Genomic DNA, 113,604 nt, shown 5'->3' on the forward strand with positions numbered 1-113,604 from the left:
GTCAAGTCAAGAGCCTTCGACAGCTGCGACTTCTGCTTCTCAATCTCGGACGAACCAGCCTGCAGCTTGGTTCCGAGCGCCTTGAGCTGAGCAATGTCTGCACCCCAAATAGCCATTAGTTATCTCCCTTTAGTCAACGGACCCGATCCGATCGGCTCCCCAGCGGCCCCCGGCTCATCCGGAAGATCCATTACCTAGAACCTATCCCGCGGTCCAACCCATCGTCGATGGGCACCGCTCCCCATGCACCACTCCCCACGGGTGGAAGACCTCAGGCAGCACAGGGTAGGGGGTCGATCCCAAGCGTTCCAGAGCCTAGCATGGGCATATGTGCCGGAATATCCGAACCCTCCACAACTTTGAACCGCATGCCACCTCCGAGGAGGTGCACGCCGCCGCCCTGCAGTATGTGCGGAAGGTCAGCGGCAGCACCAAGCCCTCCAAGGCCAATGAGGAGGCCTTTGAGGAGGCCGTGCACGAGATCGCCCACATCACCCAGCACCTGCTTGAGTCGCTGGTGACGCATGCCCCGGCCAAGCACCGGGACGAGGAGGCCGCCAAGGCGCGTGCCAGGGCGGCTGTCCGCTTCGGCTCCGCCTAAGCGGCCCGGCCGGTTGCGGATGGCCGGCCGAAGTTGCGGAGCCGCAGCGAGTTGGCCACCACCAGCACGGAACTCGCGGCCATCGCAGCGCCGGCGATCATTGGATTCAACAAACCCAGCGCCGCCACCGGAATGCCGACGGCGTTATAGAAGAATGCCCAGAACAGGTTGGTCTTGATGGTGGCCAGCGTCCGCCGGGACAGCTCGATGGCCTGCGCCACTTGTCCCAGATCGTTGCCCATCACGGTGAGGTCCGCCGCTTCGATGGCCACATCCGTGCCCGAGCCCATGGCGACGCCCAGGTCGGCCCGCGCCAGGGCCGCCGCGTCGTTCACCCCGTCGCCGGCCATGGCGACCGTGGCGCCGCCCGCCTGCAGTTTCCGCACGGCGTCGACCTTGCCGGCCGGCAGCACCGCGGCAAAAACATCGTCCGGAGCGATGCCGACGGCGGCTGCCACCTGAGCAGCCACAGCCGCATTGTCCCCGGTCAGCAGGATCGGCCGGAGGCCCAATTGCCTTAGCCGCGCAATCGCATCAGCCGAGCCCGGCTTGATGCTGTCCCGCAGCGAGACGATCCCCGCGGTCTCCCCGTCCACGGCAACCCAGATGGCAGTGGCCCCGGACTCTTCGGCAGTCCGCAGCGCCTCCATCTGCTCCGTCGTTACAGATATGCCGTTTTCCTGCAGCCAGCCCGTCCTTCCGGCCGTGACCAGCTGGCCGGCCACCTGGCCGGAAACACCGCCGCCCGGCGCGGAACGGAAGTGTCCGACGGCGGGAAGCCGCCCGGCGTCGTCGTTCCGGCGCTCCGCGGAAAGCGCAGCGGCCGCGATGGCATGGGCGATGGGGTGCTCGGAAGCGGCCTCCACCGCCCCGGCAAGGCGCAACACCTCTGCGCTGCTGTACGTGCCGAAGGCCCGGGTGCCGTCAACGGCAAGACGGCCGGTGGTCACCGTGCCGGTCTTGTCCAGCAGGATGGTGTCGACAGTTCGCGTGTCTTCAAGCACCTGCGGGCCCTTGATCAGAATCCCCAACTGCGCGCCGCGCCCGGTGCCGGTGAGGAGGCCGACCGGAGTGGCCAGGCCCAGGGCGCAGGGGCAGGCGATGACCAGCACCGCCACGGCGGCGGTGAAGGCTGCGCGCAGTTCAGCATCAGTGATGGCGGGCCCGGCTATGAGCAACCAGGCGGCGAACGTGACGACGGCGATGACCAGCACAATCGGAACGAACACCGCGCTGATGCGGTCCGCGAGGCGTGCGATCGGAGCCTTTCCGGTCTGCGCCTGGGAAACCAACCGGGCCATCTGGGCCAGAGTGGTTTCCGAGCCCACCCGGGTGGCCCGCACCAGGAGCCGGCCGGATGTGTTGATTGTTGCCCCCGTGACAAAGCTGTCCGGACCCACCTCGACCGGTACCGACTCACCTGTGACCAGGGAGGCGTCCACGGCGGAGGCGCCGTCGATCACCAATCCGTCGGTGGCGATCTTCTCACCGGGACGGACCACCATAACGTCGCCAACCACCAGCTGATCGGCCGGAATCCTCAGCTCCGCGCCGTCTGCCAGCACTGTGGCATCCTTCGCGCCCAGGTTCAGCAGCGCCTTCAGGGCGTCGCCCGCCTTCTGCTTGGCGTTTGCCTCCAGGTAGCGGCCCAGGAGAAGGAAGGTTGTGACCACGGAGGCCACCTCGAAGTACAGGCCGCCCGACCCCATTTCCATCCCCGGGTGTTCGGTCATGCGGGGCTCGGCCAGCAACTGCCAGGCAGAGAACAGGTAGGCGGCAACGACGCCGATGGAGACCAGGGTGTCCATCGTTGAGGCGAAGTGCCGGGCGTTGATGGCCGCTGCGCGGTGGAAGGGCCAGGCCGCCCAAGTGACCACCGGCAGGGCAAGCACCGCTGCCACCCAGCCCCAGTCGGCGAACTGGAACGCCGGGACCATCGAGATCACGAACACCGGGACGGTCAGAACGGCCGCGAGCATAAGCCTCGGCTTGAGTTGGGCGGCGGCGCCACCGTGGGCCATGTGGTCAGCAGGGGCGGCGCCATCGGAGACGGGCGCAGCGGCTTCGTGGCCGGAACCTTGGCTCGGGTAGCGCGGGGGGCGGACCTTTGCCTTGTAGCCTGCCGCTTCCACCGTGGCTGTGATCTGGTCGTCGGTGATGCCGGCCGGGACCGTCACCTGGGCGGACTCGAGGGGCAGATTTACCGAGGCTTCCACGCCGTCGAGCTTTCCGAGCTTGCGTTCCACGCGGCTGACGCAGGAAGCGCACGTCATGCCTTCGATGTCCAGTTCGATCACGCGGTTTCCCGGCTGGTGCAGCAGTTGCTCGTTACTCACAGGGTGTCCTCTGTCGTCCTCTATCGTCTTCTGTCCTAGCGGGGCGGGCGGGTCAGGCTTCGTTGGCCACCACAAGATAGCCGGCCTCAGCGACTGCTTCCCCGATTTCGGAGCGCGAGAGCTCCTTTTCGGACGTGATGGTGACGGTGGAAATTCCGCCTGCATTGAGGTCGACGTCGATCGCTTCCACGCCTTCCAGCGCTTCGAGTTCTTCGCTTACGGAGGACACGCAGTGTCCGCAGGTCATGCCGGACACGTTGACGGTGGTGGATACGGGGCTCATGGTTGCTCCTTTTTTCTCGGCGGTGCCGGTGGTGCCGGACTGACCCGGTTGGATCAGCCGGAAGGTGTGGCGGGCGGGGGTGGGTTTACCGCAGCAGGCGCCCGATGGCATCGGTGGCCTCCTTGACCTTGAAGTCGATGGTTTCCGCGCGGAGTACAGGGTCCGGCTCAGAGGCGGCTCCGACGACGCAGTGGCCAATGTGCTCCTCGACGAGGCCGAGGCTCACCGCGTGCAGGGCCTTATTTACCGCGGCAACCTGGGTCAGGATGTCGATGCAGTACTTGTCCTCATCCACCATCCGCGCGATTCCGCGGACCTGGCCCTCGATGCGTTTAAGCCTGCGGAGGTACGCGTCCTTGTTTGAGGTGTAGCCGTGCTGGGGGGCGGATTCGGCGTCCGCAAACCCGATGGCGGCGTCTTCTGGTGAGTCCATATGCTCAACCTATACCCCTAAGGGGTATAAAACAAGTACCCCCTGGGGGTATGTTGCGAGTCTGGTTTCGTCGCCTGCGCTCTTGCGGCGCGGTTCAGGGCGCCGGTTCAGGGGGCTCCGCAGGAAGCCTGCCGCGACCGATGCTGCCGATGCCCAGCAGGGATGTGGCGGCGACGGCCGCGGCGAGAACTCCGAGTCCCAGGGGCAGTGCGGAAGCTGTGGCGACGGCACCCACCAGGAGGGGGCCGCCGGCGTCGCCGAGTTCCCGTCCCAGCTCGGCTGACCCCATGGTCCGGCCCAGCCGCTCGGGCGGAGTGGTGGCGGCGAGGTGCGCGAAGCCCAGCGGCGTTGCGGTGCCGATGCCCACACCGATGGCCGCAGCCGCGGCGAAGATGGTGACCGGCCCGGGAAACAACGCCACGGCTGCGATTCCGGCCGCCGTCAGCAGCAGTCCGGCTGCCATTCCCGGACCGTCAGGGAGGCGGCCCTGATCGCGGAGGCGGCCGATCCTCGGCTGTGTCGCGGCGGACGAGAGGGCCAGCAAGCTGACGGCGGCCACGGCGGCGACGGGGTCCAGGCCGTGCCGGGTGGCCAGTGCGGGGAGGAATCCTATGGCTGTGCCCAGGGCGCCGGTGGCTGCCGCCAGGACCAGGGTGGGAACAAGGAAACTGCGGTGCGTGACCTGGCGGGCAAGGTCCAACACCGTGTATCGGGGCCGCGGGAGGGGGTCCAGCCGGGGCAGCGCCGCCATCGCCCACACTGCGGTGGCTGCCGCGAGGATGCCAAGGGCGGCGAAGAGGAGTGGGAAGCCGCCCAGGAAAATCAGTGCCGCGCCGATCAGGGGACCTGCGACATAGCCCAGGCTTTTCCACGAACCGTAGCGGCCAAAGTACGTGCCGGCGCTGCGCCCGGCAAGCCTCGCCACCATCGCGGAGGAGGCCGGTGAAAAGGCCGAGGCGGCCGCGCCCTGGCCGATACGGGCGAGGCCGAGCATGAGGGGGTTCGCCCCCCACAGCCCGATAAGCGACATCAGGGCGAAGGCGAGGAGCCCCGCCACGACTACCGGCTTGGTGCCGATGCGGTCACTCAGGGCTCCGAACACGGGCTTCAGCACCACCTCCGCCAGGTCATAGACGGCCAGGAGGATACCCAGGTTGAGCAGGCTCAGTCCGATGTCACCGCTGTGGGCGCCCATTCCGGCGGCGATGCTGTGTGCGCCGAAGGCTGTAACGAAGCCGGCCGCGTACAGCGGGGCCGTTACGGCTGCTGTTGCGGCCGGGGAGTGGCTTGGCGCTGAGGTCACGGGATTGCTCCTGAGGGGCGGCCGGTGCAGAAAGGGAAATCCGGCCGGACATTAACCGGACATTAAAAAGCTCCGGAGTGCGTTATTGGGGGATACGCACTCCGGAGCAGCTTTTGGGGCAGGTCCAACATCTTCCTGCGAAATCCAGCATACTTGGCGGCCGGGGTGAGCGCCACCACCCTGAATAACTACTTTCGCTTTAGTTTCACAGGGTCTTTCGTCCCGACTTTCCTAGCTTGCCCTTCCGGGGCCGAGACTGAGCTGCGTGGCATGGAAGTCAAAGTGCAGGATGGGATAGGCATAGACGTCCGCCACGGACATCCACGGGGTGAAGAACGGGTCCCAGCGGTCAGGAAAGGACATTCCCCGGGCCATCGACGCAGCTGACTCTCCCTCCAGCCGCCGCTCGAGTGACTGCGTGACCCGTCGGAGCTTCGCCGCCATCCGCTTCCGGTTGAACACGCGGGCCGCTGCTTTGGAGCCCAGGTAGTTGACGACGTCGAACGGTACAGTTCCGGCGTTGAGCATCCGCGCGAATGCCCGACTATATGGGGCTGGAAGGGCTGCGAACATGCGAACCAGGGGGAGCAGTGCCTGCACCACCATATAGCCGAAGACCATGTGGAAGAGCAGCTCCTCATTGGTCCAGCGGGTGCCTGCGCTGCGGCGGCGGAGGTCGGCGTCGGACGCCGCGGCCAGCCATAGCTCCAGTTCCCTGCAGTTGCGCCCGTAGCCGTGATGAATGGTGCCCGGAGCGGCCGTCACTCCGGTTCGTCCCGGTGGGCACCCATGTGGGCGGGCACTACGAGGACGGGGCGGTCCTGATGGTGGGTCAGCCACGCGGCTACGGAACCGTTGAGGGCAGCCGAGATACGGTGCCCGAGCCCGCGCTCGGGCGTGCCAACGATAATCATGGAGGCGTTGGCCTCTGCAGCCACACGCCCCAGGGCCCGGGCAGGGTCTCCGGCCAGGATCCGGAGGGTCCACTCAACGGACTTCCCGGCGCAGGCCGCCCCCACAACCGCCCGCAGCTCTTCGCTCACGGCGCGGACATCAGAGTCGTCCTTGTCAGGGTGTAGGGACAGCCGGTGCGCGGAACGCGCAGGGTCCCACTCGACCAGGTAGCTTGCCTCATCCACGTAAGCACACAGCAAGGGCAGACCCATCTTTTCGGCCAGGCCGCTGGCGGAGCGCAGCACCTCCGCATGCTGGCCGGGCAGCACCCCGACCACCAAGGGGGGAGGCCCGCTGAAGCGTTCAGGAGACATACTCCATTGTGGCCCCGAGCGCAGCGCTTGAACAGCGCTTCATTGGCAGGTTCAGGCGTGGGTGGGTTCTTCCACCCTGGCGGTAGCGGTGGTCCACGGCGTCGCCGCAGGCGAAGACTCCCGTCAGGTTGGTGGCCGTAGTGGGCGAATCAACCTTGATGTAGCCCTCGGCGTCGAGCGCGACGCACTCTGATCCCGCCTGCCTGATCCCGGCGGGCAGGGCTCTGATGCGGCGTGCAACACCGCCGTTGGACCCTTGTACACCCCTCCGGGGCGGAATAACGTTGAGGCATAGGGAGAGGTGGTCCGCGGTGGAAATCTACATGTGGTGGCTTGATCTGGATCTGGACAGCAAGGAATGGCTGCGCGAGAACCTTCGCGCGGAGGAATTGCCGTTGCCCGTGCTCCAGGGAATTGCCGAGGCCGGCGGCCCGCACCCCGACACTCCCACACGAGTCCTCACGGACGCAGACTGGGACTTTATCGAGACGCAGTCCGAATTCGTGGACTGACCTCCAAGCGCGCACATTGCCGCGCCAAAACCATTGCGGCCCCCCGGCTGGAGTGGTTGCATGGGGTGCATGGCCACCGAAGAGAGTTATGTCTTAGCTATCGGAACGAAAAAGGGGCTGTGGCTGGCGACCAGCCCGGACCGGCGCGAATGGTCCATGTCCGGCCCCCACTTCCTGATGAGCGAGGTCCCCAGCATCGCCATCGATACCCGCAATGGCCGGACCCGCATCATGGTGGGTGTCCGCTCCGAGCACTGGGGTCCCACCGTTGCGCATTCTGATGACCTGGGTGCGACCTGGACCGAACCGGAACAGGGTGCCATCAAGTTCCCGGAGGGCACCGACGCCGCTGTGGAACGCATCTGGCAGATCTATCCCGACGCTGAATCCCGCCCCGGTGTGGTCTGGGCGGGCGCTGAGCCCATCTCGGTGTGGAAATCCACCGACGGCGGCGAACACTTCGAGCTGAACCGCGGCCTTTGGGACCATCCGCACCGCGGCGAATGGGGTGCCGGCTACGGCGGGGCGGCCGCCCACTCCATCGTGGTGGATCCGACCGGAGACAAGGTGCATGTCGCCATGAGCACCGGCGGCGTGTACAGGTCGCTCGACGGCGGGACCTCCTGGGAGCCGCGGAACAAGGGAATATCGGCCTACTTCATGCCGGATCCCAACCCCGAATTCGGACAGTGCGTCCACAAGATTGCGGCGGATGCCGCCGTCGACGGCCGACTCTACGCGCAGAACCACCACGGCGTGTACCGCACGGATGACAACGGCGAGAACTGGGAGTCGATTGCCGAAGGCCTCCCGGCTGATTTTGGTTTTGTGATGCTGACGCATCCCCGGCGTGCGGGCACCGCGTGGGTGGTCCCACTGAAGGCCGACGGCGAACGGATCCCGCCGGACGGCAAGCTGGCCGCGCACCGGACGGATGACGCCGGCGCGACCTGGAAGCGCCTTGATTCCGGGCTGCCGCAGGGCGAATACAACGCTGTGCTCCGTGACGCTGCCTCGGTGGATTCCGCGGAACCGGCCGGGGTGTACTTCGGAACGCGTGGCGGCTCCGTCTACGCCAGCCCGGACGAGGGCGAGCACTTCACCGAAGTAGCCTCACACCTGCCGGACGTTTTGTGTGTCCGCGCCGCGGTGGTGTCCGCGTCCCTGGTGCCCGGCGCTCCGGTACCCGCTTAAGGGTCCGTTGTGGCTGACATCAGCGTGGTGCTGCCCAGCGTCCTCCAGCCGCTCGCCGGCGGGCAGTCCATCCTGACTGCGCCCGCCGACGGGGCGGTGACTGTGGGGTTCCTGCTGGACTCGCTGGCCGGTGACTATCCGGTGCTTGCGAGGCGGCTGAGGGATGAAACCGGTGCCCTCCGCCGCTACGTGAATATTTACGTGAACGGCGACGAGGTCCGGCGCTTGCGGGGTCTGGAAACTGAAGTTGCCAGCGGCCAGGAAGTGGTGATCATCCAGTCCGTGGCCGGGGGCTGAGGGGCTCAGGCTACTCGCCAAACGCTGCATTCGTCCGTATTGATTGCCTTGCGCATTCCGGTCTGGCGGTCCATGATCCAGACGACGCCGATTCCCGGCGCGGTCTCCTGCACCCTGCCCCGGCGGATCACTACGTCGTCATAGCTGGGACCCACCGACAGGCGGGCTTCGATCTCGTCGCCGCGGTGCAACTGGTCCAGGGCGCGAACACGGGTTACATGGGCTTTGGCTTCCTTCAACATGGCGTGGCCTCCTGAGCTGGAGCTTGTGCTTCTGCCTGCAATTGCCGGCACATCCAGTGTGCTGTGCCATTGTTGCCGCCGCGTTTCATGCCGGTAATGGGCGCGTTAGTTTTCCGCGCCCCCACTGTTTCGCGCCCTGTGCCGGCCCGAAACGCTACGTCAGAGCCCGCGGTCCCTTGTCAGATCCGGCGGTCCGTTGGCCGCTGGACCCGGAACCAGCGGTAGCCGTAGCGTTCCAGCTCCAGTTCGAAGCCGCCGTCGTCCGCCAGCGGAACATTGTCGCCGTCGAGCAGGTCCAGCAGGATGGCTCCGCCGAACGTCTCCTCAGGATCTTCCGGCGACGAAACCCTTGCGGTGACAGAAGCCGGCTGCGCCGCCATGTTGTGGGCCAGGACCAGCGTTGAACCGGCGCGGGTGCAGCTGTGCAGGAGCACGCCCGGATTGGGTTGCTTGATGAGCTCAAAGTCGCCCCAAGCGAGCTCCGGGCTCTCCCGATAGCTTCGGATGAGCGCCGCGATGAAATTCCACAGCGATTCAGGGTCCCGTTTGGCCTGTGCGGCGTTGATGTTCTTCGGCCCGAAGTAGCCGTCGACCACCTGGGCCACCAGCTGGTCCGCCGGCGCCGTGGAGAATCCACCGTTTTCCGTGTCATTCCACTGCATCGGGGAGCGTACGGCGGAGCGGCCCTTGGCGCGCAGGTCCTCGCCCATCCCGATTTCCTCGCCGTAAAAAAGGACCGGGGTTCCGGGGAGGGAGAACATCAGCGAATAGACCATGCGGATCCGGGCCGGATCGCCGTCGAGCATCGGCGGCAGGCGGCGCCGGAGTCCCCGTCCGTACATGTGCATGTCCGGGTCCGGGCCGAAGGCGGCAAAGACTTCCCCCTTCTCCTCGTCGCTGAGCTTGTCCAGCGTCAGCTCATCGTGGTTGCGGACGAACATGGCCCACTGGTTGTCCGGGTGGATGGCCGGCCTGCCGGCCAGGGTCCTGGCCAGCGGCCGCGCATCCTCCCTGGCCAGGGAGAGGTAGATGTTCTGCATCGACAGGAAATCGAACTGCATATTGAGTTCGTTTCCGTCCGGCCCGCCGAAGTACTTCAGCTGGTCCTTGTACGGCAGGTTGACCTCGCCCAGCAGGATGGCGCTGCCGTTCCGCCTGTTGATGAAGCTGCGCAGCGCTGCCAGGTAGTCGTGCGGGTCGATCTTTCCCGCATCCTCCTTGGACACGCCCTGCAGCTCCAGGAAGAACGGCACGGCATCCAGCCGGAAGCCGTCCAGGCCCATCTGGAGCCAGAAGCCCATGGACTTGGCGATCTCGTCCCGGACCTTCGGGTTGGCGACATTCAGGTCCGGCTGGTGCTTGGCGAACATGTGCAGGTACCACTCGCCGGTGGCCTTGTCCTGGGTCCAGATGGATGTTTCCTCACCAGGGAACACCACCTGTTCCGAGGTGTCCGGGGGAGTGTCCTTCCGCCAGACGTAGTAATCGCGGTAGGGGTTGTCCACGGACTTCCGGGATTCCTTGAACCAGGGGTGCCTGTCCGAGGTGTGGTTGATGACGAAGTCCGCGATGACGCGCATTCCCCGGTCCTTGGCAGTCCTGATGAACTCCACCACGTCGCCGAGGGTGCCGAGCCTGGGATCGACGCCGTACATGTCGGTCACGTCGTAGCCGTCGTCCCGGTCCGGTGACGGGTAGAAGGGCATGAGCCAGATGCACGTGACACCCAGGGCCGCCAGATAATCCACGCGCTGGATCAGGCCGCCGAAGTCCCCGGTGCCGTCGCCGTCGTCGTCGAAAAAGGTTTCCGGATCCAGGCAGTAGATGACTGCGTTCTTCCACCACAGGTCGGACGTCTCCGCAATCCTCACGCTGTCACCTCGCGGGAAGACGTCTCCCGTAGCCGGGGCAGCACGTGTTCGGCGAACGCCCCGATGAAGGGCTTCTGCTCCTGCCCCACGAAGTGCAGGTACAGCTGGTCGAAGCCCAGCTCGGCGTATTCCTGGAGCCACGCGGCGTGCTGCTCGAGGCTGGAGGAGATGTTCACGGCCTTGCGGACCTGGTCCTCGCCGACGTCGGTGCTGACGCCGTCAAAGTGGGCGGCGGTGGGCAGGTCCCAGGGGATGGGAGGGGCGAAGACGTTCGAGCGCCACTGGTCCATGGCAATGGAAACCGCATCCTCTTCCCGCGGTGCCCAGGACAGGTGGATCTGGAGCACTGCCTTGCCCCGGCCGCCGTTCTCCCGGTAGGCGGCGAGCATTTCCGTCAGCTTCGCGTGCGGCTGGTTCACCGTGACCAGCCCGTCCGCCCATATCGCGGCGCGCCGGGCGGTCTCCACGCTGATCGCCGGTGCGATCAGCGGCGGCTTGGTCTCCGGAACGTCCCAGAGGCGGGCCTGTTCCACGGTGACCAGGCCGTGGTGGGTCACCTCCTCGCCTTTGTGCAGGCGGCGGATGACGTCAACGCACTCCTCCAGGCGCTGCTGGCGGGCCTCCTTGGCCGGCCACGCGTCGCCCGTGATGTGCTCATTCATGTTCTCCCCGCTGCCCGGCGCCATCCAGAACCTGCCTGGAAACATGTCCGCCAGGGTGGCCGAGGCGTGCGCGATGATGGCCGGGTGGTACCGCTGGCCGGGAGCCGTGACCACACCGAAGCGGAGGGACGTGGTGGCAAGTGCCGCGCCCAGCCAGGACCAGGCGAAGCCGGAATGGCCCTGGCGGGCGGACCAGGGCTCGATGTGGTCCGAACACATGGCCGCGTCGAAGCCTGCCTGCTCCGCCAGTTGGACGTCGCGGAGCAGTTGGCCCGGGCTGATCTGTTCATGCGATGCGTGAAAACCGATGGTAGCCATCGTTAATGTCTACCGTCGGGGCGGGGGAGTGTCGAGGAAAACCGGGGGCGGCTTGAAACTATCCACGCCCGGAACCGGTTTGTGCGGGGGATCGTGCCGCGGAACTCCGGCGGAGCCGGATCTTTCTGCATAGACTCTAGCCAGTACCGACTCGGGACAGCGATGACCCGGGACAGCGATGACGCTGGAAAGGGAGTGGCGGGTGAAGTTAGGCATAGTGCGGGAGCGCCGCGAGGGCGAGCGGCGGGTGGCCGCGACGCCGGAGACGGTGCAGCAACTGACCGGCCTCGGGCTGGAGGTCCTGGTTGAATCCCGGGCCGGAACCGCGGCAGGCCACAGTGACGACGCCTACGTCCGGGCGGGCGCGCGCATCGTCCCCGAGCTGGATCCGGGATCACTCGATGTCCTCGCCCACGTGCGGCCGCTGGAACCGGCGACGGCGGCGGCGCTGCGCCGCGGGGCCGTCACCGCCGGCCTTGGGTCGCCGTCGACCGAACTTCCCACCGTGCGGGCGCTGGCCGCCGCCGGGGTGACTTCCTTCGCACTGGAACTGGTGCCGCGGATCTCCCGGGCACAGTCGATGGACGCACTGTCGTCCCAGGCCCTCGTGGCCGGCTACCGCTGTGTGCTGGAAGCGGCCATGCGCCTGCCCCGATTCTTCCCGCTGTTCATGACGGCGGCCGGGACCATCCCGCCGGCCCGGGTGCTGGTGCTCGGCGTCGGCGTGGCCGGCCTTCAGGCCATTGGCACGGCAAAACGGCTGGGCGCCAGGGTTTCCGCGAACGACATCCGGCCGGCCTCGGCGGACGAGGTCACCTCGATGGGAGGAACCTTCATCAAGCTCGACCTGGAGACGGCCGAAGCCTCAGGCGGTTACGCGCGGGAGCTCAGCGCGGACCGCGGTGCCCTGCAGCGCCGGCTCCTGGCCCCGCACGTGGCCCAGGCCGACGTCCTGATCACGACGGCGGCCGTCCCCGGGCGGCGCGCCCCGCTGCTCGTCAGCCGTGAGATGGTGCAGGGCATGCGGCCCGGCTCGGTGGTGGTGGACCTGGCCGCGGAGTCCGGCGGCAACGTGGAGGGATCAGTTCCCGGCCAGGACATCCTGGTGGATACCGCGGACGGCCAGGGCACCGTCACGCTGGTGGGAATGAAGGACGCGGCCTCGGCCATGCCCGCGGACGCCTCCCGGCTCTACGCCAAGAACGTGGCCAACCTGCTCGCCCTGATGGTCCGGGACGGAACCCTGGCCCTGGACTTCAGCGACGAGGTGGTGGCCGGCACGTGCCTGACGCACGACGGCGAGGTGCGGCACGCGCCGACGGCGGAGGCCCTCGCGCTGTCCGATGATCCCGGGAACCGCGAGTCCGAAAACGAGGGGGTGGTCTGATGGACGGCATCAGCCTGCTCACGATCACCGTGCTGGCGGTCTTTGTGGGCTTCGAAGTGGTCTCGAAAGTGTCCAGCACCCTCCACACACCGCTCATGTCCGGCGCCAACGCCATCCACGGCATCATCCTGGTGGGTGCCATCATCGTGGCCGGCCAGGCTGCGGACCCGTGGGTCCTCGCCGTGGCGCTGCTCGCCGTCGTACTGGCCACCGCGAACCTGGTGGGCGGATTCGTGGTGACTGACCGCATGCTGGAGATGTTCCGCGGCCGCAGGGACCGGGAGGGTCCGCGATGAGCTTCCTCGACCCGACCTGGACGGGGCTGCTCTACCTGGTGGCCGCCGCGCTGTTCATCCTGGCCCTGATGGGCCTCAACTCGCCGCGCACCGCCCGACGCGGCAACCTCGTTGGCGCCGCCGGCGCCGCACTTGGCGTCCTCACGGTGTTCCTGTCGGCGCGGCTGGACAACATGCCCTGGATCCTGGGGGCGATCGCCGTGGGTACGGCCGTGGCCGCCCCCGTGGCCCGGCGGGTCAAAATGACCCAGATGCCGCAGCTCGTGGCGGCCTTCAACGGCGTGGGCGGCGGTGCCGCCGCACTGGTGGCGCTGCTTGAACTGGCCCATACGGGGGACGCCTGGGTCCGCCTGGCGATTGCGTTCACGTTGCTCGTGGGCGCGGTGTCGTTCGCCGGCTCCGCCATCACGTTCGCAAAGCTGCAGGAGCTCATGACCACCCGTCCGGTGGTCTTCCGCGGGCTGCCCGTGATCATGGCTGCGGTGCTGCTGGCCGCGGTGGGTGCCGCGGCCGCCGTCGTACTGACCGGTGCGCTGCCGCTGGCACTGGCGTTGCTGGTGCTGGGTCTCGCCGCCGGTGTTCTCCTGGTGCTTCCGGTGGGCGGCGCGGACGTGCCGATCGTCATTTCGCTGCTGAACGCCTTCACCGGCCTGGCGGTTGCGGCATCAGGCCTGGTGCTGGGCAACGTGCTGCTGCTGGTGGCCGGCACCCTGGTGGGCGCCTCCGGTACCATCCTGACCCGTGCCATGGCTGCCGCCATGGGCCGCAGCGTGGCGGGAATCCTGTTCGGCGCCTTCAGGGGAGGTTCGACGGCGGGCTCCACCGCGGTCAGTGAGCGGCCGGTGCGCTCCTCCAGCGCGGAGGACGTCGCCGTGCTGCTGGGCTACGCGCAGCGCGTGATCATCGTTCCCGGCTATGGCCTGGCCGTGGCACAGGGCCAGCACACCGCCGCGGAACTGGCCAAGGCCCTGCAGCTCCGCGGCATCCAGGTGGACTTCGCCATCCACCCCGTGGCCGGCCGCATGCCCGGGCACATGAACGTGCTCCTGGCGGAGGCCAACGTGCCGTACGAGGAACTCAAGGAAATGACCGAGATCAACTCGGAATTCAAGACCGCCGACGTCGCACTCGTGGTGGGCGCCAACGACGTGGTCAATCCCGCCGCGAAGACGTCCTCGGGATCGCCCATCTTCGGGATGCCCATCCTGGAAGTGGCCGACGCCCGGCAGGTGGTGTTCCTGAAGCGCTCCATGCGGCCAGGCTTCGCGGGCATCGAGAACGAGCTGCTCTACGAACCGCAGACCACGCTGCTGTTCGGCGACGCCAAGGACTCTCTGACGAAGGTGCTCGGCGCGGTCAAGGCCCTGTAGGCGGGAGGCCCTGCCGGCGCGAGGCCCGGCTGGGGCGAGGCCCCTGCCGGGTTGTCCCGGCTGGGGGTGGTGCGAAGCGGACCGCCGGGCAAGAATGGGCGTTATGCAACTGCCGGTGATGCCCCCGATCGCGCCGATGCTCGCCAAAGCCGTCAGCGCCCTGCCCGACCCGCCGGACTCCGGCCCGAAGTGGAGCTTTGAACCCAAGTGGGACGGCTTCCGGTCCATCATCTTCCGGGACGGCGACGAGGTGGAGATCGGCAGCCGCAACGGCAAACCCATGACCCGCTACTTCCCCGAGCTCGTGGAGTCCCTGAAGGCAAACCTGCCGCCGCGCTGCGTGGTGGACGGCGAAATTGTCCTGGTGGGCGGTTCCGGCGACCGGCTGGACTTCGATGCGCTCCAGCAGCGGATCCATCCCGCGGCCAGCCGGGTGAAGCTGCTCGCGGCCCAGACACCCGCAAGTTTCGTGGCGTTCGACCTGCTGGCCCTCGACGACGAGGACCTCACCGGGCGGCCGTTCTCCGAGCGGCGGAGCATGCTGGAACGGGCCCTCGCCGGCAGCACGGCGCCCATCCACCTGACCGCCACCACGCGGGACAACGGCACCGCCGAGAAGTGGTTCCGCCAGTTCGAGGGAGCGGGCCTCGACGGGATCGTGGCCAAATCCCTGGACGGCACGTACCAGCCGGACAAACGCGTGATGCTCAAGTTCAAGCATGAACGCACGGCGGACTGCGTCCTGGCCGGCTACCGCGTGCACACCAGCGGACCGGACCGGATCGGGTCCCTGCTGCTGGGGCTCTACGACGGCGACGGCGGGCTGGCCAGTGTGGGGGTGGTGGGCGCCTTCCCAATGCAGCGCCGCAAGGAACTGTTTGAAGAACTCCAGCCCCTGGTGACGGACTTCGACAATCACCCCTGGGCCTGGGCCAAGCAGGGGGAAGGCAAACGGACGCCGCGGAATGCCGAAGGCAGCCGCTGGAGCGCCGGCAAGGACCTGTCCTTCGTCCCGCTCCGCCCCGAACGCGTGCTGGAAGTGAAGTACGACCACATGGAAGGCGAACGGTTCCGCCACACCGCCCAGTTTGTCCGCTGGCGGCCGGACCGCGACCCGGAATCCTGCACCTACGGGCAGCTGGAAGAGCCGGTCAGCTTCGACCTCGCCGAAGTGCTGGCCACCGGAAAATCTGCAACCTGACTCGCGTACTTAAACCCCGGGCGGCCCGCCCCCAAGAGGGGACGGGCCGCCGTCGTACTTCTGCAGTTGTGCGCCTTACTTCAGGCCGAGCTCCCGGGTGGGTGTCTTGAAGGATTCCTTGGCCGTGAGGGCCGATACTGCGGCGATACCGCAGATGACGGCCGTGAAGATGCTGATCTGGACCCAGCCGCCGGGCTTGATGCCGCCCATTGCCGCCACGATCGCCGGGGCGAAGCCGGCCATCAGGAAGCCCAGCTGGGTGCCGATCGCCAGGCCGGAGAACCGGACCTTGGTGCTGAACATCTCGGCGTAGAAGGACGGCCAGACGGCGTTGGAGGCGGCGTAACCAAACGAGAAGAACCCGATGGCCGCGAGGAACATCAGCGGAACACTGCCGGATTCGAGGCTCAGCAGGAACACCGGGGTCAGGACCGCGCTGGCCACTGCGCCGTAGATGAAGACGGGCTTGCGGCCGATCCTGTCTGACAGCATGCCGAACAGGGGCTGGGTGCCGAGGGCCACGAAGTTGGCGCCGACCACAAGCCACAGGGTGGTGGTGCCGTCCACCCCTGCGACGGTCTTGGCGTAGCTGATGGCGAGGGTTCCGAACACGGTGGACACGGCGGCGATGAAGGCGCAGGCGACCACGCGGAGGACGTCGCGCCAGTGGTGCTTGAGCAGATCGGCCACCGGCAGCTTGGAGATTGCGGCGGACTTCTGGGCTTCGGCGAATGCCGGCGGCTCGTGCAGGGTGCGGCGGATGAAGAACGCCACCAGGACTACTACGGCGCTGAGCCAGAACGGGATGCGCCAGCCGATGCCGTACTTGACCTCGTCAGGCAGGGCGAGCACGGGGATGAAGACGAGGGCCGCGAGGATCTGGCCGCCCTGGGTGCCGGTGAGGGTCCAGGAGGTGAAGAAGGAGCGCCGGTTGTCCGGGGCGTGTTCCAGGGTCATGGAGGAGGCGCCCGCCTGCTCGCCCGCCGCGGAGAGGCCCTGGCAGAGGCGCGCCAGCACCAGCAGGGCGGGAGCCCACCAGCCCACCGTATTGAAGTCGGGGAGGCAGCCGATGAGGAAGGTTGACGCGCCCATCAGCACCAGGGTGAACATGAGGACCTTCTGCCGGCCGACGCGGTCGCCGAAGTGGCCGAGGATGACGGCGCCGATCGGGCGTGCCACATAGGCAAAGCCGAACGTGGCGAAGGACATGATGGCGGCGTTGGCATCAGCGTTGGGGAAAAACACGTGCGGGAAGATCAGCGCGGCGGCGGAACCGAAGATGAAGAAGTCGTAGTACTCAACGGCGCTGCCCAGGAAGCTGGCGAGGGCTGCCTTCTTCGGGGTCCCGGCCGGTGCAACGGTGCCCGGCGTCGTGGACGGGAGTGTCTGGCTCATGGTGTTCCTTTGTGTGACGACATTGTCGCGGATGGATCAGGATGTTCGCAGCTGCCGCGCTTCATTTCTGGAAATCCCGGCCGGAGGCCCCATGGAGGCTCAGCAGGCGGCGGCTGGAGGTCCTTGTGAAGACCCTGCGGAAGTAGCCACATGGTGGGAGCTACTTTTGCGATACAGCAATGATGGCTGTGAGGACCATCACCTGTCAAGAAAAATAATCACCATCTAGAAATAGCTCTCACGATGTGGCAACATCGGGTTATGAGTGTGAATCAAGACACAGAACCGGCCGCGGCCGAAGATGCAGGAGCGGCAGCGAAGACAGCGAAGGCTCCCAAGGCTCCCAAGGAGGACTCCCGGACGGACATGGTGGGCAAGGCCCTGGGCCTGCTGGTGCTGCTGGGCGATGAGCCGCGGGGCGCCAGCGCGGCAGAGCTGTCGCGCCGTGCTGAGCTGCCGTTCAGCACCACTTACAGGCTGCTAGGCTCGCTCACGCGGGACGGTTTTGTGGACTATGAACCCGACGGACGCCGTTACCACCTGGGGCTCCGCGTGTTCCAGCTCGGCCAGCGAGTATCCAACCACCACGGGTTTGCCGGCACGGCCCTGCCCATCCTCCGGCGCGTCACCGAGAAGACCGGGGAGGCCACCATCCTCTCCGTGCGGGACGGGAACCACCACCTCACCGTCAACAAGGTGGACGGCCCCCAGACGTTCCGCGTCACCAGCGATCCAGGCCACCTCGGCGCCCTCCACACCACGTCCGTGGGCAAGGCGCTCGTGGCATTTGCCGAGGATGCCGAACGCCAGCGCCTCGTGGAAGAGCTGGAGCTGGAGCCGCTCACGGAATTCTCGATCACGGACCGGGAGGCCTTCCGGTCCGAGATCGAGCAGGTCCGCCGCCGGGGCTATGCCGTCATGGATGAGGAAAACGAGCTGGGCATGCGCGCCGTCGCTGTGCCGGTCTTCAATGCCCAGGGCTTCGCGTTTGCGTCCCTGGCCACGGCGGTTCCGGTCTTCCGGCTCAGCTTGGAGGACTTGGTGGCGCTTGTCCCGGCGCTCCAGGAGGCCGCCGCCGAACTGTCCGCCAGGCTGCCGCAGCGATGAGCCGCACTGCCCCCGGTAGCAGTCGCCGGCGTCGTCACTTGTTCGCCATAAGAACATCAGTGCAATATGTGAACATTTCCTGTACTGTAATCCCTATCACCCGGCCCGCCGCCGGCGCCCAGGGCGCCCCGGCAAGCCGGATGCCGTTGTCAAAGGAGCTATACGGATGAGCAATCGGGCAGAGTCCTTTCTGGTGGGCCTCGTAGGTGATGGCGTCATGCCGTCGCTCACGCCCCACATGCACGAGCGCGAAGGCGACGTGCAGGGCCTGCGGTATCTCTACCGCCCCATCGACCTCCTGGAGCTGGGCCTGCCAGGCGCCTCCGTGGGAGAGCTCTTGCAGAGCGCACACCGCCTCGGCTTCAACGGGCTGAACATCACCCACCCGTGCAAGCAGCTGGTCCTAAACCACCTCGATGAAATCTCGCCGGACGCCCGCCGCCTCGGAGCCGTCAACACAGTCACCATCCGGGACGGCCGCTTCATCGGCCACAACACCGACTTCTCCGGCTTCGCGGCCGCCCTCGCCTCCGGCCTTCCCGGCGCAAAGCTTGACCGCGTGGTCCAGCTGGGTGCCGGCGGCGCCGGCTCCGCCGTCGCGTACGCCCTGCTCACCGCGGGCGTCCGCCACCTTGACCTCGTGGATACGGACGCTGCCCGCTGCGCCGCGCGCGCCGCCGAACTGGCCGGATTCTTCCCGGCCAGCACCGTCACAGCCCGCACGACGGCGGAGCTGCCGCAGCTGATGCCCCTCGCCGACGGCCTGGTGCACTGCACCCCCGTGGGCATGGCAGCCCACCCGGGCGTCCCGCTGGACCTGTCCCTGCTCGAATCCCGGCACTGGGTGGCGGACATTGTCTACCGCCCGATCGAAACCGAGCTGGTCCGCGAAGCCCGCGCCAAGGGCTGCGAGGTGCTGGACGGCGGCCGCATGGCCGTGGGCCAGGCGGCGGACGCCTTCAGGATCTTCACCGGCCTGGAAGCCGACGCGGACCGCATGCGCTCCCACTTCCTGGAACTCGTGGCCGCGGAAGAGGTGGCTGCCTGATGCGTACCGGGATCGCCACGGTGTGCCTGTCCGGGACGCTGAAGGAAAAGATGCAGGCGTGCGCCATCGCCGGCTTCGACGGCATTGAAATTTTCGAGCAGGACCTGGTGACGTCCTCCCTGAGCCCGGAGGACGTCCGGAAAATGGCCGCGGACCTGGGCCTGACGCTGGACCTCTACCAGCCGTTCCGCGACTTCGACAGCGTTCCCGAGGACCTCCTCGCCGCCAATCTCCGCCGGGCCGAGGCCAAGTTCAAGCTGATGTCCCGCCTGGGCATGGACACCATCCTGGTGTGCTCCAACGTGGGTACTGCCACCGTTGACGACGACTCCCTGCGCGCCGAGCAGCTGTCCCGGCTGGCCGGACTCGCCGGTGACCATGGCGTCAAGGTGGCCTACGAGGCACTGGCCTGGGGCAAGTACGTCAACGACTACGAGCACGCCCACCGTTTGGTGGAAACCGTGGACCACCCGAACCTCGGCACCTGCCTGGACTCCTTCCATATCCTGTCCCGCGACTGGGACACCGCGCCCATCGAGGCTTTCAACGCGGACAAGATCTTCTTCGTCCAGGTGGCCGACGCCCCCAAGCTCTCCATGGATGTCCTGTCCTGGAGCCGGCACTACCGGGTCTTCCCCGGCGAGGGCCAGTTCGAGCTCGCCAAATTCATGGGCCACGTGGTCCGCGCCGGGTACGCCGGGCCGGTCTCGCTGGAGGTCTTCAACGACGTCTTCCGCCAGTCCGACGTCGAACGCACCGCCGTGGACGCCATGCGGTCGCTGATCTGGCTCGAGGAACAGAGCGCCAAATGGCTGGATGCCAACGCCCCTGCGGGTGCAGGTGGCGTGGGCACTGCTGTTAGTGGGCCTGTTGTTAGTGGGCCTGCGGCCCCTGCCCGCCGTCGTTATCCGATGGAACTGGCCACCCTCCCGCAGGTGGCCGAACCGGCAGGCTTCAACTTCGCCGAGGTGAAAGCCGCCGACACTGCAGGCCTGGAGAAGCTGCTGGGCCAGCTGGGATTCGAATTCAACGGCAGACACCGCACCAAGGACGTGCAACTGTGGACCATGGGCCACGCACGCGTGATCATCAACGAGCAGGATCCGGACGCACCTTCTGCGGACGGCGACGCGGCAGCACCTGCCGGGATTCCTGCCGGTTCCGGGCCCGCCATCGCCGCCCTCGGCTTCGACGTTGATTCGCCGGTGATCGCCGCAGCCCGCGCCCGGCAGCTCAAGGCACCCGCCGTGCCGCGTAAGAGCCAGGCAAACGAGGAAGTGTTCCAGGGCTTCGCCGCGCCGGACTCCACCGAGATCTTCCTCTGCCAGGGCAGCCCGGACGGCACCGCAGCCTGGACCCACGAGTTCGGCGCAGGGCCCGAAGTCCCTGCCGGTGCGCGCAATGCCGTGATTGACCACGTGAACCTCGCCCAGCCCTGGCAGCACTTTGACGAAGCCGTGCTGTTCTACACCAGCGCCCTGGCCCTGGAGCCGCAGCCGTTCGCGGAGGTGCCCAGCCCCAGCGGGCTGGTCCGCTCCCAGGTGATGCTTACCGCCGACCGCGCCGTGCGCTTGGTGCTGAACCTGGCTCCCGTCATCCAGCAGGACGGCGCGGACACCGGCACCGCCCACCGGAAGACGTACCAGGAGCACATCGCCTTCGCCGTGGACGACCTCGTGGCCACCGCGCGGGAGGCCCGCGACCGCGGCCTGGACTTCCTGCAGATCCCCTCGAACTACTACGAGGACCTGGATGCCCGCTTCGACCTGGACCCTGCGTTCCTGGACACCCTCCGGAAACTGAACCTCCTGTACGACCGCGACGCCGGCGGCGAATTCCTGCACTTCTACACCGCAACGGTTGGCAGCGTGTTCTTCGAGATGGTGGAACGCCGCGGCGGCTACGACGGCTACGGCGCCCCCAACGCCCCGGTGCGGCACGCCGTCCAGTATGACCACCTGCACCAGCTGAAACGCACCACCTGAACCGACCCCCCAACCTCAACACCATCAACCGAAAGGAGGCTGCCGTGCCTGAAGAAATCAACCTCGAGATATTCAATGCCGATCCGATCACCGAAGACGTGTCGGACGTGGCGCCCCAGGCCGCACCCGGGGCCGCACCCGGGACCGCACCGCAGGCTGCGCCTCAAACCCAGCCGAAGAAGGCCGTGGAAACCCAGCAGGACCTCAGCGCGGAGATCAAGGCAATCGGGGACGCGTACGCCGCAGCCCTGAAGACAGGGAAAGCTCCGGAAATCCAGCCGCGGCTGGACTACGCGCCGTACCGCAGCAGCATCCTCCGCCACCCCACCAAGAGCCTGCACCACGCGGATCCGGAAACCATCGAGCTGTACTCGCCTGCCTTCGGGCACCAGGACGTGCACGCACTGGAATCGGACCTGACCATCCAGCACAACGGTGAGCCCCAGGGCGAACGCATCATCGTCGCCGGCCGCGTGCTCGACGGTGACGGCCGGCCCGTCGCCGGCCAGCTGGTGGAGATCTGGCAGGCCAACTCCTCCGGCCGCTACATCCACAAGCGGGACCAGCACCCGGCACCGCTCGACCCCAACTTCACGGGCGTGGGCCGCTGCATCACCGGGGCCGACGGCTCCTACAGCTTCACCACCATCAAGCCCGGCGCCTACCCGTGGAAGAACCACCTCAACGCCTGGCGGCCTGCTCACATCCACTTCTCCCTGTTCGGGCAGGAGTTCACGCAGCGCATCGTCACCCAGATGTACTTCCCGGGTGACCAGCTGTTCCCGCTCGACCCCATCTACCAGTCCATCGTGGACCAGGATGCCCGGGACCGCCTGGTGGCGAGCTACGACCACGATCTGACCCGGCCCGAATGGGCGCTGGGCTACACGTGGGACATCGTCCTGACGGGCTCCAAGCGGACCTGGACCGAAAACGAAGCATTCGGCGCAGAAGGAGACGAGGAATAGCGTGAGCCCAACCACCAAGCTGACTCCCACACCCGGCCAGACCGTAGGCCCCTTCTACGGCTACGCCCTGCCGTACGAGAAGGACCGCGAACTGCTGGCCCCGGGATCGCCCGGCTCCATCCGCCTGCAGGGCACCGTGTACGACGGCGCCGGCCACCCCGTCCCGGACGCGATCCTGGAGATCTGGCAGCCGGATTCCGACGGCAACATCGTGCACCGGACCGGCTCGCTGGTCCGCGACGGCTACACGTTCACCGGCTTCGGCCGGAGCTCCGTGGGCAACAGCGGCGTGTACACCTTCACCACGGTGAACCCCGGCCCCACCAAGCCCGGTGCGGCGGCGTTCATCTCCGTGGCCGTGTTTGCCCGCGGCCTGATGAACCGTCTCTTCACCCGCGTCTACCTGCCCGAGAACGCCGAAGCGCTGGCGGCCGACCCGCTGCTGTCCTCCCTGGATCCGGAACGCCGCTCCACGCTGATCGCGCGCCGGGATGCTGACGGCGGACTCACTTGGGACGTCCGGCTGCAGGGCGAGGGCGAAACCGTGTTCCTCGACTTCGAGGGAGCGGCCGCCGGGGGAACCTCTGCCGGGGGCGCCGCACAGTGAGCACCTCCGGAGCAGCCAGCGCGGACAGCCCAGTCAGCGCCATCAGCGAATATGCCGCGGGCGGCATGGACGGCGACGTCGGGCTCCTGAGCCCGGTGTCGGCGTCGCCTGCCGTGGCGGCGCTGACGGGGGACCGGGCGGTGCTCGCGGCAATCCTCGCCGTCGAGTCCGGCTGGGCTTCGGTGCTGGAAAAGGCCGGCCTCGCGCCGGCCGGCTCCGCCGCCGTCGTGGCCTCAGCCGCGGACGTCGACCGCTATGACGTGGCCGGCATCGCCGTCCGCGCGCAGGGCGGCGCCAACCCGGTCATCCCGCTGCTGGCCGATCTCCGGACCGAGGTCAATGCCCTGGACACGGACCACGTGGGTGCTGTGCGTGCCGTGCACACCTCGCTGACCAGCCAGGACGTGCTGGACTCTGCCCTGATGCTGCTGGCCCGCGACGCCGTTGCTGCCCTGTTGGCGGACGTGCAGGGGATCACGACGGCGCTGGCTGCCTTGGCGGAACAGCATGCGGACACGCTGTGCGTGGGCAGGAGCCTGACGCAGCATTCCCTGCCGTTCACGTTCGGACTGAAGGCGGCGCAGTGGTTCCACGGGCTCGCTGCCGCCGCACGCCGCCTTGAAGCCGTCGAGCTGCCGCTGCAAACCGGCGGCGCCGCGGGAACACTCGCCGCCGGAACCGTCCTGACCAGGGATTCGGTGGACACCCCGTTCGACCTCTCGGGCAACCTGGCGGCGCACCTGGGCCTGGCGGCAACTCCGGGCCCCTGGCACACCAACCGGCTGGCCGTGACCTCGCTGGGCGACGCCCTGACCGGCGTGACGGATGCGCTGGGCAAGATCGCCTCGGACGCGCTGTTCCTCAGCCGCCCGGAGGTGGCTGAGCTCGCCGAACCGCGGGCCGCCGGGCGCGGAGTTTCGTCGGCCATGCCGCAGAAGCAGAACCCCGTCCTGTCGGTCCTGGTCCGCAGTGCGGCACTCCAGGCCCCCTACCTGGCCGCGCAGCTGCACCTGGCGGCGGCCAACTTCAACGACGAACGGCCCGACGGCGCGTGGCACAGCGAGTGGCCCGCCTTCAGGCAGCTGCTCCGCCTGGCGCTCGGCTCCGCCGGCCACGCCAGGGAGCTCGCCGAAGGGCTGCGGGTCTTCCCGGATGCGATGCGCCGCAACCTGGACCTGTCCGGCCCGCTGCTGCTCAGCGAAGGAGTGTCCGCCGCCGTGGCGCCGCTGCTCGATGCGCTGCCGGCAGAGGACAACCCAGGTGCCGCCGGCCGGACCGGCAAGCAGCAGCTCCAGTCCGTGGTGGACCGGACGCTCGAGGTTCCGGCCGCCGAGCAGTCCGGGACCTACCGCCGCCTGCTGCGTGAGGCTGTCCCGGCCAGTGCCCTTTCGGACGAACGGCTGGAAGAACTCCTGGACCCGGCCAGCTACCTGGGCCAGGCCGCCGAAATCTTCCGACGCATCCTGGCTGCCTTCCCCGAATTCGCCGGAAGCAGCGGCCCGACACCGACGGATCCCACCGAAGATACCCCCATCCAAACAGACCTGAACGGAGTTTCCCGTGGCTAGACCAACAGTCAAGGCTGTACTGCTTTCCCCCCAGCGCCCGCTGGGGGACAAGCCCCTGCTGGTGGTGGGGCCGTCATTGGGGACGTCCTCAGTGCTGTGGACCCAGGCCGGTGCCCTGCTCGGGGACGACTTCGACGTCGTCGCCTGGGACCTGCCCGGCCACGGCGTCTCGCCGGCTGCGACGGAAACGTTCGACGTCGCCGAACTGGCTGACGCCGTCGTCGAACTGGTTGATTCGATCGCCCCGGGCGAGAGGTTCCACTACGCCGGAGTGTCCCTTGGCGGGGCCACCGGACTTCAGCTGGGCATCAAGCACGGTGAACGCCTCAAGAGCCTGTCCGTGCAGTGCTCCGGGGCCAAGCTGGGCACTCCCGAAGGCTGGCTGGAGCGGGCCGAAACCGTCCGCAGCCAGGGGACCCCCGTGATGATCCAGGGTTCCGCGCAACGCTGGTTCGCGCCCGGATTCATGGAGCGCGAGCCCGAGCTCAGCAGCCGGCTGCTGCACTCCCTGCGCGACGCCGACCGCTTCAGCTACGCGTTCTGCTGCGAAGCCCTGGCCGGCTTCGACGTCCGCGAGGAGCTCGGCAGCATCCGCGTCCCGACCCAGGCCTTGGCAGGTGCGGAGGACGCTGTCGCTCCGCCGTCGTTCGCCGAAGAAGTGGCGAAGGGCATCACGGCCGGCGGCGGCACCGCAAGTGCCGTGACGCTGGAGGGCGTGGCGCACCTTGCTCCGGCCGAAGCGCCCGCGCACGTTGCCGAGCTGCTCAAGGGCCTTATCACCTGGAGCGAAACCCGAGGAGCAGCCAAATGACCGGCCCCGAAGCATCCGCCGAACGTCTTGGCGCCGAAGGTGATGGCTTGGAACGTCACGGCGCAGTCCAGCCGGACGCCACCAGCCAGGAGATTTACGACGGCGGTATGGTGGTCCGCCGCGAAGTGCTCGGCGCCGCGCATGTGGACCGCGCCAACGCCAACAAGGATTCCTTCACCGAGGACTTCCAGGACATGATCACCCGCATCGCCTGGGGCGGCATCTGGACCCGCCCGGGCCTGACGCGGCAGATGCGCTCGGCCGTCACCATCACGGCCATGGTGGCGCACGGGCACTGGGAAGAACTGGCGATGCACATCCGCGCCGCCATCACCAACGGCCTGAGCAGGGACGAAATCAAGGAAATCCTGCTGCAGACCGCCATTTACTGCGGAGTTCCCTCCGCCAACACCGCCTTCAAAACCGCGCAGCAGGTGTTCCGTGAAATGGACAAAGCAGCAACAGACCAGGCCCCCACCCCGCCCAACTAGGTAGCAGCAGGTGTCGTTTTGAGCCGTCAAAACGACATTAACTGCGACCTAGTTGGGACTCACAGACGGAATTAGAGGAACAGTTATGAATCAGGCTTTTGTGTACGACGCCGTTCGGACGCCTTTTGGGAAGTTCGGCTCCGGTTTGGCCGGGGTCCGCCCGGACGACCTTGCCGCGCACGTGATCGGTGAGATCGTGAAGCGCGCTCCGAAGCTTGACGTGGAGCGGATCGACGAGGTGGTCTTCGGCAACGCCAACGGCGCCGGCGAGGAGAACCGGAACGTGGCCCGGATGGGAACGCTTTTGGCGGGTTTGCCGGTGTCGGTCCCGGGCACCACGGTGAACCGGCTCTGCGGATCCTCGCTGGACGCGGCGATCATCGCCTCCCGCCAGGTGAACGCCGGGGACGCGGAGCTGATCCTGATCGGCGGGGCCGAGTCGATGTCCCGAGCCCCGTGGGTGCTGCCGAAGACCGAGAAGCCCTACCCGGCCGGGGACCTGAACCTGGCCTCCACCACGCTGGGCTGGCGGCTGGTGAACAAGGCCATGCCGAAGGACTGGACCATCTCGCTGGGCGAGGCCACCGAACGGCTGGCCGGGAAGTACGGCGTCACCCGCGAGGCGCAGGATGAGTTCTCCGCGAACTCCCACAACCTGTCCGCCGCCGCGTGGGACGAGGGGTTCTATGACAACCTGGTGGCGCCGGTGCCGGGCACCGACCTGGTCCGGGACGAGGGCATCCGTCCCGGGTCCTCCGCGGAGAAGCTCGCCGGGCTGAAGACCGTGTTCCGCACCGAGAACGGCACCGTCACCGCCGGGAACGCCTCGCCGCTGTCCGACGGCGCCTCCGCGGCCTGGATTGGGTCCGAGAGTGCCGCCGGGCTGCTGGGGATGGAGCCGCTGGCCCGGATCGCGGGCCGCGGTGCGCACGCGAACGATCCGCAGTTCTTCGGCTACGCCCCGGTGGAGGCCGCGAACAAGGCCCTCGCGAAGGCGGGCATCGGCTGGGACCAGGTGGGCGCCGTCGAACTGAACGAAGCGTTCGCCGCACAGTCCCTGGCCTGCATCAACGCCTGGGGCATTGACCACGCGATCGTGAACCGGCACGGCGGCGCGATCGCGATGGGCCACCCGCTGGGTGCCTCCGGCGGCCGGATCCTGGGCACCCTGGCACGGTCCCTGCAGGCCTCCGGGGAACGCTGGGGCGTCGCCGCGATCTGCATCGGCGTCGGCCAGGGCCTCGCCGTCGTCCTCGAAAACGTCACCGCCGGCGCTGCGGCCTAAAAGAGAGAGCTGATCATGCTGAATTTCATTGACACCGTCGGCGAGGCAGTCGCCGGCATCAAGGACGGTTCCACCGTGATGATCGGCGGTTTCGGCAACGCCGGCCAGCCGTTCGAACTGATCGACGCGCTGATGGACTGCGGCGCCCGTGAGCTCACCGTGGTGAACAACAACGCCGGCCAGGGCGACCAGGGCCTGGCCCTGCTCATCAAGGAAGGCCGGGTGAAGAAGATGATCTGCTCCTTCCCGCGGCAGTCCGACTCCTGGCACTTCGACGCCAAATACAAGGCCGGCGAGATCGAGCTGGAACTGGTCCCGCAGGGCAACCTGGCCGAGCGGATCCGTGCTGCCGGCGCCGGTATCGGTGGCTTCTTCACGCCCACCGGCTATGGCACCATGCTGGCCGAGGGTAAGGAAACCCGCATTCTGGACGGCCGCGGCCAGGTCTTCGAGACCCCCATCCACGCCGACGTCGCACTGATCAAGGCGCTCAAGGCGGACGGCGTCGGGAACCTGGTGTACCGCAAGACGGCCCGGAACTTCGGTCCGATCATGGCCGCCGCGGCCAAGCACACCATTGTCCAGGTCTCCGAGATCGTGCCCACCGGGGGGCTGGACCCCGAAAACGTGGTGACCCCCGGCATCTACGTGAACAGCATTGTGAAGGTGGCCTGACATGAGCGCACAGACAAGCAGCGAGACCGGTTCGATCCAGACCAGTGAAACGCCCCTCGGCCGCGACGACCTGGCCCGCCTCGTGGCGAAGGACATCAAGCCCGGCTCGTTCGTAAACCTGGGCATCGGCCAGCCCACCCTGGTGTCCAACTACCTGGAACCGGAGCAGGACATCACCCTGCACACCGAGAACGGCATGCTCGGCATGGGCCCCGAGGCCAAGGGCGACGAGATTGATGAAGACCTCATCAACGCCGGCAAGATCCCCGTCACGGAACTCCCCGGTGCGTCCTACTTCCACCACGCCGACTCGTTCGCGATCATGCGCGGCGGGCACCTGGACATCTGCGTCCTCGGCGCGTTCCAGGTCTCCGCCACCGGTGACCTCGCCAACTGGCATACCGGCGCCCCGGACGCCATTCCTGCCGTGGGCGGTGCGATGGACCTTGCAACGGGGGCCAAGGACGTCTTTGTGATGATGACGCTCCTGACCCGCGACGGTGCCTCCAAGATCGTCGAATCCTGCACCTACCCGCTCACCGGCGTGGGCTGCGTGACCCGCGTGTACACCGACAAGGCCGTGTTCCTCACGGGTCCGGACGGAGTCCAGGTGCGCGAGACCTTCGGCTGTACCCTCGAGGAGCTCCAGGCCCTGGTGCCGGTCCCCCTCACAGCAGCCCCCGCCGTCGCTAACCCCGGCCCAGCGCGAACGGACACTTAAGCCCCAACGGGAGGGCCCCAAGTGTCCGTTCGCGCTAAAGACGGGAGGGCCCCAAGTGTCCGTTCGCGCTCAAAACGGGAGGGCCCCAAGTGTCCGTTCGCGCTTGAGGGGACCGGGCGGGCTAATAGGATTGGTATCCATGACCGACGCAGCAGCAGAGACCGCGCCCAGGCCCTCCTCTGCGCCCCAGGCCAGCGACCAGTACGTCCAGTCCCTGGCGCGCGGCCTGGCCGTGATCCGCGCCTTCGACACCGACCACCCGGTGATGACCCTCACCGAGGTGGCTGCACGGACCGACCTGACCCGCGCCACTGCCCGCCGCTTCCTGCACACGCTCGTTGAGCTGGGCTACGTCCGGACGGACGGGAAGACCTTCGCCCTGACGGCACAGGTACTGCAGCTGGGCTACGCCTACCTGTCCGGCCTGTCCCTGCCGCAGCTGGCCCAGCCGCACCTGGAGGAACTGTCGCTCCGGCTGGGGGAGTCGACGTCCGCCGCTGTCCTGGACGGCGGGGACATCGCGTACATTGCCCGCGTGACCACCCGCCGGATCATGAACGTCGGCATCACGGTGGGAACCCGTTTCCCGGCCTACGCCACGTCCATGGGCCGCGTGCTGCTCGCCGCGCTGCCGCCGGCCAAGCTCCAGGAGTACCTCGCGGAGGCCGAGATCAAGCCCCTCACGCCGCGGGCCATCGGCACCAGGAAGGACCTCGTGGCCGCGCTCGACGCCGTCCGGGCACAGGGCTGGTGCCTCCTGGACCAGGAGCTTGAGCTGGGGCTGATGTCCATCGCGGCGCCGGTCTACCACGGCCCCACGAAGGTGGTGGCGGCCATCAACGTGTCGCTGCAGGCCCAGTCGGTGGCCGCCAAACCGGACCCCACGGCCTACCTGGACATGGTGCGGACGGAAACTGTGGAGACGGCCCGGCTGATTTCCGCGGACCTCTCAGCCAAGCACTAGCGGGCCGCGGTTTACTCCTTCGGACCCGGCACGGTGACGGGCTCCAGCGGCGGCCACCACCTGGTGGGCGGGCCGATGACAAAACGGCGCCCGCTCAGCTCGGTGGGTGTAATGCGGACCAGGATTTCCTTGTCCCCCTCTTCCCACGGAGACGGGGTCTGGGCCGGAACTTCCTCACCTGGCTGCACAGGTGCGGCCTGCCCCTTGACCACCACGCTCCACGCGATGGTCCCGTACGTGTTCAGCCCGTCTGCTTCAAGAACCACCGGCTCCCCGGAGAGCACGGCCTCCAGCTTGGTACCCGGTCCTGTCCGGAAAATTACGGTACCTTCATCCGGCAGGTAGTTCACCGGAAAGATTTCAGGTTTGCCATGGCTGATGAGCGCCAGCCGTCCCACCGAAGCGGAACGAAGATGGCTCCAGCATTCGTGGACGGTGAGGTCTTGTGTTTCCTGGCCCGGTTCTGACTTGTTCATGCTGCTGAGCCTAGGCGTACGGCGCGCGCACTGGCAGGGGAGCAAGACCCGGATTTCGGCTACGCTTCACGTGGGGACCACCCCCGACCATTTGCCCGTGAAGGATGCCATGACACAGCACAACAATGAGCCGGAGAACAGCAGCGCTCCGTCCGGCGCTCCGGCGGCCCGTACCGGTACCAACACCAAGCTCGCCGCCGTCGTCGTCAATCCTGCAAAAGCCGTTGGTGCCGATCTCCGCGGCGCCCTGGTCAGGCTCTGCGAAACGCAGGGTTGGGCGGAGCCGCTGTGGCTCGAGACCACTGTCGAAGACCCGGGCGAGGGGCAGGCACGTGAGGCGCTGGAGGCAGGGGCCGACGTCGTCATTGCGGCCGGCGGCGACGGCACCGTGCGCTGTGTGGCGGAGGTGCTCGCGGGAACGGGAATACCCCTGGGCCTTGTTCCGCTGGGCACGGGCAACCTGCTGGCCCGCAACCTTGGCGTCAACATCACCGACCCGGTGTCAGCGGCGTTCGACGTCCTGAACGGCACGGAACGGACCGTCGACGTCGTCAGGGCAAAGCTGGACCACTCGGACGACGACCAGGTGTTCCTGGTGATGGCCGGGCTGGGCTACGACGCCGCCATCATGGCCGACACCGTTGACGCGCTCAAGGACCGCATGGGCTGGCTGGCCTATGTGGAAGCCGGCATCCGCAAGCTGCCTGGCAAACCGGTGAAGGCCCACGTCAGCATTGACGGACGGCACCCGGTGCGACGGCACATCCGCAGCGTCATGATCGGCAACTGCGGCCGGATCATGGGCGGCGTGGAAATCTTCCCCGACGCCAAGGTCGACGACGGCGTCCTGGACCTGCTCGTCCTGGCGCCCAAGGGGCGGCTGGGCTGGCTTGGAGTGGTGGCGGGCATCTTCGGCCGGAACAAGGACGAGACGGAATCCGTGGAGTACTTCCAGGGCAAATCCGCCGAGATCACCCTGGAGCACGAACAGGAATTCCAGCTGGACGGCGACCATGTGGGTACCGGAAAGCACTTGGCCATCCGGGTGGAGCCCAACGCCCTGAAGATCCTGATGACCCCGCCGGAGACCTGACCGGGAAGCCGGCCAAAAGTTAAGGTTCGACGGCGGCCCGCTCCCAGTGGGCGGGCCGCCGTCGGTTCTTGTCTGGGCTGCCTGGCGTCTAGCCGGCCAGCAGCCTGCCCCACCTCGGTGCGAGCAAGGGGGACCCGGCAAGTTTGAGGCAGTGCCACAGCGTCACGGCCACGGAGTCCAGCACCGGAACGCCGGTTTCTGCCTCCACTTCCGCTGCGATGTTGGCACCGTACAGGTTGGTGCACAGGTAGATCAGGGCGTCCGGGCGGGCTGCCGCAAGCTCCAGGGACCCGGGTCGCATCTCGTCGTCCGTGACCCGGGCGAACGACTCGTTGTTACTCAGCCCCAGGGCGCGGTGGCCGATGGTCTTGATGCCGTCCCCTTCGTAGGAAGCCATGATGGCGCGGTTCACGTCCTCCGTGTACGGCGTGAATAGCCCTATCCGCTCCGTGCCGAAGGACTCGAAAGCCTCCAGGTAGGCCAGCGTGGACGTGGTGGCCGGGATGCCCGTCGCGTCCACGATTTCGCCGACCAGCTCACGGTCGTGGTCCGCGCCGAGCCAGGAGCCGGACGTGCCGTTCCAGGCGATGACGTCCACATCGGCCGTTGCCAGCAGCTGGGCGGCGGCGCGCATGACTGCGGGGTCGAACTGCTTGTCCGAGGAGTCATCCAGGGCGATCCGGGTGACGGGGATCCGGGTGAAATGGATGGTGACGTCGTCCCGGTCGCCCAGGATGCGGTAGCTCTGCGGCTCCAGGCAGGTGTTGGAGGACGGCACGATCATGCCGATGCGGGTCTTGCGTGCGGGGGATGGCATGACTGCTCCTAGTTTGCTGCGGAGAGGGTCGCGGGGGCGGCGGCGGCCGAACCGGGGGTGGCGGCGGTGGACGAGTGGTGTTCGCGGAAGCCGTTGCGGGCCACAAAACGTCCGACGGCACCGGGATCGTGGAAGCCGTCGTCGTCGAGCACCACCCGCCCGGCGGAGATCACGACGGCGGGCCAGCCGGTGAGCGTGCGGCCGTCGAACGGCGAGAAATCAGTGCCCATGTGCAGGGCACCACCGTCCACCGTGCGTTCCTCGGCGGGGTCGAAGACCACGAGGTCGGCGTCGAACCCCTCGGCGATGGTCCCCTTGCCAGGAACCGCGTTGATGCGGGCCGGGCCGGCGGAGAAGATCTCCACGAAGGCCTCCACCGGGCTGCCGGCGGAAGCCATGGCCGTGAAGGTGACGGGCATTCGGGTTTCGACCCCGGGCAGGCCGTGCGGCATGGCGCGGACGTCGTCCGTGCGCTGCCGCTTCTGCGACAGGTCGTAGCAGGAGTGGTCCGAGGCGACGGTGTGGATGGCCCCGGCGGCCAGCCGTTCCTTGAGCGCGGCCACGGTTTCGGGGTTGCGCATGGGCGGGCAGCAGGCGTACCACTCGGGGAATGTGGACCCGTACACCGTGTCATCGAGGGTGAGGTAATGCGGGCACGTCTCGGAATAGGCCTCCTGGCCGCGGGCACGTGCCTCGGTGACAAGGTCGACGGCGCCCGGCGTGGACTGGTGCACGAAGTACACGGGGGCCTTGGTGTACTCCGCCATGGCCAGGGTTTCCTTGACCGAGATTTCCTCGGCAAGCTCCGGGCGGGTCCGGTGCAGGTGCTCGATCCCGATCCTGCCGTCGTCGGCGTGCTGCTGTGTGCAGTCGCTGATGATGGCGTCGTGTTCGGCGTGGATGTAGGTGAGGCCGTCCAGCCGGACCATCTCGCGCATGACCTTCAGGATGGTGTCCCCGTCCGCCATGGTGGTGCCGCGGTTGGTGGTGTACATCTTCACCGAGCGCACACCCTCGGCGGCAAGCTGCTCCAGCTGCCAGGGCACCGTCTCGTCCCAGCTGACGACGGAGCCGTGCAGGGCGACGTCGCAGCGGGATTCCAGCGCCAGCTCCTTCTTGTTCAGCACGGCAGCCAGCGGGGTTTCCTGCGCGTCGCGGGGAATGCCGAAGTCGATGATGGTGGTGGTGCCGCCCCACAGTGCCGCGGTGGAGGTGGTGCGGTAGTCGTCCAGGGTGCGGAAACGGCCGGTCACCTGGGCCACGTGGCAGTGGCCGTCTACGCCACCCGGAATCACCAGCTGTCCGGTGGCGTCCACGGTGCGCCCGGCCGCCGGGACCGGTTCGGTCGCGTCGACCAGCTGTTCAATGCGGCCGTCCTGAACCACCACGTGGGCGTTGCGCCGGCCGGTGCTGTTGACCACCGTGCCGTGGGCGATGACGAGGTCGGGAATGCGGGACATCTTTGTCCTCCTAATTCTTTGAAGCGGCGGGTGCAGACTGTGCGGCGGCCAGGGCGGCGTCGAGGTTTTCGGAGAGTCCCTTGCGGGCCTTGAGCGGCGGCGGCGCGAAGGCGCCGGCCCGGTGCGGGCCGGATTGAAGTCCGACGACGGCCTCCGCCATGCGGATGCCGGCGGAGATGCCGTCGACCACCGGGACCGGGATCTGGCCGCTAAGTTCGCGGGCCAGGCCGGCGAGGGGCGCGCCGGCGAGGATCACGACGTCGGCCCCGTCCTCCGCGACGGCCTGCCGGCTGAGTGCCAGCAGCGTTTCCTTGAAGTCCTGCTGGACTGTACCGATGCCGTTGAGGCTTTCGTTGATGGAGCGGATGGAGGCCAGCCGGCCGCCGAGGCCGAAGCGTTCCACGCAGTCCAGGTACCAGGGCCGGATCCGGTCCGAGATGGCGATGATGGAGAAGCGGTGGCCCTGCAGGGCTGCGGCGCACAGGGCAGCTTCCGTGATGCCGATGACGGGGACGTCCGTGAGTTCCTTCAGGGCAGGCATGCCCGGATCCCCGAAGGCCGCGACGACGACTGCGTCGACGGGGGCCCCGTCGACGGGTGCCGCGTCGATGCGGTCCGCGCGGGAGCCAGCGCCGCCGCCGGACGTTTCCGCGGTGTATTCGGCGATGACCTCTGCCACGGCGCCGGCGGCGATCAGGGACTCAAAGCGGGTTTCGATGTATTCGACGCCGTACCCGGCGGTGCGGACCACCAGTTCGGTGTCCGGCGAGGCCGAGCGCAGGGCTTCCGATTCGATCAGCGCAGTGACGTCGTCGCTGATGTTGGGGTTGATGACAAGGAGTTTCATTTTTTCTTCCGGTGAAGATCGGGTTCTGTTTTCTGGAAGTCGTCGGGGAATTGTTCGCGGTATTTGCCGATGTGCGACGCCGACTGGGCCGCGGCGCGGTCCGGATCGCCGCTGGCGATGGCGGCGTAGAGTTCCCGGTGCTCCCGGATCAGTTCGGGCAGGTCGCTCACATGGCGGAACAGCCAGTGCATGCGGCCCTGCAGGGGCTCCAGGGCGGACCTGAGGAAGCCATTGTCCGCGATCCGGGTGATGGCGTCGTGGAATTCGCTGTTGGCGCGGTGGGCGTCCATGACGGCGCCCTTGGCGAGGCAGCGTTCGGCCTCGTCCAGCAGGCCGTCAAGGTAGCCCAGGTCCTCCGGTGTTGCGCGCACGGAGGCAAGCCGGCAGGCCAGTACCTCCAGCGACTGGCGGACGTCGAAGAGATCCTCCACGTCCTTGGGGCTCAGTGAGCTGACCTCGGCACCGCGGGCTCCCCGGTCGCTGAGGAGGCCCTCCTGGCGCAGCATACGCAGCGCCTCGCGGACCGGCAGCCGGGAGACATTGAACTCGGCCGCCAGGTCGCGTTCCACCAGCCGGGTGCCGGGAGCGTAATGCCCTTCGAAGATCCTGGTGCGGAGCGTATCCCGGACAGTCTCGCGGAGGGGTCGTTCCTTGTTCTGGGTTTCTTCTGCGGCAAGCATGGTGCTCCATTCGTGGTTTTTTAAGCGACTCTATGTCCTTGGCGGCATCCACCACTGCTCAGCCCGCTGACGCTGGCCGGGAACGGAATGACGGAGGGCTGAAGCGACCGAACTCCCGTTCGAGGGCCGCGGCGACGGCGAGTACTTCGCGGTCGCGGTACGGCCGGCCCACCACTTGGATGCCGACCGGGAGGCCTTCGCTGGAGAGCCCGCACGGCACCACCGCCACCGGGAAACCGAGGATGCTGATGGCCCGGCAGCACGAGCCCAGTTCGGTCCACGGAATGTCCTTGCCGTTGACATTGAAGACTCCGGTCCGGGGATCCGACGCCGGTACGCTGGCCACCGGGAGGAGCAGAATGTTGTGTTCCGCCATGAAGCCCAGGACCTGGGTCCGGATGGCATCCCGTTCCGCGGCGGCCTTGCGGTAGTCCGCCACTGTGCTGGGTTCGGCGCCCAGCAAGGAGCTGCGGAGGTTGCTGCCCAACTGGTCCTCGCGGCCCGTGGCGAGCTCCACGACCTCGGGCATTCCCTCGGCCGTGCGGAGGGCCACGAAGGCAGCAGCTGCCCTGTCCACGCCCGGGGGCCGACCGTGGGCCGTCCGGACACCGAGGCCCTCGAGGGCTTCCGCGGCCTTCCGGACGGCAGCCACCAGATCGTCCCGGACGGGATGCGTGCCCTCGTCCTCGAACCATGCCGCGGTGATGCCGGCCAAGGAATCCACCGGACCGCCCAGGGGCACCGGCACGGTGGAGGGATCGACGCCGTCCGGCCCGGCGAGGATGCCGAGCAGCACGCCCAGGTCCTCCACGCTGCGGGCCAGCCAGGCCATGGTGCCCAGCCGGTGCAGGGCGGACATCGAGTTCGGGGCGGGAAGGCTGCCGTCCGCCGGCGGAACGTAGGGCAGCAGCCCGGTCTCCGGGACCAGGCCCGGGGTGGGGCGCAGGCTGGTGATGCCGGTGCAGTGCGCCGGCCAGCGGATGGAGCCGCCAAAGTCGGTGCCGAGCCCGAAGGCACTCATGCCCGAGGCCACGGCCGCGCTGTCCCCGCCCGTGGAACCGCCCGAGGTGAGGCCCGTGTCCCAGGGGTTCCAGGTGTCGCCGAAGAGCGGGTTGCGGGTGTGTGTCTCGACGGCGAACTCCGAACAGTTGGTCTTGCCCACCAACACGGCGCCTGCCTCCTGCAGGCGCCGGACCGCCGTCGCGGACTGCTCCGGAACGTAGTCCCCCAGAAGGGGACTTCCCGCCGTCGTCCGCAATCCCTTGGTGGCCAGCGTGTCCTTCACCGTGAACGGGACTCCGTGCAGGGGCCCAAGGAACCGGCCCTCGGCCGCCGCGGCATCGGCTGCCTCGGCTTCCTGCTGTGCCAACGGGTTGAGCGTAACGATGGCGTTCAGGCGGGGGTTCTCCCGGGCGATCCGCTCAAGGTGCAGTTCCAGGCATTCGACGGCGGTCAGCCGGCGTTCCCGCAGGGCGACGGCCCACTCGACCATGGATAGGCCGGTCAGCTGTTCGCTGTTGAGCTCTGCAGGAGGCATGACGGTGTTGTTCATTGTCGGGGCTCCTATCGGGTGGTGGCAGCGGCGGTGTTGCCGGCGTCGGTCATCGCGATCTTGGACGTTTCCTTGGCAACAAAGACGCAGTAGACCATGAGCAGCAGGGCCGCGGAGAGGTACCCGGCCACGGAGAATCCGGTGCTGGTGAGGGTGATCAGCTGGATGGCGATCAGCGGGGCGAAACCGCCGCCGAAGACGCCGGCCAACTGGAAACCAACGGCGGCACCGGTGTAGCGGACCTTGGTGGGGAACAGTTCGGGGATAAAGGACGCCACGGGGGCGTACATCGCGGCCACGATCACCAGACCGATGGCGGGGGCGATCATCACCAGGAACGGGTCCCTGGAGTTGAGCATCGCGATGAATACGAAGCTGTAGATGATGCCGGCTACGGCGCCGCCGATCATCACCGGGCGGCGGCCCACCTTGTCGCAGAGCGCACCGAACAGCGGGATGGCTATCATCTGTGCGACGGCGGACACGGTGGATGCCGCAAGGGCCAGGCTCTTGGGCAGGCCCAGGTGTTCGGTGCCGTAGACGAGGACGAACAGCGCGAAGATGTAGAACGCGATGTCGCTGCCGATGCGGGCGCCGACGGCCAGGGCCAGAGCCTTCTTGTAGTGCGTGAAGACGTAGAGGAGCGGGGCCTTGACCTCTTCCTGCTTCTTCTCGCCGGCCTTCTTCTCGGCTTCTTCGAAGACAGGGGATTCGGCGAGCTTCATGCGGATGTACAGTCCGATGGCAACCAGCAGGAAGCTAATGAGGAACGGGATGCGCCAGCCCCAGGACAGGAAGGCGTCCTTGGACAGTGCCGAGGTCATGAGCGTGAAGATGCCGGTGGCCAGGAGCAGGCCGGTGGGAGCCGCGCTCTGCACCAGGCTGCCGAAGAAACCCCGGCGGCCACTCTTGTCCGACTCGGTGACCATGAGGGCGGCGCCGCCCCATTCGCCGCCGATGCCGATGCCCTGCAGGAAGCGCAGGGAGACCAGCAGGACCGGGGCCCAGACGCCGATGTTTTCGTAGGTGGGCAGGAGCCCGACGGCGGCACTGGCCAGGCCCATCAGGAGCAGGGTGGTGACCAGGACGTTCTTGCGGCCGATCTTGTCACCGAAGTGGCCGAAGATCGCGGCGCCCAGCGGCCGGACTACATAGCCCACCGCGTAGGTGGCCAGCGCCAGCAGGAGACCGGTGGCCGGGTCCGAGCCGGGGAAGAACAGGATGGGGAAGACGATGGAGGCTGCTGTGCTGTACGCGAAGAAGTCGTAGTACTCGAGGGTAGTACCGACGAAGCTCGCGGCGACGACCCTCTTCATTGAGTTCCCGCCGCCCTTCGGCTTGGCGTCGGACACGGGACCTCGGGTTTGGGAGTTAATCGACATGTGGCCCTCCTGGGCAATGCGACGGGGTTGGGGTTGGGGGTGAGGATGATGTCCTCGGACGACCAATTTGGGATCCCAAATATGACGGTAAATCGTGGGTATGTCCATGTCAATGGTTTTGGGATCCCAAACCGGAAAAACTGTTGAAATGCTTGGTGTGGCCGGCTTATACGGGCAGGCGCTTGTTGTAATCCAGCGTCAGGACGGACACGCCCATGATGATCGCGGACCCGACGAAGTACAGCAGCGCCCAGGTGTAGGAGCCGGTGGCGCCCACGATCAGGCCGACGGCAATAGGGGTGACGAAGCCCGAGATGTTGCCGCTGAAGTTCATCGCGCCGCCCAGGACACCGGCATTGGTCCGGCCGCCCAGGATGGACGGGATGCTCCAGAAGAGTCCCACCCAGCGGAGGAAGAACATCACTACGGACAGGAGTACGACGGCGGTGGTCGGGTCTGCCACGACGGTCACCCCGACGAGGCCGCCCACCACCACGACGCTGGAGATGCCCAGCAGCGTGCGCATGACGCGGTTCGCGGAGGCGCCGGCTGCCCGCCATTTGTCGGCAAGGGTGCCGCCCAGGATCTCCCCGACGAAGCCGGCGCCGAAGATCACGAACGTGGACCACCCGATGGTTTTCAGGTCGAAGCCCTTGGCCTGGGCGAGGTAGAGCGGGCCCCAGGTGAGGAGTCCGTAGAACACGCCGTTGAAGCCCAGCCAGCCGAAGCACATGGCCCAGAAGGAGCGGAACTTCAGGTAGGGGAGCAGGGCGCGCTTGCCCTTGCTGCCGTCCAGCTCGGCCTCGGCGTCCTCCGCGGCGTGGGAGGCCTCGATGTAGTCGGCTTCGGCGGCGTTGACGCCGCGGTGCTGGCGCGGGTTGTCCCGGACGTACCACCAGACGGCCAGGCCCATGAGCACCGTGGCCGCACCGGCGATGACGAAGGAACTGCGCCAGCTGCCGGTGGCGGCGATCAATCCGGCGATGAGGATGCCGCCCAGTCCTGCGCCGAGGGGAGCTCCGGCGTCCAAGATGGTGGCACCGCGGCCGCGTTCGGACTTGTGCATCCAGATGGCATTCAGCTTGCCGCCGGCGGGCATGACGCCGGCCTCGGTGACGCCGATACCAAGCCGGGCAATGAACATGCTCAGGAAGCCGCCGGCCATGCCTGAGGCGGCCGTTGCGGCGCCCCAGCCGACGCACGAGGCGGTCATGACCTTGCGCGGGCCGAACTTGTCGATCAGCAGGCCGACCGGGATTTGCATGAGGGCGTAGGTCCAGAAGAAGGCGGAAAGCAGCAGGCCGACCAGCTCCGGGGCCATGTTGAATTCCTTCTGGATGATGGGGAGCGCCACTGAGATGGAGCCGCGGTCGATGTAATTGACGGCGACCAGGACGAGGAGCAGCAGGAAGAGCTTCCAGCGGACGTTGGTGCGCCGTTGCACGCCGTCCTTGCCGGTCTGGCCTTCTGTGGCCTGAACTGCGGTTGGGTCGGTTTCGGAACCTGACGTTTCGGTATTTGAAGTTTCGGTACTTGGAAGAGACACAGCTTCTCCTTCACGGGGAAGATTGCGGGCAGGGGAAAGACTCTGGTGCTGTGGCTGGCCGCGGCCGGATCGGGCGGAGGCCTTACTTTCCCGGGCGGGATCTGGAGTACGCCGTTCGGGGCGCAGGGTCCGGGAAATGCTCACTTTTGGGATCCCGTTTTGGGATCCCAAAATTAAAGATAGAAGTGACCCCTGCCACTGTCAAGGGTTTTTCCGGCAACGCCTGCCGGGTCGCTTATTTACCGATTGTGACTGTTCGTCTCTGGAGTCCTCCGTCGAAAATCCGGTTACCGGCTGTCGCTGTGCGCCAGGATCTCGGCGAGTTCGGCCAGCCGGTGCGCGCGCGCCGACTCGGCGGGAGTAAACGGTTCGCCGGGCCGGTAGAAGGTGATGGGGCCGTGCCACGCGGTCGGGATCTTGAGCACCGTTCCGGCGTCGGCCGAGGCCGGAGCTTCCTGGCGGCCCTCAATGGCCTCGGGAACGATCCTCGCCGACAGCAGCTCGGCCACGGCCAGCGGCAGCTCCTTCGGATTGCCGGCGATCCGGGCGGCCAGGCTCAGGGCCCTGGTCTGGCCGTCGGCCATCGCCAAGGCAGTGGTGGGCCAGACATGGGCGTGCCGGCCGCCGCCGTCGCGAAGTGCCTCGAGCAGCCCGCGCTCGCGAAGGTGCCCCGGGGCGGACAGGACGAACTCGTCCAATACACCGCCCGCCACCGGATGGATGTGGATGCTGAGGATGTTGGTGTCCAGCCGTGCCAGCGCCTGTGTAATCTTCTGAAGCGACCCGGGCTCATCGCGCAGCACTGTGCGCGCCCGCCACAGGGCCGGTGCCGTATTCAGCCGTTTGCGGTGCCGCAGGGCCGGCGCATGCAGCCAGCTCCTCAGCATCCGGGCAGCTGACGGTTCGGCCACCCAGATGACCAGCACCGTAGCGGTCAGGGTAAGTACCAGGACCTTGGCCACATAGGGGAGATGCGTCTCCACCACGGCGGCATGCACCAGGAGTTCAATAGGCAGCATCACCGCGATATTCGCCAGGGTCAGCCGGGCTTTTGGCGGTTCCGGCATCTGGCCGCAAACTTCGCAGCTCAAGTCGGCCGATTCGGGGGACTGTGCCTTGCGCTTCATACTCACATCATGTCCGGGCCCTGTTTCAGGCGGATTGCGGCTGCGTCACGAACGCCAACATCCCTGAATTGGCGCGGTTTTTGCACCGCTCAGGAGCTACCGCTGCCAACCCGGGGATGCCTTCGGGAGCCCGCCGCCGGGCCCCGATTTCGCGTAGGGCCGGGTGTCCCCCCCTGCCGTGGGTCCACGTAATACCCGGCACCCCCACCTAACGGCCCACGACCCGTCCGAGTAGCACACGCATAAAGCTCCAAGGGCATGCATAGAAAGCCGGGTAGGTGCCGCTCGTGACGCAGGCACCGGCCCACGGCTTTCATTGGGGAAGGCATCAACCGATGCCGCCTACCAATGTTCGGGGGGATAGGCAATGGCGACATGGTCTGCCTGCGCGTGGCGCCCCTCCGCCACCAATGTTTGGGGGCTGCAGTGAGCCAGCTGGGTAAAACAAGCCCGTTCGTGCTGAGGTTCCTGAGTCCCGGAGGGACCTCCGGGACCGCCGCCGCTCCGCCGCTTGGCGCCGTCGTCGGGGGTTCCCCCGGCAGCCCGGAACGGCAGCCGTCCGCAGACAAGGTGTCCGGCCGGGAATGGGCCCGCTTTCTTGCCCGCTGCCTCCGACTGACCGACTCCCTGCTGGTGGTTGTCTCAGTGCTCGCCGGGTACGTGATCCGGTTCGACGGCGGGCACTCCTTTGCGGAAAGCCGCGAAAATGCGCTCGGCGCCCTCCTGGCCGCCGGCCTCGCGGTGGCATGGATCGGTGCCCTCCACTTCTACCGGACCCGGGACCCGAAAGTACTCGGCATCGGCTCCAGCGAATACAAGCGCGTTGCCGTCTCCACCACCCGCGTCTTTGGCCTCCTGGCGGTGTTCCTGGTGGTGTTCCGGCTGGAACCGGCCTGGGCGTTCTATGTGGCGTCGTTCCCGCTGGGCCTGTTGGCTCTGGTGGGAAACCGGTGGTTCGCCCGCCGCTGGTACAACCGGAAACAGGCCGAGGGCCAGTTCCTGGTGAAGGCGATAGTCATTGGCGAGCCGAACGATGTCCGCTACGTCCTCGGTCGGATCGCCAAAAAGACCGGCGCGGCCTACGAAATCCTGGGGGTGTCCCTGCCTGGAGCCCGCCGGGGGATGACGCTCGACGTCGACGGCCGCCGGATTCCGGTGCTGTCCTCCACCGACGACGTTGTCCGGACCGTGGGAAATCACGGTGCAGAGGCAGTCATCGTGGCGGGGCCGGTGCCGGGAGGCAACCAGTACATCCGGGAGCTGGGATGGCGGCTGGAAGAACATCGAGCCGAACTCGTCCTGGCGTCCACGCTGACGAACGTGGCAGGGCCGCGGATCCACTGGCGGCCGGTCGAGGGACTGCCGCTCATGCATGTGGACGTGCCGCAATACAGCGGCGGCAAGCACGTGCTCAAGCGGCTCCTGGACATCGCGGGTGCCTCCGTGGCCCTCGTCCTGCTGTCGCCGCTGTTCCTGGCCCTCGCGGTCATCGTCAAACGGAACGGTCCGGGGCCGGTGTTCTTCAAGCAGGAGCGCGTCGGCAAAGCCGGCCGTCCGTTCCGGATGATCAAGTTCCGGTCCATGGTCACCGACGCGGAAGCGTCACTCGCTGCACTGATGGCGAGCAACCAGGGTGCGGGCGTGCTGTTCAAAATGCAGAACGATCCGCGGGTGACCAGCTGCGGACGCTGGATGCGCCGCTACTCGCTGGATGAACTGCCGCAGTTCTGGAACGTGCTCACCGGCGAGATGAGCCTGGTGGGCCCCCGGCCGCCGCTGCAGCGCGAGGTGGAAGCCTACGAACGGCACACCCACCGCCGGCTGCTCATCAAACCGGGAATCACCGGACTCTGGCAGGTTAACGGCCGCTCGGACCTGCCCTGGGACGAGGCCGTGCGCCTCGATCTCTACTACGTCGAAAACTGGTCGATCATGGGGGACGTCATCATCATGTGGCGGACCTTCAAAGCAATGTGCATGCCTTCGGGCGCGTATTAAGAAGAGGGGACAGACATGGACGCGTCACAAGAGTCCTACCGCAGGGATCTTGACTTATTGGCTTCCGCCGCGCCTTTACGGGCCGCCGTCATCGGCGCCGGCTACTGGGGGCCCAACCTTGCCCGCAACTTCAAGGCCAGCCCCGACTGGACACTGTCCGCGGTCGTGGACATGGACCGGGACCGCGCCCTCAAGCTCGCCGCAGCGAACGGGGGTGTTCCGGTCTGCGAATCCGTCGACGAACTGCTGGACACCGTCGAGGTCGACGCGGTGGCCATCGCCACGCCGGCCCACACCCACCACGGGATCGCCCTGACGGCCTTGCGGGCAGGCAAACACGTGCTGGTGGAAAAGCCCCTGGCCGACAGCAGGGCCAAAGGCGTGGAGATGGTCGAAGAGGCCGAAAGCCGGGGCCTGGTCCTGATGGCGGATCATACGTACTGCTACACGCCCGCGGTCCTGAAAATCCGGGAACTCATCGCGGACGGGTCCCTGGGCGAGATCCTGTTCATCGACTCGGTGCGGATCAACCTGGGGCTCGTCCAGCCGGACGTGGACGTGTTCTGGGACCTCGCACCGCACGACCTGTCCATCATCGACTTCATCCTGCCCGGCGGCCTCCGGCCGGTGGAAGTGGCCGCCCACGGCGCTGATCCCCTGGGCACCGGACGCGACTGCGTGGGGCACCTGACCTTTGCGCTGCCCAACGACGCCATGGCGCACGTGCACGTGAACTGGCTCAGTCCCACCAAGATCCGCCAGATGGTGGTGGGCGGCTCCCAGCGGACCCTGGTCTGGGACGACCTGAACCCACAGCAGCGGCTCAGTGTCTACGACCGGGGCGTCAGCCTGGACCGGAAATACCGGTCACCGGCGGAGAAGAAGGCATTCGCCATTTCGTACCGGCTGGGTGATACCTGGTCGCCGGCACTGCCCGAACACGAGGCCCTTGGCCAGATGGTGGCGGAATTTGCCAGCAGCATCTGGCATCTCCGGCCTGCACGGACCAGCGGCGCATCCGGGCTGAGGGTGCTGTCCGTGCTGGAGGCGGTCAGCCGCAGCCTCAGCAGCGGCGGACAGTCGGTCGCCGTCACGGGCAACGAAGCCCAGATGGAGGGACGGCGATGAGCATGCTCCAGGGCGCACGGGTCCTGGTCACCGGCGGCGCCGGAACCATCGGATCCACGATCGTTGACCACCTGATCACCGCCGGCGTCGAGCAGGTGGCAGTCCTGGACAACCTGGTCCGTGGCCGCCGCGCCAATCTCGACGATGCCGTTGCCACCGGCAGGGTGGAGCTTGTCGAAGGCGATCTCCGCGACCGGGACCTGGTCCACGACCTCACCCGCGGCAAGGACATCGTCTTCCATCAGGCGGCCATCAGGATCACGCAGTGCGCCGAGGAGCCGCGGCTGGCCCTGGAAGTGCTGGTGGACGGCACGTTCAACGTGTTCGAGGCCGCAGCCGACCACGGCGTGGGCAAGCTGGTGGCGGCATCCAGCGCCTCGGTGTACGGCATGGCGGAGGATTTCCCCACCACGGAACGCCACCACCACCACAACAACGACACGTTCTATGGCGCGGCGAAGTCCTTCAACGAGGGCATGGCCCGCAGCTTCCGGGCCATGACCGGACTGGACTACGTCCTGCTGCGCTACTTCAACGTCTACGGACCACGGATGGACGTCCACGGGCTTTACACGGAGGTGCTGGTGCGCTGGATGGAGCGCATCGCGGACGGCCTGCCGCCGCTGATTTTCGGTGACGGACGTCAGACCATGGATTTCATCCACACCCGGGACGTTGCCCGCGCCAATATCCTGGCCGCCGGCAGCGGTGTCCGCGAAGGCGTCTATAACGTGGCCAGCGGTGAAGAAACCAGCCTCCTGGAGCTTGCCGAGGCCCTGTTGCGGGCCATGGATTCCGGCCTGCAGGTGGAGCACGGTCCGGACCGCGCCATCAACGGCGTTGTCCGCCGCCTCGCGGACGTCTCGGCCGCCCGGCTGGACCTTGGCTTCGCGGCGGAAACCGGACTCGAGGACGGCCTTCGGGAACTCGTGGACTGGTGGCGTCCGCTGCGAAGCGAAATCGCGGCCACCCGGGTCGGAGGCGTGCGGTGACCATTAGCCAGGATCGGGCGCTGAGCCGCATCAATGTCATGAAACCGTGGCTAGGGGTCGAAGAGGCGGAGGCCGTCGCCGAGGTGATCGCGTCCGGCTGGGTGGCGCAGGGCCCCCGGGTGGCGCAGTTCGAGGAAGCCTTCGCCGCCGCCCAAAAGGCGATGTACGCCGTCGCGGTTTCCAACTGCACCACGGCACTGCACCTGGCGCTGAAGGTGGCGGGCATCGGCCCGGGCGACGACGTGGTGGTACCGTCCTTCTCCTTCATCGCCACGGCCAACGCCGCAGGCTACGTCGGGGCACGGACGGTTTTTTGCGACGTTGAAGCCGAAACCGGCAACGTCTCGGCTCAGACAGTCGCCGCCGCACTGACCCCGGCCACCAAGGCTGTGATCGCAGTGGACCAAGGCGGAATGCCGGTGGATTTGGACCCCATCCGGGCACTGTGCGACCCCTTGGGCATTACGGTGATCGAGGATTCCGCGTGCGGGGCGGGCTCCACGTACCGAGGGCGGCCCGTGGGGGCCGGTGCGGACTTGGCTGCGTGGTCCTTCCACCCGCGCAAGATCCTGACCACCGGCGAGGGCGGCATGCTGACCACGCTGAACCCGGAGTGGGCCGGCCGGGCGCGGAGGCTGCGCGAACACGCCATGAGCGTTTCGGCCAACGACCGCCATGCCGCCCTCCTGGCCCCGGCGGAGGAATACCTCGAAGCCGGGTTCAACTTCCGGATGACGGACATGCAGGCGGCAGTGGGGCTGGTCCAGCTGGGGCGGCTGGGCGAGGCCGTGGCCCGTCGCCGGTACATCGTGGCCAGCTACCAGTCGGCCCTGAACCGGGTTGGGGGGCTGCGGTTTGTCCGCGATCCCGACTATGGCACCAGCAACTTCCAGTCATTCTGGGTTGAGGTCCTGCCGTCGTTCCCCCTCGGCCGTGAAGAGCTCCTGGAGCGGCTGGCACGCGACGGCATCTCTGCCCGCCGCGGGATCATGGCCGCGCACAGGCAGCCGGCGTACGCCGGCAGGGATACCGGGCCCGCCGACCTGTCCGTCACCGAGCGGCTGACCGACAACACGCTCATCCTGCCCGTGTACCACCAGCTGACCGCCGGCGAGCAGTCCCGGGTGCTGCGGTCCATCCGACTGGCAAGCGGGGAGGGAAACCGTGGCTGACCTCATTCTCATCGCTGCCAGCGGGCTCGCCCGCGAAGTCCTCGCCGCAGTGCGCGACAGCGGCCAGTTCGACGTCGTCGGGATCCTCGACGACGATCCGGGCAGGGCGGGCACCACGGTGGACGGCTCGCACGTCCTGGGACCGGTCAGCCACGCGCTCAACTATCCGGACGCCAAGGTGGTGGTCTGTGTCGGCGCAGGCAGCGGGCGGGCCGGAATAGTGGCCAGGCTTGCCGCGCTCGGGTTCCCGGACCGGCGCTACGCCACCGTGGTTGATGCCTCGGTGCGGCTCCCGGAGGGATGCCTGATCGGCCGCGGCAACATCCTGCTGGGCCACGTCACGCTGACAGCCGGCGTGACCATTGGCAACCATGTGGTGGTGATGCCCGGGGTGACCCTTACGCACGACGACGCGGTGGAGGACTTTGCCACGTTTGCGGCCGGCGTTTCGCTGGGCGGCGGCGTCCGCGTGGGGCAGGCGGCCTACCTGGGCATGAACTCCAGCGTGCGCGAACGGACCGTCATCGGCGCCGGCGCCACCGTAGGGATGGGGGCCGTAGTGCTGGCCGATGTTCCGGCCGGCGAGACCTGGGCCGGCGTTCCGGCGCGGGCCATCAAGCGTGCCATGCAAACGGCCGCAGTTTCAGGAGGCGGACGATGACTCTTTCACCCACTTTCCCCTTGTCCGTACCCCTCGTTGACCTCGGCGCGCAACAGCAGGAAATCGCCGAAGAAGTGGAGAGCGGCATCCGGGAGGTCTTCGCGCGGACCTCCTTCATCGGCGGCCCCGAGGTTGCCGAATTCGAGCACGCCTACGCCCGTTTCGTGGGCGCCCGGCACTGCGTCGGCGTCGCCAACGGAACCGACGCGCTGGAGCTGGGACTCCGCGCAGCCGGGGTCGTGCCCGGCGGGGAGGTCATCCTGCCGGCCAACACGTTCATCGCCACGGCCGAGGCCGTGAGCCGGATCGGGGCGGTCCCGGTGCCTGTCGACGTGGACCCCGACTACCTGCTCATCGATCCCCAGCGGGTCAGTGAGGCAGTGACTGAGGCGACACAGGCGATCGTGGCAGTGCACCTTTTCGGGCAGACTGCGTTCGTTGAGAAGCTCAAGGCCGCTGCCTACGGCTGCGGCGCCGTCATCGTCGAGGATGCCGCGCAGGCCCAGGGCGCATCCCGGCACGGGCGCTTCGCCGGCACGCTGGGCAGCGTGGCCGGAACCAGTTTCTATCCGGGCAAGAACCTCGGTGCAGCCGGCGACGCCGGAGCGGTCCTGACGAACGACGACGGGATAGCCGCCCGTGTCCGCCTTCTGGGCGCCCACGGCAGCTCCGTCAAGTACGAGCACGACGCGATTGGCATGAACTCCCGCCTGGACACCATCCAGGCAGTGGTGCTGAACTCCAAACTGCGCCGCCTGGCGGCCTGGAACGAACGACGGCGGGAGGCCGCCGCCCGCTATTCGGAGATGCTCCGGGACGTCCCCGGCATTGTGCTGCCACGCACGGCCGAAGGCAACGTCGACGTCTGGCACCTCTACGTCATCCGGATCCTGGAGCGGGACCGTGTGCTCGCCGCCCTCAACGGTGCCGGGATCGGCGCCGGTATCCACTACCCCGTTCCGATGCACCTCAGCCGCGCCTACCGGCACCTCGGATTCTGCCGCGGATCCTTCCCGGTGGCCGAAGAAGCCGCCGCAACCATGCTCTCCCTGCCGATCTACCCGCATATCACCGCCCGGCAGCAGGAGTACGTCATCGGCCAACTGCTCGCGGCCATGGAACGGCCATGACACAAGGAAACAGCGCCCCCGGCGCCTCGAACGCCTTCGCGTGGAGCCTCCTGAACACGGTGGTGTCGAAGGTGGGCACGCTCGGGATTGGCATCGTCCTGGCGAGGATGTTGGGCCCGGACTCCTTCGGAACCTATGCGGTGGCGCTGGTGGCCCTGATGGCCGTGCTCAGCTTCAACGAGCTTGGCGTTTCGCTGGCGATCGTCCGGTGGCCCGGCGACCCGGCGAAAATAGTGCCCACCGTCAACAGCATCTCGGTGGCGGGCAGCGGCCTGTTCTGCGCCGGTGCCGTCCTTGCTGCTCCCGCGTTCGCGGCCGCAATGGGCGACCCCGAGGCCACGGACGTGGTTCGGGTCCTCATCCTCAGCGTCTTCATCAACGGTGTGGTGGCATCTCCGGCGGCCCTGCTCCAGCGCGACTTCAAGGAGAAGACCCGGCTGGGGATCGACCAGGTCAACGTCTGGACGGGAGCCGTGCTGTCCATTGTCCTGGCGCTCGCGGGAATGGGCGCCATGGCGCTGGCGGTGGGCAGGGTCGCCGGAAGCCTCGTGTCAGCCGCCATGTTCCTGGCGGCGTCGCCCGTGCCGTATCGTTTCGGCCTGGACCGCAACCAGCTCGGACCCCTGCTTCGGTTCGGCCTGCCGCTGGCGGGCACGAGCATCATTTTCTTCGCGGTCGGCTACGCGGACCAGCTGACGGCCGGAGCCCTGCTGGGACCGGCGGCACTTGCCTTCTACGTCCTCGCGTTCAACCTTTCCAACTGGCCCGTCAGCATCCTCGCCCAGCCCCTCCGCAGGGTGGCGCCGGCCGCGTTTTCGGCACTCCAGCAGGACAAGGCAGCCATGAACTCGGCGCTGGTCTCGGTGGTGGCGGTCCTCGCCGCGGCGACGCTGCCGCCCGTGATGTTCCTGGCCGGAAGCGCAGTGCCGCTGGTGGATCTTGTCTACGGCAAGGAATGGCTGCCGGCGGCTGCCGCGCTCTCCTGGCTGGTGGTGGGCGCTGTCAGCCGGATCTTCTCGGACCTGGCCTATGACTTCATGGTGGTCCTGGGCAGGTCCGGCACGGTGTTCGCCATCCAGGCCGGCAGCCTGGCGGTGCTGGTGCCCGCACTCGCTGCCGGTGCAGCCCTGGGCGGCCTGCAGGGACTGGCTTTTGCGCAGGCCCTGGTCTGCGGCTGCATCCTGCTGCCGCTGTGTTTATGGCAGCTCGCCAACGCAGGCATCTCCGTGCGGGCCGTCTCGTCCGTGGTGTGGGTCCCCGCACTGGCTTCCCTTGCCGTCGGTGCCTTGTCGCTTGGCCTGGTCAGCTGGCTGCCCGCGCCCTGGCTGGAACTTCCTGCGGGCGCACTGCTTGCTGCGTCCACGGCCGCGGCGTTGCTGTACTGGCGCCGGGATGACGTGAAGCTGCTGAAGGATGTGGGCCGCGAGGCCCGCTCGGAAGTAGGAGAGCTGGTCCCATGAGAATCCTTGTCTACCCCCACGACCTCGGCATCGGCGGCAGCCAGATCAACGCGATCGAGCTCGCCGGAGCCGTAGCCAGGCTGGGCCACGAGACCATCGTGTTCGGGCGGCCCGGGCCGCTCGTGGACAGTATCCGGCGGCTGGGGCTGGAATTCGTGGCCGCGCCGGAACCGGGCAGGCGGCCGTCGGTGGCGGTTAGCCGGGCGCTGGCCGGGCTGGTCGAACGCCGGCGGATAGACATCCTGCACGGCTATGAGTGGCCGCCCTCGCTGGAATGCTATCTGGCCGCACGGCGGATGCCCCGTGCGGCGGCAGTGTCCACTGTGATGTCCATGGCCGTCGCCCCGTTCATCCCCAAGCACGTCCCCCTGACGGTCGGCACCCACCAGATCGCGGAGGTGGAGGCCGGCTTCGGCCGCTCAGCCGTTACGGTGCTGGAGCCACCTGTCGACGTGGACGCGAACCGCCCCGGCCTTGACCTCGCCCAGGGAGACCTCAGGATGACGTGGGGCGTCCCGGAGGGCGCGTACGTTGTAGCCATCGTGTCCCGCCTGGCCAGGGAGCTCAAGCTGGAGGGCATCCTCAGCGCCATGGACGCGGTGGCTTCCCTCCCGGCCACGATGCGGGTTTGCCTGCTCATTGCCGGTGACGGCCCGGCGCGTACGGAAGTTGCCGCGCGTGCGGCGCAGGTCAACATCAGGACCGGCCGGCAGACGGTTGTCCTTACCGGCGAACTTGCCGACCCCCGGGCGGCCTACGATGTGGCCGACGTTTGCCTCGGCATGGGCGGATCCGCGCTGCGGGCGCTGGCCTTCGGCAAGCCGCTGGTGGTCCAGGGCGAGGCAGGCTTCTGGGAGCTCCTGACGCCTTCCTCGCTTGATACCTTTCTATGGCAGGGATGGTACGGCGTGGGCAGCGGGCAGGCCGGCGGCGCTTCCGCGCTCCGCCAAGTACTGTACGAGATCCTGCCTGCCGAGCGGCTCCGCGCCGATCTCGGGGACTTCGGCCGGCGCGTCGTGGTGCACCGCTACTCGCTGGCACATGCCGCGGAGGCCCAGCTGGACATTTACGGCGCTGCCCTGGAAACCGCGTCCGCCAGCCGCATGGCGTACGCCCGCGAACTCGAGGCCGCCGGCCATTTCCTCCGCTACAAGTGCCGCCGGCTGCAGGCGCGCCTGACCGGGCGGGCAACGGCAGATGACTTCAACGCCCGTCCCGTCGCCGCCGGGCAGCCGCTGCGGGCAGTGCCCGCAGGAGGTGCCTCATGAGTCCCCGCGGTCCCATCGTGTGGATGGCCGGGACCAACTGGGATGCTGTGGCAGGCACTGACAAGCGTCTGGTACAGGAACTCGCTGCGACGCGGCCCGTCATGTGGGTGGATCCGCCTGTACCTGTCCGGCTGCCGCGTCGGGGAAGCCTTCGGTCCGGGCTGGAACAGCTCGACGATTCCCTCCTGCGGCTGAGGGTGATGGCGCCGCCGGGGGTGACTCGTCCGCTCATTCGCCGGATCACGGCCTTGTGGCAGCATCGAGCGATCCGGTCCGCGGTGGCCCGTGCGGGCTGGAAACCGGCGGCCGTAGTCTCCGCCATGCCGCTGGCCCGTTTCCCCCGCGGGGTCGCCGGAGCAAAGATCCTCTACGTGACGGACGACTGGCTCGAGGGATCGCGCCTGATGGGGATATCGCGGTCGGCCGTCAGGAGCGTCCTCGCATCCAACCTGGCACAGGCTGACGGCGTCGCGGCGGTTTCCGGGGAGCTGCTGGCCCGGCTCGCCGGGTTCAACCCGGCTGCCGTTCCAGGAGCAGCGGTTCCGGCCGGGCAACCGGCCTGCGCCGTCATTCCCAACGGCTGCCCTGAGCCTGCCGGTTCGATGCCTCCGGTGCCGCGCGAACCTGCGGCCTGCCTGGTGGGCACCCTGAACGAGAGGCTGGATCTTGATGTTCTGGAAGCTGTCCAGGCCTCCGGGGTCAAGCTGGTGGTCATCGGACCGCGCTCGGACCGCAGCCCGTCCTTCGGCCTCAGGCTGGACGCCCTCCTCAGGGCCGAAAACGTCCGCTGGATGGGAGAACTTGCTGCTGAGGAACTGCCAGCCCAGCTGTGCACCTTCGGGGCGGGCATCACACCGTACACCGACTCGCCTTTCAACCGTGCGAGCTTTCCGCTGAAAACGCTTGAGTACCTGGCGGCGGGGCTGGCCGTCGTGTCCACGGACATGCCCTCGGCGCGCTGGCTCAACACGAACCTGATCTCCGTGCAGACGGCGCCGCAGGAGTTCGCACTCGCAGTGAAGGCTGCCCTGGCACAACGGAATGACGGGGATAGGGAACTGCGCCGGAAGGAATTCGCCTCCGGACACACCTGGGCGGCACGGGCCCTCGAGTTTCAAGCCCTCCTTGACGGCGCGGCGAATGCCGGCGCCCAAGCCGCACTGCAGGTGCTGGCCGGTCTCGGGACGGAGGCCAGGCGATGAAGGGCACCACGCCGCGAACGGCGGCCGTCGTGCTGTTCGCCTCATACCTCGCACTCCTGGCGTTGGTGGGCTTCTGGCCCACGCCCGTGGAACGTCCCGTCGCGGGGATTCTTCGCGGCTTCCTGCTGTTCCTGCAGGAACAGCCCCTGACGGCGGGAATCCGCTCCGGACATGTGGAGGCGGCCGCCAACGTGGTGCTCTTCGTGCCGCTGGGCGTGCTGGCTGCCTGCCTGCTGCCGGCACGCCGGTGGTGGCTGGCCGCACTGGCGGGCCTGCTGGGTTCCGGGGCGATTGAAACAGTCCAGTTCCTGGTCCTCGACCAGCGCCAGGGCGGCCTGAGGGACGTCGCCACCAACACCCTGGGCGCACTGCTCGGCGCGCTAGCGGTCCGTTGGGTGCGTGGCCGGAACGTGAAACCACCAACAACGCCGGTCTCCGGCAAGACCATTCCTGGGAGGAACGACATGATCACCATCGCGGCAACGGCCGACGTGGCAGCATCCGCCAGCATCGGCGAAGGATCGCGGATCTGGCACTTGGCGCAGATCCGGGAAGATGCCATTTTGGGCAGCAACTGCAACATCGGGCGCGGAGCCTATGTGGGGCCGGCCGTCCTGCTGGGCAACAATTGCAAAGTCCAAAACTACGCTCTGGTCTACGAACCGGCCCGGCTGTCCGACGGCGTCTTCATTGGCCCCGCGGCGGTGCTCACCAACGACCTGCACCCGCGGGCCATCACCCCTGACGGGACACTCAAAGGTTCCGAAGACTGGGTGTCCGTGGGTGTAACTGTCGGCAGGGGCGCCTCAGTCGGTGCGCGGGCGGTGTGCATCGCCCCGGTCGCCATTGGCGAATGGGCCACGGTGGCGGCCGGCGCCGTCGTGACCCGGGATGTCCCGGCCTATGCCGTGGTGGCGGGTGTGCCGGCGCGGCAAATGGGCTGGGTGGGTGAGGCCGGCCATCCGCTTAAGCAGGACGACGGCGGCAGCTGGCTCTGCCCCGTAACCGGGCGGCGCTATCGCGAAGCCAACGGGAACCTGGTTCCGACGGAAAGCTACTGAGGAGGCGGCGTGGAAAATCAGGACACCAGCAAAGTAATCCTGGGCGGCACACCGGTTGATCTGATGGACTCGGGGCCGGCCCTGGACCTGATCCTCGCGCGGGCGGAAAAAGCGGGGCTCCCGCCCCTCGGTGTGGCCTCCGTCAACCTGGACCACCTGCACCACTTCGGGGCCGGCGGCCGATGGGAAGGCACCCTGCACGCCGACCCTGCCAGCACGGTTGACTGGCTCTATCTGCTGGATGGTGCGCCGCTGGTCTCGCAATCCCAACGGCTCACCGGGCATCGCTGGCCACGGCTGGCGGGCAGCGACCTCGCCTCGCCCCTGCTGGACCGCGCAGAACAGTTAGGGCTCCGCGTGGGTTTTCTCGGCGGATCACCGGAGAACCAGCAGCTTCTGGCCCGGAAAATTGCCGTGGAGCATCCGCGCCTCCAGGTCGCCGGAATGTGGTCCCCGGACCGGGAAGAACTGGCGTCTGCCCGCGACTCGGAGCGGATCGCGGCAGGCATTGCAGCCGCGGGCACCCAGATCCTCTACGTGGGACTTGGCAAGCCGCGGCAGGAACTCTGGATCGACCACTACGCCGCCCTGACCGGCGCCGCTGTGCTGCTCGCCTTCGGCGCCGCAGTGGATTTCCTGGCCGGGAGGGTGCAGCGCGCGCCCCAGTGGGCCAGCGAGCACGGGCTGGAATGGGGCTACCGGCTGGCCATGGAACCCAAACGGCTCGCCAGCCGCTACCTGATTGACGGCCCCCCGGCGTACCTGAAACTGCGGACGGCGTCGTGCACGGTGCCGCCCACCCGGCTGGCAGCCGTCCCGTCCGCGGCCCCCGCCCTCCGGACCCCCGGGCGCTTCACCGGTCCCGACGGGGCGGCGGACGCCGTCGTCATCGTCGTTACCTATAACAGTGCGCACGGCGTCGGTTTGCTGCTGGAGAGTCTCCGGGACGAGACCGCGGACCTCACCCTGCGGGTCCTGGTGGCGGACAACTCCTCCACCGACGGCACACTCGCGCTGGTGCGCGGCGCCCACCCCGATGTCATTGCGTTTCCAACGGGAGGAAACCTGGGATACTCCGGCGGCATCAATGCGGCAATGCGCCGGGCGGGGGACGCCGCCACGGTTGTGGTGCTTAACCCCGACGTCACGGTGGGGCGCGGCAGCCTGAAGACTCTGCTGCACCGGCTGAATGCTTCGCGTGCCGGTGCAGTGGTGCCCCGGCTCCTGAGTGAAAGCGGCGCGACAAGCCACTCCCTGTACCGCGAACCGGGCATCGCGAATGCCTTGGGTGACGCGTTGCTGGGGCGTCGGGCCGCCAACCGGCCGGGCTGGCTGGCCGGCACGGATTTCAACCCGGAAAGCTACGCGCACCCGCACACGGTGCAGTGGGCCACGGGTGCGGCGCTGATGATCCGCCGCAGCCTGGCCGACTCGCTGGCCTGGGACGAGTCCTATTTCCTGTATTGGGAGGAAACGGATTTTTTCCGCAGCCTGAGGTCAGCCGGTGAAACCGTCTGGTACGAGCCGGCGGCCACCATGACCCATGCGGGCGCCGGTTCCGGAAGTTCGGCCCGGCTGAATGCCCTGCTTGCCGTCAATCGGGTGCGCTACATCCGCAAATACCACTCGGCCGCGTATGCAGCGGTCTTCCAGGGCGCGGTAGTGCTCTCAGAGACCCTGCGCTGCTGGAAGGCGGAGCGGCGGGGCGTGCTGCAAGCGGTACTCAACGAGGACAGCTGGTCCACGCTGCCCGGTGCTACGAGGGACCCCGAACCCGCCTTCTTTCCGGCCGGGTCGGTGATCATTCCGGCCCACAACGAGGCCAACGTGATCGCCCGGGCACTCGCCCCGCTGGCCCCGCTGGCTGCTGCCCGGCAAGTGGAAGTGATCGTGGTCTGCAACGGCTGCACGGACAACACGGCGGAAATTGCTCGGCGGTTCGACGGGGTCACCGTGCTGGAATCCAGTGCAGCCTCCAAGCCGTCCGCCATGAACGCCGGGGACTCCGCTGCGTCCGAATGGCCCCGGCTCTACATGGATGCCGACATCGAAATCACAGCGGGAGCCTTGCGGGAGCTGTTCCTTGCCCTGGCCCCCGGCGGGCTGCTGGCCGGGCGTCCGGCTGCCCGCTATGACCTGCACGGCGCGCATCCGCTCATCCGCGCGCACTACCGGGCTCGGCTGAGGCTGCCTTCCACCGCAACGAGCCTCTACTCGGCCGGAGCCTTCGCGCTGTCCAAGGAGGGACATCTTCGCCTGGAGGAATTCCCGGAGGTGCTGGCAGACGATCTCTACGTGGACAGGCTTTTTGGGCCGGCAGAAAAGGCCGTCCTTGACGTGGAGCCAGTGGTGGTGCGTCCGCCGCGGACCCTGAAGGACCACCTGGCGGTGCTGCGCCGTGTCTGCCGCGCCAACGCCCAAGTGAACAGGATGGAGGGACAGCACAGCAGCACGGCGAGGACCGTTTCTGAGTTGATCCGTTCAATCCGCGGCCCCCTCTCGGCAGTGGACGCGATGACCTACGCGGGCTTCGCCATTGCGGGCCGCAAGGGTTCGGGCGTACCGCGCCCGGGCTGGGAACGGGACAGCAGCAGCCGCGGACCGGCCGGGGAAGGAACAGCGGGCTGATGAAACACGCCGGCGCGGCTCTACCAGACGGCCCAGCACACCGCGGGCCACCATGGCTGCTGAAGGCAACCATGTTCTCGATCATGTTCTTTCCGCCCTATATGGTGCTGGCACCGGCGGGGGCCAGCGGCAGCCTGCCGCAGACGCTGGCATTGGGACTCTTCGGGCTGTGGGCGATCTCATCAGCCATGGGACTCCACGATCCGGTGGGTTTCCGGCATCCGGGACGCGCCGCCGTCCTGCTGCTGATGCTTGCGTCCTGCCTCAGCTACGCCCACCTTTTTGCGGGTCTCAGCGGGGCCAGCACCATCGACGGGCGTGCCGCCGCGGACCGCTGGATGCTCCTGATGGTCGCCGCGGCAGGCATCGCCTTTGTGACCACTGAGACGGTCCGCAACCTCAAGGACGCCATGGCCGTCGTACGGCCCGTCCTGGCTGGCGGTACAGCATGCTGCATCATCGCGGTGGTCCAGTTCACCACCCACACTAATCCGGTGGAATGGTTCAAGCTCTTCATGGTTGGTTTCGTCCAAAACGGCGACTTCGACGCTTTTCAGGCGCGGGGAGCCCTGTTGCGGGTCGCCGGCACCACGCTGCACCCCATCGAACTCGGCGTCGTTACGGCGATGCTGCTCCCGCTGGCCGTCTGGAGGGCCCTCTACGACCGCTCCGGCCATAAACGGCTTCAATGGTTGGTGGTGGGCCTGTTCGTGCTGGCAAACACGATGACAGTGTCCCGCACAGGGCTGATCGGGCTCGTTGTCGTGGGTGTCATTACCATTCCGTTCCTGCCCAAGCTCGCCAAGCAATGGGCGGCCGTGATCGTCCCGGTGGGCGCGGCGGGACTGTTCATCGGTGTTCCCGGGCTGATATCGACGCTGTTCAGCACCGCTACCGCCGGCAGCGCCGATTCCTCCATCACGTACCGCACGGAAGATTACCCGCTGGCACTGCGTCTGGTCGCGGACCGGCCCTGGTTCGGAACGGGGCCCGGGACATGGATGCCAACGCAGTCCCTGGACATTTTCGACAACGAATACCTTCTGGTGGCCGTGACCATGGGCGTCACCGGGCTTATAGCCCTGATCGCCTATCTGGCTGTTCCGGCACTGGCGGCACTGGCTGCGGCCAGGCACGCGCAGGACAACGAGCTGAAGCTGCTGGCGGCGTCCGCGGCCTCCGCCCTGCTGATCGCCACCGTGGCGTCCGGGACCTTCGATTCGATGTCGTTTCCCGTATTTGCTTTGCTCTGTCCGTTTTTCATAGGTCTGTCAGGAGCCACCTGGCTGATGGTCAAGAATCAACCGGACCCTGTCCGGGCCGCTCCTTCCGGAGCTGTGCCTGGCAAGGTCCCTTGGGGGTAGGAAGAAACCATGGATCCGATTTCAGTTCTCAAGACACTCTGGCGGCACAAGTGGGTGGCGATGCCTGTAGTTGTGCTGACCATCGCAGCCTGCGTCTATGTCATGTTTTTTGCGCAACGGACGTATCAGGCCAACATGACCTACGCCCTGATCACACCCAAGGTGCCCACTGCCGTGGAGCTGGAAAACAGCCCGCAACTGGCCAAGATCAACGGCGACAATCCGTACCTCCGGAGCCCGGACAACACCCTCCTGTCCCAAGTCCTTATAACCAAACTGGGGGCCGAGGAGACGGTGGAGGACCTGCAGGAACGCGGTCTGGGCACTGAATATACTGTGGCCCAGGCGAGCACCTTCGGCTCCGGGATGCTTTTGAAAGTCTCGGCTTCGGGCACATCCCCCAAGCAGGCGGTCGATACCGCCGTGGCTTTGGGAAACCGGCTCACCGCCACGCTGCGCGATGTGCAGAAGATTAACGGCGCGGACGAAACCTATCTGTTTTCCGCGCTTCCGGTCGACGGTCCCGGCCAGGCTGAGGAGATGTTCTCAAGCCGGCTTCGGACCCTGATCATCGTTGCCGTTGGCGGTATGGTGCTGGTTTTCGGCGCCGTCTCCATCGCCCGCTCCCTTGAGATGGCAGGTGTGGGCCGTCGCGCCACGGAAAAGCCTGCCCGGCGTGCAGGCAGTCCGGCAGGGGATTCGTCCGGGGCGCAGCCCGAGCAGACCCGCCGAAGGAGACGGGCGGATGACGGGCCATCCGACGTCGACCTGGACCTCCTGGGCAGGCCCCCTCGGATCCCCGTTCCGGACAGGGAGTACCGGACCTGATCCGCGCACGCCACGCCCGCCCCGGCCCCGTGCAGGTAATGCAGGAGTGTTCCGCGGCGAGCAATCCGAGTACGGCCGCGGCGCCCCGGCAGGATCACGATTCCCAGGCGGGTATTACGCACCTCAACACCGGTGTCCTGCGGGGAAAATGCGCGTACAAAACTCTCGTGACGGGGTAGAAGGACGGCGGGTTGAATGGAAGGTGCATAACTAATGCCGTTTTGAGGAGCGGGAGGATCCAGTGACCATCAGCGAAGACCACACGGTCAGTCACATCGGCGTCATGAGGCCGTGGCTCGGACCGGAGGAGGCGGATGCCGTTGTTCAGGTGCTCGCTTCGGGCCGGATGGTGCAAGGGCCACGCGTCGGGCAGTTCGAGGCGGCCTTCGGCTCCGCGCAGCAGGCGTCCTACGCCGTCGCCGTGTCGAGCGGCACCGCGGCACTCCTTCTGGCGCTGAGGGTCGCCGGGGTTGAACTGCAGGACGACGTTGTCCTGCCCTCGTTCTCCTCCGTGGCGACTGCCAGCGCCGTCAGCCATCTGGGGGCCAGGACCGTCTTTGCCGACGTCGAGGCGGGCACCGGCAATGTGTCCGTCAGGACAATCGAGGCTGCCCTGACACCGGCCACCCGGGCTGTGATCGTTGTGGACCAGGGCGGCCTGCCGGTCGACCTGGAGCCGATCCGGGACCTGTGCGATCCGCTCGGCGTCACGGTCATTGAGGATGCTGCCTGCGGTGTCGGATCCACGTATCTGGGTCGTCCGGTGGGAGCCGGGGCAGAGCTGACAGCGTGGTCCTTCGACTCGTGCGAGGTCCTGACCACCGGGGAAGGCGGCATGCTGACCACCCAAAGTGACACCTTTGCAAGCCGGGCGCGGGAGCTGCGTGATGGCGCCGCGAGCGAGCCGGGATTCGCAAACCGCATGACCGAGCTGCAGGCTGCCATCGGCCTGGTTCAGCTGGGCCGGCTGCAGGAAGCCGTTGCCCACCGTAGGGAAATTGTCGCCAGCTACCAGCTGGCACTCGCCCGGATTGAGGGGCTGCGCCCCGTCAGGGACCCCTCTTACGGCACCAGCAATTTCCAGTCTTTCTGGCTGGAAGTGCTGCCGTCGTTCGCCCTGCCTCGGACCGAGCTGTTGGAACGGCTGGCGCGCGACGGGATCTCGGCGGGCGCCGGGATCCTGGCGGCCCACCGGCAGCCGGAGTATCGGGGCCGGGATTATGGCACGGCGGACCTGTCGGTGACCGAACGGTTGACGGACAGAACAGTGGTCCTGCCGGTCTACCATCAGCTGACTCCGGGCGAACAGTCGCGCGTGTGCCGCTCCGTCAGGCTCGCGGCAGCCGGGATACCGGTGACCGTGCGGCGCGGCAAGTGGAACGGCGGTTTCCGGCGGACGGACGCGGCCAGCGCCTGACCCGCCGGGCCGTCAGCATCCGCCGACGTCAGCGTGAGCGCTCGGACCCGTTCGCGGCCGTTCCGGCTCCGGGGGTGGTTCCGGACGTGGCACCGCTGACGCCGGCGGTGGTGAGTTCCTTGTCGCTGCCCGCGAGCTGGGCCAGCAGGTCCCGGATCTCGGCCAGGAGAGCGGTGTCCGCGGGGATGGGCTCTTCCTCCGGTTCCGCCGTTGCCAGCCGGCTCTTCACCAGCGAGTTGATCTTGTTCATGGGCGCCACGAAGATGAAATACACCACGGCCGCGGTAATGAGGAATGTCACGAAGGCGGTGAGGACCCCGCCGATGTTCACGAAGGTCTTGTCATTGCCGGGCCAGATGGGGAACCCGAGGCCTTCGGTCTGGACACCGCCGGCCGCGGCGATGATCGGGTTCACGATATTGGTGGTGAAGGCGCTGACCAGCGCCGTAAACGCGGTGCCGACGACGACGGCGATGGACAGTTCGATCACGTTGCCGCGAAGGATGAAATCCTTGAATCCTTTAAGCATGGGGTCCTCCGGTATTGCGTTTCGGTCTGCGATTTAACCGATAGACAATACCAGTCCGCAGGACCGCAGTGCGTTCTGCTGGGCCGGCGGCATGCCCCTTTGCCGCCGGTGCCGGCCGGCCGCGGGCGTAGGATTTGGAAGGGACGCCAACGCTGCCGCCGTCAGACTGGCACCGTATGGAAAGGCGTGACGCACGTGAAGCTGTTCGCCGAGATGTTCACGATTGCCCCCGGCAACAAGGACCATCACGTCGCGATCCGGTGCGCCGTGGGCGTTTTCGTTCCGCTGATCATCCTGGTCCTGATTGACCGGATGGACCTGGCAATCTTTGCTTCCTTCGGAGCCTTCACCGGAATCTACGGGCGCGGGGAGCTGCACCGCAAGCGGCTCTTCATCCAGGTGCGGGCGGGGTCCCTCATGCTGCTGGTGATCCTGCTGGCCACGTTATCGGCCCGGGCGGGGCAGTCGCTGGGCCTGTCGGACGCCGCGGCCACCTGGACGCAGGTGGCGGCCACCACGGTGGTCGCCGGGGCGTGTTCGCTCGTGATCGCCTGGTGGCGGCACCGTCCTGCCGGTTCGTTGTTCCATATCTTCGCCTTCGCGGCCATCGCCTCGATTCCGCACCAGCCGCCGTTGTGGCAGTGCATGCTCGCTTCGGTCGTGACAACGGTGTTCTGCCTGCTGATCGGAATCTCCTCCCGCGTGGTTCGGAGCCGGCGCACGCCGTGGGCCATGCCGGAACCGGCCCGGCTGACGCCCGATGAAAAGCGGGCAGCGCGGCTCGAAGCCCTGGGCTACCTGGTGGCCGCGGGACTGGCCGGGACGCTGGCCACCGTGGTGGGCCAGTGGCTGGGCTTCGGCCACAACTACTGGGCCATGGTGGCCGCCGTCGTTCCGTTGGTGGGCCGCACCACCCGTCACCGCGTGGCCCGCGGCATCCAGAGAATCATCGGAACCGTCCTGGGCCTGATCCTGCTGGCGGGAGTCCTCCTGCTGAATCCTGCCCCGTGGCAGACGGTCCTAGTGATTGCCGTGTGCCAGTTCGGCGCCGAAATGTTCATCGCGCGGCAATACGTGCTGGCCCAGGTGTTCGTCACGCCGCTGGCGCTGAGTTCCACGCTGTTGGCGGCGCCCGCCGTCCCCGAAGTGCTGCTGCGGGACAGGATCGTCGAGACGGTCATCGGTGCCGCCGTCGGCATCGCCGTCGTGGTCACCCCCACCGTCTGGCGGCGGTTGCGGGCCGGGAGCCGCGCGCAGCGCGTGGCCGCCTGAGAGGTCCCGCGGCGGGCGTCATGAAGGCCCGACGGCGGTCCGCTTGCCCGCCGCTGCGGTGACCACCTGCGGAACCAGGACGAGGGCCGCCACCGCGAGGACGGCTGCCGCCGCAAAAACGTAGAAGCCTCGCGGTTTCAACTGCGCGTTGCAACAGGAACGCGACGAGAGAACCCGCGCCGCAATACTGGCCACGGACAAGGCTGACCGACGTAACAAACCAACTCCAACCCGTTAATTCCATGTTTCGCGGCGATGTCGCAGGCCACCTCAGCACCGAACGGCCGGCTGAGCGGAACCGTGCCAGGGCAGATGATTGTGAGGGGCGCGGCGGTGGAGGGACGTCCGTGCCATCAGTGATCTTTCCGGCCATGAAGTTCTTGGACAGGGCGGCACGGAAGGCTGAAATTCCCCCCACGGCCCTCCCACTATTGCCAGTGTCTTCATGGCCCTTTTTCGCCTCCGCGCAAGTCATCAGGTTGCTTATCACGCAACACCACTCTGCAAGCGAGACAGCGTGCGCAGATTCCGCGAGGATGTCGACGGCGATCTTTATCTCTGGAAACCCTTGACATGCAAGAGTGGCATAGCTCACTCTGTTGCGTATTGGGAATCGCGTTGATGATGGCACAACCCCCGGGTGCGCCTCTCAACTGGAAAAAGGTCTAAACAGATGCACCTCGCCTGCCCACTCAACGCACTTGCCCCCGGAGACGCTATCCGTCTGGAACATTCCCGACAGCGGCGCCTTGGCACTGGGCAGCTACCCCCCAGCCATCCTGGACGGTGGCCACACGTCCATGGAGGCAGCCCAGGATGAGTCGTTCGGACCGCCCCTGGCCGTGGAGTCCTTCCGCGCGGACCAGGAAGCCATCACGCTGGCCAACCACCGCCTAGACTGGCCCGCGCCGTCTGGACGCACGATGGATCGCGTGCACAGCGTGGCCGCGGCTCTCCAGCACGGCACCGTGTGGATTAACGATAACCACCTCCCCGTTCCAGACCGAGCGGGGCGGCTTCGCTAAGTCCGGAAACAGCCGCGAACTGGGGCTCCAAGGTCTTGCAGAGTACCGAGAGACAAAACACATCTGGCAAAACGTCAACCCTAAAGCCAGCCATTGGTTCGAACCTAGACAGGCAGGAGTACAGCAATGAACAGCCCCGATATCTCAGTGCGCAACCTATGGAAGGTTTTCGGCCCCGGGGGCGGCAACATCCCCAACGATCCGGAACTCTCAGCCCTCAGCTCAGCGGAACTGCTGGAACGCACCGGCTGCGTGGCGGCCGTCCGGAACCTGAGCTTCGACGTCGCCAAAGGCGAGGTTTTCGTGGTCATGGGACTTTCCGGATCCGGCAAATCAACACTGGTCCGCTGCCTGACCCGGCTGATCGAACCCACCTCTGGACAGGTACTCGTGGACGGCAAAGACGTCCTGCAAGCGGGCCTTGCGGAGCTGCGGGAGCTGCGCCGGCGGAAGATGTCCATGGTGTTCCAGCACTTCGGCCTCCTCCCCCACCGCACCGTGCTGGACAACGTCTCCTACGGGCTGCAGATCCGCGGGGCGGCCAAGAACGAACGCTACGCCAAGGCCCGGGAAATTATCGAGCTGGTTGGCCTCAAGGGCTACGAACAGCACTACCCGGACCAGCTGTCCGGAGGAATGCAGCAGCGCGTGGGCCTTGGCCGGGCGCTGGCCGGCGACCCGGACACCATCCTCTTCGATGAACCCTTCTCCGCGCTGGATCCGCTCATCCGGCGCGACATGCAGGCGGAAGTTATCCGTCTGCACAAGGAAATGGGCAAAACCATGGTGTTCGTGACCCATGACCTCTCTGAGGCGCTCAAGCTTGGAGACCGCATCCTCATCATGCGCAACGGCGAGACCGTCCAGTGCGGCACAGGGGATGACCTGGTGGGATCCCCGGCAGACAAGTACATTGAGGATTTCGTGTCCGAAGTCCCCCGCGCTGATGTCCTGACCCTGAAATGGATCACGCGCCCCTTGGCAGCCGGAACGCCGGGGGATGCGCCTGTCCTCAGCTCCCGGATGATTATCCGGGACGCTATAGCATCGGTCATGCACGCCTCCTGCCCCGTCCTCGTTGAGGACGCCGAAGGCAGAATCATCGGGCAGATCGACCGCGACAGCATCCTGTCAGTGCTGCAGCCAGCGGAAGCAGCAGCCTGATGTCGACCCTCGTCCGCGATCGAACCGGGGTACAGCCGGCCCCTCCGGCTACTAGAGAACCGCGCCGCCGGCCCAGCCGCCGCACCACGCTGCTGGCAGGGGCCGCCGTCGTCTGGATCCTGGGATTTCTGGCCCTGCACGGAACATCCACCCTGACCTTGCCGGCCTCCGAACTGACGGACCTGCATCGGTCCCTGAACCAGCTCAACGCGTGGGTGGCAGCCAACCGCGCGGACAATCCGGTGTTCCTGTACATCTTCACGCCCCTCAGGGCAGCCGTCGACGGCGTGGCCAACCTCTTCATCACTATCTTTGCCGCGAGTTCCACCGGCCTGCGCCTGCCCGAAATCGGCTGGTTCGGAACTGTAGGACTGCTGGGCTGGATAGCGTTAGCGGTCGGCAACGCCCGGGTAGCACTGCTGACAGTTTCCGTCTTTATCTTCTTTGGCCTCCAAGGCCTGTTCGTCGAGGCCACGTACACGTTCGCCCTGGTCCTCACCGCCGTGCTGCTGACCCTCCTGGTCGGAATTCCACTCGGTGTCCTCGCCGGCGTCTACGGCCGGGTTGCCAAGGTGATCACGCCGGTACTGGACTTCATGCAGACGCTGCCTACATTCGTTTACCTGGCCCCGCTGGCCCTGGTCTTCCTCATCGGCCCGGCTTCGGCCGTTATCGCCACGGTGATCTACGCGGCGCCGCCTGTTATCCGCCTGACGGCACATGGCATCCGCGCCATCCCGGAGAACACGCGCGAAGCCTCCGACTCGCTGGGTACAACGGGCCTGCAACGGCTGCTTACCCTGCAGCTTCCCATGGCCCGCCGCACCGTTGTCATGGGAATCAATCAAAGCACCATGGCGGCCTTGTCCATGGTCACCATCGCGGCCCTGATAGCAGCTCCAGGACTTGGCCAGGTGGTGGTCCGGGCGCTGCAATCCCTCGATGTGGGCACCGCTGTCAACGCCGGGCTCTCCATTGTCCTGCTCGCGATCGTGCTGGACCGCGTGACCACGGCCGCCAGCCGCCGCGCAGAACCGGGCGCCGCCCGGAACCGCCGGTTTTCACGCAGGACGCGGTACCTCATCCTGGGTGGCACGTTGGTGCTGGCACTGGCCATGGTGCAGTTCTCCCGCAGCATGCTATGGGCTGCGGCGTTCCCGAAGGACCTCAATATCGGGCCGATGATCGTCCAAGCCGTAAGCTCCGCCAGCCAGTGGATGCAGAACAACCTGTCCCTCTTCACGGTGTCCTTCAGGGAAGCCGTCACCACCGCAATCCTCAACCCGTTCCAGTCCCTGCTCACGGACACGCCTTTCTACGCCGTGGTGGCCGGCATTGCCATTGCGGCCTACGCGCTGGGCGGCTGGAAGCTCGCTACGATCACCACGACGTGCCTGGGCGTGATCATCTTCCTCGGCCTCTGGAGCGACTCCATGGTCACCCTGGCCGGAACGCTGGTAGCCACCGTGGTGGTCATGATCCTGGGCATCATTTTCGGCGTCGCAATGGGCCGGTCCGAACGGGTGGACCAGATTCTTCGACCCATGCTGGACGCAGGCCAGACCATGCCGGCTTTTGTCTACCTGGTTCCGTTCCTTGGCCTCTTTGGCGCCACCCGCTTCACGGCGATCATTGCCGGCATCATCTACGCCGCGCCCGTGGCCATCAAGATCACCGCGGATGGCATTACAGCGATTTCACCGACAGTCGTCGAAGCTGCCATCTCCAGCGGCTCCACCCCCTGGCAGGTCATCACCAAGGTCCAGCTGCCGATGGCCAGGCAATCACTGGCCCTCGCCGCCAACCAGGGCCTGATCTACGTCCTGGCCATGGTGGTGGTCGGTGCATTGGTGGGCGCCGGTGGCCTTGGGTACGACGTCGTCGCCGGCTTTGTCCAAAGCTCCCTCTTCGGCAAGGGCCTCGCCGCGGGCCTTGCCATTGTCTTCCTCGGCATCCTGCTGGACAGGATGACCCAGGCGGCCGCAGCGGCACCGCTGCGGAAAATCCCCTCAGGCAAGACCCGCTCAACCAAGACCCCCGCAACCTAACCACCCTCCAAAGAGGCGCGCTGCACCAAGAGGCAGCGCTACCTCCCCCCGCGCCTCGGGCCCTGGAAGGACCCGACGCACTCCCGCCCCCCCAACAAGGAGACTGAAGCATGAACAAAGCTGGACTGCTGTTGAAACGAACTTTCCCGGCAGTGGCAGGTGCCGCTGCTGCTGCCCTGCTGCTGTCAGGCTGCGGTGGCGCTTCCGTGAACCAGGTGGCCGCCGCAGGCGGTTCCTCGGATGCGCCCTGTGGAGCTGTGAACGTCGCAATGAACGCCTGGGTGGGCTATACGGCCAATGCAGCCGTGTACAGCTACGTGGCGAAAAACCAGCTTGGCTGCACGGTGGTCCAGAAAGACCTGAACGAGCAGATCTCCTGGCAGGGTTTCGGCTCCGGCGAGGTGGACATCATCATTGAAAACTGGGGCCATGACGATCTGGCCAAGCAATACATCACCGACCAGAAGGTAGCCGTCGACGCCGGGCCCACCGGAAACGAAGGCCACATCGGCTGGTATGTAGCACCATGGATGGCCGAGAAGTACCCGGACATCACCGACGGGAAGAACCTGAACAAGTACGCTTCAATGTTCACCACGTCCGAGTCGGGCGGAAAGGGGCAGCTCCTCGACGGCGACCCCGCGTTCGTCACCAACGACGAGGCGCTGGTGAAGAACCTGAACCTGGACTACAAGGTGGTGTTCTCCGGTTCGGAGGCGGCCCTGATCCAGTCATTCCGGACCGCGGAGCAGAATAAGACACCCCTGCTGGGCTATTTCTACGAGCCGCAGTGGTTCCTGTCCGAGGTACCCCTCAAGAAGGTCTCGCTCCCGGCCTGGACCAAGGGCTGTGACGCCGATCCCGAAAAGGTGGCTTGCGATTACCCGGTCTACACGCTCAACAAGATCATCTCCACAAAGTTCGCGGAAAGCGGCTCACCTGCAGCCAAGCTGGCCAAGGGCTTCAAGTGGACCAACGAGGACCAAAATGCGGTAGCCACGGACATTCAGAACGGAATGACTCCTGAAGCCGCAGCCAAGAAGTGGGTGGACGCGCACCAGGAAGTCGTGGCTTCCTGGCTTAAGTAAGCAAGAGCGACCCGGCACAGCAAACGTCAGCCACCCAGGGATCTCCCGGGTGGCTGACGTGCTTGGCCCGCAGCCAAGCTCGAGGCCCAGGCCGGGAGCGGGCACCCGCCCTGACCGGACATTCCCCTACCCTGAGATTTGTACCACCGGGCGGTGTTATGTGGGACACTACAAACCATTCAATGGAAGGGGAAGTGTGGCCAACTCGGGCTCCGGCGATTCAGTGGTGGACCGCGTGGTCCGCGTTATTGCCGCGTTTCCGGAGGGCGTCAACGTCCTGCCCCTGTCGGAGCTCGCCGCCCGCGCCGGGCTGCCGCTCACCACTGCCCACCGGCTGGTCCGGCAGTTGGCCGGGCATGGCCTGCTGGATGTCGGCTCGGCCGGCTCGGTGCAGCTGGGGCTTCGCCTGTGGGAGCTGGTCAACCGCAATTCCCCCACCCTGGAACTCCGCCAGGCCGCCATGCCGTTCATGGAGGACATCCAACAGGTCCTGAACCAGAATGTGAACCTTGCGGTGCTGGACGGCTGGGAGGCGCTCTTTGTGGAGCGGCTGTCCCGGCGCGGATCGGTGGCCAACCGGGCGCAGGTTGCCGGACGCATGCCGGTGCACGTGTCCTCCGCCGGGCTGGTCCTGATGGCCAACCAGCCGCACGCCGTCCAGTCGGAATACCTGGACGGTTTCACGGATCCCGCCGGCCGCCTGACGGTTGCTGAACTGCGTGTCCAGCTCGGGGAAGCAGCCCACCAGGGCTATGCCCAGCTGGCCGGCGTGGTGGACCCGGACACCTGGGGCATTGCCGTCCCCGTGATGGACCGCAGGAAGCGGACGGTGGCCGCCCTCGGCGTCGTGGTTCCGCTGCGGGAGGTGCGCCTGCAGGCGCTGGTGCCCGCGTTGCAGACCGCCGCCCGGGGGATCGGGCGACGCCTGGGCGAATCCCAAAACGCTGCCGAGGGGCGGGACTAAACCCGCTAATTCCATTCAACGGAATCGCTGTAACGCGGATCACGTACCGGGGCGCACACTGTTAGCCAGACGATCCAACAGGCCCCCGGACCCTACCCCCGGGGCCCCGCAACGAAGCGAGGAACACCATGGCAGCACGCGCCGTCATCACCACCCAGGTGGCCATTCTGGGGGCCGGCCCGGCCGGGCTTATGCTCTCGCACCTGCTGGCCAAGGCCGGCATCGAATCCACCGTGATCGAAATCCGCAGCCGCCAGGACATCCAGGAAACCGTCCGTGCCGGCATCCTGGAGCACGGCACGGTGAACATGCTGGTGGACAGCGGCGTCTCGGACCGGGTGCTGCGGGAAGGCGACCGGCACGACGGCATTGAGCTGCGCTTCAACGGCGAAAGCCACCGGATCGACTTCAAGGACCTGGTGGGGGAGTCCGTCTGGCTGTACCCGCAGACCGACGTGTTCATGGACCTCGCCGCACGCCGCGAGGCCGACGGCGGGGACGTCCGCTACAGCGTCACGGACACCACCATCCACGACATCGAAGGCAAGCCCAAGGTCTGGTTCACGGACGCCGACGGCGTGGAGTACGAACTGCAGGCCGATTTCATCACCGGCGCGGACGGTTCCCGCAGCCACTGCCGTTTCCAGATCCCCGAGGCGAACCGCAAGTGGTACTTCCACGAATACCCCTTCGCCTGGTTCGGCATCCTGGCTGAAGCGCCCCGCAGCTCCGACGAACTGATCTACGCCAACTCGGACAACGGTTTTGCCCTGATCAGCCAGCGGACCGAGACGGTCCAGCGCATGTACTTCCAATGCGATCCCAACGAGGACGTGAACAACTGGAGCGAGGACCGCATCTGGGACGCCTTCCGCAGCCGCGTCAACGGCAACGGCTTCGAGCTCAAGGAAGGGCCGGTCATCGACAAGATGGTGCTGAAGTTCCGCAGCTTCGTCCACGCCCCCATGCGCCACGGGAAGCTCTTCCTGGCCGGCGACGCCGCCCACACCGTGCCGCCCACCGGAGCCAAGGGCCTGAACCTGGCCATCCACGACGTGAAGGTCCTGTTCGAAGGGCTGGAAAGCTACTACCGGAGCGGCTCCCCGGCGCTACTGGACGCCTACAGCGACCGCGCCTTGGAGCGCGTCTGGAAGGCCCAGCAGTTTTCCTACTGGATGACGTCCATGCTCCACACGCCGGCGGACGCCGACGACTTTTCCCGCGCGCGCCAGCTGGGCGAGCTCAACTCGGTAGTGTCGTCCCGCCACGGCAAGGCCTACCTGGCTGAGGCCTACACCGGCTGGCCTTCCGCCTAGGGCCCGGGCCAACTCCCCGGGCGTCTGTCCGCGCGACGGGTACCGGGCCGCCCAACACGCCTGCCGCCGTCGGGCATAACATCGGTCCATGGAAGCCATAACCATCGTTGGCGGCGGCATCGCCGGACTGGCCCTTGCCGCGACCCTCGATCCGGAATGCTTCGACGTGGCCGTGCTCGAACAGCGGGACACCGTGCCAACGGTGGAAACGTCCTTGGCCATGTGGCCGGAGGCCCAGCGGGCGCTCGGTTCTGTGGGGATCCTGCCGGCAATCCGGGCGGCAGGATCCGGATTCGGAGCCATGGCACTGCGGGACGCATCCGGGAAAGCACTGCTGCGCGCCGAGGTTTCCGGCGTGATCGGTGTTTCACGCGCGGACCTGCTGCGGCACCTGGACGCCGCTGTGCCGGAGTCGGTAGCCCGCGTGTCCGGGGCTGTGACATCGCCCCCCGAAACCGGGCTGCTGGTCGGAGCGGATGGCGTTCACAGCGTGGTCCGCCGGGCACGGTGGGGCCCTCGGTCCATGGAGCGGCTCAGCCCCTACCTCGCTTTGCGAGGCATCATCGGCGGACCTGTCCCTGCGGACGGCGGCGGCGAATACTGGGGCCGCGGCGAATTGTTCGGCATTGCTCCGGCCTCCCGGAACCGGACCTACTGGTACGCCTCGTACCGGTCAGACCTCGGCCCGGGCAGCATCGACGTCGCGGCGGCGCTGGACCTCACCCGGCGGCGCTTTACGGGGAAAGCCGCCGGAATCGGCCTCGTCCTCGCTGCGGCCACGCCGGAGGGAACCCTCGCCCAGCGTATCTGGACCGTGCCTGCCCTCGGACGCTACGCGCGGGATGGATCCGTGTTGGTGGGAGACGCCGCGCACGGCATGACACCGAACCTCGGGCGTGGTGCCTGCGAGGCGCTGATTGACGCCGTTATCCTCGCGGAACTGCTCAACTCCCGTCCGGTTCCGGAGGCCCTTAAGGTGTACAACAGGCGCCGCGTCCTGCGCAGCCAGGCCTTGCGCGTGGCGTCTTCCGCAATGACCCGGCTCGTGCTCACGGAATCCGCCCAGCCCCTCCGGGACCGGATTCTCAACCTCGCCGGACGGCTCAGCCGGTCCGCGCAGGGCTAGGTGAAACGGGGCTAGGTGATACAGAGCTGGGCGATACAGGGCTGGGCGAAACAGCGGCGGCCACTGTGCCAGGCGCGGCTGGGGGCTTTGTGCCCTTGGAGCGGCCCCGTCCGCCGGATCTCCCGTACACGAGGTACATCGTTAGCCCGGTGATGACCATCAGCAGCACGGTGTAAACGAAGGTGTTGGAAACTCCGTCCACGCCTTCGGCGCCGTCCGTGTTGGCTTTGATGACCAGTCCCAGCGGCTGGACCAGCGGGTGTGCCAGGAAGATGGCGGTGTCGTAGTCGTCCAGCATGCTGTTGAAGTTCAAGGCCGCGATGGCCGCGGCGGCCGGAAGGACCAGCGGCAGCAGAATACGCCGGAACACGTAAAGCGTCTTGGCCCCCATGATGGAGGCCGCCTCCTCCAGTGATGAGTTCACCGAGGAAAACGAAGCCTTGAGCATCCTGAGCGTGAAGGGGATCTTCACCGTGACGAAGGCGATGAGGAGAATGACGGTGGTCCCGGTGAGGACCGCGCCGCCCACCAGGGGGTTCGGGTGGTCGTAGCTGATGATCAGGCCGAGGGCCAGCAAAGCCGAGGGCAGGATCCAGGGGATGTGCAGCAGGTACTCAAACGTGGCCGTCACCCAATTCTTGTGCTTCTGCAGGATCCGCGCCACAAACAGCAGTCCGCCGACGGCAATGACCGCAGCAACGGCGCTGTACACAACGCTGATGACAAAGGGCCTCAGGCCTGAGGGCTGCGTCAGCACGCGCACGTAGTTATCCATGGTGAGGCTGTCCAGGGAGAGGCGCCCCGTCTGGATGGCCGCGCCGTCCGCGAAGGAAAACAGCACAATCAGCACCACGGGCAGCGTGTAAACCGCGAACAGCAGGTAAGCGCCCGCGTGGACAGCAATGTTGGCTGCCGGGTTGGCGATTTTCTGCTTCTGCAGCGCAGAGGAAACCTTGGACACCGAAAAGTACGTTCCGCCCTTTTCCAGGCGTGACATCACAGCGAGCATCAGGATGGTGGCCACGCCCAGGATGACGGCGAGCAGGGCGGCCAGATCCCGGGACGTGGGGCTGTTCGTGAACGTGAGGATCATCGGGGTGATGGTTTGGAAGTCGCGTCCGCCGAGGACCTGCGGGGCGCTGAGTGCCCCCAGGCCGGTGAGGAAGGACAGGATGGTGACGGCGAAGAGCGTGGGCTTCAGCGTCGGCAGCACGATGCGGCGAAGGATGGTCCAGGTTGAGGCGCCGAGATTCCTGGCCGCTTCGATGGTCTGGTAGTCGACGCCTTTGAGGGCGTTCGCGACGAAGAGCATGTGGTTGGTGGTGGTGGCGAACGTCATCACCGCCAACACGGCAAAGAATCCCGAAAACCAGCCGGGCTCCATGCCGGGAAAGACATTCAGCAGGAGCGCTGTGACGATCCCTTTGTCGCCGTAGATGAACTTGTAGCCCGCCGCCAGCACGATGCCGCCATAGATGAACGTGGTGGCGTAGCCGAGGAAGAGGATCCTGGAACCGCGGATCCTGAAGTAATGGGTGACCAGGACGATGAAGATGCCCACAACGTTCACCGTGATGGAGAGTGCCACTGCCAGCAGGAAGCTGTTGCCCAGGGATTTCATGGCGCGCTGGGAGGAAAACAGCTTCTCCGCCGCCCGGCCCGAGAAGTTCCCGCCAGGGAAGAACGTCTCGATCAGCACGTTGGCGTTGGGCCAGACGAGGAAGGCAGCGATGAACCACGTCAGGACCGTTCCCACAATGATGACGAACGGGGAGCGGAGCATGCTTCTGGCTGAGGTGCCACTCATCGGATAGCCGCCGCCTGGTCGTGCCTGGCCAGGGCGGCGCCGGTATCGGAGTGGTACTGCAGCACGTGGTCCGGCTGGACATACACGGTGGTCCGCGTCCCTGCTTCCGGATGGGCGCCGCCGTCCTCCCTGACCAGCAGCCGGATGTCGGCGCCGTGGCTCCGCACTACGTAGCGGCTGTGGAGGCCGTGGTAAGTGCGTGACACCACCTCTCCGGCAAGCCCGACGGCGGTGCCGCCGTCTGCTGCACCGCCGGCTGCGGGAAGTGTCAGGGACGCCTTTTCCACCCGCAGGTAGGAATTGGCCGCGGTGCTGAGGCCGGCGCCGGAAAGGCGGTTCAGTTCAGCGACGAACTCCGCGGTCAGGGCGGAACTGTCGCCGATGAAGTTGCACACAAACTCGGTGGCGGACTGGTCGTAGATCGCCTGCGGGGTGCCCACCTGCTCCACCGCGCCCTTGTTGAAGACGGCTACGCGGTCACTCATGGCAAGCGCCTCGTCCTGGTCGTGGGTGACATAAACAGTGGTGATCCCGAACTCGCTCTGCAGGTCCTTGAGCTGCTGCCTCAGCTGGTGCCGCAGTTTGGCATCGAGATTGGACAGGGGTTCGTCGAGCAGCAGGATTTTGGGCCGCAGCACCAGGGCACGGGCAACTGCAACGCGCTGCTGCTGGCCCCCCGAGAGTTCCGCCACGTTCTTGTCGAGCTGCTCATCGCTGAGCTCCACCCGGCGTGCGATATCGCGCACCAGGCGGTCACTCTCGGCGGACTTCTCCTTCCGGACGCGGAGGCCGAAGGCGATGTTTTCCCGGACGCTCATGCTGGGGAACAAGGCGTAATTCTGGAACACCATCCCCACCTGGCGCTTGTCGCTGGGCAGGCGCGTGACGTTCCTGCCGTCCACATGGACGGTCCCGGCGGACGGCTCGATGAAGCCGGCCAGGGTGCGCAGCGCCGTCGTTTTGCCGCAGCCCGACGGACCCAGCAGGGTGAAGAATTCCCCCGGCCGGACGTGGAGGTCCAGGCACGGGATGGCAACGAAATCACCGAAGGAAACTTCGATGTTGTCCAAGCGGATCATGGGAAACCTGTCTGTGGGCTGTTGGAGGGGGAGGGCTACGTCATGTACTCGAGCTCGATTTTCTCCACCCAGGCGCCCATGTTCTCCTGGACGAAGTTCCAGTCGATGTCCTGCTGTCTGAGCCCGTCGAAGAACTCAACCACCTCGGGCTTGGCCTTGGCGGCTGCGCCCTTGTTCACAGGCATGGAATTGAACTGCTGCGCCCATTCGCCCTGTACATCCGCGCTCCCGAACCAGTCGATGAACTTCTGCGCCTGTTCCTTCTTATCCGTGCCCTTCACGAGGGCCACCTGCTCCACCGCGAGCGGGACTCCGACCGAAGGCACCACGGTTTCCACGCTCACCTTGAAGGACTTTTCGCGTTCCGCCACGATCGAGGATGGCATCTGGCCCATATCCACTTCCCCTGACGCGATGCGGGCGAAGAGGTCGGTCTTTGCCACGGCCGGGCTGCCGTTCTGGAAGTACTGCTCCACCTGCTTCCAGCCTTCATTCGAGATGCCCAGTTCGCCGGAATCGTCCCTGTAGCGGGAAAGTATGCCGGCGAAAACAAGCTGCGCCGTGGCCGTGCCCAGCCCCGTGACCCGCTCATAGCGCGTCTTGAACTCGTCCTTGGACCACAGGTCCGTCCAGTCCTTCGGCGCCTGCTCCGAGGTGATCTTGTCCGAGTTGTAGCCGAGCATGATTGCCTGCTTCACCAGCGGCCAGTAGGCCTTTTCGTCGTCGCTGTCGGCGAGCGAGGCGTCCACCTCGTCTGCCCAGGCCGGCTTATAGGCCTCGATGGCATCGGCTGCTTTGACCTGGGCGAAGTACATGTTGTTGAGGCCGAAGGCTACGTCGGCAATGGGGTTGTTCTTCTCGGCGATCAGCTTGTTGGTCGCGTCGGCGCCGCCGGCGCCCACGATCTCAATCTTGAAGCCGGCCTCCCCAGCCTTCTTCGTCAGCCACTCTCCGCGGCCCTCGCCGTTGGAGTTGGTGTACACCACCAGCGTGTCGCCGGATGCCCCTCCTGCCGGGGAACTACCGGATGTTTCGGGGGCGGCGGAGCCGGCACCGCAGCCGGCCAGAAGGGTGACAGCGACGGCGGCGGCGACCATTGTTTGGAATTTCTGCACGATTGAGACCCATTTCTGAACTGGAACCGGAGCATTGTCCGGCAAGCCTATAGCGGCCCATGCCGATTAGGGCCGTTTATAGCTATCGATTCGATAAACTACTCGGCCTCGGTGTTCGAGTCTTGTGGAACTGCCGCAACAACGTGCACCCGTGGGTTTAACGCCCGGTGAACTTCCGGCCCGCCCAGGGTTGAATCAGTCCTGTTCCAGGGTCTCCGTCAGGTGGTGCGTGGGGATGCGGTCGCGGTCGTAGGTGATCTCGGTGTAGCCGTGGGGTTCGGGCTTGCCGTGCGGGCTGAGGTTCACGAACACGATCTCCTCGATGGTGAGGATGCTTTGCCGGGTGATCATGTTCCGCACTTCGGCGCGCATGGTCAGTGATGTCCGGCCGAAGCGCGTGGCGGTCAGTCCCATTTCGATCAGGTCGCCCTGCACCGCGGAGCTGACGAAGTTGATCTCGGAAATGTACTTGGTGACGGCCCGGCCGTTGCCGAGCTGCAGGATGGCGTAGATGGCCGCTTCCTCGTCGATCCACTTCAGCAGGCTCCCGCCGAACAGGGTGCCGTTGGCGTTGAGGTCTTCGGGGCGCACCCATTTACGGGTGCGGAAAGTGATGTCTGCCGATTCCATAATGCGAGATTAGCCGACGTCGGGCCGGGCGGCCGCAGTGTGACGGCGGCGGCCGCCTGCCGCCGCCGTCAGGCCATGGCCGTGTGGGCGGCGCTGTGTGAATCGATCTTCTTCGCGTAGCAGTAGGAGTGCTCCACTCCGATGTAGGGACCGAAGTTGGGCACTTCGTCGAAGCCGCAGCTCTGGTAGAAATTCCTGCCGTCCGGCTGGGCCGAGCCCGCCTCGGCGGTGATCGAGGTGACTCCCATTCCGTGGGCGTGCGCCTCCAGTGCGGCGAGAATGGAGCTGGCAACGCCCGAACCCCGCGTGTACGGCAGGACGTAGAGCCGCTTGATCTCCGCTGTGGTGGAGTCCAGCATCCTCAGGCCGCCGCATCCCACCGGCTGTCCCGAGCTCTTCTCATAGGCCACCAGGAAGATGGCAGTATCCGCTTCCGACGGCGGCGGCCCGGGTTCGTGGTCCTTCGTACCGAAGCGCGCGTCCAGTTCCGCCTGCTGGGCCGCACGCAGGTCGGCGCCTACGGGGTTTGCCCAGGTGACCTGCCTGATGTTGAGTCGGGGATTGGTCTGCATTACTGCCTCGCTTCGCCGAAGGGTTATGCAAAATAAGCCTAAGAGGGTGCCATTTCCGCGGTGTTTCCTGCGCGTAAGCGTCCGGAGAACTATGGAGTCGGGGCTCCGCGACGGGCGTCCCGACGGCCCGGGCCTAGCGCCGCACCAGGGTCCGCAGCAGCTTGAGGGCCACTGAGATCGAGTGGATGTCAGTCTGCCCTGGCCTGGTGGCTTCCGCGAACGTGTCCTTGATCCGCACCAGCTGTTCCTGGTGGCCGCGTTCCCAGGCCACGATCCGCTCGATTGAATCAGCACTTTCGGTGTCAGCGCCCTTCGTCATCTCCATCACTGAAATCGTCATGTCGGCAACGGCTGAATAGACATCGTCCCGCAGTGCTGCCCGGGCGAGTGCCTCCCACCGGTTCTCCCGGGGAAGAGCCGTGATGCGCAGCAGCAACCTGAGTGCGCCGATCCGCGCAAACACAGTCCAGTACAGGTCCGTGATCCGTTCGGTGGGTTCATCGATCTGCTCCGATATCAGGGAGATGTCCAGCAGCCCGAAGCTCTCGAGGAGGGCGCCGGCGCGGCGCACCAGGTCATGGGGCAGCCCCACGCTGTCCCATTGTGCCTGCCGTTCCTCGACGAGGTCGATGCTGTCAGCGCGCAGGAAGTCCCGGGTCCGGTTCCGCAGCAGCTCCAGGGTTGGCATGATCCGGCCGAGGGCCTCGGCAACGGGCTGGTCGCGGTGGTCGTGGGTGACATACCAGCGGATGGCCCGGTCGAGGATCCGGCGCATGTGCAGGGTCAGTTCTGCGGCGTGTTGGCTGGGGAACGCGGGGGGCAGCTCGGCCACCCGGTCCACGAACCGCTGCAGGTCGTAGGCTTCGCGGGTAGCAACGAATGCCCTGGCAACAGCCGCGGCAGTGGCAGTGGTTTCCTCGATGGTCCGGAAGGCGAAGGTGATTCCGCCGAGGTTGATCATGTCGTTGGCCAGGACGGTGCAGATGATCTGCCGGCTCAGCGGGTGGGCATTGAGCTCCGGGCCAAAGCGGTCAGCCAGCTGATGCGGGAAGTAGCTGCGGAGCACCCGTTCGAACCAGGGATCCTCGGCGACGTCGCTTTCGCTCAGCTCCTTGGCAAGGTCGATCTTCGCGTACGCCGCCAGCACGGACAGCTCGGGCGCCGTGAGGCCTTTGCCGCTCAGCAGCCGTGCATGGAGCTGTTCTGTGCTCGGCAGTCCTTCCAGGCGCCGGTCAAGGTCCGAGGCGTTCTCCAGCCAGTCCATGGTCCGCTCGAACCCGGGGCTCCAATCCAGGACCAGGGCCCGGTCGTTGTGCAGCAGCGTGTTCTGGTCGCGGTTGTTTTTCAGCACAAGCCGGGCCACCTCGTCCGTGAGCGAGTGCAGGAACCCGGTGCGTTCGGACGCTGTCATCCTGCCGGCGGCGATCATGCGGTCGATGAAGATCTTGATGTTGACCTCATGGTCCGAGCAGTCCACCCCGGCCGAATTGTCGATCGCATCGGTGTTGAGCAGGACGCCGCCCAGGGCGGCTTCAATCCGGCCGAGCTGGGTGACGCCGAGATTGCCGCCCTCGGCGATGATCCTGGCCCGGACTTCATTGCCGTTGATCCTGATGGGGTCGTTTGCCTTGTCGCCCACCTGGCCGTGCGTTTCGGAGGACGCCTTGATGTATGTTCCGATGCCGCCGTTGTAGATGAGGTCCACCGGCGCGCGCAGGATGGCCTGCAGCAGCTCGGGCGGAGTCATCATCGACGTCGTGTCCGGGAGCCCGAGCGCCGAAATTACCGGGGCGGTGATGGGGATGGACTTTGCGTGGCGCGAATATACGCCTCCGCCCGGGCTGATCAGCGAGGCGTCGTAGTCCGCCCAGGACGATCGCGGCAGCAGGAACAGGCGGCGGCGTTCAGCCAGCGAGCCGGCCGCGTCCGGATCCGGGTCCAGGAAGATGTGCCGGTGGTCGAAGGCTGCCACGAGCCGGATGTGGTTGGACAGGAGCATCCCGTTGCCGAACACGTCGCCGCTCATGTCGCCGATGCCGGCAACCGTGAAGTCTTCCTGCTGTGAGTCGATGCCGAGTTCGCTGAAGTGGTGCTTGACGGACTCCCAGGCGCCGCGGGCCGTGATGCCCATCTGCTTGTGGTCGTAGCCTGCGGAACCGCCTGAGGCGAAGGCATCGCCCAGCCAGAAGCCGTACTCGAATGCCACGGCGTTGGCCGTGTCGGAGAATGCGGCGGTTCCTTTGTCGGCCGCCACCACGAGGTAGTAATCGTCGTCGTCGTGCTTCACCACATTGTCCGGTGAAATGACCCGCCCGGGGGTCCCGCGCGATGGCACCGTTCCGGCGTCGGACGGGTCCAAGTTGTCCGTGACGTCCAGCAGCCCGCGGACAAAGTCCTTGTAGCTTTCCTCCCCTTCAGTCAGCCAGGCGGTGCGGTCAGAGACCGGACTGGGCAGCCTTTTGGGATAGAAGCCGCCCTTGGCGCCGGTGGGGACAATCACCGAATTTTTGACCGTCTGGGCTTTGACGAGGCCAAGGATCTCGGTGCGGAAATCCTCACGCCGGTCCGACCACCTCAACCCGCCGCGCGCCACGGGACCGAACCGCAGGTGCACCCCTTCCACGCGGGGCGAATAGACCCAGATCTCAAATTTCGGCCGCGGGTAGGGTGCTCCGGGAATGTCGGACGGCCGGAGCTTGAAGCTCAGGTAGGGCCGGTAGCGGAAGAAGTTGGTGCGGGTTGTCGCCTCTATCAGGTTCAGGAAGGTCCGCAGCAACCGGTCCGCTTCCAAGGACGGGACGGCGTCGATCGCGTCGGCCACCGCGGAGCGGGCGGCAGCCGTATCCTGGAGCCGCCGGGAATGGCTGAGTTCGGGATCGAACCGGGCATGGAACAGGCTGAGCAGCGCGTGGGTGGCGGGCACGTTGGCCAGCAGGGTGTCGGCGATGAAGCCGTAGGTGTAGATGGTTCCCAGCTGCCTCAAGTACTTGGCGTAGCCGCGCAGGATGACCACCTTCCGCCACGTGAGCTCCTCCTGGAGCACCAGGGCGTCGAAGCGGTCAGACTCTTCGTCCCCCCGGACGGCGGCGCTGAAGGCCTCCCCCAACAGCGCGCTGGTCCCGGCGGGGTCAACGCCGGCGGGATACCTGACGCCAAGGTCATACAGGAACAGCTGCCGGTCGTTCCCGCGCACAACGTCGAAGGGCCGTTGGTTAAGCACTTCCAGGCCGAGGTTGTGGAAGAACGGCAGGATCTGCGTCAGGCTCTGGGCGCTGGTGAGGTAGAGCCGGATCCGGGCGTCTTCGGCCAGCGTTGGAGACGCATCGGTGCGGAAGTAGACGGCCAGCAGCGGATCGTTCAGCGGCCGTCCGCCCGTGCCGTCGAGATCGAACTGCTCAAACCGCATGATGACTTCCACCGCGTCCTCGACCTCGAAGTCGGCCCGGTAGCTGGCGGGGAAGGCAGCGGACCAGAGCGCCGACAACCGGCTGGCCTCGACAGGGGGAAGCCTGTCACGAAGCGTTTCGTCCAGGCCTTCGGCCCAGGTCCGCGTCGCGCCGACGATGCTCCGCTCCAGCACAGCGGGATCGACGTCGGCCTGCCCGCCGGCGGGCAGCAGGATCCGGAAGAAGACGCGGGCCATGGGGGATTCACTCAGCCGGACCTCGAATTCGAGCGAGGAGGACCTGAAGGCCTGCTTGAGCTCCTGTTCGATGCGGAGCCGGACGGCGGTGCTGTACCTGTGCCTGGGCAGGAAGACCAGGACAGAGACGAAGCGGCCGTAGCTGTCAGAGCGCAGGAACACGCGCGTCTGGTGGTGGGCCTGCAGGAGCAGGATCTCACGGGAGAGCCGGGCCAGTTCGTCCAGGCTCAGATGGAACAGCTCGTCCAGGGGGAAGGACTCGAGGACGGCCAGCAGCTGCTTGCCGGGATGGGAAACCTCGGTGAAGCCGAAGCGTTCCTGGACCGCGCGCACTTTGTCCCGGATGACCGGGATCCGCCGCACGGACCGGCCGGTGGCCCCCGGGGCGAACAGTCCCACGAACCGAATCTCACCTGTCGGCTGCCCTGCGCTGTCGAAGGTCCGGACGAGGATTTCATCCAGGTACGCCGGGCGGGGGACGGACGATCTCAGGTCAGACGTGGCGAGCGTGAGAACCTGCGAATGCGGAAGCCCGGTGACCGGCTGGCGGGCTTCCGGCCGGCCGTCCCTGAGCAGGCCAAGCCCCGAGCCGGGCCGCAGCTTTACGCTCTCCGGGCCGCCCGTCGTCGGGTATTCATACTCGCTGTACCCCAAAAACATGAAGTTTCCGCGGTCCAGCCAGCCCAGGAGCTCCCCGAGCTGCTCCGCAGTCGGAGCCGAGCCGGCAGGCAACCGGTCCAGCGAGACGATCGCCCGCGCGAGGCGGGAGTGGATGGCTGGAGTGTCATCGGCGACCACCTGCACGTCAGCCAGGACCCGCCGCACATTGTTCATGAGCTCCGCGATGGCCCGCGACCCGGGCAAACGTCCGATCTCCGCCGCCACCCAGGTTTCCGACAGCCACCCGGGAGGGTCCTGGGCGGTTCCTGGAGCGCCGGCCTGACCTGCCGTGACCGCCGCAGCCACGATTCCGACCGCCGCACCGGATGGCGGGGACCCATGCCGCACCTCCAGCAGCCGGTCCGTCTGTGGGTCCCGGCGCACCAGGAAGGTGGGGTGGACCAGCAGCCGGATGGCTTCGTTTTGCCGGGTCAGTTCGGCAGTGAGCGAATGGAGCAGGTGCGGCATGGCGTCGGCAACCACCAGCAGGACGCTGGCGTCGCTTTCGTTCAGGACGTCGACGGCCGCCGTGCCTGCCGGGCGGCCGTCTGCCAGTTCCGCATGCTGCCGGGCCCTCTGCTCCAGGTTTTCGGGGCTGTATCCCTGGAGGTCCTCCGGCGCTACGTGCTCGTAGTAGGCCGAGAGGAATTGTTCTTCGAAGCCGTGGAGGCTGGCGGGTGCATGCTCCGGGTGTACCGATCTGTGTGACATGCCACTGCGCCTCCACCGCGCGGGGAGCAACCGCATGCCGCGGCCGACCATCCTGTCCCCACGCCTGCTTTCATCATCGCCGGGTTCAGGGGAGCAGTCCAGTGCCGGTTAGTGGCGTGGGTTGCCGCCGCTAGGCCGGGCTGCCCGTGGGATCTTCAGCGGTGGGGTCTGCCAGCGCCAGGCCGCCCACGGGACTGTCGTCCCAGTGGATGAGCTCCCAGCCGTTATCGGGGTCGCCGTCCAGTGCGACGATTCCCGTATTGTCCAGCGCGTGCCTGACCGCAAAGCCGGGTTCGATGTTGCTGGCCCTCAGGCCGGCCCACACGCGGATGGCTGCGCCGTGGCTGACCACGGCTACGGATCCGGACTTGCCCGCTCCGTTTGCCCGTGCCGCTATATCGGCGATCGCGGCGTCGTAGCGACCGAAGAAGTCCCGGCCGCTGGGCCCGGCGGGCAGGCGGCGGTCCAGCTCGCCGTCGGCCCAGGAGAAGATAGTGCCCAGGTAGCGCTTGTGCGATTCGTTGTCGGTCAGCTTCTCCAGCGCCCCGGCTTCGATCTCGTGAATGCCCTGGAGCACTTCGGTTTCCAGCCCGTGCACCCGGGCGAGGGGTGCGGCCGTGAACTGCGTCCGGATCAGCGTGGAAGCGTAGAGGGCGTGGATCCGCTCGTTCGCCAGGGCGCGGGACAGTGCCTCAGCCTGCCGCTCGCCGAGTTCCGTCAGCCCGGGCCCCGGGTGCGCTGTGTCCAGCTGGCCCAGGACGTTGCCGGGCGTCTGGCCGTGCCGGATGAGCAGGAGCCTCATTTCAGGTGGTCCACCAACTGGTCCGCGATGCCGGTGTACTTCCCCGGGGTCAGGGCAAGCAGCCGTGCTTCGGCGTCCGCGGAGAGGCCCAGGCCCAGCACGAATTCCTGCATCCGGGCGGCATCCACGCGCTGCCCGCGGGTCAGGTCCTTGAGCCGTTCATAGGGGTTTTCCATGCCTTCGACGCCGGCGATCGCCTCGGCGCGCATCACCATCTGGATGGCCTCACCGAGTACCTCCCAGTTGGTGTCGAGGTCGCCGGCCAGGACGTCCTCGGCCACATCCAGCCGCTCCAGGCCCTTGACGACGTTGGAGATGGCCAGCAGGGAGTGGCCGAAGGCCACGCCGATGTTGCGCTGCGAGGACGAGTCGGTGAGGTCGCGCTGCCAGCGGGACGTGACCAGGGTGGATCCCAGGACGTCCAGCAGCCCGGAGGAGATTTCCAGGTTGGCCTCGGCGTTTTCGAAGCGGATCGGGTTGACCTTGTGCGGCATGGTGGAGGAGCCGGTGGCGCCTGCCACCGGGATCTGGGCGAAGTAGCCGATGGAGATGTAGCTCCAGATGTCCGTGCATACGTTGTGCAGGATCCGGTTGAAGCGCGCGACGTCGGCGTACAGCTCGGCCTGCCAGTCGTGGCTTTCGATCTGGGTGGTCAGCGGGTTCCAGGTCAGGCCCAGTCCCTCGACGAACGACTTCGCGACCTGCTGCCAGTCGGCGCCCGGCACGGAGGCCACGTGGGCGGCATAGGTGCCGGTGGCGCCGTTGATCTTGCCCAGGTATTCGGTCTTCGCGATCCGGTCCAGCTGGCGGGTCAGGCGGTGCGCGATGACGGCCAGTTCCTTGCCCAGCGTGGTGGGCGTGGCGGGCTGGCCGTGCGTGCGGGACAGCATGGGAACACCGCGGTTGTCATCGGCCATCTTGCTGATCTGGGCCACCAGCGCCCTGGCGGCGGGCAGCCACACGTCCTCCACAGCACCCTTGACGCCCAGGGCGTACGAGAGGTTGTTGATGTCTTCCGACGTGCACCCGAAGTGCACCATGGCCGTCAGCCGTTCAATGCCAATCGCCGGCAGCCTGCGGCCGATGTAGTACTCCACGGCCTTCACGTCGTGCACCGTCACGGCCTCGATTTCGGCCAGCTCGGAGACCGATGCGGAGTCGAACTCAGTCACGATGGCGCGAAGCTGATCCTGCTGCTCCGTTGTCAGGGGGCCCGCGCCCGGCAGCACGTTGTTGCCGGTCAGGTGGATAAGCCATTCAACTTCCACGGCCACGCGGTCCCGGTTGAGGGCCGCCTCGGACAGGTAGTCCACCAGGGGCGCGACGGCGGACTGGTAGCGTCCGTCCAGCGGGCCAAGGGCAATCTGGTCCGGAGAGGCGGCAAGGGCCAGGCGTCCGGAAGGCGTACGGGTGTCAGCTGTGGCGGCAGTTTCAGGCATGTCCTGATTCTTTCACGAAGTCGCGCCGCCCCTTAAGCGCAGTGTCCGTGTGACTTCCCCTCCCCGGCACTGCCGGTGAGCGCGGTGTCCGGATTATCCACATGGCCGACGCCGGCAGTTCCGGTCCGCATCAGCGTTCCGTAGCGTCGGGATCACCGGAAATCCGGAACGGACAGCCAGGTGAACGGCAATGAACAGGGGGGGAATGGAAATGAGCGGCAGCATCACTGCGGCGGATGCCAGTGCGTGTGGCTCACGGAGCTTCGAAGTGCAGCAACTGGCCTGGCGGGTTGCTGACTTCGCCCACAGCCTCGACGCCTCGATGCTCAGGTTCCGGCGCGTGCAGATGGCGGAGTGGCAGTCGCCCGCCGGGCAGGCGTACCGCACCGCCATCTCGTTGCAGGCAGCCGCGCTGGGTCGCGCAAGGGAGCGGCTGCTGGCGGCCTCCGAAGCCGTACTCCGCCACTCACAGCAGGTCCCGGTCTCCTCCCAGCGGACGCCCGGAGGCGGTTTCTGATGGCCGAGGCAACACCCTCGGGAAGCGGCGGACCGCTGGCTCCGCTGGAGCCGGCAACGGACGGGGACATGCGGATCCGCGGCGGCGTCGGCGGCATCCGTTTTCAGTTGGAGGAGCTCATCGCAGGTGCGGCTGAACTGGAGGGCCTGGCCGACGAGCTCGCCGCGATTGAGATCGGTGTCCGGCGGATCTGGGAAGAGCTTTGTCCCTACCAGTACGAACCGCGGCCCAGCGGCACCGCGGCACTCATCGCCGTCGGTGAAGGCGGCCAGTCGGTCCGCGCCGTCAGGGAAGAGCTGCAGCACCTCAGCAGCCAGGTCCGGGCGAGCCGCCGCGACTACGAGGAAGCGGAGGTGCGTGCGGCATCAGGAGTCCCCCAGCCCGAGGACGGCTGGGCCTTCCTGCCACTGTTGTTCGTGGATCTGACCCAATCCAACTTCCTGAGCCGGGACGCCGCCGAGGCTCTGGCGCCTCCCTTGTCACTCGGATTGGCGCTGGGCATTGCCCCCAAGGAACTTTCACTTGCTTTGGCGGCCGAAATGGCCGCCGGCCGGGAGTTTTCGGCCATCGGCCCGCTGATCCGCCGGCTTGCGGAGGGCTCCTTTCCCATGCTGAAACCCCGGCCGGTCACCGCCGTCGAGGAACTCACGCGCGACGTCGCCGTGGACACCTCGCCCGCCGGCCTCCTCGCCAGGCTCCGTGAGCTGGACGCTGACGGCCACGGAAGGATCGAGGTCGTCCAGGTGGAGAACGGCGGCCGCAGGGCGTTCGTTGTCATCATTCCAGGCACCCAGCCCGGCGGGTCTCCCGGGGGCGGCAACCCGCTGGATGAGGCGGGGATTGCGGAGGCGCTGGGGTACGGCTCGGAATACGTGAATGCGGCCGTGCTGTCGGCGTTGCACCAGGCCGGCGCCGTTAAGGGGGATCAGGTTGTGGCTGTGGGCTACAGCCAGGGCGGCGCGCACGCCATGAACCTCAGCAGCAACAGGGCGTTCCTGGCCGAATTCGACCTCAAGTACGTCCTGACGGCGGGATCGCCGGTCGGCGGAATTACGCCGCAGCCTGGAATCACGTCGCTCCACCTGGAACACCGCCAAGACTGGGTTCCCGGCAGCGACGGGACTGCCAATCCGGACACCCGGGACAGGGTAACGGTCACGCTGACCGGCAGGGCGGTCACTCCGCCGGGCGAGGATCCCGGGCTTGGACCCGGCCACAAACTTGCCAACTACGAGGCAGCGGCCAAGGCAGTTTCCGCGAGTGAAGATCCCTCCCTGGCAGCAAACACGGCGGTCCTGGCCGGTGTCCTGGGCGCGGGAGGTGCAGGCACCTCCACCCGCTTCGCGCTCAACCGTGAGCCCGTCGCTACGCCCGCCAGCAAGCCGGGTCCGCCGCCTTCGGGCGCGGCCAAATGGGTGGCACGCTAGCCGGTTTTAGCGCCGGACTCCTGTGATCTTGCCTGCCACGAGGGAAACCACAGTGATGATGATGGCTGCCAGGACGGCGGTCCAGAAGAACGAATCGATGGTGAAGTGGACAGGGGTGTAGCTGCTCAGCCAGGACGTCAGGTACAGCATGGCAGCGTTGATAACGATCGTAAAAAGCCCCAGCGTCAGGATGGTGATCGGCAGGGACAGCAGGCTCACGACCGGCCGGACCAGTGCGTTGACCAAGCCGAAGATCAGGCCGATAAAGAGGTAGGCAAGGACCACGCCCAGCGGGTCGGTTCCCTGCGTGACGCCGCCCTGCGCCACTGCTTCCGTCGTCGCGGTGGTGGAGATGTCCAAGCCGGGCAGGATCCAGCTCGCAATCCAGAGAGCCAAGCCGTTAATGAGAACACGCACGATGAAAGAAAACATGGCCCCATGCTTTCATACAGCGGAGGAAACCGGCAGGGACGGAGAAGTAGGCTAGTTGGCATGACTTCACCAGAGAACACCGCGGGGGGAATCAGGCCGCGCCCGGTGGTGGACCGGCTTCCCCGTTACGCCGCCGGCAAGCCTCCTGCGGCCGTGGAGGGCCTCGAGAGCTACAAACTCTCCTCCAACGAGAACCCGCTTCCGCCCATCCCTGCAGTGCTGCAGGCCATCGCGGACCAGACGGACTTCAACCGCTACCCGGATCCCCTCAGCAGCAAGCTCCGCGGGGCGCTCGCGGAGTTCCTGAACGTTCCGGCCGAGGACATCGTCACCGGCGCAGGAAGCCTCGGCGCCCTCAACCAGCTGTTGATGACCTTCGCCGGCCAGAACGACGACGGCAAGGCCGACGAAGTCATCTACGCCTGGCGGTCCTTTGAGGCTTACCCCATCTGCGTCGGGCTTGCCGGGGCTGAGAGCGTCAGGATCCCGCTGACCGCCGACGGCCGCCACGATCTGGAGGCCATGGCGGCCGCCGTGACGGCGCGGACCAAAGTCATCCTTCTGTGCACACCCAACAACCCCACCGGTCCCATCCTGGAAAAGAAAGAAACCGAACGGTTCATTCGCCAGGTCCCGTCGGACGTCGTCATTGTCATCGACGAGGCCTACCAGGAGTTCGTGCGGGCCCGGGACGCCGTGGACGGCATCGAGATGTACCGCAAACACCCCAATGTGGTGGTCCTGCGGACCTTCTCCAAGGCGCACGGGCTGGCTGGCCTGCGCGTGGGGTACAGCATCTCCAACCCGGACCTCACACAGCATCTGCGCGTGGCCGCCACGCCGTTCGCCGTATCCCAGATCGCCGAGCGGGCAGCCATCACATCGCTGCAGAACTTCAGCCAGGTTGTAGAAAGGGTACAAAGCCTGGTGGACGAACGCGACCGTGTCACGGCCGGACTGCGCGGCCTCGGCTGGTTCGTGCCGGACGCCCAGGGCAACTTCGTGTGGCTCGATCTGGGTGAAAACAGTGCGGAGTTCGCAGCACTGGCGGGAGAGCAGGCCTTATCGGTCCGGGCTTTCGGCAACGAGGGCGTGCGGGTGAGCATCGGCGAGGTGGAAGCGAACACCCGCTTCCTCGAACTCTGTGCGAACTATACAAAGCCGCCACGGCGTTCCTAGCGCTTAACATAACGCCCGGGCTCCGCCTACTGCGGATAAAGTAAGGGACAGTAAGCCAAAATATATGCCGGACCAGGAATGTATTCCCGATCCAGCATATATCCCAGCGATATTGCGATGCACTTAGTGCGGCAAGCGAGGAGACGGTATGGGCGCCACACATCTGCCCGCTACCGAGTTCGACGGAACCGGGGTAGACGACCAGCTCGAGGCGGAAGCCGAGGCCGTTCTGGGTGAGCCCGCGGCACCCATGGTCCAGCTCCTGGGGCCCGATGGCACTTTGGGCGAGGACTCGGTGTTTTCAGAATATGCCAACCGCCTCGACGCCGAAAAGCTGCGGGGATTCTACGCCGACATGGCAGCCATCCGGCGCTTCGACCAGGAGGCCACCGCGCTGCAGCGGCAGGGCCAGCTGGCGCTCTGGGTGCCGCTCACCGGCCAGGAAGCCGCCCAGATCGGTTCAGGCCGGGCCAGCCAGCCGCAGGACTACATTTTCCCCACCTACCGTGAACACGGCGTCGCCCTCACCCGCAACGTTGACCTGGCCGAGCTGCTCCGCCAGTTCCGCGGAGTGTCCAACGGAGGCTGGAACCCCAAGGACACGAACTTCCACCTGTACACCCTGGTCCTGGCCGCCCAGACCCTCCACGCGGTGGGCTACGCCATGGGAATCCAGCGGGACCAGCAACTCGCGGCGTCGTCGGATCCCGCGGGCACGGAACCTCCCGCCGCAGTGATCGCGTACTACGGGGACGGTGCCAGCTCCGAGGGCGACGTGCACGAATCCATGGTTTTCGCGTCCTCGTACAAGGCCCCGGTGGTCTTTTTCTGCCAGAACAACCACTGGGCCATCTCGGTGCCCAGCACCGTGCAGACCCGCATTCCGTTGTCGAACCGTGCCAAGGGCTACGGCTTCCCGGGCATCCGCGTGGACGGCAACGACGTCATCGCCGTGCACGCCGTGACGGAGTGGGCGCTGGACCATGCCCGGCAGGGGAACGGACCGGTGCTCATCGAGGCCTTTACCTACCGTGTGGGTGCCCACACCACCGCGGACGATCCCACGAAGTACCGCCAGTCCGCCGAGGAGGATGCCTGGCGGGCGAAGGATCCGCTGGCCAGGCTGGAAAAGTACCTGCGCTCGGCGGGGCTTGCCGACGACGACTACTTTGCCAAGGTCAAGGCCGACGGCGACGAACTTGCCGCGTATGTCAGGCGCACCACCCATGACCTCGAAACGCCGGACATCCGGTCGGCGTTCGCCAACACGTACGTGGAGCCGCACCCGCTCGTGGCGGAGGAACTGGCCTGGTTCGAGCAGTACAGCGCCGGATTCGAAGACGGTGCCGGTTCCGAAGCGGCAGCAGGAGAGGCGGCCAACTGATGACCACCATGACCATTGCCAAGGCCATCAACGAAGGCCTTCGCGCCGCCCTGACCAACAACCCCAAGTCGCTGCTGATGGGCGAGGACATCGGCCCGCTCGGCGGCGTGTACCGCGTCACGGACGGGCTGATCGCTGAGTTCGGGCCCGACCGCGTTGTGGACACCCCGCTGGCTGAATCCGGCATCATCGGCACGGCGATCGGACTGGCCCTGCGCGGCTACAGCCCGGTCTGCGAAATCCAGTTCGACGGCTTCGTTTTTCCCGGGTTCAACCAGATCACCACACAGCTGGCCAAGATGCATGCCCGCAGCAACGGCAACCTCACGGTTCCCGTTGTCATCCGTATTCCGTACGGCGGCGGAATCGGTTCGGTAGAGCACCACTCCGAATCCCCCGAGGCGCTGTTCGCGCACACCGCGGGGCTGCGCATCATCACCCCGTCCAACCCGCACGACGCCTACTGGATGATCCAGCAGGCCGTCGAATGCCAGGACCCGATCATCGTTTTCGAACCCAAGCGCCGCTACTGGCTCAAGGGCGACGTGGACGTCGAGGCACCGGGGCGCGCGGAAGATCCCTTTAAGGCACATGTGCTGCGCGAGGGTACAGACGCCACGGTGGTCGCCTACGGTCCGCTTGTTCCGGTGGCGCTGGCAGCTGCCAATGCCGCGGCCCAGGACGGCCACAGCGTGGAAGTCATCGATCTGCGGTCCATCTCGCCGATCGACTTCGACACCGTCACCCGGTCCGTTCAAAAGACCGGCCGGCTGATAGTTGCCCACGAGGCGCCCACCTTCGGCGGCATCGGCGGGGAAATCGCGGCGCGGATCAGCGAGCGGGCTTTCCTGTCCCTCGAGGCCCCGGTGATCCGCGTGGGCGGCTTCCACATGCCCTACCCCGTGGCCAAGGTGGAAGAGGACTACCTGCCGGACATCGACCGCATCCTGGAGGCGCTGGACCGCGCCCTCGCCTACTGACGACTGCCTACTGATGACGCCTTCCAAACCGAGGACCCCATGACTGTGAACAAGTTCAACCTCCCCGACGTGGGCGAGGGACTCACCGAGGCCGAGATCGTGTCCTGGAACGTCAAGCCCGGTGACACCGTCGCGATCAACGACATCCTGTGCGAGATCGAAACGGCCAAGTCCCTCGTGGAGCTGCCGTCGCCGTTTGCCGGCACGGTCACGGAGCTTCTCGTGCCGGTGGGCGTAACCGTCGACGTCGGCACCCCGATCATCAGCGTGAGCGACGCCGTTTCCGGCGACCCCACGCCGGCGGATGTCCCGGCACCTGCGGTGCCGGTGTCTCCGGTCGCTGACGCACTTCCCGCTGACGCACCAATGTACGGAAACCTTCAAGAGGACGACGCCGAGGCGCCAGCAGCTGCCGGCAGTGCCGCCGGCCCGCTGGTGGGCTCCGGTCCCAAGGCCGACGCCGTCAAGCGCCGCCCGCGCAAAGCCTCGCCGGCCGCCGTCGTAACCCCCGTGCCAGCCGCAGCGCCGTCGCCGGTGGCCGCGCCCGTCCCGGTGGCCGAACCGGTCGAGGCCCAGGGCATCTGGATCAACGCCGGTGCGCCGTCCGGCCCCGATGCTGCGGCAGCCACCGACGAAGGCGCTGCGCGCCCGACCCTCGGCGGCACCATCAGCGGCCTCGTGAACCGTGTCCTCGCGAAGCCTCCTGTGCGCAAAATCGCCCGGGACCTCGGGATCGACCTGGCCGACGTCGTAGCCACGGGCGCACGGGGCGAGGTCACCCGTGAGGACCTGGTGAGCTACCAGGCCCAGCGCGACGCCGAAGTGGACAAGGCGGACACGTTCTGGGGCAAGTCCGGACGGCCGCAGGACCAGCGCATCGAGCGGATTCCCGTCAAGGGTGTCCGCAAAGCCACGGCCAAGGCCATGGTGGAGTCCGCGTTCGCCGCCCCGCACGTCAGCATCTTCGTGGACGTCGACGCCAGCCGCACCATGGAGTTCGTCAAGCGGCTCAAGGTGTCCCGCGACTTCGAGGGCATCAAGGTTTCCCCGCTGCTGATCCTGGCCAAAGCCGTAATCTGGGCGGCCGCCCGCAACCCGAGCGTCAACGCCACGTGGGTGGACAACGCCGACGGCACCGATACCGCGGAGATCCATGTCAAGCACTTCATGAACCTGGGCATCGCGGCGGCCACCCCCCGCGGTCTGATGGTTCCGAACATCAAGAACGCCCAGGACCTTTCCCTCAAGGAACTGGCCCTGGCACTCAACGACCTTGCCACGACGGCGCGGGCCGGGAAGACGCAGCCTGCCCAGATGCAGGGCGGCACCCTCACAGTCACCAATATCGGAGCACTGGGCATCGACACGGGTACTCCGATCATCAACCCCGGCGAAGTGGCCATCGTGGCTTTCGGCACCATCAAGCAGAAGCCTTGGGTCCTGGACGGCGAAGTCATTCCCCGCTGGATCACTACCCTGGGCGGCTCGTTCGACCACCGCGTGGTGGACGGTGACCTCTCGGCACGCTTTATGGCCGACGTCGCCGCCATCCTCGAGGAGCCTGCCCTCCTGCTGGACTAGGCCAAGAAGTGAGGACCTGCCTCATTGGGGCGGCCAAGCAAAAAGGAACCCAGCCGCTGGAATTCAGCGGCTGGGTTCCTTTGCGTTAGTTGAGGAAGCTGGTCTGCCGGAGCGGCCTAGTAGGCAGGGTATGTCGCGAGCAGCTGCGCCAGTGCAGGATCAGAGGACATGCCGCTGAGGCCCACAGCCGCTGCGATCATCGCACCGGAAAAGCCGGTCAGGCAGGCCGTCACCACTGCGAAGAATTTCCAGTCATCACGCATGACGCTCCGGACGGTCTCCGGCAGGTTCAGGCCGGGCGTGATGAGGTTGGGGGCGCTGTCCGTGGACCCGTCGTCGAGGAACGCGATCACCCGGTCATTGGCGCGGTCCACGCGCATGGTGCTGATGTGGTTGCCGTGGCGGGCAAGAAGGATGTCGTGGCCTACGAGCTGGCGCCGCTGAAGCGTAAGCATAATGTTCCCCTGAAGTCGTCGGTACTCGGATGTCCGCATCATCGAGTACCCCTCAATTTTACCGGCGAAAACCGCGCCATTCCGCCGAAAACGGGGTGAGGCTCCTTACCCGGGGGCGTGATGCCCGTCAAGCCGGGGGCGCCAAATGCTTGACATGCCGAACTAGAGTTGCACCAGCTGCCGCCGTCAATTGCCGCCAGCTGCTGGAGCGGATCAAAGGAGATGTTGCGTGTTTTCGAGCCCCTTCCCGGACGTGGTCATCCCGGACCAAAGCATTTACCAGTACCTTTTTGACGGCCTCACCGAAGCGGACCTGGACCGGCCCGCCGTCGTGGACGGGGTCAGCGGGGCGGAGACCACCTACCGCCAGTTGGTTGCGCAGATCGACGCCGTGGCGGGTGCGGTGTCAGCACTCGGACTGGGACCGCACGGGGTTGCCGCGATGCTCTGCCCCAACATTCCCGCGTTCGCTGCGGTCTTCCACGGACTGCTCCGGGCCGGCGCCGCCATCACCACCGTCAACTCGCTCTACACCGCCGATGAACTGACACTTCAGCTCCAGGATGCCGGGGCCACCTGGCTGTTTACTGTCTCGGCACTGCTCCCGGGAGCCGCGGAAGCCGCCGAGCGTGCCGGAATCCCGGCAGACCGGCTGGTGGTGCTCGACGGCGCCGCGGGGCACCCGTCGCTCAAGGACCTGCTCACCGCCGGCGCGCCGGCCCCGAGCGTTTCCTTTGACCCGACAACCCACGTGGCGGTGCTGCCGTACTCGTCCGGAACCACAGGGCGGCCGAAAGGCGTGAAGCTGAGCCACCGGAACCTCGTGGCCAATGTGGAGCAGTCCCGCGGGTTGCTGAACGTGCGGCGCCAGGACCGGCTGCTCGCCCTGCTGCCGTTTTTTCACATCTACGGCCTGACCGTCCTGCTGAATATTGCCCTGCGGGAACGGGCCTGCCTGGTCACCATGCCCAGGTTCGAGCTCGCCGAGTTCCTGCGCATGATCCAGGACCACAAGTGCACCTACCTGTTCATCGCCCCGCCGGTGGCCGTGGCATTGACCAAGCACCCGCTCGTTGCCGAGTACGATCTCGGCTCGGTGCACACCACACTGTCCGGCGCCGCGCCCCTGGACGGTGAACTCGGTGCGGCCCTCGCCGAACGGCTGCAGTGCCGTGTGCTGCAGGGGTACGGAATGACGGAGATGAGCCCGGTGTCGCACCTGATCCCGGCGGACGCCACGGACGTTCCGGTGAGCTCGGTGGGCTTCACGGTGCCCAACATGGCCTGCCGCCTGGTGGACCCTGCCACCGGTGAGGACATCGAAATTCCGGCGGAGGGCACCAGCGCGCCCGGCCACCTGCTGTGCCGGGGGCCGAACGTCATGCTTGGCTACCTCAACCGCCCGGAGGAAACGGCGGACACGCTGGACGCGGACGGCTTCCTGCACACCGGCGACATTGCGACGGTCCGGGCCGACGGCGTCGTGACGATTGTGGACCGGCTCAAGGAACTCATCAAATACAAGGGCTACCAGATCGCCCCGGCTGAACTCGAAGCCCTGCTGCTGACGCACCCGGGCATTGCGGACGCCGCGGTGATCGGAACGCCCGACGCCGACGGCCAGGAAGTGCCTCTGGCGTTCGTTGTGCGGCAGCCGGGAGAGCACGGGCAGGCGCTCGATGAAGCGGCCGTAATCGACTTTGTCGCCGCCAAAGTGGCGCCTTTCAAGAAGGTCCGGCGGGTGGAGTTCATCGAGGCCGTGCCCAAGTCCTCCTCGGGGAAGATCCTGCGCAGGCTTCTGAGGAACGGTTAGGGCGTATCTCCCGGATGCGCGGCGTCAGCGCGGGGTGAGGACGCAGAACTCGTTGCCTTCAGGGTCGGCGAGGCACACCCATGGCACATCGCCCTGGCCGACGTCGGCCTCAGTGGCGCCCAGAGCCCGCAGCCGGGCCACCTCTGCCGCTTGGTCATCACCGGGGTACGGCATCAGGTCGAGATGGACACGGTTCCACGCGGTCTCCACGCCGGACGTGCGGAGCAATTCAAGATACGGTCCGACACCCTTTGCCGAACGCAGCCTCGCGTGATCGTCGTTCACCTCGTGCAGGGTCCAGTCCGTAGCCTCGCTCCAGAACCGGGCCATGGCCCGCGGATCCGCGCAGTTGACCACCACCGTGGCGATCGGCCCGGTATCCCGGTAGATCGGGCGCGGCTCCAGCACGCAGAACACATTGCCCTCCGGGTCGGCCAGGACCTTCCACGGCACCTCACCCTGGCCCACGTCTGCGGGCGTTGCACCAAGCTCCAGCAGACGCGCCACCAGCTCCGCCTGATGGGCCACAGAGGTGGTGGCCAGGTCGAGGTGCGCACGGTATTTCACTGTTTCGGGGTCCGGGACGGTGACGACGTCGATGCACACGGCGGTGGGGTCCGGCCAATCGAAATCCAAAGGTTCAACATTGGTCACCCCGGGTCCCTCGCTGGACACACCCCAGCCGAGCGCTTCAGCCCAAAACCGGCCGAGGGCCGAGTCATCCCGAGCCTTGAAATTCACCTGAACAAGTCGCAGTGCCATACCGCCCGACCCTATACCCGGGTTAAACCCGGGTATAGGGGGCACGCCCTAGTCGGCGACGTCCGTCTTGGCGATGTAGACATCGCACGGGGCGTTGTGCGCCACGCTGTTGGCAACGCTGCCCAGGACCCGGCCGAGCCCGCGCATACGGCGATTGCCCACCACGATCATTTGGGCGTCGAAACGCTCGGCTTCTTTGATGAGGGCTTCCGCCGGCTTGCCCCGGGCCGAGGAATAGGTGACCTTCAGGCCTTCCGAACGCAGCCGCGATGCAACGTCCTTGGCCACTTTCTCGGCTTCCCCGGCATCGGAGACTATCCAGCGGTCACTTCCGCTCCCGTAGACCTCTGTGCGGTCACTGTCGAACGCAGTGACGACGTGGAGTGTCGCCCCGAGGGACACGGCCAGGCCCTGCGCTGTTTCCGCGGCCCGCATTGCAGTCTCGCTGCCGTCAACGCCGACAACAATAATTCCGGTCATGCTTCTGCTCCTTAGGGATCGGCCAGCCTTGTAAAAGTCAGCCTTGTGAAACCAGCCTAGTGAAATATGCCCAGCGCCGTGCAGCAATGACTCAGGCTACAGGGCGGCAATGGCGTCCCGCAGTACCGGAGCGAGCCTCCGCACTCCCTCGGCGATGGCTTCGGGGGGAACGGCGCTGAAGGCGAGGCGCAGCTTGTTGGACGGTTCGTCCGAGTGCGTAAACGCCGCGCCCGGGATGAACACCACGCCCGCGTCGATTGCCTTCCGCAGCAGCGGATACGTGTCCACGCCTTCGGGCAGCGTCACCCAGACGAAGAAGCCGCCCTCGGGCCGGGTCCAGCTCAGCCCCTCCGGCATGTACTCCGCCAGGGCGGCGAGCATGGCCTGGCAGCGCTCGGCGTAAAGCCCGCGGTACGTTTCGATCTGCCCTTTCCAGTCGTAGTCCCGCAGGTAGGCCGAGACCAGCATCTGGTTCAGCGTGGACGGGCACAGAGTCACGGCTTCGGAGGCCAGGTAGTAGCGGCGCTGGAGGTGTGCCGGCACCAGGGCCCAGCCGATCCTCAGGCCGGGGGCGAAGATCTTCGAAAAGGAGCCCATGTAGATGACGTCGTCGGGGTTGGCTGCGCGCAACGGAGCCAGTGGTTTGCCGGCAAAGCGCAGCAGCCCGTAGGGGTTGTCCTCCAGGACCAGAATATTCGCTTTACGGCATATATCGACGATTTCCTGCCGCCGGTCCTCGGCCATGGTGATGCCGGAGGGGTTGTTGAAGTTGGGGATGGTGTACAGGAACTTGATGTTCTTGCCGGCAGTCTGCAGGGCGGCGATCCGGGCTTCCAGGAGATCGGGCACCAAGCCGTGCTCATCCATGGGAACGGGGGCCACCTCCACCTGGTAGGCCTCGAACGTGTTGAGGGCGCCCACATAGGTGGGGTCCTCCACCAGCACCACGTCGCCCGGATTGCAGAACACCTTGGTGGCCACGTCCTGGGCTGACTGGGAACCGGCGGTGATTACGACGTTCCGGGGGTCCGCATCGAGGATTCCCTCTGCCGCCATCACCTCGCAGATCTGGGTGCGGAGTTCTTCGGTGCCCTGGCCGCTCCCGTACTGGAGTGCCGTCATGCCCTGTTCGGCAATGATCTTCGCGGCCGTCTGGCCAAGCCGTTCCAGGGGTAGGGACTGCAGATAGGGGCTGCCGCCGGCCAACGAAACGAGGCCCGGGCGCAGCGAGATGTCAAAGACGTCGCGGACTGCGGACTGCTTGATGTTGGCTGCGCGCTCCGAGAAAAGTTCATCGTGGCGGTGGGCGGACGTTGCCGCGCGTTCGATTGCGTCAATTGCTTCGGCCGGCAGGACTTCTGCCGCGGCATCAAGTGTTTCGTGGGTCACACTCACAGGATACAGCTACATGTTGTCAATCAGGCAACGTTTGTTCACGGGAAGTGGGGCGCGCCGCACCGGCGCGGATGGCAATTGCTTTACCTTGGGCTGCAGAGGGCATGGAATAGACCCATGACTACGCACAGCCACCTCCGACCCCTGGCCGCGGCCTTCCACGCACTTCACGCGGACGCGGCGCCGCTGGTCCTGGTGAACGTCTGGGATGTGGCGTCGGCCCGGCTCGTTGAGGAGGCGGGGGCGGCGGCGCTGGCGACGTCCAGTTCGGCCCTGTCGTGGAGCCTCGGCTTTCCGGACGGAAATCACCTGCCGCGAGAACTCGCCATCGCTGCACTGAGCCGGATCGCGGCATCCACGCCGCTCCCTGTGACGGCGGACATTGAGACCGGTTATGCGAACGTCGACGGCGCGTTTGATGACGGGGAGCTTCGGGAAACCGTCCGCAAGGTCCTGGCCGCCGGCGCGGTTGGCGTGAATTTCGAGGACTCCGGCGAGGAGCCGCTAACGGATGTTGAAGAACAGGCCCGTCGCATCGCCGTCGTCCGCCGCACGGCGGAGGAAGCTGGTGTTGACCTGTTCATCAATGCGCGCACCGACACCTACCTGTCCGGCGGGTTTCCGGATACTGCTTTTGCGGAAACCGTCCGCCGCGCGGACGCGTACCTGGCTGCGGGGGCTGACGGAATATTCGTCCCCGGCGTGCTGGACCTGCACGTGCTCCACGATCTGTCCCGCCGGATTGCCGCGCCCTTGAACGCGCTGGCCGGACTGGGCGCGCCCTCCGTGGGGGAGCTGCATGACGCCGGCGTCCGCCGGATCAGCATCGGCGGGAACACCGCGAAGGCTGCCTATGCCACAGTGTCCCGGGTGGCCGAAGACGTGCTCGGGGACGGCAACTGGTCCGAACTGGCCGGCGCCCGCAGCCACGCGGCAATGGACCAACTGTTCCGGCGGGACTGACGTGCTTCGTCGGTCCGCGAGCCGGCCTGCAGTTCGGCCTGCAGGTCGGCCTGCGGGGCGGCCTGCGGGGCGGGCCGCCCCGTCACCGCAGGCTCAGGACGTCTGCCAGCCGCCGCCCGTCCACGTAGATCTCTGCCCGCGACGCTCCGACGGCGGAGACGGCCGTGTGCGTGAGCTGGGCTTCCAGGCGGGGGATGTCGCAGATGCCCCCCGGCCGAACCGTGCCGGCCAGGTTCACCACCACGGTGGTGCCGTCGAAGTAGGCGGAGACGTACTCCAGGTCTGAGCTGTCCAGGGAGTTGTACAGCCCGGCCGGGGCGACGCTGCCGCCCAGCAGGATCGTGAGGGAGGTCCGGAGGGGTTCGGCCGCCGCCGCGGGGCTGTGGAAGACGGCCACCAGGCTGTCGTTGCAGCCGAACCGCACTCCGGTACTGCCGCCGTCGTCCAGTGCCACGAAGTACACAGGCGTACCGCCGGGTAGCTCGCCGGGCAGTGCCGCGTGACCGCCCGCGGCCGTCGCCTCCGGCGCCGTCAGGGTTCCCGCGCCGGAGCTGCCCGAGGCCGCGCTGCCTGAAGCCGTTGCGCCGGGCAGAAGGTTTCCGCTGACGGAGCCGTCAACGGTCGCGGCGCCCCCGCCGTTGCCTCCGGCCTGGGGTGCGATGCTGCCGCCCGTCCGGGGACTCGACGCCGGGCCGGATGCTGCGGACTCCGGGGGCGTGACCTTGACGGTGGTGGCGGGAACAGGCGTCGGCAGCGGCTGGGGAGCTGGAGTTCCGGCTGCCAGGACCGCTGCGCTTTCCGATGACGGTGCTGACGGTAGTGAGCACGATCCAAGCCACAGCGGAAGCATACAAGCGGCCGCAGCCGCAGCTGCCCGGGTCCCAGGCGTGAACATCATGAACGCACCGCACTTCCAGCTCTCGCACGTCCCCGTCTCCACGTTACGGCGGTGCTGCTGTGGGCGGAATATGCGCTGAGTGACGGTTTTGCGTCAGCTCCATCACGGAACGGTGACGTACAACGCCCCCGGCAGCTGCCGGGGGCGTTGTACGCGGGCTGGAGTGGCATCCCCGATGGATGCCGGTCCTGCAAATGAAGGGTGAGCCGGTGAATCAGGCCGCTTCGGCGGCAGTCCTGGCATTGGCCAGGGCGTCGAAGACTCCCTTGATCTGTTCGACAACTTCGGCGTCGTCCTTGGGGTGGACTTCGGCGAAACGGACCATCGAGCCGGGAACCGCCAGCTTGGCGTCCTCAAGGACAACGGCGCCGGCGATGCCTACGGCCTTGCGGGCTTCGTCCTGCGCCCAGACGCCGCCATACTGGCCGAAAGCGGTGCCGACCACGGCGGTGGGCTTGCCGCTGAGGGCGCCGGCGCCGAACGGGCGGGACAGCCAGTCGATGGCGTTCTTGAGCGAGGCCGGTACGGTTCCGTTGTGCTCGGGCGTGACCAGGAGCAGGGCGTCCGCGTCGTTGGCGGCGGCGCGCAGGGCTGCGGCGGCGGCCGGAACCTGGCCTTCGACGTCGATGTCCTCGTTGTAGAACGGGATGTTGCCCAGGCTTTCGTGGATGACAACCTCAACCTGCTCGGGTGCATTCAGCTGGATGGCTTCGGCGAGCTTCTGGTTGGTGGATTCGGCGCGCAGGCTGCCGACCAGGGTAAGTACGGTGCTCTTGGACATATGAACTCCTAGTATCTGGCCGGGGGAGGTCCGCCGGCTGGTTGATTGTGGAGGCTTGGTGGAGCCTTCACTCTGCTAAACGGACTACGGTCCGCATATTATTCCCACCCGGCTGGAATCTTTTGTGACCCTCATCCCAAACCGCTCTTCTTCCGCCGCTGGATTAGACTCAAGGGCGGTCGCTCGTGCGGCAGCGGTTCATGATCACTGGGGAAGGGTCTGCATCCGAAGGGACTGCATCCCGCCACAAGTTCCCCGCTTAGCCCACGGAGTCCAGGTGCCCCACCCTTTGGAGACAGCCGAACGTCATGCAATTCCTTCGGCCCGACGCCGGCCAAGCCCGATGAGGACCCGCAGGGGCCTTGGCGTCGGGCTCGGGCTGATCATGATGGCAGCGTTCCTGCTGCTGGGGCAGGCGCAGCCCTTCCACGGATGGTGGCTCCTGGCGCTGACAGGTCTGCTGGCGATAGCAGTGCCAACCTCCCGCGGATTGTCCCAGCGGATAGTCGTCCTGGGCTGCCTGTATTTTGGAGCCGTTCCCTTGCTGTGGTGGATTCCCGTCCCCGCGAATTTCCCGGGATGGGGGCAGCTGCTTCTCGGAGGGCTGATATCCGGGCTTGCGATGTGGGTCGTCGGGTCCCAAAACCGCAAAGCCGCGGCGGCCGCACTCGTCCCGTCGGTGGGCAAGGCAGACTTCCTGATCGTGGCTGCCGCAGCCCTCGGGGCCGCAGCGCTGATGCCATACTTTCTCGTCTTCACGGGACCCCAGGCGCTGGGGCTCCTGCTGGCCAGCTGGGACAACTCTTCACATTTCAGCATGTTCAACATGCTCCGAAGCCACGGCACCGTCATCCCGATGGCCGGCCTCTCGGAGAGCGGCCATCCCTGGAGCTTCATTGAGTATCCGCAAGGATTCCATGCGGCACTCGCCACGATGGCCGACCTTGCCGTCGGGCATGCACCCGGGTACCTGGGCATCGAGCTGGTCAGCTACAGCCGGCTGAGTTCCCTCGCTGCCGTCGGTGCAACAGTGATGGTGACGGCAGGTCTCACGTCGCTGCCGTGGATCAGGGAACGGCCCCTGATGTGCACGCCCTTCGTCGTCCTGGCCATCACAGCGTGGTCGTTCGGCACCGCGTCCATAGCCACGCTGCATGCTTTCCAAAATTTCCTCGTTGGTGTTGCGTTGCTGGCGTGCCTGATGATCACCGTGTCCTTCGCGGATTTCCTGGCCCGGCCCGTCGTGTTCGCCACCGCGGCCGCCGCGATTGTCGGGATAGCCAATACGTGGGCACTCCTGCTGCTCCTGGTGGTACCGCTGGCCGTGTTTGCCGCCTTCCCGTGGTCGCGGCAGCGGCGGCGGTGGCAGGGGACAAGGAGCGGGTGGTTGTGGAACGGCGCGACGGCGGCGGTCGCCTTCCTGGGCCTGGTCCTGGTTGGCCTGCAAATTTCCCGAATCGAAACCGGGACGGTCGTGACGGCCATAGGCCGGGTCCCGAGTTCCACGCACGGTGTGGAAATTGCCACGTTCCTTGTCGCGTTGGCGGCGTCAATATTGCTGGTTCACGGAAATTTCAAGCAATTCCTCGCCGGGCAGGGAAAGCTGCCTGCTGCGGCCAGGCTTATCGTTATCCCCGTTGTCGGCCTGGCAGTCGTCATTGCCGTCGGGGCTTATCAGATCATCAGTGCGGGGAAAGTCAATTACTACTCGCTGAAGCTGGCGTTGGCGGTGGAGCTCCTCCTGCCAATAATTGCCTGCATTGCCGTGACAGCCCTCGTGGGGCGGTGGCTTGAATCGCAAAGGTATGGCCGTCCCAAGGGGCTCGCGGTCATGTCGACTCTTGCGGCCTTGGCGTCGACGCAGGTCTTTGGGCTTACCGTCCAGGACACAAAACCGCTCGGTATGGATCCAATGACGCCGTACCAGCAAGGAATGTCCACGATAGAGGCACACACCAGCAGGAACGCTGAGGCCGCCGCGGAGCTCTTCCATGACGCAGAGTCCCATTCGGCGGACCGGGGGGATGCCATGTACATCATTAATTCCGAGCAGATTGATCCGCTGCTGGCAGCCACGTGGTATCTGTCGTTGACCGGTACGCTCAACCAGAATACGAACCGACTGGTGGAGGAATTACGGCCGCTCCACGAGGGGTATGGCGGGAATCTCGCTAAAGTCGCGGAAAATGTCCTGGAAGCGGACCCGGAGGTTTCCGTGGTTCTTGATTCAACGCTCCGCGACTTCCTTAAATCGGACGGGTTGCCCGATAGTCTGCTCGCGCGAACAATCAGTGCGGACTGAATTGGCGGGCCGGATTTGCGGGATGCCCTTGGGGCGTCCACCCCTGCTATTCGGACCGCAGTCCCGCAATAGCCCGGGGCTAGAATACTTCGTGTGAGCCTCATCCCAATCCGCTCCGGATCGCCAGTAGGCGGGGAAGCGGAACGCAGCGACGCCGCCCGCAACCGGGAGCTGCTGCTCAAGGCTGCCCGCGAGCTCATTGAGGTGTGCGGGGCGGACGGACTCACCATGGACCGGCTGGCCGAGCGCGCCGGGGTGGGCAAAGGCACTGTCTTCCGGCGCTTCGGCTCCCGCGCCGGGCTCATGATGACGCTGCTCAGCGACTCCGAGGCCGCCTTCCAGGGGCGGTTCATGTTCGGCCCCCCGCCCCTTGGTCCCGGTGCGCCTCCGCTGGATCGGCTGGTGGCTTTCGGTGCCGAGCGGATCGCGTTTGTCCTGGAGTTCGGGGAACTGGCCCGGGCTGCTGACTCGTCCGCCTACAACCGCTTTGACGTTCCGGCCGCGGTGCTCTGGCACCGTCACATCGAAATGCTCCTGAGGGCCGCCGGCGTGACCGCCGATCCGTGGCTTATGGCGATGTCGCTGAGTTCCACCCTGGACCCGGAGCGCCTGCTCCACGCTGTGCAGGTGCATCACGTGGCTCCGGAGCGCCTCGCGGAGTCCTGGCGTGAACTCGTCACCCGCGTGGTCAGCTGTCCCGGCGGCAGCTCCGGCCCGGCAGCGGATGGTTCAGCGGGCGGAGGGTAATCCATGGGACGGAGTCCGGCCAGTCGAATCAATCCCTGTGATTTATTCATAACGATCTGGTACAGGACTCCCGTGTTTACGCGTTCCGGCAGGTGGGAGGGCTGACCGTATGTGGTAGTTTCCTCTGGAATGTGACCCGCAACATAGTCTACAAAGGCAAGCCCCCAGGGGTGTGCGGGGCGGCCAGGCACCCGCTGGCCCATGATCCCGGATCGGCGGCGGAACCCCTGCCGGATGGGGGACGACGGAAGGATCGACTGCTGTGAACGTTGAACTGACACCGGCCCGGACGGGCACCTCCGAAGCGCCACCAGCACTGCGCGGCGCGGAACTGGCAACGGCGATCCAGAGCTAGGCAGACATGTTCCGGTACCTCGCCAAACGGGCAGCCACCTACCTGCTGATGATCTTCCTGACCACCACGGCGGGGTACTTCCTGGCGGTCAGCACCCTGCAGCCCGCGCTGCTGGAACAGGAACGCGTTCCACGGCCGACTCCCGAGCAGGTGGCCAACTCTTTCCGGCTCAAGGGCCTGGACCCGGCCCTCACCCCGTGGGAACGCTACATTGACTGGCTTACGGCGGTCGTCACGCGCTGGGACTGGGGACGAAGCCCCAACGGTGCCTTTATCAACGCGGAGTTCGGTGACCGGGTGTGGATCTCCACCCGGCTGTTCCTGGCCTCCATCGTGCTCACCCTCATCATCGGGGTCGCGCTGGGCGTCTACACGGCCGCGCGACAGTACAAGTTCCAAGACCGTGTCATTACGTCCTACAGCTATCTCGTGTACATCGTGCCCGCGCCGATCGCCTACTTCCTGGTCCAGCTCGGCGCCATCAACATCAACGAGACGGTCGGCGAACGACTTCTGTTCGTCACCGGCATATCCACTCCGGGGCTGGAGGGCAATGGCTGGGTCCAGTTCGTGGACATGCTGGCCCACTACGCCGTGCCGACGTTCGCCATCACCATCGTGGGCTGGGGCACGTACCAGATCGCCCAGCGCCAGTATCTGCTGGACAACGTCAACGCCGACTTCGTCCGCACGGCACGGGCCAAGGGTCTCACCCGGAACCAGGCCATCACCCGCCACGCGCTGCGGGTCTCATTTATCCCGGTGGCGCAAAGCATCGCGTTCACCATCCCCGCCATCTTCGCCGGCGGCTTCTTTGCCGAGAAGATCTTCGCCTGGCACGGCGTGGGCTCCTGGTCCATTGACGCCATCGCCCTGCAGGACGTGAACGCGGCCACTGCTACCCTGGCCTACGGCTCGGTGATCTTCGCGATCGGTGCCATCCTCGCGGACTTCGCCACCACCCTTGTCGACCCGAGAGTGCGGGTGCAGTGACCATGACCAACCTGAATGCGATCGACCCCGCCGCCGTCGCGGAGGAAGCAAAGATTGAGAACGACGACGTCGTGATCGCCAAGTCCGCGATCATCCTGCGGCGTTTCCTCCGGAACAAGACAGCCGTGGCCGGCCTGGCCATTTTTCTCGCCCTGACGGTCTTTTCCTTCGTGGGGGGCTATTTCACCCCGTGGGACAAGGAAACCATCGACCCCTTCAACATCGGGATGCCGCCGTCCGCGGATCACCTCCTGGGGACCTCGCAGGCCGGCATCGACCTCTATGCCCTCACGGTGGAGGGTGCGCGGATCTCGATCCTCATTGGCCTGGTGGTCGGGCTGGCCTCAGTGCTGATCGCCGCCATCTACGGCTGCACCATGGCCTACTTCGGCGGCAAAGTGGACAAGGTCATGCTGTTCATCCTCGAAGCACTGATCATGATGCCGGCGCTCCTGGTGGTGGCAGTGGCCACCAGCGGCGGGGGTAACGGCCTGCAGGAAAACCTCCCCAGCTGGCTGCTGTTGATCATCGTCCTGCTGGTCTTCAGCTGGATGGGCACGGCCCGCCTGATCCGTTCGCTTTCGATGTCGCTCATGCAGCGGGACTTCGTCAAAGCAGCCCAGTACATGGGTATCCCCGCCCGCCGGATCGTCTGGCGGCACCTGGTCCCCAACATCGGCTCGCTGCTGGTCCTGGACATCACCCGTGGCGTCACCGGCGCCATCCTGGCAGAGGTCGCTTTCTCCTTCATCGGCATTGGCATCAAGGTGCCGGACGTCAGCCTGGGCGTGCTGATCGGGCAGGCCACGTCGCAGGTCGCCACCTTTCCCTGGATGTTCTGGGTTCCGCTAATGGTCATGTTCCTCCTGACGGGGTCGCTGGCCATGATGAACGACGGCCTGCGCGACGCGTTCGACCCCAGCTCCGGCTCTATTGGCAGCGCCAACAGGAGCAAGACACAGAAGACCGCAAAGAAGAACAGCAAATGAGCAGCGAAACCACGGCCAGCACAGAGCGCACCGCCGATTCCGTGGCAGAGCGCCTGCACGTCGCCGGGCTGCACGCCCCAGGTTATGCCCCGGCGGATGCCGTCCTTTCAGTCCGGGACCTGAATGTCCGGTTCAACTCGGAAAACGGCGTGGTCCACGCGGTCCGGGGCGTTGGCTTCGACCTCCTGCCCGGCAAGACGCTGGGCATCGTCGGTGAGTCCGGTTCGGGGAAATCCGTGACGTCCCTGGCCATCATGGGCCTGCTGCCCGCTACTGCCAAGATCACCGGCTCGGTGCGGTTGAACGGGAAGGAACTGCTGGGCCTCAGCGACAAGGCCATGTGCAAGTACCGCGGCAACGACATCGCGATGGTCTTCCAGGATCCCCTCTCTTCCCTGACCCCGGTGTATACGGTGGGCCACCAGATCATCGAAGGACTCACGGTCCACCACCCGAAGATGAGCAAACAGGCTACCGAAGCCCGCGCCGTCGAACTTCTTCGCATGGTCGGCATTCCCAGCCCGAAGGACCGCCTGAAGGCGTTCCCGCACGAATTCTCCGGCGGCATGCGCCAGCGGGTCATGATCGCCATCGCGATCGCCAACAACCCGCGCGTGCTCATAGCGGATGAGCCGACGACGGCCCTGGACGTCACCATCCAGGCGCAGGTGCTGGAGGTGCTCCACGCCGCGCAGGAGGAGACCGGCGCCGCCGTCGTGATGATCACGCACGACCTCGGAGTGGTGGCCGGCATGGCCGACGACATCATGGTGATGTACGCCGGAAAGCCGGTGGAGACCGGCAGCGTTGACGACATCTACTACAACCCTCGGATGCCCTACACCATGGGCCTGCTGGGTGCAGTGCCCCGCGTGGACAACTCGGAGAAGATCTCGCTGGTGCCAATCGAAGGCATTCCGCCGAACCTCGTCCACAAGCCCACTGGATGCCCCTTCGCACCCCGGTGCCCCCTCGCCGGCGACGCCTGCCTGCAGGGTGAACCGGAGCTGTGGCCGGTCGATGGTCCGCGGGACGGAGTGAACGGGCTGCCCGTCAGCGGGACGCACCAGGCTGCGTGCATCAAGACCGACTTCCTTGGCGCCGAAGTGGACGTCCACGAGATCTTCCACGCCCCCGCCGTTCCGGTCTCCCGTTTCGACGCTGTTCCCCGGCTCGAACGCAAGAAGGTCCTTGAGCTGAAGGACGTCCGCAAGCACTTTCCGCTGCTGAAAGGCGCGCTCATCAAGCGCCGTATCGGCACGGTGAAGGCAGTGGACGGGCTGAGCTTCGACATCCGCGAGGGCGAGTGCTTCTCGATCGTTGGCGAGTCCGGTTGCGGCAAAACCACCACGCTGCTGGAAATCATGGAATTCCACAAGGACCAGGACGGCGAGGTAACCATCGGCGGGCTGAGCAACAAGGCAGCCTCCGATGCCAGGACCAAGAACGCCATGCGCAAGGAGCTCCAGATGGTGTTCCAGGACCCCACCGGCGCGCTTGATCCGCGATTCACGGTTTACGAAGTCCTGGCGGAGCCCCTGGAGAACCAGGGCATGGACAAACCGGCCATCAGGAAACGGATCATGGAGCTGATGAAGCTCGTGGGCCTGCAGCCGGACCACGTCAACCGCTTCCCCAACCAGTTCTCCGGCGGCCAGCGGCAGCGGATCGGCATTGCCCGCGCCCTCGCGGTCAACCCCAAGCTGGTGGTCCTCGATGAGCCCGTGTCCGCGCTGGACGTCTCGGTTCAGGCAGGCGTGATCAACCTCCTGGACAAGCTCCGCGCAGAACTCGGCCTGAGCTACCTCATGGTTGCCCACGACCTGTCCGTTGTGCGGCACATCTCGAACCGCGTGGCAGTGATGTACCTGGGCAAGATCGTGGAAATCGGCGACGTGGACAGCGTCTTCGACAACCCGCGCCACCCCTACACGCGTGCACTCCTGTCTGCGATTCCGGTGCCGGATCCGCAGGTTGAACGGACGCGCGAACGCATCATCCTGCAGGGCGACCTCCCGTCGCCGCTGGATGCGCCGAAGGGCTGCAACTTCGCTACGCGTTGCCCCGTGTTCGCCGCGCTGCCTGCCGCGAAGCAGGAAAAATGCCTTACGCTCGAGCCACCGCTGGAACCGGTCGCCTCTCCGCAAGCGGCCCAGACCGCGCCGGACCAGCAGTTCGCCTGCTTCTTTCCCGACGGCGAGCTGGACGCGGACATGCTGGTGGTCCACGAAACCCCATGACTTGCCGAATCCCCAAGCACCAAATCTCGCACCAAGAATGAAGGGAAAACGATGAAGAATCTGACCAAGATTGGCGGGGTGGCCGCCGTTACGGCAGCGCTCGCGCTCACCGGCTGCGGCGGAGGCGGCACCCCTTCCGGCCCTGACGCCGGCAAGGGCCAGGACGCCGGCAGCGACCTCACCAAGCTGATCAGCATCAACGCCAAGGATGCCAAGGACCTGGAACCGGGCGGCACCGTGACGCTTCCGCTGGGCAGCATCGGCCCGGACTTCAATGGTTTTTCCAGCACCGGCAACAGCGGAGACAACACGGCCCTGCACCGTCCCATCGACGGCGCGGGCACCTGGGGCTGCTGGAACTTCGACTTCGACGGCACGGCCACGCCGAACAAGGATTTCTGCGAGGACGTCAAGAGCGAGGTCAAGGACGGCAAGCAGACCATCACCATCAAGGTGAACGAGAAAGCGACGTACAACGACGGCACGCCGATTGACGTCAAGGCCTTCCAGAACACCTGGAACATGCTCAAGGGCGAGAACAAGGACATCGACGTCGTCAGCTCCGGGGCCTACGAGTTCGTTGATTCCGTCAAGGCCGGGTCCAGCGACAAGGAAGTCGTGGTCACCACCACCCAGCCGGTCTACCCGCTCGATGCCCTCTTCGCGGGCCTCATCCACCCGGCCGTGAACACGCCGGAGATCTTCAACACCGGTTTCACCGGTGAGATGCACCCGGAGTGGATGGCCGGCCCGTTCAAAGTGGACAAGTACGACAGCGCCGCAAAGACCGTGACCCTGGCCCAGAACGACAAGTGGTGGGGTGCCAAGCCGGTCCTCGACAAGGTCGTCTTCCGCCAGCTGGAGACCAGCGCCTCGATCGCAGCGTTCAAGAACGGCGAAATCGACGGCATTTCCGCCAACACCATCGCGCTGTACAAGCAGCTCGACGGCACCAAGAACTCCGAGGTCCGCCGCGGCCAGCGGCTGTTTGCCGGCGGGCTGAACCTCAACGCCCAGAAGGCCCCCATGAACGACGTTGCGATCCGCAAGGCGATCTTCACAGCCGTGGACCGCGAAGCGCTTCGCAAGGTCCGGTTCAATGGGCTGAACTGGGAAGAGCCCAGCTCCGGTTCGATGATGCTGCTCCCGTTTTCCAAGTACTACCAGGACAACTACCCGGCCACGGAAACCGGTCCTGAGGCCGCCAAGAAGGTCTTGACCGACGCCGGCTACAAGCCCAACGCCGCAGGCATCATGGAGAAGGACGGCGCTCCGGCGGCCTTCAAAATCAGCAACTTCGGTGATGACCCCACCACGCTGGCGTTCGCACAGACCCTGCAAAAGCAGCTCCAGGCCGGCGGCATGGACGTGGGAATCGACCAGCGCGCTTCCGCCGACTTCGGCAAGGTACTGGGCAGCCGCGACTTCTTCCTGAGTGTCTCCGGGTACGGGGTGGGCGCCGACGCAACGGACACCGTCAAGCAGTTCTACGACTCCAAGACCAACGAAAACGGACTCGGCGACGCCGAGCTGGATGCCGAGATCAAGAAGCTCAGCTCCATTGAGGACAACACCGAGCGCAACAAGGCCGCCATGGAAGTTGAAAAGAAGCACATGGCCAAGTACTTCTCCATGGGCGTGGTGATGAACGGACCGCAGATTTCGTTCGTGCGCACCGGCCTGGCGAACTACGGCCCGTCCCTGTTCAAGAGCGGCTCGCAGGTTCCGGACTGGACCACCATCGGCTGGGAAAAGAAGTAGCAGCCGTGTAGTCCTGCCGCGAAGCGGAAGACCAACGCCGAGCTGACGCTTCGCCATCGGGCCCCAACTTCCGACGCTCTCTCACTTTTCGTGCGCTTTTCGGCAACCCTCTCTCACTTCACGCGAATTTCCGCAAAGTATGTGAGAGAGCGTTCGGTGGAAAGCTGCAGGAAGTGGGAGAGCGTCCGGGGGTAGCGTAGGTCCATGAGCACAGCAGCAACCCCCAGCGCCGCCCCGGGCAAGCCTGCGATCCGCGCGGCCGTTGCCGGATACGGATTGTCCGGCCGTGTGTTCCACACACCGCTGATCGCAACGAACCCGGCGTACTCCCTGGACGTGATTTCAACGTCCGACGCCGGAAGGCAGGCTGACGCGGCCGGCAGCCACCCCGGTGCGCGGCTCGTTGACACGCCCGCTGACGTCTTGGCGCTCGCAGGTGACCTTGACCTCATCGTCCTCGGGACGCCGCCGGCCACACACTATCCGCTGGCGAAGGCCGCGCTCGAGGCGGGCCTCGACGTCGTCGTCGACAAGCCGTTTGCGGTGCGCAGCGCCGAGGGTCGGGAACTGTTGGACCTGGCCGCCCGGCTGGGCCGCGTGCTCACTGTCTTCCAAAACCGCCGCTGGGACGGCGATTACCTCACGGTGAAGGGCCTGGTGGAAAGCAGCATCCTGGGCAAGCTCACCCGGTTCGAGTCGCGGTTCGAACGCTGGTCCCCGGAAGTCTCCAAGGCGTGGAAGGCGGACGCCACGGCGGACGACGGCGGCGGCGTCCTCTTCGACCTCGGGACGCACCTGATTGACCAGTCGCTGCAGCTGTTCGGTCCCGCCACCGTGACGCACGCCGAACTCCAGGCGCGGCGGCAGGGCGAAAAGACCGACGACGACGTGTTCGTGGCCCTGCGGCATGATTCCGGCGTCGTGAGCCACCTGTGGATGAACATGCTGTGCCCCCAGCAGGGACCCCGCTACCGGCTCCTCGGATCAGAAGGCGGCTACACGAAGCACGGAATCGACCCGCAGGAGCCGTACATCGCGGCCGGCGGCAGCCCGCTCGACGCCGAGTACGGCATTGAAGACAAGGACTGGGCCGGGCTCCTGGGCCGCGACGGCCACCTGGACCGCCTGCCCACCGAACGCGGGGCGTACCCGGAGTTCTACCGGATCCTTGCGGACAAGATCAACGACGGCGGAGCAGTCTCGCCGCTGCCGCTGCCAGTGGACCCGGCAGGCCCGGTCGAAGTCCTCAAAATAATAGAAAAAGCACGGGAACTGGCTCGGCGTAACCCCATTAACGGCTGAACGGCGGCCATCCGGAAGCGTGCGTCTAAGCGACGAAGGAGCGAGCACGCGGGGATGGCCGCCGTTCAGGCGGCGGTGTACTTACGCGGAGACCAGTTCGTGCCAGTCAGCTACGAGGGGCAGGTTATGCGCCTCGGAGACCGAGTGGTGGGCGACGTGGCCGGCGGCGATGTTGAGGCCGGCTGCGAGGGCGGGGTCCTTCTCGAACGCGGCCTTCACGCCGAGGTTGGCCAGGGCCACGCCGTAGCGCAGGGTCACGTTGGTGAGTGCGTACGTGGACGTGTTGGGGACGGCGCCGGGCATGTTGGCGACGCAGTAGAAGATCGTGTTGTGGACCTTGTACGTGGGTTCCTGGTGCGTGGTGGGGCGGGTGTCTTCGAAGCAGCCGCCCTGGTCCACGGCGATGTCGACGAGGACGGAGCCGGGCTTCATCCGGGAGACGAGCTCGTTGGTGACCAGCTTGGGTGCCTTGGCTCCCGGGATCAGCACGGAGCCGATGACCAGGTCCGCGTCCACCACGGATTTTTCGATCTCGTACTTGTTGGACGCGACGGTCTTCAGGCGGCCCTGGTACTGGGCGTCGAGTTCGCGCAGGCGGTTGATGTTGATGTCCAGGATGGTGACGTCCGCGCCGAGGCCCAGGGCCATGGCGGCGGCGTTGGTGCCGGCAACGCCGGCGCCCAGGACAACCACCTTGGCCGGGCGGACGCCGGGGACGCCGCCGAGGAGCACGCCCTTGCCGCCGGCGGGGGCCATCAGGGAGGTGGCGCCAACCTGGACGGAGAGGCGTCCTGCGACCTCGGACATCGGGGCGAGCAGGGGAAGGGTGCGGCCTTCCTGGACGGTCTCGTAGGCGATCGCGGTGACGCCGGAGTTGATGAGCTCGCTGGTGAGTTCGGGTTCGGCGGCGAGGTGGAGGTAGGTGAAGAGGATCAGGCCCTTGCGGAACCGGTGGTATTCCGCGGCGATGGGTTCCTTGACCTTCATGACCATGTCGGCGCGGTCCCAGACATCGTCAGCGTCGGCGACGATCTCGGCGCCGGCGATGGCGTATTCCTCGTCGGTGATGCCCGAACCCAGGCCTGCGCCGCGCTCGACCAGGACGGTGTGGCCGTGGGTGCGGAACTCGTGGACGCCGGCGGCGGTGATGGCGACGCGGAATTCGTTGTTCTTGATCTCTTTGGGGACACCGATGATCATTTGGGGCTCCATCGTTGGGGGCTTTGTGGGCCGGACGTGCGGGGAATCTGTACTTCCAGAATAAATCCGCATGTGAGGTAGCTGACAGGACGCCGCCAGCCGGGCGACTGCACGTTCCGCGTACTTCCGGGGTTTTTGGTTTTGTCGCCTCGACATCTGTCGAGGCGTGAAGCGTCAGGTGTCGCCTGGTGTCCGTTCACGGTCCGCCGGCACAGGGCAGTAAGGTGGCAACCATGCACCAGCAGGATGTGGAACAGCTCGTTGAGCAGGTGGCCGTGAAGCTCGGCCGGGGACTTTCGCTCGAGGATCTCGACGGCGTTTTGCTCGCCTACAGCTCCAACCAGTCCCACGCGGACCGGGTCCGGGTGAACTTCCTCCTGAGCAAACGAGTGCCGGTGGACGTGAAGGCGTGGCAGCTGTCGCACGGAATCGCGACGGCCGTGCGTCCCGTCGTCGTTCCCGCCAACGAGGAGCTGGGCATGCTGGGGCGCGTCTGCGTGCCGCTGCTGGTGCGCGGTTTCCGCGTCGGCTACCTGTGGGTGCAGCAGGACATTGAGGACCAAAGCGCGACGGCGATCCTCACCCAGTTGCCCAGCGTCCGGGACGAACTCGAACTGCTGTCCGGGCTGCTGCTTGAATCCAACACGGCCGAATCGGAGTTCCGGCGCCGCAGGGAACAGGAGTTCCTGAGTGCCTGCCGCGGCGAGGCCAACGCCGTGGCCGCCGTGGCCGGCTGGAAGGAAGTCCAGGGGCGCGGCCCGTGGCAGCTCGTCACGGTGCTTGACGCCGACGGCTGGTCAGAGGGATCGGACCCCATCGCGTCCACGCTGATCCACCGCTCAGCCGCGCTGCAGGCCACCATCGGCGTGGATGCGGCGCTCTTCAGTGCAGGCACCGAAACCCATGCCGTGGTCCTCTTCCGGGAATCTGTTGGCCGCGCGGCCCACGCGCAGGTCCTGGTCCACTACCAGTTGGAGCTCGCCAAGCGGTCCGGGCGCCCCGTCCACCGGATCATCCTGGGGACGAGTGAAGGGTTCGCCAAGCCGCGCGAACTGGCGGATGCCTACCGGGAGTCGAAGCAGGCGGCCCAGGCTGCCGCAGTGGATCCCCAGCTGGGCGAACTGGTGGATTGCCGGGCGACGGGCGTGTACCAGCTGCTGGCCTCGGCCGGGGGCGGTGCCGGCGCGTGGGCCGACGCCGGATCCGTGTACTCGCGGATGCTCGAGGACCACGACCGGAACGGTGAGCTGCTGCCCGTGCTGGAACTCCTCTACGACAATGACGGTTCGGTCCAGGATGTCGCCACGAAGCTGCATCTGCACCGGAGCAGCATCTACAACCGGCTGGGGCGCATCCGGCAGGTGCTCGGCGTCGACCCGCTGAAGGGGATGGTCCGGCTGGAACTCCACGCCGCGCTTAAAGCCCGCCGTTGGTCCGGGCGGCCGCGGATCTAGCGTGGCAACCGCCTGGCGGCCGGTGGTGCGCTCGGTCCGGCGCCCGCACCTGGCTACTTGCCGAAGACCTTCCGGGCCAGGAATTCGTTGCGGAATTTGTGCTCCGGGTCCATCCGCTCCGCGAGGTCCGTGAAGTCGGCAAAGCGCGGGTAGAGCGCGGACACGGAGTCAGCGTCCGCGTGGAACAGCTTGGCCCAGTGCGGCCGCGCGTTGAACGGTGCCAGCGCCTCTTCCATGACAGGGAGCAGTTCCTCCACGTCCGCCTGCCTTTGCTTCCAGGTGAAGTGGAACCCCACGGAATCCTGGCCGTGGGCGGTGCTGAGCCACAGCTGGTCGGCCGCCACGGTGCGGATCTCCGACACGTGCAGCAGCGGAGTGATGCGGGGCGAGAGGGCGCGCAGCTCCGAGATGGCGGCTGCGGCGTGCTCGCGCCGGACGAAGAATTCGCTCTGGAGCTCGTCGCCGCTGCTGGGCGTAAAGGCCATCCGGAAGTGCGCCAGGCGCTCGGACCACGGCCCGGGGACGCCGAGCTGTTCCGTGCAGTTCTCGGCCGAGACGCCGGGCAGCGGATGCCGGGCGACGGTGGCCCGTGTGCCGCCGAAGAAGGTGCCGCCAGCGAACGCCGCTTCGACTGCCGCGGCGCCGCTGGCAGTGCCGGATACGCGGCTCTTGAGCCAGGCCTGGGCGACGGCGTCGCCGCTCCAGTCCGTAAACAGGCTGACGCTGTAGGCGCTGGAGGTGGCGGCGTCGAAATTCTCCAGCACCGTCTGCCAGGGAAGCGCTTCAAAGACGTCCTGCCGCACCGCGAACGTGGGTTCGATGTCCAGCGTCACCTTGGTGACGACGCCCAGTGCGCCGAGGCCGACCACCGCGCCGTCAAAGTCGGGCGAGCTGCCCCGGCCGAGGTGGTGGACGGTTCCGTCCGCTGCCACAATTTCCAGCGCGGCGACGGACGTTGCCAGGTTTCCGTTGGCATCACCCGAACCGTGGGTTGCGGTTGCGATGGCCCCGGCAATGGAGATGTGGGGGAGGGAAGCCAGGTTGGGCAGCGCATAACCGTTGGACTCCAGCTTTTCCGCGAGTGTTCCGTAGCGGGTTCCGCCGGAGACCGTGACGGTCCGCGCTGCGGGGTCGATCCGGATACCGGGGTCCAGGTCTTCGAGCGAGATCAGGGAACCGGGGGAGTCGGCGATGGCGTTGAAGGAGTGCCGGGAGCCGAGCGCGCGGATTTTCGAGGCGCCGGCCACGACGTCCTGGACCTCCTCGAGGGTGCGCGGCCGGTGGATCGCAGCTGCCGTGTAGCGGTAGTTCCCGGCCCAGTTCACTTCCGGCGCGGCACCGCCGGTTACCGTGTGGCCGGTCAGTCCGGTCGTTTCGCTGATCTCAGTGCGCATCGCATCCCTTTCGCGCCGGACCAACGGGTCATCGGCAGTATGTTATCGCTAACAAGTCTGGTGAGACGGTTAGATCCGTGTCAATGGCTATCCACGGATCAGATGGTCGTTCGGAGGCAGTCATGCCCTGCCGTCGCGCTCGGACTTGTCGACGTCAAGTGCCCTGGCTGTACCGCCCGGGTCTTGCCTCTGGCCTTGCCCCTGAATGCGGGCGGCAGCTTCCCGGCGGCGCCGGGCAAGGTGGCTCTCCATGCCCTTGGCGACCGCGACGAAGGCCACGCAGCTGGCCATAAAGGCGGCGGTGTTGTTCAGGCCCATGGCCGTTCCGAGGGCGGCAGTCAGCAGCATTGCGGCGAACCCCGCCACGATGTGCCACCCTCTGAACTTACCCACAAATAAAGGGTAACCCCGGCCTTTGGGGGCTTTTGGCGGTTACCCGGGATCGTTGCTTGATCCTTATCACTGCTTCACAAATTGCGTACCCACGCTAAATCAAACCTGCTCGCCGCCGCCGTCGGACGCCTTGCTTTTCTTCTGAGTCTCCAGCCATTCCATGATGGCAGCCAACCGGATCCGTCGGTGCGTACCGCGGTACTCCACCGGAATTTCGCCGCGGTCCGTCATATTGCGAAGGTACGTGTGCGAGATCCCGGCAAGTTCCGCGGCCTGGGAAGTGGTGAGCACTTCCTCAACGCTGCTGACGGTCACCGCTTCGCCGCGGCTGAACCGGCTCAGGAGGTCCACGACGGCGTCCCGCGCCTGGGGCGGTAGCCGGTGCACCGTGCCGTCCACAAACACGGTGATGTCGTGGCTGCCGTTGAGCGCATGCTTCAGTTTCAGGGCTTCGTCGCCGGGGAGCCCGGCCGTCACGCGGGGAGCAATCAATGCCATGCGGAAATCCTAGCGTCACCACCGCCGTCGAAGGCGCGACCGCAGCCGCAGCACGCAAAGAATGCACAGCCCATGGGCAGTAATCATCGCGGTATGTCCGTCCTGGGTGCGGCTGTCTTGTTTCGCGTGATCCAGGTGGCACTCCTGCCTGTGGGGATCGTGGCTTATCTGTGGGGCATCCCGAAGCTGCTCGTCTATAGCCGGCTGCCGTATCGGCGCTTCGGGATCGACAACACGCCTCCGGCCAGAGCCAGCGCCGCGGAATTCGTGGCAGCCTTCGGCTTGAACCTCGAGGATCACCGCAACTTCGGGTCCGAAACCCGACGGCGGCAATCCCCGGCCGGATTCGTTACGGCCACCGTCGGCCAAGCGGCCCGGCCCTGAGTTCCTGGTACCCGTTCCGCCGGACCTGGCACAATTTCACGGTAGCCCGGCCAGATGCGAGCACTCGTCCCACAGCCGCGTGCGGACTTCGGAGTCCGATCCCATGCCGGGGGTGGGGAGCTCCCTGCGCTTTGCCCAGAGCTTTCCGGAGACCGCCCCTGCTTCCCGTGAGGTGGCGAGCCAGAGCGCTGTGTCGGCCGCCTTCTCGGCCGGCGCGCCGAAGGTGTTCGTGATCCAGCGGAAAGGACCCCCGACGTCTTGCAGCAACGAGGTGTTCTTCACCAGCCCCGGGTGGACGGCATTCGCCACCACGTCCGAGCCGCGCAGGCGCTCAGCGAACTCTTGGGTGAGGAGAACGCGGGCAAGCATGGTGGGCGGCGTTGAGCGTAGGTAGCTATACCGCCCTTTGGCAGTTTGGAGATCGTCGAAGTGGAGTTTGGTGCTGCCGTACTTGGACGCGATATTCACGATGCGGGGCGTGCGCGCCGGCGCGGACGGCCGGTCCGCGGTCCCCGTGGATCCTCCTGTGAGTTTGAGCGCGTCCAGCAGGAGGTTGGTCAGCAGGAAGTACGCCATCACGTTGGTGGCGAAGGTCAATTCGAGCCCGTCGGGGGTCACCTGGCGCTCCTTGCGAAACACACCCGCTGCGTTGACGAGCACGTCCAGCCTGTCATGGCGGGACAGGAACTCAGCCGCCGCCGTACGGATCGAGGACTGGACTGAGAGGTCACAGGCCAGTGGCTCCAGCAGGGCGGCAGGGACGAGCCGGCGAATGCCCTGTATTGCCTCTTCCGCCCGCGCTGTGGAGCGCCCGACCACCACGACCAAGGCGCCTTCGCGCGCAAGGCCGGTTGCCACAGCATTTCCCAGTCCGCTCGCCGCGCCTGTCACCAGCGCCACGGTTCCGTCCATGGAAGCCATCGCCTCAGCCTTCCGCGTTCACTGCCGCGCCCCCTTCCCGGCAGCGCCGCTATTCGGCGTCGAGGTCGGTCTCCAAAAGGGTGACCAACGCATCCAGCGCCTGGTCGGCGCCGTCGCCGTCGGCACGCAGCACCACGACGTCTCCC

The 113,604-nt window shown here is 66.6% G+C and carries 102 protein-coding genes and 2 pseudogenes (1 of these 104 only partly in view); 61 read left to right on the top strand and 43 right to left on the bottom strand.

The window, feature by feature from the left end; translation table 11 throughout:
• The first annotated feature begins 328 nt into the window (after positions 1–328).
• Positions 329–601, top strand: coding sequence for a DUF2277 domain-containing protein (locus AC1DRE_RS10460; protein WP_476984574.1), 273 nt, complete (start codon positions 329–331; stop codon positions 599–601).
• Here AC1DRE_RS10460 and AC1DRE_RS10465 read toward each other — a convergent pair.
• The 7 genes and pseudogenes from AC1DRE_RS10465 to AC1DRE_RS10495 form a co-directional block, all read right to left on the bottom strand.
• Positions 598–2,937 carry a heavy metal translocating P-type ATPase gene (locus AC1DRE_RS10465; protein WP_476984575.1) on the bottom strand — a complete coding sequence of 780 codons (2,340 nt, stop codon included), beginning with the start codon at positions 2,935–2,937 and terminating at the stop codon, positions 598–600. The two genes, AC1DRE_RS10460 and AC1DRE_RS10465, sit on opposite strands and share 4 nt — an antisense overlap.
• A gap of 52 nt (positions 2,938–2,989) precedes the next feature.
• The gene (locus AC1DRE_RS10470) at positions 2,990–3,220 is read right to left on the bottom strand and encodes a heavy-metal-associated domain-containing protein (RefSeq protein ID WP_476984576.1); all 231 of its coding nucleotides are present in this window, start codon (positions 3,218–3,220) and stop codon (positions 2,990–2,992) included.
• Positions 3,221–3,305: 85 nt separating this feature from the next.
• Positions 3,306–3,653, bottom strand: coding sequence for a metal-sensitive transcriptional regulator (locus tag AC1DRE_RS10475; protein ID WP_476984577.1), 348 nt, complete (start codon positions 3,651–3,653; stop codon positions 3,306–3,308).
• A gap of 94 nt (positions 3,654–3,747) precedes the next feature.
• Positions 3,748–4,956, bottom strand: a complete 1,209-nt coding sequence (locus AC1DRE_RS10480; protein WP_476984578.1) for an MFS transporter — start codon at positions 4,954–4,956, stop codon at positions 3,748–3,750.
• Between the two features lie 231 nt (positions 4,957–5,187).
• Positions 5,188–5,721 carry a DinB family protein gene (locus AC1DRE_RS10485; protein ID WP_476984579.1) on the bottom strand — a complete coding sequence of 178 codons (534 nt, stop codon included), beginning with the start codon at positions 5,719–5,721 and terminating at the stop codon, positions 5,188–5,190.
• Positions 5,718–6,224, bottom strand: coding sequence for a universal stress protein (locus AC1DRE_RS10490; RefSeq protein ID WP_476984580.1), 507 nt, complete (start codon positions 6,222–6,224; stop codon positions 5,718–5,720). The genes AC1DRE_RS10485 and AC1DRE_RS10490 overlap by 4 nt, the downstream gene beginning before the upstream one ends.
• Before the next feature lie 76 nt (positions 6,225–6,300).
• Positions 6,301–6,408, bottom strand: a pseudogene (locus AC1DRE_RS10495) (thioredoxin-disulfide reductase); the annotation flags it as partial.
• A 127-nt stretch (positions 6,409–6,535) separates the two neighbouring features.
• On the opposite strand from AC1DRE_RS10495, the gene AC1DRE_RS10500 reads away from it, so the two are divergent.
• The 3 genes from AC1DRE_RS10500 to AC1DRE_RS10510 are packed head-to-tail and all read left to right on the top strand — an operon-like array spanning position 6,536 to position 8,227.
• Positions 6,536–6,736 carry a hypothetical protein gene (locus AC1DRE_RS10500; RefSeq protein WP_104175211.1) on the top strand — a complete coding sequence of 67 codons (201 nt, stop codon included), beginning with the start codon at positions 6,536–6,538 and terminating at the stop codon, positions 6,734–6,736.
• A 60-nt stretch (positions 6,737–6,796) separates the two neighbouring features.
• Positions 6,797–7,930, top strand: coding sequence for a WD40/YVTN/BNR-like repeat-containing protein (locus tag AC1DRE_RS10505; protein ID WP_476984581.1), 1,134 nt, complete (start codon positions 6,797–6,799; stop codon positions 7,928–7,930).
• A 9-nt stretch (positions 7,931–7,939) separates the two neighbouring features.
• Positions 7,940–8,227, top strand: a complete 288-nt coding sequence (locus tag AC1DRE_RS10510) for a MoaD/ThiS family protein (protein WP_476984582.1) — start codon at positions 7,940–7,942, stop codon at positions 8,225–8,227.
• A 5-nt stretch (positions 8,228–8,232) separates the two neighbouring features.
• Here the strand turns inward: AC1DRE_RS10510 and AC1DRE_RS10515 are convergent, their stop codons facing one another.
• From AC1DRE_RS10515 to AC1DRE_RS10525, 3 genes are all read right to left on the bottom strand, one after another.
• Positions 8,233–8,469 (bottom strand): hypothetical protein, encoded by a 237-nt coding sequence (locus tag AC1DRE_RS10515; protein ID WP_043485642.1) that lies wholly within the window; start codon positions 8,467–8,469, stop codon positions 8,233–8,235.
• Between the two features lie 179 nt (positions 8,470–8,648).
• Positions 8,649–10,340: an alpha-amylase family protein gene (locus AC1DRE_RS10520; protein WP_476984583.1), complete on the bottom strand. Its 1,692-nt coding sequence runs from the start codon at positions 10,338–10,340 to the stop codon at positions 8,649–8,651.
• Positions 10,337–11,320: a TIGR03885 family FMN-dependent LLM class oxidoreductase gene (locus AC1DRE_RS10525; RefSeq protein ID WP_476984584.1), complete on the bottom strand. Its 984-nt coding sequence runs from the start codon at positions 11,318–11,320 to the stop codon at positions 10,337–10,339. Before AC1DRE_RS10525 ends, AC1DRE_RS10520 begins: the two co-directional genes overlap by 4 nt.
• Positions 11,321–11,522: 202 nt before the next feature.
• Here AC1DRE_RS10525 and AC1DRE_RS10530 point away from each other — a divergent pair, with 202 nt between their 5' ends.
• From AC1DRE_RS10530 to AC1DRE_RS10545, 4 genes are all read left to right on the top strand, one after another.
• Positions 11,523–12,707, top strand: coding sequence for a Re/Si-specific NAD(P)(+) transhydrogenase subunit alpha (locus AC1DRE_RS10530; RefSeq protein ID WP_476984585.1), 1,185 nt, complete (start codon positions 11,523–11,525; stop codon positions 12,705–12,707).
• A complete protein-coding gene (locus AC1DRE_RS10535) occupies positions 12,707–13,003 on the top strand; it encodes an NAD(P) transhydrogenase subunit alpha part 2 (RefSeq protein WP_104175205.1) in 297 nt (98 codons plus the stop codon). Before AC1DRE_RS10530 ends, AC1DRE_RS10535 begins: the two co-directional genes overlap by 1 nt.
• A complete protein-coding gene (locus AC1DRE_RS10540) occupies positions 13,000–14,373 on the top strand; it encodes an NAD(P)(+) transhydrogenase (Re/Si-specific) subunit beta (RefSeq protein WP_476984586.1) in 1,374 nt (457 codons plus the stop codon). Before AC1DRE_RS10535 ends, AC1DRE_RS10540 begins: the two co-directional genes overlap by 4 nt.
• A gap of 103 nt (positions 14,374–14,476) precedes the next feature.
• Entirely contained in the window at positions 14,477–15,574 is a 1,098-nt protein-coding gene (locus AC1DRE_RS10545) for an ATP-dependent DNA ligase (protein WP_476984587.1), read from the top strand.
• Between the two features lie 75 nt (positions 15,575–15,649).
• Here the strand turns inward: AC1DRE_RS10545 and AC1DRE_RS10550 are convergent, their stop codons facing one another.
• Positions 15,650–16,969: an MFS transporter gene (locus tag AC1DRE_RS10550; RefSeq protein WP_476984588.1), complete on the bottom strand. Its 1,320-nt coding sequence runs from the start codon at positions 16,967–16,969 to the stop codon at positions 15,650–15,652.
• A 261-nt stretch (positions 16,970–17,230) separates the two neighbouring features.
• Here AC1DRE_RS10550 and AC1DRE_RS10555 point away from each other — a divergent pair, with 261 nt between their 5' ends.
• The 12 genes from AC1DRE_RS10555 to AC1DRE_RS10610 all read left to right on the top strand — a co-directional run bounded on the left by AC1DRE_RS10555 (position 17,231) and on the right by AC1DRE_RS10610 (position 29,199).
• Positions 17,231–18,076 (top strand): IclR family transcriptional regulator, encoded by an 846-nt coding sequence (locus AC1DRE_RS10555; protein WP_476984589.1) that lies wholly within the window; start codon positions 17,231–17,233, stop codon positions 18,074–18,076.
• Positions 18,077–18,242: 166 nt separating this feature from the next.
• The gene (locus AC1DRE_RS10560) at positions 18,243–19,124 is read left to right on the top strand and encodes a shikimate dehydrogenase (protein WP_476984590.1); all 882 of its coding nucleotides are present in this window, start codon (positions 18,243–18,245) and stop codon (positions 19,122–19,124) included.
• The gene (locus AC1DRE_RS10565) at positions 19,124–21,109 is read left to right on the top strand and encodes a bifunctional sugar phosphate isomerase/epimerase/4-hydroxyphenylpyruvate dioxygenase family protein (protein ID WP_476984591.1); all 1,986 of its coding nucleotides are present in this window, start codon (positions 19,124–19,126) and stop codon (positions 21,107–21,109) included. The genes AC1DRE_RS10560 and AC1DRE_RS10565 overlap by 1 nt, the downstream gene beginning before the upstream one ends.
• Positions 21,110–21,153: 44 nt before the next feature.
• A complete protein-coding gene (pcaH, locus tag AC1DRE_RS10570; RefSeq protein WP_476984592.1) occupies positions 21,154–22,077 on the top strand; it encodes a protocatechuate 3,4-dioxygenase subunit beta in 924 nt (307 codons plus the stop codon).
• A gap of 1 nt (position 22,078) precedes the next feature.
• Positions 22,079–22,684: a protocatechuate 3,4-dioxygenase subunit alpha gene (pcaG, locus tag AC1DRE_RS10575; RefSeq protein ID WP_476984593.1), complete on the top strand. Its 606-nt coding sequence runs from the start codon at positions 22,079–22,081 to the stop codon at positions 22,682–22,684.
• A gap of 65 nt (positions 22,685–22,749) precedes the next feature.
• On the top strand, positions 22,750–24,252 hold the full coding sequence (locus AC1DRE_RS10580) for a lyase family protein (protein ID WP_476984736.1): 1,503 nt from the start codon (positions 22,750–22,752) through the stop codon (positions 24,250–24,252).
• On the top strand, positions 24,245–25,063 hold the full coding sequence (locus AC1DRE_RS10585) for an alpha/beta fold hydrolase (protein WP_476984594.1): 819 nt from the start codon (positions 24,245–24,247) through the stop codon (positions 25,061–25,063). Before AC1DRE_RS10580 ends, AC1DRE_RS10585 begins: the two co-directional genes overlap by 8 nt.
• Positions 25,060–25,554, top strand: coding sequence for a 4-carboxymuconolactone decarboxylase (gene pcaC / locus AC1DRE_RS10590; RefSeq protein ID WP_476984595.1), 495 nt, complete (start codon positions 25,060–25,062; stop codon positions 25,552–25,554). Before AC1DRE_RS10585 ends, pcaC begins: the two co-directional genes overlap by 4 nt.
• Before the next feature lie 85 nt (positions 25,555–25,639).
• Entirely contained in the window at positions 25,640–26,839 is a 1,200-nt protein-coding gene (locus tag AC1DRE_RS10595) for a thiolase family protein (RefSeq protein WP_476984596.1), read from the top strand.
• Positions 26,840–26,854: 15 nt separating this feature from the next.
• The gene (locus AC1DRE_RS10600; RefSeq protein ID WP_476984597.1) at positions 26,855–27,514 is read left to right on the top strand and encodes a 3-oxoacid CoA-transferase subunit A; all 660 of its coding nucleotides are present in this window, start codon (positions 26,855–26,857) and stop codon (positions 27,512–27,514) included.
• Between the two features lies 1 nt (position 27,515).
• A complete protein-coding gene (locus AC1DRE_RS10605; protein WP_476984598.1) occupies positions 27,516–28,235 on the top strand; it encodes a 3-oxoacid CoA-transferase subunit B in 720 nt (239 codons plus the stop codon).
• A gap of 139 nt (positions 28,236–28,374) precedes the next feature.
• The gene (locus AC1DRE_RS10610; RefSeq protein WP_476984599.1) at positions 28,375–29,199 is read left to right on the top strand and encodes an IclR family transcriptional regulator domain-containing protein; all 825 of its coding nucleotides are present in this window, start codon (positions 28,375–28,377) and stop codon (positions 29,197–29,199) included.
• Positions 29,200–29,210: 11 nt separating this feature from the next.
• Here AC1DRE_RS10610 and AC1DRE_RS10615 read toward each other — a convergent pair whose 3' ends face one another.
• A complete protein-coding gene (locus tag AC1DRE_RS10615; RefSeq protein WP_476984600.1) occupies positions 29,211–29,675 on the bottom strand; it encodes a pyridoxamine 5'-phosphate oxidase family protein in 465 nt (154 codons plus the stop codon).
• Positions 29,676–29,784: 109 nt separating this feature from the next.
• Here AC1DRE_RS10615 and AC1DRE_RS10620 point away from each other — a divergent pair, with 109 nt between their 5' ends.
• Positions 29,785–30,768, top strand: coding sequence for a diacylglycerol/lipid kinase family protein (locus tag AC1DRE_RS10620; RefSeq protein ID WP_476984601.1), 984 nt, complete (start codon positions 29,785–29,787; stop codon positions 30,766–30,768).
• Between the two features lie 88 nt (positions 30,769–30,856).
• On the opposite strand, the gene AC1DRE_RS10625 is transcribed toward AC1DRE_RS10620, so the two are convergent.
• From AC1DRE_RS10625 to AC1DRE_RS10660, 8 genes are all read right to left on the bottom strand, one after another.
• The gene (locus AC1DRE_RS10625) at positions 30,857–31,585 is read right to left on the bottom strand and encodes a maleate cis-trans isomerase family protein (RefSeq protein WP_476984602.1); all 729 of its coding nucleotides are present in this window, start codon (positions 31,583–31,585) and stop codon (positions 30,857–30,859) included.
• Between the two features lie 8 nt (positions 31,586–31,593).
• Positions 31,594–33,045: an amidohydrolase family protein gene (locus AC1DRE_RS10630; RefSeq protein WP_476984603.1), complete on the bottom strand. Its 1,452-nt coding sequence runs from the start codon at positions 33,043–33,045 to the stop codon at positions 31,594–31,596.
• A gap of 10 nt (positions 33,046–33,055) precedes the next feature.
• Positions 33,056–33,892 carry an aspartate/glutamate racemase family protein gene (locus tag AC1DRE_RS10635; protein ID WP_476984604.1) on the bottom strand — a complete coding sequence of 279 codons (837 nt, stop codon included), beginning with the start codon at positions 33,890–33,892 and terminating at the stop codon, positions 33,056–33,058.
• Positions 33,889–34,572 (bottom strand): GntR family transcriptional regulator, encoded by a 684-nt coding sequence (locus tag AC1DRE_RS10640; protein WP_476984605.1) that lies wholly within the window; start codon positions 34,570–34,572, stop codon positions 33,889–33,891. The genes AC1DRE_RS10635 and AC1DRE_RS10640 overlap by 4 nt, the downstream gene beginning before the upstream one ends.
• Before the next feature lie 58 nt (positions 34,573–34,630).
• Positions 34,631–36,124, bottom strand: a complete 1,494-nt coding sequence (locus AC1DRE_RS10645; RefSeq protein ID WP_476984606.1) for an amidase — start codon at positions 36,122–36,124, stop codon at positions 34,631–34,633.
• A gap of 11 nt (positions 36,125–36,135) precedes the next feature.
• Positions 36,136–37,506, bottom strand: a complete 1,371-nt coding sequence (locus tag AC1DRE_RS10650) for an MFS transporter (protein WP_476984607.1) — start codon at positions 37,504–37,506, stop codon at positions 36,136–36,138.
• Between the two features lie 166 nt (positions 37,507–37,672).
• Positions 37,673–39,052, bottom strand: a complete 1,380-nt coding sequence (locus tag AC1DRE_RS10655; protein ID WP_476984608.1) for an MFS transporter — start codon at positions 39,050–39,052, stop codon at positions 37,673–37,675.
• Positions 39,053–39,339: 287 nt separating this feature from the next.
• Entirely contained in the window at positions 39,340–40,179 is an 840-nt protein-coding gene (locus AC1DRE_RS10660) for an ACT domain-containing protein (RefSeq protein ID WP_476984609.1), read from the bottom strand.
• Positions 40,180–40,605: 426 nt separating this feature from the next.
• Here AC1DRE_RS10660 and AC1DRE_RS10665 point away from each other — a divergent pair, with 426 nt between their 5' ends.
• The 15 genes and pseudogenes from AC1DRE_RS10665 (at position 40,606) to AC1DRE_RS10735 (ending at position 58,488) form a co-directional block, all read left to right on the top strand.
• On the top strand, positions 40,606–42,177 hold the full coding sequence (locus AC1DRE_RS10665) for a sugar transferase (protein ID WP_476984610.1): 1,572 nt from the start codon (positions 40,606–40,608) through the stop codon (positions 42,175–42,177).
• A gap of 15 nt (positions 42,178–42,192) precedes the next feature.
• Entirely contained in the window at positions 42,193–43,305 is a 1,113-nt protein-coding gene (locus AC1DRE_RS10670) for a Gfo/Idh/MocA family protein (RefSeq protein ID WP_476984611.1), read from the top strand.
• Positions 43,302–44,297 (top strand): NAD-dependent epimerase/dehydratase family protein, encoded by a 996-nt coding sequence (locus AC1DRE_RS10675; protein ID WP_476984612.1) that lies wholly within the window; start codon positions 43,302–43,304, stop codon positions 44,295–44,297. The genes AC1DRE_RS10670 and AC1DRE_RS10675 overlap by 4 nt, the downstream gene beginning before the upstream one ends.
• A complete protein-coding gene (locus AC1DRE_RS10680; RefSeq protein ID WP_476984613.1) occupies positions 44,294–45,469 on the top strand; it encodes a DegT/DnrJ/EryC1/StrS family aminotransferase in 1,176 nt (391 codons plus the stop codon). The genes AC1DRE_RS10675 and AC1DRE_RS10680 overlap by 4 nt, the downstream gene beginning before the upstream one ends.
• Complete coding sequence (locus tag AC1DRE_RS10685) at positions 45,462–46,130, top strand: NeuD/PglB/VioB family sugar acetyltransferase (RefSeq protein WP_476984614.1); 669 nt, start codon at positions 45,462–45,464, stop codon at positions 46,128–46,130. Before AC1DRE_RS10680 ends, AC1DRE_RS10685 begins: the two co-directional genes overlap by 8 nt.
• Complete coding sequence (locus tag AC1DRE_RS10690) at positions 46,127–47,260, top strand: DegT/DnrJ/EryC1/StrS family aminotransferase (protein WP_476984615.1); 1,134 nt, start codon at positions 46,127–46,129, stop codon at positions 47,258–47,260. The genes AC1DRE_RS10685 and AC1DRE_RS10690 overlap by 4 nt, the downstream gene beginning before the upstream one ends.
• On the top strand, positions 47,257–48,720 hold the full coding sequence (locus AC1DRE_RS10695) for an oligosaccharide flippase family protein (RefSeq protein ID WP_476984616.1): 1,464 nt from the start codon (positions 47,257–47,259) through the stop codon (positions 48,718–48,720). Before AC1DRE_RS10690 ends, AC1DRE_RS10695 begins: the two co-directional genes overlap by 4 nt.
• Complete coding sequence (locus AC1DRE_RS10700; protein WP_476984617.1) at positions 48,717–49,988, top strand: glycosyltransferase; 1,272 nt, start codon at positions 48,717–48,719, stop codon at positions 49,986–49,988. Before AC1DRE_RS10695 ends, AC1DRE_RS10700 begins: the two co-directional genes overlap by 4 nt.
• Positions 49,985–51,190, top strand: coding sequence for a glycosyltransferase (locus AC1DRE_RS10705; RefSeq protein ID WP_476984618.1), 1,206 nt, complete (start codon positions 49,985–49,987; stop codon positions 51,188–51,190). Before AC1DRE_RS10700 ends, AC1DRE_RS10705 begins: the two co-directional genes overlap by 4 nt.
• Positions 51,187–51,576: pseudogene (locus AC1DRE_RS10710) on the top strand (VanZ family protein); the annotation flags it as partial. The gene AC1DRE_RS10705 and the pseudogene AC1DRE_RS10710, both read left to right, overlap by 4 nt.
• A 78-nt stretch (positions 51,577–51,654) precedes the next feature.
• Complete coding sequence (locus tag AC1DRE_RS10715; protein WP_476984737.1) at positions 51,655–52,251, top strand: acyltransferase; 597 nt, start codon at positions 51,655–51,657, stop codon at positions 52,249–52,251.
• Between the two features lie 9 nt (positions 52,252–52,260).
• Positions 52,261–54,879, top strand: coding sequence for a WecB/TagA/CpsF family glycosyltransferase (locus tag AC1DRE_RS10720; RefSeq protein WP_476984619.1), 2,619 nt, complete (start codon positions 52,261–52,263; stop codon positions 54,877–54,879).
• The gene (locus tag AC1DRE_RS10725; protein ID WP_476984620.1) at positions 54,879–56,243 is read left to right on the top strand and encodes an O-antigen ligase family protein; all 1,365 of its coding nucleotides are present in this window, start codon (positions 54,879–54,881) and stop codon (positions 56,241–56,243) included. Before AC1DRE_RS10720 ends, AC1DRE_RS10725 begins: the two co-directional genes overlap by 1 nt.
• Positions 56,244–56,252: 9 nt before the next feature.
• A complete protein-coding gene (locus tag AC1DRE_RS10730) occupies positions 56,253–57,071 on the top strand; it encodes a Wzz/FepE/Etk N-terminal domain-containing protein (protein ID WP_476984621.1) in 819 nt (272 codons plus the stop codon).
• 241 nt (positions 57,072–57,312) lie between these two features.
• On the top strand, positions 57,313–58,488 hold the full coding sequence (locus AC1DRE_RS10735) for a DegT/DnrJ/EryC1/StrS family aminotransferase (RefSeq protein WP_476984622.1): 1,176 nt from the start codon (positions 57,313–57,315) through the stop codon (positions 58,486–58,488).
• Between the two features lie 28 nt (positions 58,489–58,516).
• Here AC1DRE_RS10735 and mscL read toward each other — a convergent pair whose 3' ends face one another.
• A complete protein-coding gene (gene mscL / locus AC1DRE_RS10740; RefSeq protein ID WP_476984623.1) occupies positions 58,517–59,017 on the bottom strand; it encodes a large conductance mechanosensitive channel protein MscL in 501 nt (166 codons plus the stop codon).
• Positions 59,018–59,212: 195 nt separating this feature from the next.
• On the opposite strand from mscL, the gene AC1DRE_RS10745 reads away from it, so the two are divergent.
• Positions 59,213–60,289: an FUSC family protein gene (locus AC1DRE_RS10745; protein ID WP_476984738.1), complete on the top strand. Its 1,077-nt coding sequence runs from the start codon at positions 59,213–59,215 to the stop codon at positions 60,287–60,289.
• 18 nt (positions 60,290–60,307) lie between these two features.
• Here the strand turns inward: AC1DRE_RS10745 and AC1DRE_RS10750 are convergent, their stop codons facing one another.
• On the bottom strand, positions 60,308–60,430 hold the full coding sequence (locus AC1DRE_RS10750; protein WP_476984624.1) for a hypothetical protein: 123 nt from the start codon (positions 60,428–60,430) through the stop codon (positions 60,308–60,310).
• Between the two features lie 659 nt (positions 60,431–61,089).
• Between AC1DRE_RS10750 and AC1DRE_RS10755 the strand changes: the two genes are divergently transcribed.
• The 7 genes from AC1DRE_RS10755 (at position 61,090) to AC1DRE_RS10785 (ending at position 69,020) form a co-directional block, all read left to right on the top strand.
• Complete coding sequence (locus tag AC1DRE_RS10755) at positions 61,090–61,314, top strand: aldehyde dehydrogenase family protein (protein ID WP_476984625.1); 225 nt, start codon at positions 61,090–61,092, stop codon at positions 61,312–61,314.
• Between the two features lie 126 nt (positions 61,315–61,440).
• Complete coding sequence (locus AC1DRE_RS10760; protein ID WP_476984626.1) at positions 61,441–62,478, top strand: quaternary amine ABC transporter ATP-binding protein; 1,038 nt, start codon at positions 61,441–61,443, stop codon at positions 62,476–62,478.
• On the top strand, positions 62,478–64,526 hold the full coding sequence (locus tag AC1DRE_RS10765; protein ID WP_476984627.1) for an ABC transporter permease: 2,049 nt from the start codon (positions 62,478–62,480) through the stop codon (positions 64,524–64,526). Before AC1DRE_RS10760 ends, AC1DRE_RS10765 begins: the two co-directional genes overlap by 1 nt.
• A 110-nt stretch (positions 64,527–64,636) precedes the next feature.
• Entirely contained in the window at positions 64,637–65,614 is a 978-nt protein-coding gene (locus AC1DRE_RS10770; RefSeq protein WP_476984628.1) for an ABC transporter substrate-binding protein, read from the top strand.
• A 196-nt stretch (positions 65,615–65,810) separates the two neighbouring features.
• On the top strand, positions 65,811–66,578 hold the full coding sequence (locus AC1DRE_RS10775) for an IclR family transcriptional regulator (protein WP_476984629.1): 768 nt from the start codon (positions 65,811–65,813) through the stop codon (positions 66,576–66,578).
• Between the two features lie 128 nt (positions 66,579–66,706).
• Positions 66,707–67,894, top strand: a complete 1,188-nt coding sequence (locus tag AC1DRE_RS10780) for a 4-hydroxybenzoate 3-monooxygenase (protein WP_476984630.1) — start codon at positions 66,707–66,709, stop codon at positions 67,892–67,894.
• An 88-nt stretch (positions 67,895–67,982) separates the two neighbouring features.
• Positions 67,983–69,020, top strand: coding sequence for an FAD-dependent monooxygenase (locus tag AC1DRE_RS10785; RefSeq protein WP_476984631.1), 1,038 nt, complete (start codon positions 67,983–67,985; stop codon positions 69,018–69,020).
• Here AC1DRE_RS10785 and AC1DRE_RS10790 read toward each other — a convergent pair.
• The 8 genes from AC1DRE_RS10790 to purB form a co-directional block, all read right to left on the bottom strand.
• Positions 68,998–70,827: an ABC transporter permease gene (locus AC1DRE_RS10790; protein ID WP_476984632.1), complete on the bottom strand. Its 1,830-nt coding sequence runs from the start codon at positions 70,825–70,827 to the stop codon at positions 68,998–69,000. The genes AC1DRE_RS10785 and AC1DRE_RS10790 overlap by 23 nt on opposite strands.
• Entirely contained in the window at positions 70,824–71,906 is a 1,083-nt protein-coding gene (locus AC1DRE_RS10795; protein WP_476984633.1) for an ABC transporter ATP-binding protein, read from the bottom strand. Before AC1DRE_RS10795 ends, AC1DRE_RS10790 begins: the two co-directional genes overlap by 4 nt.
• A gap of 35 nt (positions 71,907–71,941) precedes the next feature.
• On the bottom strand, positions 71,942–73,021 hold the full coding sequence (locus AC1DRE_RS10800) for an extracellular solute-binding protein (protein ID WP_476984634.1): 1,080 nt from the start codon (positions 73,019–73,021) through the stop codon (positions 71,942–71,944).
• Positions 73,022–73,216: 195 nt separating this feature from the next.
• On the bottom strand, positions 73,217–73,651 hold the full coding sequence (locus AC1DRE_RS10805) for an acyl-CoA thioesterase (protein WP_104175167.1): 435 nt from the start codon (positions 73,649–73,651) through the stop codon (positions 73,217–73,219).
• A gap of 68 nt (positions 73,652–73,719) precedes the next feature.
• Entirely contained in the window at positions 73,720–74,223 is a 504-nt protein-coding gene (locus tag AC1DRE_RS10810) for a GNAT family N-acetyltransferase (RefSeq protein WP_364122543.1), read from the bottom strand.
• A gap of 133 nt (positions 74,224–74,356) precedes the next feature.
• The gene (locus tag AC1DRE_RS10815) at positions 74,357–79,237 is read right to left on the bottom strand and encodes an NAD-glutamate dehydrogenase (protein WP_476984635.1); all 4,881 of its coding nucleotides are present in this window, start codon (positions 79,235–79,237) and stop codon (positions 74,357–74,359) included.
• Positions 79,238–79,367: 130 nt separating this feature from the next.
• Complete coding sequence (locus AC1DRE_RS10820) at positions 79,368–80,039, bottom strand: histidine phosphatase family protein (protein ID WP_476984636.1); 672 nt, start codon at positions 80,037–80,039, stop codon at positions 79,368–79,370.
• Positions 80,036–81,478: an adenylosuccinate lyase gene (gene purB, locus AC1DRE_RS10825; protein ID WP_476984637.1), complete on the bottom strand. Its 1,443-nt coding sequence runs from the start codon at positions 81,476–81,478 to the stop codon at positions 80,036–80,038. Before purB ends, AC1DRE_RS10820 begins: the two co-directional genes overlap by 4 nt.
• A 211-nt stretch (positions 81,479–81,689) precedes the next feature.
• Here purB and AC1DRE_RS10830 point away from each other — a divergent pair, with 211 nt between their 5' ends.
• Both AC1DRE_RS10830 and AC1DRE_RS10835 read left to right on the top strand, forming a co-directional pair.
• Entirely contained in the window at positions 81,690–81,995 is a 306-nt protein-coding gene (locus AC1DRE_RS10830; protein WP_476984638.1) for a hypothetical protein, read from the top strand.
• Positions 81,995–83,422 (top strand): hypothetical protein, encoded by a 1,428-nt coding sequence (locus AC1DRE_RS10835; RefSeq protein ID WP_476984639.1) that lies wholly within the window; start codon positions 81,995–81,997, stop codon positions 83,420–83,422. The genes AC1DRE_RS10830 and AC1DRE_RS10835 overlap by 1 nt, the downstream gene beginning before the upstream one ends.
• Positions 83,423–83,428: 6 nt before the next feature.
• Here the strand turns inward: AC1DRE_RS10835 and AC1DRE_RS10840 are convergent, their stop codons facing one another.
• Positions 83,429–83,854: a phage holin family protein gene (locus tag AC1DRE_RS10840; protein WP_104175160.1), complete on the bottom strand. Its 426-nt coding sequence runs from the start codon at positions 83,852–83,854 to the stop codon at positions 83,429–83,431.
• Positions 83,855–83,914: 60 nt separating this feature from the next.
• On the opposite strand from AC1DRE_RS10840, the gene AC1DRE_RS10845 reads away from it, so the two are divergent.
• From AC1DRE_RS10845 to AC1DRE_RS10860, 4 genes are all read left to right on the top strand, one after another.
• A complete protein-coding gene (locus AC1DRE_RS10845) occupies positions 83,915–85,033 on the top strand; it encodes a histidinol-phosphate transaminase (protein WP_476984640.1) in 1,119 nt (372 codons plus the stop codon).
• A 148-nt stretch (positions 85,034–85,181) separates the two neighbouring features.
• Positions 85,182–86,417 (top strand): pyruvate dehydrogenase (acetyl-transferring) E1 component subunit alpha, encoded by a 1,236-nt coding sequence (gene pdhA / locus AC1DRE_RS10850; RefSeq protein WP_476984641.1) that lies wholly within the window; start codon positions 85,182–85,184, stop codon positions 86,415–86,417.
• Positions 86,417–87,397 carry an alpha-ketoacid dehydrogenase subunit beta gene (locus AC1DRE_RS10855; RefSeq protein ID WP_476984642.1) on the top strand — a complete coding sequence of 327 codons (981 nt, stop codon included), beginning with the start codon at positions 86,417–86,419 and terminating at the stop codon, positions 87,395–87,397. The genes pdhA and AC1DRE_RS10855 overlap by 1 nt, the downstream gene beginning before the upstream one ends.
• 39 nt (positions 87,398–87,436) lie before the next feature.
• The gene (locus tag AC1DRE_RS10860; protein WP_476984643.1) at positions 87,437–88,978 is read left to right on the top strand and encodes a dihydrolipoamide acetyltransferase family protein; all 1,542 of its coding nucleotides are present in this window, start codon (positions 87,437–87,439) and stop codon (positions 88,976–88,978) included.
• Between the two features lie 116 nt (positions 88,979–89,094).
• Here the strand turns inward: AC1DRE_RS10860 and AC1DRE_RS10865 are convergent, their stop codons facing one another.
• Positions 89,095–89,433, bottom strand: a complete 339-nt coding sequence (locus AC1DRE_RS10865) for a hypothetical protein (protein WP_104175155.1) — start codon at positions 89,431–89,433, stop codon at positions 89,095–89,097.
• 229 nt (positions 89,434–89,662) lie between these two features.
• Here AC1DRE_RS10865 and AC1DRE_RS10870 point away from each other — a divergent pair, with 229 nt between their 5' ends.
• Positions 89,663–91,246, top strand: a complete 1,584-nt coding sequence (locus AC1DRE_RS10870) for an AMP-binding protein (protein WP_476984644.1) — start codon at positions 89,663–89,665, stop codon at positions 91,244–91,246.
• A gap of 24 nt (positions 91,247–91,270) precedes the next feature.
• Here AC1DRE_RS10870 and AC1DRE_RS10875 read toward each other — a convergent pair whose 3' ends face one another.
• From AC1DRE_RS10875 to AC1DRE_RS10885, 3 genes are all read right to left on the bottom strand, one after another.
• Positions 91,271–92,008, bottom strand: a complete 738-nt coding sequence (locus AC1DRE_RS10875; RefSeq protein WP_476984645.1) for a VOC family protein — start codon at positions 92,006–92,008, stop codon at positions 91,271–91,273.
• Positions 92,009–92,056: 48 nt separating this feature from the next.
• Positions 92,057–92,488, bottom strand: a complete 432-nt coding sequence (locus tag AC1DRE_RS10880) for a universal stress protein (protein WP_476984646.1) — start codon at positions 92,486–92,488, stop codon at positions 92,057–92,059.
• Positions 92,489–92,584: 96 nt separating this feature from the next.
• Positions 92,585–93,877 carry an aminotransferase-like domain-containing protein gene (locus tag AC1DRE_RS10885; RefSeq protein WP_476984647.1) on the bottom strand — a complete coding sequence of 431 codons (1,293 nt, stop codon included), beginning with the start codon at positions 93,875–93,877 and terminating at the stop codon, positions 92,585–92,587.
• Between the two features lie 123 nt (positions 93,878–94,000).
• Between AC1DRE_RS10885 and AC1DRE_RS10890 the strand changes: the two genes are divergently transcribed.
• A complete protein-coding gene (locus AC1DRE_RS10890; protein ID WP_476984648.1) occupies positions 94,001–94,846 on the top strand; it encodes an isocitrate lyase/PEP mutase family protein in 846 nt (281 codons plus the stop codon).
• An 82-nt stretch (positions 94,847–94,928) separates the two neighbouring features.
• On the opposite strand, the gene AC1DRE_RS10895 is transcribed toward AC1DRE_RS10890, so the two are convergent.
• On the bottom strand, positions 94,929–95,744 hold the full coding sequence (locus AC1DRE_RS10895; protein WP_476984649.1) for a GerMN domain-containing protein: 816 nt from the start codon (positions 95,742–95,744) through the stop codon (positions 94,929–94,931).
• Positions 95,745–95,958: 214 nt separating this feature from the next.
• Positions 95,959–96,525: an NAD(P)H-dependent oxidoreductase gene (locus AC1DRE_RS10900; RefSeq protein ID WP_476984650.1), complete on the bottom strand. Its 567-nt coding sequence runs from the start codon at positions 96,523–96,525 to the stop codon at positions 95,959–95,961.
• A gap of 343 nt (positions 96,526–96,868) precedes the next feature.
• Between AC1DRE_RS10900 and AC1DRE_RS10905 the strand changes: the two genes are divergently transcribed.
• The 7 genes from AC1DRE_RS10905 (at position 96,869) to AC1DRE_RS10935 (ending at position 107,214) form a co-directional block, all read left to right on the top strand.
• Positions 96,869–98,827, top strand: a complete 1,959-nt coding sequence (locus AC1DRE_RS10905) for a hypothetical protein (RefSeq protein ID WP_476984651.1) — start codon at positions 96,869–96,871, stop codon at positions 98,825–98,827.
• 93 nt (positions 98,828–98,920) lie between these two features.
• Positions 98,921–99,574: a TetR/AcrR family transcriptional regulator gene (locus AC1DRE_RS10910; protein WP_476984652.1), complete on the top strand. Its 654-nt coding sequence runs from the start codon at positions 98,921–98,923 to the stop codon at positions 99,572–99,574.
• A gap of 361 nt (positions 99,575–99,935) precedes the next feature.
• The gene (locus AC1DRE_RS10915) at positions 99,936–100,922 is read left to right on the top strand and encodes an ABC transporter permease (protein ID WP_476984653.1); all 987 of its coding nucleotides are present in this window, start codon (positions 99,936–99,938) and stop codon (positions 100,920–100,922) included.
• Between the two features lie 2 nt (positions 100,923–100,924).
• A complete protein-coding gene (locus tag AC1DRE_RS10920; protein WP_476984654.1) occupies positions 100,925–101,911 on the top strand; it encodes an ABC transporter permease in 987 nt (328 codons plus the stop codon).
• Positions 101,908–104,151: a dipeptide ABC transporter ATP-binding protein gene (locus AC1DRE_RS10925; protein WP_476984655.1), complete on the top strand. Its 2,244-nt coding sequence runs from the start codon at positions 101,908–101,910 to the stop codon at positions 104,149–104,151. Before AC1DRE_RS10920 ends, AC1DRE_RS10925 begins: the two co-directional genes overlap by 4 nt.
• Before the next feature lie 51 nt (positions 104,152–104,202).
• Complete coding sequence (locus tag AC1DRE_RS10930) at positions 104,203–105,912, top strand: ABC transporter family substrate-binding protein (RefSeq protein ID WP_476984656.1); 1,710 nt, start codon at positions 104,203–104,205, stop codon at positions 105,910–105,912.
• A gap of 204 nt (positions 105,913–106,116) precedes the next feature.
• Positions 106,117–107,214, top strand: coding sequence for a Gfo/Idh/MocA family protein (locus AC1DRE_RS10935; protein ID WP_476984657.1), 1,098 nt, complete (start codon positions 106,117–106,119; stop codon positions 107,212–107,214).
• 81 nt (positions 107,215–107,295) lie between these two features.
• Here the strand turns inward: AC1DRE_RS10935 and ald are convergent, their stop codons facing one another.
• Positions 107,296–108,414, bottom strand: a complete 1,119-nt coding sequence (gene ald / locus AC1DRE_RS10940) for an alanine dehydrogenase (RefSeq protein ID WP_476984658.1) — start codon at positions 108,412–108,414, stop codon at positions 107,296–107,298.
• Positions 108,415–108,647: 233 nt separating this feature from the next.
• On the opposite strand from ald, the gene AC1DRE_RS10945 reads away from it, so the two are divergent.
• A complete protein-coding gene (locus AC1DRE_RS10945) occupies positions 108,648–109,868 on the top strand; it encodes a PucR family transcriptional regulator (RefSeq protein WP_476984659.1) in 1,221 nt (406 codons plus the stop codon).
• A gap of 53 nt (positions 109,869–109,921) precedes the next feature.
• Here AC1DRE_RS10945 and AC1DRE_RS10950 read toward each other — a convergent pair whose 3' ends face one another.
• From AC1DRE_RS10950 to AC1DRE_RS10960, 3 genes are all read right to left on the bottom strand, one after another.
• Entirely contained in the window at positions 109,922–111,262 is a 1,341-nt protein-coding gene (locus AC1DRE_RS10950) for an FAD-binding protein (protein WP_476984660.1), read from the bottom strand.
• A gap of 120 nt (positions 111,263–111,382) precedes the next feature.
• Positions 111,383–111,655, bottom strand: a complete 273-nt coding sequence (locus AC1DRE_RS10955; protein ID WP_476984661.1) for a hypothetical protein — start codon at positions 111,653–111,655, stop codon at positions 111,383–111,385.
• A 99-nt stretch (positions 111,656–111,754) separates the two neighbouring features.
• Positions 111,755–112,153 carry a helix-turn-helix domain-containing protein gene (locus AC1DRE_RS10960; RefSeq protein ID WP_476984662.1) on the bottom strand — a complete coding sequence of 133 codons (399 nt, stop codon included), beginning with the start codon at positions 112,151–112,153 and terminating at the stop codon, positions 111,755–111,757.
• A 93-nt stretch (positions 112,154–112,246) separates the two neighbouring features.
• Between AC1DRE_RS10960 and AC1DRE_RS10965 the strand changes: the two genes are divergently transcribed.
• Positions 112,247–112,537, top strand: coding sequence for a hypothetical protein (locus AC1DRE_RS10965; protein ID WP_476984663.1), 291 nt, complete (start codon positions 112,247–112,249; stop codon positions 112,535–112,537).
• Positions 112,538–112,573: 36 nt separating this feature from the next.
• Here AC1DRE_RS10965 and AC1DRE_RS10970 read toward each other — a convergent pair whose 3' ends face one another.
• On the bottom strand, positions 112,574–113,458 hold the full coding sequence (locus tag AC1DRE_RS10970) for an SDR family NAD(P)-dependent oxidoreductase (RefSeq protein WP_476984664.1): 885 nt from the start codon (positions 113,456–113,458) through the stop codon (positions 112,574–112,576).
• Positions 113,459–113,507: 49 nt separating this feature from the next.
• A protein-coding gene (locus AC1DRE_RS10975) for an HPr family phosphocarrier protein (protein ID WP_104175133.1) crosses the window boundary here: on the bottom strand, positions 113,508–113,604 show its end. Its footprint extends 182 nt past the window's final position; only the last 97 of its 279 coding nucleotides appear in the window; the start codon falls outside the window, past its right edge — the gene reads right to left on this strand; its stop codon occupies positions 113,508–113,510.

The organism is Arthrobacter sp. P4_H3 (assembly GCF_056400885.1).

What these genes read in the sequence shown, in the direction of transcription:
- AC1DRE_RS10935 (WP_476984657.1), top strand. Translation starts at nt 106,117, where the DNA reads ATGAGCACAGCAGCAACCCCCAGCGCCGCCCCGGGCAAGCCTGCGATC.
- AC1DRE_RS10895 (WP_476984649.1), bottom strand. Translation starts at nt 95,744, where the DNA reads ATGATGTTCACGCCTGGGACCCGGGCAGCTGCGGCTGCGGCCGCTTGT.
- AC1DRE_RS10540 (WP_476984586.1), top strand. Translation starts at nt 13,000, where the DNA reads ATGAGCTTCCTCGACCCGACCTGGACGGGGCTGCTCTACCTGGTGGCC.
- ald (WP_476984658.1), bottom strand. Translation starts at nt 108,414, where the DNA reads ATGATCATCGGTGTCCCCAAAGAGATCAAGAACAACGAATTCCGCGTC.
- AC1DRE_RS10625 (WP_476984602.1), bottom strand. Translation starts at nt 31,585, where the DNA reads ATGCCATCCCCCGCACGCAAGACCCGCATCGGCATGATCGTGCCGTCC.
- AC1DRE_RS10960 (WP_476984662.1), bottom strand. Translation starts at nt 112,153, where the DNA reads ATGGCATTGATTGCTCCCCGCGTGACGGCCGGGCTCCCCGGCGACGAA.
- AC1DRE_RS10755 (WP_476984625.1), top strand. Translation starts at nt 61,090, where the DNA reads ATGGAGGCAGCCCAGGATGAGTCGTTCGGACCGCCCCTGGCCGTGGAG.
- AC1DRE_RS10835 (WP_476984639.1), top strand. Translation starts at nt 81,995, where the DNA reads ATGGCCGAGGCAACACCCTCGGGAAGCGGCGGACCGCTGGCTCCGCTG.
- AC1DRE_RS10645 (WP_476984606.1), bottom strand. Translation starts at nt 36,124, where the DNA reads ATGAACAACACCGTCATGCCTCCTGCAGAGCTCAACAGCGAACAGCTG.
- AC1DRE_RS10970 (WP_476984664.1), bottom strand. Translation starts at nt 113,458, where the DNA reads ATGGCTTCCATGGACGGAACCGTGGCGCTGGTGACAGGCGCGGCGAGC.
- AC1DRE_RS10595 (WP_476984596.1), top strand. Translation starts at nt 25,640, where the DNA reads ATGAATCAGGCTTTTGTGTACGACGCCGTTCGGACGCCTTTTGGGAAG.
- AC1DRE_RS10650 (WP_476984607.1), bottom strand. Translation starts at nt 37,506, where the DNA reads ATGTCGATTAACTCCCAAACCCGAGGTCCCGTGTCCGACGCCAAGCCG.
- pdhA (WP_476984641.1), top strand. Translation starts at nt 85,182, where the DNA reads ATGGGCGCCACACATCTGCCCGCTACCGAGTTCGACGGAACCGGGGTA.
- AC1DRE_RS10700 (WP_476984617.1), top strand. Translation starts at nt 48,717, where the DNA reads ATGAGAATCCTTGTCTACCCCCACGACCTCGGCATCGGCGGCAGCCAG.
- AC1DRE_RS10760 (WP_476984626.1), top strand. Translation starts at nt 61,441, where the DNA reads ATGAACAGCCCCGATATCTCAGTGCGCAACCTATGGAAGGTTTTCGGC.
- AC1DRE_RS10565 (WP_476984591.1), top strand. Translation starts at nt 19,124, where the DNA reads ATGCGTACCGGGATCGCCACGGTGTGCCTGTCCGGGACGCTGAAGGAA.
- AC1DRE_RS10670 (WP_476984611.1), top strand. Translation starts at nt 42,193, where the DNA reads ATGGACGCGTCACAAGAGTCCTACCGCAGGGATCTTGACTTATTGGCT.
- pcaC (WP_476984595.1), top strand. Translation starts at nt 25,060, where the DNA reads ATGACCGGCCCCGAAGCATCCGCCGAACGTCTTGGCGCCGAAGGTGAT.
- AC1DRE_RS10695 (WP_476984616.1), top strand. Translation starts at nt 47,257, where the DNA reads ATGACACAAGGAAACAGCGCCCCCGGCGCCTCGAACGCCTTCGCGTGG.
- AC1DRE_RS10845 (WP_476984640.1), top strand. Translation starts at nt 83,915, where the DNA reads ATGACTTCACCAGAGAACACCGCGGGGGGAATCAGGCCGCGCCCGGTG.
- AC1DRE_RS10515 (WP_043485642.1), bottom strand. Translation starts at nt 8,469, where the DNA reads ATGTTGAAGGAAGCCAAAGCCCATGTAACCCGTGTTCGCGCCCTGGAC.
- AC1DRE_RS10620 (WP_476984601.1), top strand. Translation starts at nt 29,785, where the DNA reads ATGACACAGCACAACAATGAGCCGGAGAACAGCAGCGCTCCGTCCGGC.
- AC1DRE_RS10715 (WP_476984737.1), top strand. Translation starts at nt 51,655, where the DNA reads ATGATCACCATCGCGGCAACGGCCGACGTGGCAGCATCCGCCAGCATC.
- AC1DRE_RS10805 (WP_104175167.1), bottom strand. Translation starts at nt 73,651, where the DNA reads ATGGAATCGGCAGACATCACTTTCCGCACCCGTAAATGGGTGCGCCCC.
- AC1DRE_RS10795 (WP_476984633.1), bottom strand. Translation starts at nt 71,906, where the DNA reads ATGATCCGCTTGGACAACATCGAAGTTTCCTTCGGTGATTTCGTTGCC.
- AC1DRE_RS10905 (WP_476984651.1), top strand. Translation starts at nt 96,869, where the DNA reads ATGAGGACCCGCAGGGGCCTTGGCGTCGGGCTCGGGCTGATCATGATG.
- AC1DRE_RS10865 (WP_104175155.1), bottom strand. Translation starts at nt 89,433, where the DNA reads ATGCTTACGCTTCAGCGGCGCCAGCTCGTAGGCCACGACATCCTTCTT.
- AC1DRE_RS10675 (WP_476984612.1), top strand. Translation starts at nt 43,302, where the DNA reads ATGAGCATGCTCCAGGGCGCACGGGTCCTGGTCACCGGCGGCGCCGGA.
- AC1DRE_RS10460 (WP_476984574.1), top strand. Translation starts at nt 329, where the DNA reads ATGTGCCGGAATATCCGAACCCTCCACAACTTTGAACCGCATGCCACC.
- AC1DRE_RS10615 (WP_476984600.1), bottom strand. Translation starts at nt 29,675, where the DNA reads ATGAACAAGTCAGAACCGGGCCAGGAAACACAAGACCTCACCGTCCAC.
- AC1DRE_RS10545 (WP_476984587.1), top strand. Translation starts at nt 14,477, where the DNA reads ATGCAACTGCCGGTGATGCCCCCGATCGCGCCGATGCTCGCCAAAGCC.
- AC1DRE_RS10830 (WP_476984638.1), top strand. Translation starts at nt 81,690, where the DNA reads ATGAGCGGCAGCATCACTGCGGCGGATGCCAGTGCGTGTGGCTCACGG.
- AC1DRE_RS10810 (WP_364122543.1), bottom strand. Translation starts at nt 74,223, where the DNA reads ATGCAGACCAATCCCCGACTCAACATCAGGCAGGTCACCTGGGCAAAC.
- AC1DRE_RS10555 (WP_476984589.1), top strand. Translation starts at nt 17,231, where the DNA reads ATGAGTGTGAATCAAGACACAGAACCGGCCGCGGCCGAAGATGCAGGA.
- AC1DRE_RS10815 (WP_476984635.1), bottom strand. Translation starts at nt 79,237, where the DNA reads ATGTCACACAGATCGGTACACCCGGAGCATGCACCCGCCAGCCTCCAC.
- AC1DRE_RS10950 (WP_476984660.1), bottom strand. Translation starts at nt 111,262, where the DNA reads ATGCGCACTGAGATCAGCGAAACGACCGGACTGACCGGCCACACGGTA.
- AC1DRE_RS10505 (WP_476984581.1), top strand. Translation starts at nt 6,797, where the DNA reads ATGGGGTGCATGGCCACCGAAGAGAGTTATGTCTTAGCTATCGGAACG.
- AC1DRE_RS10730 (WP_476984621.1), top strand. Translation starts at nt 56,253, where the DNA reads ATGGATCCGATTTCAGTTCTCAAGACACTCTGGCGGCACAAGTGGGTG.
- AC1DRE_RS10475 (WP_476984577.1), bottom strand. Translation starts at nt 3,653, where the DNA reads ATGGACTCACCAGAAGACGCCGCCATCGGGTTTGCGGACGCCGAATCC.
- AC1DRE_RS10630 (WP_476984603.1), bottom strand. Translation starts at nt 33,045, where the DNA reads ATGTCCCGCATTCCCGACCTCGTCATCGCCCACGGCACGGTGGTCAAC.
- AC1DRE_RS10915 (WP_476984653.1), top strand. Translation starts at nt 99,936, where the DNA reads ATGTTCCGGTACCTCGCCAAACGGGCAGCCACCTACCTGCTGATGATC.
- AC1DRE_RS10660 (WP_476984609.1), bottom strand. Translation starts at nt 40,179, where the DNA reads ATGAAGCGCAAGGCACAGTCCCCCGAATCGGCCGACTTGAGCTGCGAA.
- AC1DRE_RS10860 (WP_476984643.1), top strand. Translation starts at nt 87,437, where the DNA reads ATGACTGTGAACAAGTTCAACCTCCCCGACGTGGGCGAGGGACTCACC.
- AC1DRE_RS10610 (WP_476984599.1), top strand. Translation starts at nt 28,375, where the DNA reads ATGACCGACGCAGCAGCAGAGACCGCGCCCAGGCCCTCCTCTGCGCCC.
- mscL (WP_476984623.1), bottom strand. Translation starts at nt 59,017, where the DNA reads ATGCTTAAAGGATTCAAGGATTTCATCCTTCGCGGCAACGTGATCGAA.
- AC1DRE_RS10785 (WP_476984631.1), top strand. Translation starts at nt 67,983, where the DNA reads ATGGAAGCCATAACCATCGTTGGCGGCGGCATCGCCGGACTGGCCCTT.
- AC1DRE_RS10880 (WP_476984646.1), bottom strand. Translation starts at nt 92,488, where the DNA reads ATGACCGGAATTATTGTTGTCGGCGTTGACGGCAGCGAGACTGCAATG.
- AC1DRE_RS10560 (WP_476984590.1), top strand. Translation starts at nt 18,243, where the DNA reads ATGAGCAATCGGGCAGAGTCCTTTCTGGTGGGCCTCGTAGGTGATGGC.
- AC1DRE_RS10930 (WP_476984656.1), top strand. Translation starts at nt 104,203, where the DNA reads ATGAAGAATCTGACCAAGATTGGCGGGGTGGCCGCCGTTACGGCAGCG.
- AC1DRE_RS10535 (WP_104175205.1), top strand. Translation starts at nt 12,707, where the DNA reads ATGGACGGCATCAGCCTGCTCACGATCACCGTGCTGGCGGTCTTTGTG.
- AC1DRE_RS10875 (WP_476984645.1), bottom strand. Translation starts at nt 92,008, where the DNA reads ATGGCACTGCGACTTGTTCAGGTGAATTTCAAGGCTCGGGATGACTCG.
- AC1DRE_RS10490 (WP_476984580.1), bottom strand. Translation starts at nt 6,224, where the DNA reads ATGTCTCCTGAACGCTTCAGCGGGCCTCCCCCCTTGGTGGTCGGGGTG.
- AC1DRE_RS10605 (WP_476984598.1), top strand. Translation starts at nt 27,516, where the DNA reads ATGAGCGCACAGACAAGCAGCGAGACCGGTTCGATCCAGACCAGTGAA.
- AC1DRE_RS10890 (WP_476984648.1), top strand. Translation starts at nt 94,001, where the DNA reads ATGACTACGCACAGCCACCTCCGACCCCTGGCCGCGGCCTTCCACGCA.
- AC1DRE_RS10780 (WP_476984630.1), top strand. Translation starts at nt 66,707, where the DNA reads ATGGCAGCACGCGCCGTCATCACCACCCAGGTGGCCATTCTGGGGGCC.
- AC1DRE_RS10770 (WP_476984628.1), top strand. Translation starts at nt 64,637, where the DNA reads ATGAACAAAGCTGGACTGCTGTTGAAACGAACTTTCCCGGCAGTGGCA.
- AC1DRE_RS10925 (WP_476984655.1), top strand. Translation starts at nt 101,908, where the DNA reads ATGAGCAGCGAAACCACGGCCAGCACAGAGCGCACCGCCGATTCCGTG.
- purB (WP_476984637.1), bottom strand. Translation starts at nt 81,478, where the DNA reads ATGCCTGAAACTGCCGCCACAGCTGACACCCGTACGCCTTCCGGACGC.
- AC1DRE_RS10765 (WP_476984627.1), top strand. Translation starts at nt 62,478, where the DNA reads ATGTCGACCCTCGTCCGCGATCGAACCGGGGTACAGCCGGCCCCTCCG.
- AC1DRE_RS10855 (WP_476984642.1), top strand. Translation starts at nt 86,417, where the DNA reads ATGACCACCATGACCATTGCCAAGGCCATCAACGAAGGCCTTCGCGCC.
- AC1DRE_RS10920 (WP_476984654.1), top strand. Translation starts at nt 100,925, where the DNA reads ATGACCAACCTGAATGCGATCGACCCCGCCGCCGTCGCGGAGGAAGCA.
- AC1DRE_RS10840 (WP_104175160.1), bottom strand. Translation starts at nt 83,854, where the DNA reads ATGTTTTCTTTCATCGTGCGTGTTCTCATTAACGGCTTGGCTCTCTGG.
- AC1DRE_RS10635 (WP_476984604.1), bottom strand. Translation starts at nt 33,892, where the DNA reads ATGAAACTCCTTGTCATCAACCCCAACATCAGCGACGACGTCACTGCG.
- AC1DRE_RS10600 (WP_476984597.1), top strand. Translation starts at nt 26,855, where the DNA reads ATGCTGAATTTCATTGACACCGTCGGCGAGGCAGTCGCCGGCATCAAG.
- AC1DRE_RS10945 (WP_476984659.1), top strand. Translation starts at nt 108,648, where the DNA reads ATGCACCAGCAGGATGTGGAACAGCTCGTTGAGCAGGTGGCCGTGAAG.
- AC1DRE_RS10470 (WP_476984576.1), bottom strand. Translation starts at nt 3,220, where the DNA reads ATGAGCCCCGTATCCACCACCGTCAACGTGTCCGGCATGACCTGCGGA.
- AC1DRE_RS10790 (WP_476984632.1), bottom strand. Translation starts at nt 70,827, where the DNA reads ATGAGTGGCACCTCAGCCAGAAGCATGCTCCGCTCCCCGTTCGTCATC.
- AC1DRE_RS10550 (WP_476984588.1), bottom strand. Translation starts at nt 16,969, where the DNA reads ATGAGCCAGACACTCCCGTCCACGACGCCGGGCACCGTTGCACCGGCC.
- AC1DRE_RS10725 (WP_476984620.1), top strand. Translation starts at nt 54,879, where the DNA reads ATGAAACACGCCGGCGCGGCTCTACCAGACGGCCCAGCACACCGCGGG.
- AC1DRE_RS10690 (WP_476984615.1), top strand. Translation starts at nt 46,127, where the DNA reads ATGACTCTTTCACCCACTTTCCCCTTGTCCGTACCCCTCGTTGACCTC.
- AC1DRE_RS10640 (WP_476984605.1), bottom strand. Translation starts at nt 34,572, where the DNA reads ATGCTTGCCGCAGAAGAAACCCAGAACAAGGAACGACCCCTCCGCGAG.
- AC1DRE_RS10820 (WP_476984636.1), bottom strand. Translation starts at nt 80,039, where the DNA reads ATGAGGCTCCTGCTCATCCGGCACGGCCAGACGCCCGGCAACGTCCTG.
- AC1DRE_RS10525 (WP_476984584.1), bottom strand. Translation starts at nt 11,320, where the DNA reads ATGGCTACCATCGGTTTTCACGCATCGCATGAACAGATCAGCCCGGGC.
- AC1DRE_RS10965 (WP_476984663.1), top strand. Translation starts at nt 112,247, where the DNA reads ATGTCCGTCCTGGGTGCGGCTGTCTTGTTTCGCGTGATCCAGGTGGCA.
- AC1DRE_RS10900 (WP_476984650.1), bottom strand. Translation starts at nt 96,525, where the DNA reads ATGTCCAAGAGCACCGTACTTACCCTGGTCGGCAGCCTGCGCGCCGAA.
- AC1DRE_RS10580 (WP_476984736.1), top strand. Translation starts at nt 22,750, where the DNA reads ATGGACGGCGACGTCGGGCTCCTGAGCCCGGTGTCGGCGTCGCCTGCC.
- AC1DRE_RS10705 (WP_476984618.1), top strand. Translation starts at nt 49,985, where the DNA reads ATGAGTCCCCGCGGTCCCATCGTGTGGATGGCCGGGACCAACTGGGAT.